General features: G+C 58.8%; 88 protein-coding genes, 1 tRNA gene and 2 pseudogenes. 35 read left to right on the top strand and 56 right to left on the bottom strand.

What is annotated here, in order from left to right; genetic code table 11:
* The 3 genes from CWO91_RS02800 to CWO91_RS02790 form a co-directional block, all read right to left on the bottom strand.
* The coding region (locus CWO91_RS02800; protein WP_130212146.1) for an acyl-CoA dehydrogenase family protein at positions 1–1,053 on the bottom strand (1,053 nt) is incomplete at its 3' end.
* Positions 1,054–1,077: 24 nt separating this feature from the next.
* A complete protein-coding gene (locus tag CWO91_RS02795) occupies positions 1,078–2,259 on the bottom strand; it encodes an acyl-CoA dehydrogenase family protein (RefSeq protein ID WP_130212145.1) in 1,182 nt (393 codons plus the stop codon).
* A gap of 14 nt (positions 2,260–2,273) precedes the next feature.
* Complete coding sequence (locus CWO91_RS02790; RefSeq protein WP_130212144.1) at positions 2,274–3,011, bottom strand: SDR family oxidoreductase; 738 nt, start codon at positions 3,009–3,011, stop codon at positions 2,274–2,276.
* Positions 3,012–3,293: 282 nt separating this feature from the next.
* Here CWO91_RS02790 and CWO91_RS02785 point away from each other — a divergent pair, with 282 nt between their 5' ends.
* Positions 3,294–4,037 (top strand): SDR family NAD(P)-dependent oxidoreductase, encoded by a 744-nt coding sequence (locus tag CWO91_RS02785; protein ID WP_433995541.1) that lies wholly within the window; start codon positions 3,294–3,296, stop codon positions 4,035–4,037.
* Positions 4,037–4,714, top strand: a complete 678-nt coding sequence (locus CWO91_RS02780; RefSeq protein ID WP_130212156.1) for a glutathione S-transferase family protein — start codon at positions 4,037–4,039, stop codon at positions 4,712–4,714. Before CWO91_RS02785 ends, CWO91_RS02780 begins: the two co-directional genes overlap by 1 nt.
* 29 nt (positions 4,715–4,743) lie before the next feature.
* Here the strand turns inward: CWO91_RS02780 and CWO91_RS02775 are convergent, their stop codons facing one another.
* Together CWO91_RS02775 and CWO91_RS02770 are read right to left on the bottom strand one after the other, a co-directional pair.
* A complete protein-coding gene (locus tag CWO91_RS02775; RefSeq protein ID WP_130212143.1) occupies positions 4,744–5,943 on the bottom strand; it encodes a CaiB/BaiF CoA transferase family protein in 1,200 nt (399 codons plus the stop codon).
* Positions 5,944–6,018: 75 nt separating this feature from the next.
* Positions 6,019–6,651 (bottom strand): 2-hydroxychromene-2-carboxylate isomerase, encoded by a 633-nt coding sequence (locus CWO91_RS02770; RefSeq protein ID WP_130212142.1) that lies wholly within the window; start codon positions 6,649–6,651, stop codon positions 6,019–6,021.
* A gap of 232 nt (positions 6,652–6,883) precedes the next feature.
* On the opposite strand from CWO91_RS02770, the gene CWO91_RS02765 reads away from it, so the two are divergent.
* Positions 6,884–7,396 carry a winged helix-turn-helix transcriptional regulator gene (locus CWO91_RS02765; RefSeq protein WP_130212141.1) on the top strand — a complete coding sequence of 171 codons (513 nt, stop codon included), beginning with the start codon at positions 6,884–6,886 and terminating at the stop codon, positions 7,394–7,396.
* 107 nt (positions 7,397–7,503) lie between these two features.
* Here the strand turns inward: CWO91_RS02765 and CWO91_RS02760 are convergent, their stop codons facing one another.
* Positions 7,504–9,456, bottom strand: a complete 1,953-nt coding sequence (locus tag CWO91_RS02760) for an AMP-binding protein (RefSeq protein ID WP_245471100.1) — start codon at positions 9,454–9,456, stop codon at positions 7,504–7,506.
* On the bottom strand, positions 9,440–10,639 hold the full coding sequence (locus tag CWO91_RS02755; RefSeq protein WP_130212140.1) for an ABC transporter substrate-binding protein: 1,200 nt from the start codon (positions 10,637–10,639) through the stop codon (positions 9,440–9,442). The genes CWO91_RS02760 and CWO91_RS02755 overlap by 17 nt, the downstream gene beginning before the upstream one ends.
* Before the next feature lie 696 nt (positions 10,640–11,335).
* Between CWO91_RS02755 and CWO91_RS02750 the strand changes: the two genes are divergently transcribed.
* Complete coding sequence (locus CWO91_RS02750) at positions 11,336–12,346, top strand: Crp/Fnr family transcriptional regulator (protein ID WP_433995540.1); 1,011 nt, start codon at positions 11,336–11,338, stop codon at positions 12,344–12,346.
* Positions 12,347–12,635: 289 nt separating this feature from the next.
* On the opposite strand, the gene CWO91_RS43980 is transcribed toward CWO91_RS02750, so the two are convergent.
* Complete coding sequence (locus tag CWO91_RS43980; protein ID WP_245471101.1) at positions 12,636–12,908, bottom strand: phasin family protein; 273 nt, start codon at positions 12,906–12,908, stop codon at positions 12,636–12,638.
* Positions 12,909–14,389: 1,481 nt separating this feature from the next.
* Between CWO91_RS43980 and CWO91_RS02735 the strand changes: the two genes are divergently transcribed.
* A complete protein-coding gene (locus CWO91_RS02735) occupies positions 14,390–14,662 on the top strand; it encodes a hypothetical protein (protein WP_130212138.1) in 273 nt (90 codons plus the stop codon).
* Positions 14,663–14,927: 265 nt separating this feature from the next.
* Here CWO91_RS02735 and CWO91_RS02730 read toward each other — a convergent pair whose 3' ends face one another.
* On the bottom strand, positions 14,928–15,674 hold the full coding sequence (locus CWO91_RS02730; protein ID WP_130212137.1) for a LuxR C-terminal-related transcriptional regulator: 747 nt from the start codon (positions 15,672–15,674) through the stop codon (positions 14,928–14,930).
* 1,075 nt (positions 15,675–16,749) lie between these two features.
* On the opposite strand from CWO91_RS02730, the gene CWO91_RS02725 reads away from it, so the two are divergent.
* Complete coding sequence (locus CWO91_RS02725; RefSeq protein ID WP_130212136.1) at positions 16,750–17,091, top strand: H-NS family nucleoid-associated regulatory protein; 342 nt, start codon at positions 16,750–16,752, stop codon at positions 17,089–17,091.
* A 270-nt stretch (positions 17,092–17,361) separates the two neighbouring features.
* On the opposite strand, the gene CWO91_RS02720 is transcribed toward CWO91_RS02725, so the two are convergent.
* The 3 genes from CWO91_RS02720 to CWO91_RS02710 form a co-directional block, all read right to left on the bottom strand.
* Positions 17,362–17,889, bottom strand: a complete 528-nt coding sequence (locus CWO91_RS02720; protein WP_245471099.1) for a transglutaminase-like cysteine peptidase — start codon at positions 17,887–17,889, stop codon at positions 17,362–17,364.
* Between the two features lie 729 nt (positions 17,890–18,618).
* Positions 18,619–19,026 carry a hypothetical protein gene (locus CWO91_RS02715; protein WP_130212134.1) on the bottom strand — a complete coding sequence of 136 codons (408 nt, stop codon included), beginning with the start codon at positions 19,024–19,026 and terminating at the stop codon, positions 18,619–18,621.
* 116 nt (positions 19,027–19,142) lie between these two features.
* On the bottom strand, positions 19,143–20,030 hold the full coding sequence (locus CWO91_RS02710) for an efflux RND transporter periplasmic adaptor subunit (protein ID WP_165405190.1): 888 nt from the start codon (positions 20,028–20,030) through the stop codon (positions 19,143–19,145).
* A 216-nt stretch (positions 20,031–20,246) separates the two neighbouring features.
* On the opposite strand from CWO91_RS02710, the gene CWO91_RS02705 reads away from it, so the two are divergent.
* The 7 genes from CWO91_RS02705 (at position 20,247) to CWO91_RS02675 (ending at position 35,639) form a co-directional block, all read left to right on the top strand.
* Entirely contained in the window at positions 20,247–22,163 is a 1,917-nt protein-coding gene (locus tag CWO91_RS02705) for an efflux RND transporter periplasmic adaptor subunit (RefSeq protein WP_130212132.1), read from the top strand.
* A gap of 10 nt (positions 22,164–22,173) precedes the next feature.
* Positions 22,174–24,327: a peptidase M50 gene (locus tag CWO91_RS02700; protein WP_130212131.1), complete on the top strand. Its 2,154-nt coding sequence runs from the start codon at positions 22,174–22,176 to the stop codon at positions 24,325–24,327.
* A gap of 10 nt (positions 24,328–24,337) precedes the next feature.
* On the top strand, positions 24,338–26,356 hold the full coding sequence (locus tag CWO91_RS02695; protein ID WP_130212130.1) for a DEAD/DEAH box helicase: 2,019 nt from the start codon (positions 24,338–24,340) through the stop codon (positions 26,354–26,356).
* A 151-nt stretch (positions 26,357–26,507) separates the two neighbouring features.
* Complete coding sequence (locus tag CWO91_RS02690; protein WP_130212129.1) at positions 26,508–32,201, top strand: LamG-like jellyroll fold domain-containing protein; 5,694 nt, start codon at positions 26,508–26,510, stop codon at positions 32,199–32,201.
* Positions 32,202–32,675: 474 nt separating this feature from the next.
* Positions 32,676–33,377, top strand: a complete 702-nt coding sequence (locus tag CWO91_RS02685; protein ID WP_130212128.1) for a hypothetical protein — start codon at positions 32,676–32,678, stop codon at positions 33,375–33,377.
* A 657-nt stretch (positions 33,378–34,034) separates the two neighbouring features.
* Entirely contained in the window at positions 34,035–34,268 is a 234-nt protein-coding gene (locus CWO91_RS02680; RefSeq protein ID WP_130212127.1) for a hypothetical protein, read from the top strand.
* A gap of 291 nt (positions 34,269–34,559) precedes the next feature.
* Positions 34,560–35,639: a nucleotidyltransferase family protein gene (locus CWO91_RS02675; protein ID WP_130212126.1), complete on the top strand. Its 1,080-nt coding sequence runs from the start codon at positions 34,560–34,562 to the stop codon at positions 35,637–35,639.
* 148 nt (positions 35,640–35,787) lie between these two features.
* Here CWO91_RS02675 and CWO91_RS02670 read toward each other — a convergent pair whose 3' ends face one another.
* The 4 genes from CWO91_RS02670 to CWO91_RS02655 all read right to left on the bottom strand — a co-directional run bounded on the left by CWO91_RS02670 (position 35,788) and on the right by CWO91_RS02655 (position 45,379).
* Positions 35,788–37,101 (bottom strand): HlyD family type I secretion periplasmic adaptor subunit, encoded by a 1,314-nt coding sequence (locus CWO91_RS02670; RefSeq protein WP_130212125.1) that lies wholly within the window; start codon positions 37,099–37,101, stop codon positions 35,788–35,790.
* Positions 37,098–39,032, bottom strand: coding sequence for a type I secretion system permease/ATPase (locus tag CWO91_RS02665; protein ID WP_130212124.1), 1,935 nt, complete (start codon positions 39,030–39,032; stop codon positions 37,098–37,100). The genes CWO91_RS02670 and CWO91_RS02665 overlap by 4 nt, the downstream gene beginning before the upstream one ends.
* A gap of 766 nt (positions 39,033–39,798) precedes the next feature.
* A complete protein-coding gene (locus CWO91_RS02660; protein ID WP_130212123.1) occupies positions 39,799–42,687 on the bottom strand; it encodes an Ig-like domain-containing protein in 2,889 nt (962 codons plus the stop codon).
* A 1,045-nt stretch (positions 42,688–43,732) separates the two neighbouring features.
* Positions 43,733–45,379, bottom strand: a complete 1,647-nt coding sequence (locus CWO91_RS02655; RefSeq protein ID WP_130212122.1) for a right-handed parallel beta-helix repeat-containing protein — start codon at positions 45,377–45,379, stop codon at positions 43,733–43,735.
* Positions 45,380–45,562: 183 nt separating this feature from the next.
* Between CWO91_RS02655 and CWO91_RS02650 the strand changes: the two genes are divergently transcribed.
* Both CWO91_RS02650 and CWO91_RS02645 read left to right on the top strand, forming a co-directional pair.
* Positions 45,563–46,507 (top strand): glycosyltransferase, encoded by a 945-nt coding sequence (locus CWO91_RS02650; RefSeq protein ID WP_130212121.1) that lies wholly within the window; start codon positions 45,563–45,565, stop codon positions 46,505–46,507.
* A 95-nt stretch (positions 46,508–46,602) separates the two neighbouring features.
* Positions 46,603–47,769 carry a glycosyltransferase family 4 protein gene (locus tag CWO91_RS02645; protein ID WP_165405189.1) on the top strand — a complete coding sequence of 389 codons (1,167 nt, stop codon included), beginning with the start codon at positions 46,603–46,605 and terminating at the stop codon, positions 47,767–47,769.
* 90 nt (positions 47,770–47,859) lie between these two features.
* On the opposite strand, the gene CWO91_RS02640 is transcribed toward CWO91_RS02645, so the two are convergent.
* From CWO91_RS02640 to CWO91_RS02630, 3 genes are all read right to left on the bottom strand, one after another.
* Positions 47,860–49,188: an O-antigen ligase family protein gene (locus tag CWO91_RS02640; RefSeq protein WP_130212119.1), complete on the bottom strand. Its 1,329-nt coding sequence runs from the start codon at positions 49,186–49,188 to the stop codon at positions 47,860–47,862.
* 76 nt (positions 49,189–49,264) lie between these two features.
* Entirely contained in the window at positions 49,265–49,756 is a 492-nt protein-coding gene (locus CWO91_RS02635; RefSeq protein ID WP_130212118.1) for a glycosyltransferase, read from the bottom strand.
* On the bottom strand, positions 49,753–50,250 hold the full coding sequence (locus CWO91_RS02630; RefSeq protein WP_245471098.1) for a UDP-N-acetylglucosamine--LPS N-acetylglucosamine transferase: 498 nt from the start codon (positions 50,248–50,250) through the stop codon (positions 49,753–49,755). The genes CWO91_RS02635 and CWO91_RS02630 overlap by 4 nt, the downstream gene beginning before the upstream one ends.
* A 256-nt stretch (positions 50,251–50,506) precedes the next feature.
* Between CWO91_RS02630 and CWO91_RS44945 the strand changes: the two genes are divergently transcribed.
* From CWO91_RS44945 to asnB, 3 genes are read left to right on the top strand one after another with little or no spacing between them, the layout of a single operon-like run.
* Positions 50,507–51,028, top strand: coding sequence for an acyltransferase (locus tag CWO91_RS44945; protein WP_283810922.1), 522 nt, complete (start codon positions 50,507–50,509; stop codon positions 51,026–51,028).
* A gap of 24 nt (positions 51,029–51,052) precedes the next feature.
* On the top strand, positions 51,053–51,706 hold the full coding sequence (locus CWO91_RS02620; protein WP_165405188.1) for an SGNH/GDSL hydrolase family protein: 654 nt from the start codon (positions 51,053–51,055) through the stop codon (positions 51,704–51,706).
* Positions 51,707–51,761: 55 nt separating this feature from the next.
* Entirely contained in the window at positions 51,762–53,666 is a 1,905-nt protein-coding gene (gene asnB / locus CWO91_RS02615; protein ID WP_130212116.1) for an asparagine synthase (glutamine-hydrolyzing), read from the top strand.
* A gap of 56 nt (positions 53,667–53,722) precedes the next feature.
* Here the strand turns inward: asnB and CWO91_RS02610 are convergent, their stop codons facing one another.
* From CWO91_RS02610 to CWO91_RS02585, 6 genes are all read right to left on the bottom strand, one after another.
* Positions 53,723–54,715 (bottom strand): glycosyltransferase family 2 protein, encoded by a 993-nt coding sequence (locus CWO91_RS02610; RefSeq protein WP_130212115.1) that lies wholly within the window; start codon positions 54,713–54,715, stop codon positions 53,723–53,725.
* A gap of 230 nt (positions 54,716–54,945) precedes the next feature.
* Positions 54,946–55,971: a glycosyltransferase family 2 protein gene (locus CWO91_RS02605; protein ID WP_283810921.1), complete on the bottom strand. Its 1,026-nt coding sequence runs from the start codon at positions 55,969–55,971 to the stop codon at positions 54,946–54,948.
* Positions 55,961–57,139, bottom strand: coding sequence for a hypothetical protein (locus CWO91_RS02600; protein ID WP_245471097.1), 1,179 nt, complete (start codon positions 57,137–57,139; stop codon positions 55,961–55,963). Before CWO91_RS02600 ends, CWO91_RS02605 begins: the two co-directional genes overlap by 11 nt.
* Positions 57,140–57,214: 75 nt before the next feature.
* Positions 57,215–58,681 (bottom strand): lipopolysaccharide biosynthesis protein, encoded by a 1,467-nt coding sequence (locus tag CWO91_RS02595; protein WP_130212113.1) that lies wholly within the window; start codon positions 58,679–58,681, stop codon positions 57,215–57,217.
* Between the two features lie 144 nt (positions 58,682–58,825).
* A complete protein-coding gene (locus tag CWO91_RS02590; RefSeq protein WP_130212112.1) occupies positions 58,826–59,482 on the bottom strand; it encodes a PIG-L deacetylase family protein in 657 nt (218 codons plus the stop codon).
* On the bottom strand, positions 59,479–60,276 hold the full coding sequence (locus tag CWO91_RS02585; RefSeq protein ID WP_130212111.1) for a sugar phosphate nucleotidyltransferase: 798 nt from the start codon (positions 60,274–60,276) through the stop codon (positions 59,479–59,481). The genes CWO91_RS02590 and CWO91_RS02585 overlap by 4 nt, the downstream gene beginning before the upstream one ends.
* A 238-nt stretch (positions 60,277–60,514) precedes the next feature.
* On the opposite strand from CWO91_RS02585, the gene rfbC (CWO91_RS02580) reads away from it, so the two are divergent.
* The gene (rfbC, locus tag CWO91_RS02580) at positions 60,515–61,093 is read left to right on the top strand and encodes a dTDP-4-dehydrorhamnose 3,5-epimerase (protein WP_130212110.1); all 579 of its coding nucleotides are present in this window, start codon (positions 60,515–60,517) and stop codon (positions 61,091–61,093) included.
* A 59-nt stretch (positions 61,094–61,152) separates the two neighbouring features.
* The gene (locus CWO91_RS02575; RefSeq protein ID WP_208752969.1) at positions 61,153–62,496 is read left to right on the top strand and encodes an NAD(P)H-dependent oxidoreductase; all 1,344 of its coding nucleotides are present in this window, start codon (positions 61,153–61,155) and stop codon (positions 62,494–62,496) included.
* A gap of 120 nt (positions 62,497–62,616) precedes the next feature.
* On the opposite strand, the gene CWO91_RS02570 is transcribed toward CWO91_RS02575, so the two are convergent.
* Positions 62,617–63,708 carry an acyltransferase family protein gene (locus CWO91_RS02570; RefSeq protein WP_283810923.1) on the bottom strand — a complete coding sequence of 364 codons (1,092 nt, stop codon included), beginning with the start codon at positions 63,706–63,708 and terminating at the stop codon, positions 62,617–62,619.
* A 65-nt stretch (positions 63,709–63,773) separates the two neighbouring features.
* On the opposite strand from CWO91_RS02570, the gene CWO91_RS02565 reads away from it, so the two are divergent.
* Positions 63,774–64,043, top strand: coding sequence for a hypothetical protein (locus tag CWO91_RS02565; protein ID WP_130212108.1), 270 nt, complete (start codon positions 63,774–63,776; stop codon positions 64,041–64,043).
* Between the two features lie 165 nt (positions 64,044–64,208).
* On the opposite strand, the gene CWO91_RS02560 is transcribed toward CWO91_RS02565, so the two are convergent.
* The 7 genes from CWO91_RS02560 to rfbC (CWO91_RS02530) form a co-directional block, all read right to left on the bottom strand.
* Entirely contained in the window at positions 64,209–65,261 is a 1,053-nt protein-coding gene (locus CWO91_RS02560) for an NAD-dependent epimerase/dehydratase family protein (RefSeq protein WP_130212107.1), read from the bottom strand.
* 187 nt (positions 65,262–65,448) lie between these two features.
* Positions 65,449–66,447, bottom strand: a complete 999-nt coding sequence (locus CWO91_RS02555; protein WP_130212106.1) for an NAD-dependent epimerase/dehydratase family protein — start codon at positions 66,445–66,447, stop codon at positions 65,449–65,451.
* Between the two features lie 19 nt (positions 66,448–66,466).
* Complete coding sequence (locus CWO91_RS02550) at positions 66,467–67,633, bottom strand: DegT/DnrJ/EryC1/StrS family aminotransferase (protein WP_130212151.1); 1,167 nt, start codon at positions 67,631–67,633, stop codon at positions 66,467–66,469.
* Positions 67,634–67,890: 257 nt separating this feature from the next.
* Positions 67,891–68,766 (bottom strand): glucose-1-phosphate thymidylyltransferase RfbA, encoded by an 876-nt coding sequence (gene rfbA / locus CWO91_RS02545; protein WP_130212105.1) that lies wholly within the window; start codon positions 68,764–68,766, stop codon positions 67,891–67,893.
* Positions 68,675–69,661 carry a dTDP-4-dehydrorhamnose reductase gene (rfbD, locus tag CWO91_RS02540; protein ID WP_130212104.1) on the bottom strand — a complete coding sequence of 329 codons (987 nt, stop codon included), beginning with the start codon at positions 69,659–69,661 and terminating at the stop codon, positions 68,675–68,677. Before rfbD ends, rfbA begins: the two co-directional genes overlap by 92 nt.
* Positions 69,662–69,669: 8 nt before the next feature.
* Positions 69,670–70,728, bottom strand: a complete 1,059-nt coding sequence (gene rfbB / locus CWO91_RS02535) for a dTDP-glucose 4,6-dehydratase (RefSeq protein WP_130212103.1) — start codon at positions 70,726–70,728, stop codon at positions 69,670–69,672.
* Between the two features lie 14 nt (positions 70,729–70,742).
* Positions 70,743–71,300 carry a dTDP-4-dehydrorhamnose 3,5-epimerase gene (rfbC, locus tag CWO91_RS02530; RefSeq protein ID WP_130212102.1) on the bottom strand — a complete coding sequence of 186 codons (558 nt, stop codon included), beginning with the start codon at positions 71,298–71,300 and terminating at the stop codon, positions 70,743–70,745.
* A gap of 406 nt (positions 71,301–71,706) precedes the next feature.
* Here rfbC (CWO91_RS02530) and CWO91_RS02525 point away from each other — a divergent pair, with 406 nt between their 5' ends.
* The 3 genes from CWO91_RS02525 (at position 71,707) to CWO91_RS02515 (ending at position 77,783) form a co-directional block, all read left to right on the top strand.
* On the top strand, positions 71,707–74,031 hold the full coding sequence (locus tag CWO91_RS02525; protein ID WP_130212101.1) for a polysaccharide biosynthesis tyrosine autokinase: 2,325 nt from the start codon (positions 71,707–71,709) through the stop codon (positions 74,029–74,031).
* Positions 74,032–74,148: 117 nt separating this feature from the next.
* Positions 74,149–76,143 carry a hypothetical protein gene (locus CWO91_RS02520; protein WP_245471095.1) on the top strand — a complete coding sequence of 665 codons (1,995 nt, stop codon included), beginning with the start codon at positions 74,149–74,151 and terminating at the stop codon, positions 76,141–76,143.
* 173 nt (positions 76,144–76,316) lie between these two features.
* Complete coding sequence (locus tag CWO91_RS02515) at positions 76,317–77,783, top strand: exopolysaccharide biosynthesis polyprenyl glycosylphosphotransferase (RefSeq protein WP_130212100.1); 1,467 nt, start codon at positions 76,317–76,319, stop codon at positions 77,781–77,783.
* Between the two features lie 74 nt (positions 77,784–77,857).
* Here the strand turns inward: CWO91_RS02515 and CWO91_RS02510 are convergent, their stop codons facing one another.
* Positions 77,858–78,229: an H-NS family nucleoid-associated regulatory protein gene (locus CWO91_RS02510; protein WP_130212099.1), complete on the bottom strand. Its 372-nt coding sequence runs from the start codon at positions 78,227–78,229 to the stop codon at positions 77,858–77,860.
* A gap of 730 nt (positions 78,230–78,959) precedes the next feature.
* Here CWO91_RS02510 and CWO91_RS02505 point away from each other — a divergent pair.
* The gene (locus tag CWO91_RS02505; protein ID WP_165405186.1) at positions 78,960–79,349 is read left to right on the top strand and encodes an H-NS family nucleoid-associated regulatory protein; all 390 of its coding nucleotides are present in this window, start codon (positions 78,960–78,962) and stop codon (positions 79,347–79,349) included.
* A 126-nt stretch (positions 79,350–79,475) separates the two neighbouring features.
* On the opposite strand, the gene CWO91_RS02500 is transcribed toward CWO91_RS02505, so the two are convergent.
* Complete coding sequence (locus CWO91_RS02500; protein WP_130212098.1) at positions 79,476–80,591, bottom strand: serine/threonine protein kinase; 1,116 nt, start codon at positions 80,589–80,591, stop codon at positions 79,476–79,478.
* 200 nt (positions 80,592–80,791) lie between these two features.
* Positions 80,792–81,034 (bottom strand): hypothetical protein, encoded by a 243-nt coding sequence (locus tag CWO91_RS02495; protein ID WP_130212097.1) that lies wholly within the window; start codon positions 81,032–81,034, stop codon positions 80,792–80,794.
* Positions 81,035–81,733: 699 nt separating this feature from the next.
* Between CWO91_RS02495 and CWO91_RS02490 the strand changes: the two genes are divergently transcribed.
* On the top strand, positions 81,734–81,955 hold the full coding sequence (locus tag CWO91_RS02490) for a hypothetical protein (RefSeq protein WP_130212096.1): 222 nt from the start codon (positions 81,734–81,736) through the stop codon (positions 81,953–81,955).
* 3,180 nt (positions 81,956–85,135) lie between these two features.
* Positions 85,136–85,294 carry a hypothetical protein gene (locus CWO91_RS43965; RefSeq protein WP_245471094.1) on the top strand — a complete coding sequence of 53 codons (159 nt, stop codon included), beginning with the start codon at positions 85,136–85,138 and terminating at the stop codon, positions 85,292–85,294.
* A gap of 820 nt (positions 85,295–86,114) precedes the next feature.
* Here the strand turns inward: CWO91_RS43965 and CWO91_RS42655 are convergent.
* From CWO91_RS42655 to CWO91_RS45370, 3 genes and pseudogenes are all read right to left on the bottom strand, one after another.
* Positions 86,115–86,285, bottom strand: a complete 171-nt coding sequence (locus CWO91_RS42655; protein ID WP_165405184.1) for a hypothetical protein — start codon at positions 86,283–86,285, stop codon at positions 86,115–86,117.
* A 199-nt stretch (positions 86,286–86,484) separates the two neighbouring features.
* Positions 86,485–86,649, bottom strand: a complete 165-nt coding sequence (locus CWO91_RS42650) for a hypothetical protein (protein WP_165405183.1) — start codon at positions 86,647–86,649, stop codon at positions 86,485–86,487.
* Positions 86,650–86,896: 247 nt separating this feature from the next.
* A pseudogene (locus tag CWO91_RS45370) lies at positions 86,897–87,118 on the bottom strand (erythromycin esterase family protein); the annotation flags it as partial.
* Between the two features lie 333 nt (positions 87,119–87,451).
* Here CWO91_RS45370 and CWO91_RS02470 point away from each other — a divergent pair.
* From CWO91_RS02470 to CWO91_RS02460, 3 genes are all read left to right on the top strand, one after another.
* Positions 87,452–88,705 carry a S1C family serine protease gene (locus CWO91_RS02470; RefSeq protein WP_165405185.1) on the top strand — a complete coding sequence of 418 codons (1,254 nt, stop codon included), beginning with the start codon at positions 87,452–87,454 and terminating at the stop codon, positions 88,703–88,705.
* A gap of 365 nt (positions 88,706–89,070) precedes the next feature.
* The gene (locus CWO91_RS02465; protein ID WP_245471092.1) at positions 89,071–89,565 is read left to right on the top strand and encodes a CBS domain-containing protein; all 495 of its coding nucleotides are present in this window, start codon (positions 89,071–89,073) and stop codon (positions 89,563–89,565) included.
* Positions 89,566–89,579: 14 nt separating this feature from the next.
* Positions 89,580–90,047, top strand: a complete 468-nt coding sequence (locus CWO91_RS02460) for a YbhB/YbcL family Raf kinase inhibitor-like protein (RefSeq protein ID WP_130212092.1) — start codon at positions 89,580–89,582, stop codon at positions 90,045–90,047.
* A 247-nt stretch (positions 90,048–90,294) separates the two neighbouring features.
* Here CWO91_RS02460 and CWO91_RS02455 read toward each other — a convergent pair whose 3' ends face one another.
* Positions 90,295–90,789, bottom strand: coding sequence for a ferritin-like domain-containing protein (locus CWO91_RS02455; protein WP_130212091.1), 495 nt, complete (start codon positions 90,787–90,789; stop codon positions 90,295–90,297).
* Between the two features lie 241 nt (positions 90,790–91,030).
* Here CWO91_RS02455 and CWO91_RS02450 point away from each other — a divergent pair.
* The 3 genes and pseudogenes from CWO91_RS02450 to CWO91_RS02440 form a co-directional block, all read left to right on the top strand.
* Positions 91,031–91,492 (top strand): annotated as a pseudogene (locus CWO91_RS02450) (NuoB/complex I 20 kDa subunit family protein); the annotation flags it as partial.
* Between the two features lie 324 nt (positions 91,493–91,816).
* Positions 91,817–92,260, top strand: a complete 444-nt coding sequence (locus tag CWO91_RS02445) for a DUF2267 domain-containing protein (protein WP_130212089.1) — start codon at positions 91,817–91,819, stop codon at positions 92,258–92,260.
* A gap of 112 nt (positions 92,261–92,372) precedes the next feature.
* Positions 92,373–92,786, top strand: coding sequence for an alpha/beta fold hydrolase (locus tag CWO91_RS02440; RefSeq protein WP_130212088.1), 414 nt, complete (start codon positions 92,373–92,375; stop codon positions 92,784–92,786).
* A 53-nt stretch (positions 92,787–92,839) separates the two neighbouring features.
* On the opposite strand, the gene CWO91_RS02435 is transcribed toward CWO91_RS02440, so the two are convergent.
* The 4 genes from CWO91_RS02435 to CWO91_RS02415 form a co-directional block, all read right to left on the bottom strand.
* Positions 92,840–94,018: an MFS transporter gene (locus CWO91_RS02435; RefSeq protein WP_130212087.1), complete on the bottom strand. Its 1,179-nt coding sequence runs from the start codon at positions 94,016–94,018 to the stop codon at positions 92,840–92,842.
* Positions 94,019–94,363: 345 nt separating this feature from the next.
* Entirely contained in the window at positions 94,364–95,002 is a 639-nt protein-coding gene (locus CWO91_RS02425) for a TetR/AcrR family transcriptional regulator (RefSeq protein WP_130212085.1), read from the bottom strand.
* Between the two features lie 15 nt (positions 95,003–95,017).
* Positions 95,018–98,128 (bottom strand): efflux RND transporter permease subunit, encoded by a 3,111-nt coding sequence (locus tag CWO91_RS02420; protein ID WP_130212084.1) that lies wholly within the window; start codon positions 98,126–98,128, stop codon positions 95,018–95,020.
* Positions 98,128–99,234, bottom strand: a complete 1,107-nt coding sequence (locus CWO91_RS02415) for an efflux RND transporter periplasmic adaptor subunit (protein ID WP_130212083.1) — start codon at positions 99,232–99,234, stop codon at positions 98,128–98,130. The genes CWO91_RS02420 and CWO91_RS02415 overlap by 1 nt, the downstream gene beginning before the upstream one ends.
* Positions 99,235–99,466: 232 nt before the next feature.
* On the opposite strand from CWO91_RS02415, the gene CWO91_RS02410 reads away from it, so the two are divergent.
* On the top strand, positions 99,467–100,045 hold the full coding sequence (locus tag CWO91_RS02410; RefSeq protein ID WP_130212082.1) for a TetR/AcrR family transcriptional regulator: 579 nt from the start codon (positions 99,467–99,469) through the stop codon (positions 100,043–100,045).
* A 31-nt stretch (positions 100,046–100,076) separates the two neighbouring features.
* Complete coding sequence (locus tag CWO91_RS02405; RefSeq protein WP_130212081.1) at positions 100,077–100,928, top strand: alpha/beta fold hydrolase; 852 nt, start codon at positions 100,077–100,079, stop codon at positions 100,926–100,928.
* 217 nt (positions 100,929–101,145) lie between these two features.
* Here CWO91_RS02405 and CWO91_RS42645 read toward each other — a convergent pair.
* The 12 genes from CWO91_RS42645 to CWO91_RS02350 form a co-directional block, all read right to left on the bottom strand.
* Positions 101,146–101,251 (bottom strand) — tRNA-Ser (locus CWO91_RS42645).
* Positions 101,252–101,380: 129 nt separating this feature from the next.
* Positions 101,381–102,415 carry a Gfo/Idh/MocA family protein gene (locus CWO91_RS02400; RefSeq protein ID WP_130212080.1) on the bottom strand — a complete coding sequence of 345 codons (1,035 nt, stop codon included), beginning with the start codon at positions 102,413–102,415 and terminating at the stop codon, positions 101,381–101,383.
* 6 nt (positions 102,416–102,421) lie between these two features.
* Positions 102,422–102,871 carry a type II 3-dehydroquinate dehydratase gene (gene aroQ / locus CWO91_RS02395; protein WP_130212079.1) on the bottom strand — a complete coding sequence of 150 codons (450 nt, stop codon included), beginning with the start codon at positions 102,869–102,871 and terminating at the stop codon, positions 102,422–102,424.
* A gap of 13 nt (positions 102,872–102,884) precedes the next feature.
* On the bottom strand, positions 102,885–103,631 hold the full coding sequence (locus tag CWO91_RS02390; RefSeq protein ID WP_130212147.1) for an amino acid ABC transporter ATP-binding protein: 747 nt from the start codon (positions 103,629–103,631) through the stop codon (positions 102,885–102,887).
* Positions 103,632–103,690: 59 nt separating this feature from the next.
* On the bottom strand, positions 103,691–104,518 hold the full coding sequence (locus CWO91_RS02385; RefSeq protein ID WP_130212078.1) for a transporter substrate-binding domain-containing protein: 828 nt from the start codon (positions 104,516–104,518) through the stop codon (positions 103,691–103,693).
* 55 nt (positions 104,519–104,573) lie between these two features.
* Positions 104,574–105,230, bottom strand: coding sequence for an amino acid ABC transporter permease (locus tag CWO91_RS02380; RefSeq protein ID WP_130212077.1), 657 nt, complete (start codon positions 105,228–105,230; stop codon positions 104,574–104,576).
* A gap of 10 nt (positions 105,231–105,240) precedes the next feature.
* Positions 105,241–105,909, bottom strand: coding sequence for an amino acid ABC transporter permease (locus CWO91_RS02375; RefSeq protein ID WP_130212076.1), 669 nt, complete (start codon positions 105,907–105,909; stop codon positions 105,241–105,243).
* Between the two features lie 51 nt (positions 105,910–105,960).
* Entirely contained in the window at positions 105,961–106,815 is an 855-nt protein-coding gene (locus tag CWO91_RS02370) for a shikimate dehydrogenase (RefSeq protein WP_130212075.1), read from the bottom strand.
* 15 nt (positions 106,816–106,830) lie between these two features.
* The gene (gene aroE / locus CWO91_RS02365; RefSeq protein WP_130212074.1) at positions 106,831–107,658 is read right to left on the bottom strand and encodes a shikimate dehydrogenase; all 828 of its coding nucleotides are present in this window, start codon (positions 107,656–107,658) and stop codon (positions 106,831–106,833) included.
* A gap of 3 nt (positions 107,659–107,661) precedes the next feature.
* Positions 107,662–108,888, bottom strand: coding sequence for a CaiB/BaiF CoA transferase family protein (locus tag CWO91_RS02360; RefSeq protein ID WP_130212073.1), 1,227 nt, complete (start codon positions 108,886–108,888; stop codon positions 107,662–107,664).
* Entirely contained in the window at positions 108,885–109,355 is a 471-nt protein-coding gene (locus tag CWO91_RS02355; protein ID WP_130212072.1) for a MaoC family dehydratase, read from the bottom strand. Before CWO91_RS02355 ends, CWO91_RS02360 begins: the two co-directional genes overlap by 4 nt.
* Before the next feature lie 13 nt (positions 109,356–109,368).
* Positions 109,369–109,755 (bottom strand): VOC family protein, encoded by a 387-nt coding sequence (locus CWO91_RS02350; protein WP_130212071.1) that lies wholly within the window; start codon positions 109,753–109,755, stop codon positions 109,369–109,371.
* Positions 109,756–109,757: the final 2 nt, after the last annotated feature.

Raw genomic sequence — 109,757 nt, 5'->3', positions numbered from 1 at the left:
ACGCTTGAAATAGTGTCCGACGTTGAGCTCGTCGGTCATTCCCATGCCGCCATGAAGCTGCACCGCCTGGTCGGCGACGAACTTGCCGGCATAACCGATCTTCGACTTGGCGCCCGAGGCGAGCCGCGGAAGTCCCGCATCGCCCGCCGCGAGGCTGAGATTGAGATGCTGCATCAGGGAGAGCGCCTCCTGATGCGCGATGAACATGTCGACCATCCGATGTTGCAGCACCTGGAAGGAGCCAATGGTGGCGCCGAACTGCTTGCGGGTCTTGGAATATTTCAGTGTGGCGGAATTCAGCTCGCCGATGGCGCCGACGGCCTCCGCGCAGAGGGCGCCGATGGCACGCTCGCGGCAGGCCTCCAGCGCGATGACGCCCTCGCCTTCCCTCCCCAACAATTGTCCGCGGACCTCACGCAGGCCGACCTCGGCGGCCCGGCGCCCGTCGATCGTCTTGAAGCTCTGAAGATCGACGCCGGCGGCGCGGCGATCGACCACGAAAAGGCTGACGCCGCCGCCGTCGCGGTCGTCGCCGGAGGTCCGTGCTGAGACGATCAGGTGATCCGCCCAGGGCGCGGCGATCACCATGGTCTTCTGACCGCTCAGAACGTAGTCGTTCCCCTCGCGCCGCGCCCTGGTTACGACGTTGGCGAAATCGAAACGGGATGCCTTCTCCGCCCAGGCCAGCGCCCAGATCTTGCTGCCGTCGATGATCCCGGGAATGAAGCCCTGCTTCTGCTCGGACGTGCCCGCCTGCTCGATCAGGCCACCGGCCAGCACGACCGTCTCGACGAAAGGCTCGACGACGAGATGCCGGCCGAACTCCTGCATGATGATCATGGTCGACAACGGACCGCCGCCGAGACCGCCGGCGTCTTCCGAGAACGGCGCTGCGAGCAGGCCGAGCTCGGCGAAGGCGTCCCACTGCGTCCGGCTGAAGCCTTCCTCGCTCGCCACGATCTTGCGCCGCGCCTCGAAATTATACTGGTCGCGCAGCAGGCGCTGGACGCTGGAGCGCAGCAATTCCTGCTCTTCCGTGAACTGAATATCCATCCGATCCTCCCAAATCCGGCGTGACTAGAGCCCGAGCACAGCCTTGGCGATGATGTTGCGCTGGATCTCGTTGGATCCGCCGTAGATGCTGAGCTTGCGCGCGTTCAAATATTTCTCCGACGCGGTGTGGCCATAATCGGGGCCGGGCATGAAACGGTTGGCGCTGGCCGGATGCTCGCGGATGGCAAGGCCGTAATTGCCGATGGCGCGATGGGTGAGCTCGGTAATGTGCTGGAAGATCTCGGTGCCGCGGATCTTGAACAGCGACGCGGCCGGGCCAGGATCTATGCCGCGCGCCATCTGGGCGACGACGCGCAGCTCCGTCGCCTCCAGCGCCAGCACGTCGAGCTCGATGCGGGCAATGTCCCGCAGAAATTCGAGATGCGCGGGATCGTCGGCCGGTATCTCGGCCCTCACGATCTGCTTCAGCTTGTTGATGTAGCGGGTCGACCGGCCGATTCCGGCCATGCTGGTGCGCTCGTTGCCGAGCAGGAATTTGGCGTAAGTCCAGCCCTTGTTCTCCTCGCCGACGAGGTTCTCGGCGGGCACGCGGACGTTCTCGAGGAAGATGTCGTTGACTTCATGGCTGCCGTCGATCGTGATGATCGGCCGCACCGTCACCCCGGGCGACTTCATGTCGATCAGCAGGAAGGAGATCCCGGATTGCGGCTTCGCGTTCGGATCGGTCCGTACCAGGCAGAAGATCCAGTCGGCATGCTGCGCCAGCGTGGTCCAGGACTTGTGCCCGTTGACGATGTAGTGGTCGCCGTCGCGCACCGCTTTGGTGCGGACCGAGGCAAGATCGGAGCCGGAGCCCGGCTCCGAATAGCCCTGGCACCACCAATCTTCGCCCGACAGGATTCGCGGCAGGAATTTCGTCTTCTGCGTCGCGTTGCCGAATGTGTAGATCACCGGTCCCACCATGGTCACGCTGAACGCGAGCGGCGGCAGCGTTCCGGCCCGAGAGGCTTCCTGCTCAAAGATGAAGCGTTGCGTGATCGACCAGCCGGGACCGCCGTACTCCTTGGGCCACAGCGGCGCGATCCAGCCCTTCTTGTAGAGAATTCGATGCCAGAGCAGCGACTGCTCCTTGGTCAAATCCGTCTCGGGATTCGGAACGCGCATTTCCTGCGGATAGTTTTCCGCAATGAAGGTGCGCACCTCATCACGAAAGGCAGCATCCTCGCTGGAAAGATTGAGCTCCATCGCAACAGTCTCCGCTACCACTTCTCACCGAAGGGGCGGATCTCGAGCTCGAAGGTCCAGGCGCTGCGCGGCTGCTGATACAGCAGCCAATAGGATTCCGCGACGGACGACGGCGGCATCAACAGATCAGGATTATCGAGGGCGTTCGGACCGAGCGCCTCGATCCGCCGTTGGCGCACCCATTCGGTGTCGACCCCGGAGTCGATGATGAGATGCGCCACGTGAATGTTCTTCGGCCCCAGCTCGCGCGCCGCGGCCTGGGCAACGGCCCGCAGACCGAACTTGGCACTGGCGAAGGCTGCATAGCCAATTCCGCCGCGCAGGCTCGCCGTTGCACCGGTGAAGAAGATGTTGCCCTTGCCGCGAGGCAGCATTAGCCGCGCGGCTTCGCGGCCAGCGAGAAAGCCAGAATAGCAGGCCATCTCCCAGACCTTGCGGAAGACGCGCTCGGTTGTTTCCAGAATCGGGAAATTGACGTTGGCGCCGATGTTGAAAATGCAGACCTCGAGAGGCGCGTGATTGTCTGCGTCTTCGAGGAAGGAGATGATCTCCTCCTCCTTGCGCGCATCGAGCGAACGCGCGTGAATCTCGCCGCCGCCCGCCTCGATCTCCTTGACGAGCGGCTCGAGCTTGGCGCCGTTCCGGCGCCCGGCAAACACCGTGAAGCCCTCCGAGGCAAACTTCTTTGCAATCTCGCCGCCGATATAGTCGCCGGCACCGATCACGGCCACGGTTGCGTTTCTCTTTTGCAAGGGTCGTCTCCCGGTTAAATTAGACCTGTTGAAGCTGTTCTGCCGGTGCCGGAGCATCCGGCCCAGTGCACTGCTCGCGCACCGTGGCCGAGGCCTATTCGAATTGGAGTTAACGTTCTTTTTTAGAACTCGTCAATTGCTAAATGGGCCATCTGGCAACTTATCGCCAGAGTGGCAGAGTAGCTGTCGCTTTGCCTAGCTTAGCAGAACGTCTGTTTACAACGCTGCGGCGAACGGCTAGCTATAAGTACTAAATAAGAACTTATAGGGAGGAAAGCGATCATGATGGAAGGTCCGGGCGTGGCAATCCTGGTGGGCGCGGGCGATGCGATCGGGGCCGCTGTCGCCCGACGTTTTGCCAAAGGCGGCTACACGGTCTGTATCTGTCGACGTGACGCAACCAAATCCCAAGGGCTCGTGGACGAGCTGACGGCTGCCGGCTGTCGTATCCACGCCTTCAGTGTCGATGCGCGGCAGGAAGCCGAAGTGCAGAAGCTCTTTTCCGACATCGAAAGCAATATCGGACCGATCGAGGTCTGCCTTTTCAATGCCGGATCGAACGTCAACAAGCCGCTCGTGGACACCACGGAGAAGCTCTTCTTCAAGGCCTGGGAGCTGGCGTGCTACGCCGGATTCCTCGTGGGCCGCGAAGCTGCGCGCGTCATGCTGCCGCGCGGGCACGGTACCATCTTCTTTACCGGGGCGACCGCCAGCCTTCGCGGCGGCCAGGGCTTTGCAGCGTTTTCATCGGCAAAATTCGGCCTTCGCGCGGTGGCCCAGGCCATGGCGCGCGAGCTTGGGCCGAAGAATATCCATGTCGTCCATCTCATCATCGATGCCGGCGTCGACAGCGAAGCCATCCACCAGCGCATGAAGGCGGCAAAGGGGATCGAGGCAAGCGCGATCCCGCCGGACAGCCTGACGAAGACCTCCTCTATCGCAGAAGCCTATTGGTTCACGCATCAGCAGAGCCGCGACGGCTGGACCCATGAACTCGATCTTCGTCCATCGGGGGAGAAGTGGTGATGAACGCGACACCCGATCTCACGCTGTGGGGCGCCGGCACAAGCCGCACCATTCGCGCACACTGGGCAATGCACGAACTTGGCCTATCCTATAAGGTCAAGCCGATCGGACCACGGACGGGCGAAACCAAAACCGCTGAATACACCAGGCTCAATCCCCGCCAGAAGATCCCACTCTTGCAGGATGGCGACTTCTGCATCGGCGAGAGCGCCGCGATCGTTGCCTATCTGTCGCGCATGTATTCCACGCCGGAACGCTCGCTGATTCCGGAGTCCAGCCGCGACTATGCCGCGTGGCTCGAATGGTGCTTCTTTGTCGTGGCCGAGCTCGATTCCACGAGCCTTTACGTCATGCGCCGCCACCGGGCCGATGCGCTGGGACACATCTATGGCGTCGCACCTGAAGTCGTCGCTCAAGCTGCGGAATACTTTCGCGGCCAGTTGCGCCACGTTGAAGTCGCCTTGGCTGACGGCCGGCCGTTTCTCATGGGCGGGCGCTTCAGCAGCGCAGATATCCTGCTTACGACGTGCCTCGACTGGGCCATCGCTTACGGCGTCGGCATTTGCGAGAATGCGATGCCCTACCTCGAACGCATCCGGCGACGGGAGGCCTATCAGCGAGCGGTCGCGGCTAATGTTCCTGTGGCCGCTGTTGCGGTCGGGCCGGCAAAGCTCTAAGCGATCGCCGGCAGCGCTAACGCTTCTGCCTACACGGCCACGCGCAAGGCGCGCTCGGCGATCATTTTGTCGATGGCGCCGTCGTCGTATCCGAGATCGCGCAGCACCTCGCGCGAATGCTCGCCGACCCGGGGGGCCGGCCCGCCGATCGCGGCCTGGTTGATCTCGAAGCGGGCTGCCGGCTTCGGCTGCCGGACACGGCCGACCTTCGGCTGATCGAATTCGGCGATGATGCCGCGCGCCACCACCTGTTCATTGTGAATGATCTCACTCCGGCGCAGGATTGGTGCGCAGGGCACGTCCGCGGCATCGAGACGCTCCAGCCACTCGGCTGTCGTATCCTGGCTGATGTATTCCGCCATCTTGTTGATCCGCGCGGTGGCATTGACCGAGCGCGCCGCCGGGGTCGCGAACCGGAGATCATTGGCAAGCTCGGGATCGCCGGAAGCGCGGCAAAAGCCCTGCCATTCGGAGTCGGAGATGGTGCCGGCGGTGATATAGCCGTCGCTGGTCTTGAACACCAGGTCCGGCCGATCATTCGGATCGACAGTGGCCGCCTCGGCGCCGACCACCGTGTACTGCATCATGCCTTCCGGCCAGAGATAGGAGATCATCGCATCCAGCATCGCCACCTGGATGTGGTCGCCCTGCCCGGTCTTCTCACGCGCATAGAGCGCCGCCGCCACCGCCTGAGCGGTGAACACCGCGGTGGTCTTGTCACATACGATGGTGCGGATCATCTGTGGCCGGTTCGTGACCGGCTGCGACTGGATATCGGCGAAGCCCGACAATCCCTGAACGATCGGATCATAGACGCGCTTCTTTACATACGGGCCGGTATCGCCGACCCCGCTGATGGAGACGTAGATCAGGCGCGGATGGCGCTGGCGCAATTCCTCGACGCCGAGACCGAGACGTTCCATGGTGCCTGGCCGAAAATTCTGCACCAGGACATCGGCCTGCGCAACCAGCCGGGTGAGCACCTCGCGCCCCGACATACTCTTGACGTCGATCGACAGCGAGCGCTTGCCGCGGTTTGAAGAGATGAATAGCGCGGAGAACTCGCCCTCCTTGTCGATGGTGGCGCGGCTGCGGCGGGTAATGTCGCCGCCGATCGGCTCGATCTTCAGCACGTCGGCGCCCTGATCCGCCAGAAACATGGTCGCGAACGGACCCGACACCACGCCGGTCAAATCGAGCACTCGAACGCCGTGAAGTGGGCCGGGCATGGGCATTCTCCCTGAATTTACGTTTGCGTTGAGTCCGAGATTGGCTTTGCCACTCAGCCCGGACAGTCGGTGCCCTCAGGCCGTCTTGGGAACAGGTTGCTTGGTCTGCTCGACGATCGATTCCTCGACGTCGCGGATCTGGTCTTTGCCGAAGAACATTTCCTTTCCGACGAAAAACGTCGGAGAGCCGAATGCTCCCCGGCTGACGGCGTCGTTGGTCAGATCAATCAGCCTTTTCTTGACGTCATCCTGCTGCGCACGCTCCAACAGCCGATCGACATCGATACCCGAGGAGACAAACGCGCGACAGAAGATTTCGAGGTCGTCCATTTTCTTCGGCTCTTCCCACATATGATGATAGGCGGCGCGGAAATAGGGCTCGAACATGCCCTCGAACTGGGCGGCGACAGCACCTCGCATCAGCATCAGCGTGTTGACGGGAAAGAAGGGATTCTGGCGAAACTTCGTGATGTTGTGACGTCGGATAAACCGCTGAGTCTCCAGCGCCTGATATTCCGGCTTGTTCTTGATGCCGCGAAGCGAATCGAACGGCGACATGTTGCCGGTCGCCTTGTAGATGCCGCCGAGTAGAACCGGGACATACGCGAATTTCACACCGGTGCGCTGCTCAATGCCAGGAATGGCCACTTCCGCCAGGTAGGCGTTCGGGCTACCGAAATCGAACTGGAATTCAACCTTCAGGGTCATCTCGGCCTTCTCCGGGAGAGCAAATGCGGTCACTGGCGATCCGATGCCAGCGCGACTTTCGGCAACCATACAGTTCTTAAATAGAACTGTCAAATGAGCCTGTAATCTGCTGATTTAGCCTACCGGGAGGGGTATTGTTTGGAATCTAGTACCTATCTAGAATGCAAGAGCCCGTGCCGGCCTCCGTGACGATTCGAGACGGCCCATTTGCGGGGACGATTGGAGTGGGTGAATGAAGTGGAAAGAACTCGAGGAAGAGCCGTGTTCGATGGCCCGAACCATCGGCGTGATCGGCGATCGCTGGACTCTTCTGATCCTGCGCGAATGCTTCCTGCGCACGCGCCGCTTCGAGGGATTTCAGTCGGCGCTCGGAATCACACGACACTTGCTCGCCGAACGGCTGAAAAAGCTGGTTCGGCAGGGCATCCTGCGCCGCATTCCCTACCAGGAATCCCCCAAGCGCCACGAATATATCCTGACCCAGAAGGGGCTCGACCTCTATCCGATCATGATGGCGATCGTGCATTGGGGCGATACCCACATGGTCGACGAGCGCGGCCGACCGTTGCTGCACCAGCACCGCAAGTGCGGAAAGGACTTCGATCCGGTCATGGTGTGCTCTGAATGCGGCGAGCCGCTGTCAGCCAAGGAGGTTCATACTCACCCTGGACCAGGTGCCCTCGGCACCCCCGCGACGGCGGCGCCGGAGGTCCGGAAGACAAAGGCGCGCTCACGCGCCGCTTGAGATGGCCGCCCAGGGAATGCTGCTCGAGCGTCCGCGCATCGGATAGCAACGCAAGGGAGCGCATGCGGGCGCCGCCAGGCCGAAACGCGATGTCGCTCGACTCGCCCTTACACTCGGACCACATCGCGGCCCGGTTCGTTGGAGTAGAGACGTTCAACCTGTTCGGAGCGAACCTTCAGCACGGCGCGTTGGTTGACGTAGGCCTTGTCCGTGATCTCTCCCGCAGCCATTGATGGAGGATCCTTCAGCAGAGAGAAGGAACAGACTCTTTCGCTGCTTCCGACGGTCTCGTTATATTCCTGAAAACGATCCCTTAGAAATTGAATCACGAAGGGATCGCAGGTCGGATCTGCGGCCAGGCTCTTCGAAACTCGCGCCGCCTCGGTCGGATTCAACCAGCAGAGCAGCGCGCACGCCTCGCGATTTTCGCCCGCAACGACGATGTCCAGCAAGACGCCGCGCGTCGCGGCCAGGATTGCCGCGCGCATGTTTCCGATCGAGACCCAGGTGCCATTCGCAAGCTTGAAGTTCTCGGAAATTCTTCCCGTAAAGCGCAGCCCAAGCTCCGGCTTCTGTGGATCCAGAAACGAGACAGTGTCGCCGATGCGGTAGAATCCTTCCTCATCGAAGGCCCTTTCTGTCAAATCCGGCCTTTCGAGATAGCCGGGCGTGACGTTAGGACCCTTGACCCTGGCCTCGTAGGTATCGGAGACCGGGATGAGCTTGAGCTGCAGCCCCGGCGCGGGAAGACCGATCTCTCCGGGCTGGTCCGTTGCCCAATGCGTCGAGCTGATTGTCGGTGCCGTCTCGGTCGTGCCATAGCCCGACATGACAGGAATTCGTCGGCCGGTGACCGCGAATGTCAATCGATAGAGTTTTTCCAGGGTCCCCTGTGAAATTGCGGCGCCAGCATAACTCAATCGGTCCATCCGCTTGAACACGCTGGCGCCAAGGTCGAGGTCGTTCTCGATCGCATCACACAAGAGGTTATAGCCGGCAGGCACGTTGAACATTGCGGTTGGTGAAATCTCCCTGAGATTGGCGACCGTCTTGTGAAAGAGCTGCGGCAGCGGCCGGCCATCATCGATATAGAGCGTCCCGCCATTTTTCAGGATGCCATGAAGGATGACATTGCTGCCCATCGTATGGTGCCAGGGCAGCCATTCAACCTGCACCGGCACGGCCGGAGGTGACACGAGCAGGCTGCCCATTTGCAGGGAGCTTGCCATCATGCGATGGGTGTTGAGCACCCCTTTGGGGAAGCCGGTCGAACCGGACGTGAAGAGAATCTTTGCAACGGCCTCGCAAGGCACCACACGCGATGCGCGCTCGAATCCTTCGTTCCCGGTTCGAGCCGTCAGAGCCTGAAAAGGCACTGTGTCCGGCGCACCATCGACGCTGATCCAGGTCGCGGCGGCCAATTCGGGAATGGCGCGGCCGGCGGAAAAGTCGCGTCCGCTTTGAACGAACACGAAGCTCGGGCGCAGCACTTCCGCGACGTCCTTGAGACGTGCGAGGCCCCCCGGCATCAGCGTGTAGTTCGGCGAGATCGGCGCCAGAATGACCCCGATCGACATCGCCGCAAACGAGATCACCGCGTTCTCGATGGAGTTTCCGGAAAGGACCGCAAGCTTGTCGGCAGGCTTAGCGCCCATATCGATCAGGCTCTGGCCGACCGCCTGAACCTGCGACCATGCCTCACTATAGGTGATCTCGTCCCACCCTCCCTTCGCATTGCGTTGCGCAAGGAAAACCCGATCCGGAACGGCATTGGCCCAGCGCGGCAGAAAATCAGTGATGCGCCAGTCGCACGGTGTCCATTCAAGTGGCGAGCTCAAGACAAGCGTGCCGTCGATTCGACGCTCGATGGAAACCTCGCGGGGTGCAAACGTCAGTGCCGTCGTCGACATCGAAATGATCTCCCGAATTGCTGAAAGGGCGACCGCATGCGATGCAGCCCCGTAATGCCCAGCGGCGGCCTGCCGGCGCAGAGCAAGCTCGGACGCAACTGATGCGGCGTCCGTCACTCTGGCTGCTGCGAAATCATTCGGACCTGGCATCCAACACCTCGCCGAAGGCTTCCCAGGTCGATCCGGTCCATCGTTGCAAACGCATCTGCGTCCAGATCATGTTCTCGGATTCGCTGGTGTTTACCTTGATCCCGGGCAGCGCGGTCGGGACGACGAAATCCCTGAGGTTCTTGGCCTGCGCCAGAATGTTCTTGCGGGACAGGTCATTGCCGCATTGCTTCAGGATCTGCTCGAGCAGGATGCCTTGCTGATAGCCGGTCAGATAGCTGCCGTTGGTGATATCGACGCCGGCCAGGTACTTGTCGAGAAACGCCCGATAGGCCTGCATGGCGGGATCGTCTTTCCATGTGGGATCCACGACGTCCTTGTTGATCGTCCCGACGATCACGCCGACCGATTTGTCGAGGCCAGCCGGCGCGAGCGTGCCTCCGACCGAACCGGACGGAAAGTTGATGATGACGGTCGCTTTCCAGCCGATCACAGAAGCTTGCCGGATCGCCTGCGCTGCGAATTTCGGCGTTCCCGCGATCATCAGGGCGTCGGCACCGGAGCTTTTCAGGGTTGTGATCTGCGAATCGACGGTCGGCTCCGTGACCTCATAGGACGCGCTGACGACCTTCCGGTCGTAATCCTTGCCGAGAAAGCCCTTGAAGGCATTGACGTAATCTTTGCCGAGATCGTCGTTCTGATGGAGGATCGCGTATTTGGCGTTCGGCAGCGTCCTGGTCAGATATTTGGCGTAGATTTTTCCTTCGGTGTCGTAGCTGACAAGGCCTGTCGTGGTCAGCGGATGACTGCCGACGTCGGTGAACTTGGACGAGCCGCTGATGATTGCGATGCTGGGCACCGCTTTCGCCCTCAGATATTTTGCCGTGGCCGAAAGACCGGGCGTGCCGAGCTGGCCGAACATGAACGCCACTTCATCGCTCTCGACCAGCTTGCGGACGTGCTCCACCGCTTTCGGAGGGCTGTAGGCGTCGTCATAGGCGATGTAGTTGATCTTGCGGCCGTTGATGCCGCCGCGGTCATTCACCGATTGAATGTAGGCGATAAGGCCCTTGCCCACGAGACCGATCGATGACGCAGGTCCGCTGAACGGAAACACCCCGCCAATCTTGATCTCGGTCGCGGTAACTCCCGGCTCATCGGCTGCGAAGGCTGGACCGCTCAAAATCAAAGCCAGAGCCGCAACGACCTTCCACTTCATCAACATTGTTCGTCCTCCCTGATGCGCACCCTTACAGGTACGTCATTGTGTTTTGCCGCCTCACCGGCTGCTCGCATCACGCCAGACGAAACGAGCGTCTTGCTGTGCAAGCCTGGACTGGCCCAGCGCGCGGCAAATCCCTGCGGCCGTTGAGACCGGCCGTCTTGCCCTAAAGGTTACAGTTCTATTTTAGAACTAGTCAAGCACTTTAGACGGCCGCCAGCTGACGACGGGACGCGCTCACTGCGCGCGGGCAAGTTACACATTCAGCTGGAAAGAATGGAGCTAGCCTTTCTAGATGCTTACTTGCTAAGCGCTGGATGCACTCACACGCTGGTATACCCGCCCGAGGAACGACCACGCGCGATGCCGCCTCCAGCCAATTCGTTAATTCTAATATTGAACTTTATGAGGTGCCGTGCTGCCCTTCGGAGGGCGTTCTTTCAATCGCCCCGCCGGGCCACGATTCAAGTCTTCGTACCGCCAAAGGTCTGGGTGCCGCCATTTTACGCGCGTATTCGGTGAAGCAGCTGTCATCCGTGATCATGAGCGCACGGCGGCAGTTCTAACCGTCGATCCCCAGAGCGCGACGACACGTGGCATACACCGGAACAAAATCGCGCGGCGATTGGTAGGCACTGCGACGTGCACGCCTTCGTGGAAGCTGAGACTGCAAATGGCGAGGCAAGATGAGCTAGGCTCTTGAAGGTTTTCACGGCGCGTTCGTTGTCCGCACGTCGCTTCACTGACGGCATCAAGAACTGGCTTCGGAAAACCGGCCCCGGTCGCCCGCACGCACGCGATCCATTCATGGAACCATATCTGAGGTGGCCGGTTGGCTTGCCGTTGAGCTGTCACTCTGCAGAGCAGCTTGGCACGACCGGCACGAGTCCCAGCGCCGGGCATCCGTCGGGGGTGAATCCCGCGATGGACCACGCGACTAGAGTTGGTAACCGATTGTTAGCAGCGTTGCCGCCGGCGGATTTTGCTTTGCTTGCACCTCATTTGCGGAAAGTCGCGCTTGAGCGCGACGCCGTACTGGTCCGATCAGGCGATCGGATCGAACACCTTCTCTTCCCCTGCGGTGGCGCGATCGCCTTTATCGTGGGCTTACCGAACGGGCAGACGGCCGCCACGGGGGTGATCGGCCATGAGGGTGCTGTCGGTCTGACGTCGGCGCTTGGCGCATCCCGCTCACCCGTGACGGCGGTCGTCCGCGTCCCAGGGACAGCGCTGCAGATTCCGGCGGCGCAATTTATGCCGGCTCTGCGTCGCAGCCCTGCGATCACATCCATGGTGCAGATTTTCACGAGATCGCTGTTGACGCAATTCCAGCACGTCGCGGCTTGCAATGCCCTGCACTCCGTCGAGGCCCGGATGGCGCGCTGGCTGCTTCACATTCACGACCGGGCAGATGGCGGCAATCTCCTCCCTTTGACGCAAGAGACCATGTCGGAGTTACTGGGAGTCCGCCGCACCACCGTCACGCACGTCGTGAGCGCGTTGCGCGCGTCAAGAGCGCTGAAATCGAACCGGCGCGGTCAGCTCGAGATCGATCGGCCGCGGCTCGAAGCCGTGGCATGCGAGTGCTACAAGGTGATGAGCCGCAGGATCGATCGGATCGTTTCGCAGGGCGCAGCCGAGGTTCTTCACGCCGCTCCGGCGCGAGCCTGCCAGCCGACCGGTAACCGACTATCCAAGGCAGGCTCGTAGACCCAGGCCTCCCTCGCGAACCACTCGTGTGTGGCCGCGCAGATCCGGCAATAGGTGCGCGAGAAGAATACTGCGCTGCACCGGAATCTTTCGCGATCGGTCTCGATCCCCGTCGAAATGGCACTCCCCGTTTCCGGGCACTTAATCATTACTATACCCATCTTGATTTCCTGCAATCTATTGCCGGCTCTGGGCACGCTCGCCCGCCATCGGCTGGACCGCGCCTCTCCTTGTCGCGGAGAGGCTGTCCAGCCGATCCGCGCGGCCGGTAGCCTCGATTCAGACGGTCTTATGCGACGGTCCTGCGCAATACCCGGCTGAAGCCCGTCTTGATGGGCTCGGTCGTATCGATTGCGACTTTCTGCGCGAGCTCCCAAAGCTCCCGGTTCTGTGCGGAGGCGGCTTCGAAAGCCTCGCGGCTTTGGGCGGTCGAAAGATGGACGATTTCCGGCAGCGATCTGGTCTCAGCGAGCCGAGAAAAGAATTCCAGGGTGGCATTGGTATTGTGCTTGGAAATCTCGATGACCCTGGCGCCATAGTCGACGGCACCCTTGACGTTCATGGAACAGGCTTCGCGGAAAACGTCGCTGATCTCCTCGGAAGTCGCCTTCATGCTCTCGATATTTTTCCTGGCCTGCGCGGCGCCCTGCTCGGCAAAACCGCGGAAAAATTCCTGGAAATTCAAAAGCGGCAACTCGAACCTTGGCTTTGCTCCGTTCGAGCTCTCATTCACGGCATGCGTTTCGACTTTCACATTGGCATCATTCACGAGCTTTCATCCTTTCAAGCGAAACTAGGTAATGGATTGAAGACCCCAAAGCGCCCGGCACGTGCTGCGCCAGGAGACCAGCGCCCCTATTCCCGGCGTGGTAGGATGCTGCTGCGAATGAACCGCTTCCCCCTCGCCGAAGCCAACTATGATCGACTAAAGTCGAGCCATCCGTTCGCTTTCGGACACTCGTTGCAATAATTCGACGGATTGCGACCAGGCGACGCAGGGATGAAATTTAAATCTGCCAAGTTGCAACGACCGCTCGCTTGCCTTCTGAGCTCGCTCGCTTTCCCAGGACAGCCCGCTTGCGGAGGTCACGCTTACGGTTCTCTGCCCGACCTACTCGGTCTCTGAGGCTCTCAAGTTCTGCGAGTTGGGAGGCGAGCGCTTCGAGACGCTGGCGAAGAACAGCAGCAGGGTCGTCCGCTCGAGCGCGGATAGGCATGGCAGGTCTCCTATTCGATAGACCAAGCTGTATGCACTAATGCTCAGATCCCGTTGCAGTCGAAACTCGAGTGGTGGGTCGCTCGCAATCGGGATTGCGTTTCCGCGCCTCGTCATCTTCATCTGCACAATCGACGCCGCCAGCTGCGATCGGGCTTCCAGAGCTCCCACCGGTCGCGAACGGCCCTTTACCACCGGATCCCCCTCCACGGGATCCGCCACCGCCGGAGGTCCCTCCGGCAGCTGATGACACACCACGGCGACCGCCAGGTCCGCCACCTCCGGGTGCCCCACCGCCACCGCCACCGCCTGATGCTCCACCACCTCCAGGTGACCCGCTACCAGAGGCTCTCGACCCTGCCCCGGACGGACGATCGTCGTCGAAGAATGACCGGCCCCCGTCGTCGTCTCGGGTCACACCGGTCTGTCCGCCCGAACGTGCGATCGCGGTCGAGGTCAGGGAGGTCGACAGCAGCAGCGTCATGACGGGGGGTGTCACGGCCGCGAATCTTCCGCAGGTTTTGAGGAATGCCCGACGATCGTCGTCTTCAGTGCGGTCACGGGACACAATGCGCTCTCCTCGAGTTAAATATTTATTTTCTCCTATTATATATTAAATCCACTTTCAACCAAGACTTTTGTTTGAAAAGGGGCAACTGTTGAGCGTATGTCGAGCCGGCAGCTCTCGCCATTTTCCGCAGCCTCTCGAACTTGCGGCTCTCGGCGGTAGCGGCCGAGTCGAATTTCGGGCTTGCAATTGAGCATTTAATGTATTTATTTCTAATTTATATTAATCGAGCGACTACCAGGACACCGCAGGATTTACCATGCCACTGCAGTTCCATCGATCCCTCAAGCACATGGAGATATGGAGCGCGAGCAGCGATGGCTTCTCGTTCGTGATCAGCTTTGGAAGCCCCACGGGTCCGGGCTTTCACGGACGTTCCGGCTATCTGGCGAGTTGGCGACCGCTCTACCAGAACAACGGCGCGATCAAGATCAGCGGTTCGCCCTTCCGAACGCTGGCCGAAGCAGAAGTGGCCTGCCGCAACATGGCCGAGCATCTGGCCGCGACAATCGACCTCCCCCACTTAACATAATGAACGACGCATCTCGGACAGGATGCGCGAAAACAATCGACGATTGTTCGCAGGTCTCTGGGAGCGCCGTCGGCTCCGGCATCAAACTCCCTCTTTAGTGCTGCTGGGGCCGGCTAGGCCGCGGGTAAAATCGTCCTGTCCTGCCTGCGTGCATCGGCCCCCGTTGAACACCCGTGACAGCAAAGCAAAGGCCTACATCGAAAGGCCTACATCGAAGGTGCAGCGAGGTTAACGGCAACCATATCCAATCAGGTGCGATTTGCGGCTAACGCGTACGCTCCGGAAGGACACCGTCGGGCTTCGCGTCCTCGTCATCTCGAACCGACGGATCCGGCTGGAGCAGCCCGGAGGGGGCGAACTCACGGGGAGCTGCATGCTGCTCGTTTTGCGAAATCGCCAATGCCGCGAGAACTGTACGATTGCTGATATCCAGCTTCTGGAAGATGTGGTGAAGGTGGACCTTGATCGTACCGTCGGCAATGTTCAGTCGACGCCCGATCTCCTTGTTCGATAACCCCTCCGATACGAGCCTCATGATTTGCCGCTCCCGGTCGGTCAGTTGTGTCAGGGACTTCTCCTCACCTGCGCGAGGCTCCTCACCGATCTCCCCACAAGGGCCCGTCAACCCCGATGCAAGTCCTTGGTTCTGCGCAACTTTCCGCAGGGTCGCGACCAGCATCTCCGGCTTCGCATCCTTCGTGAGGACGATGCACGCGCCATCCGCGGCCAGCCTTTGCAACTCGCGATCGCCGGCCTTACCGGCGAAGAAAATGACCCGGGCTCCTCTGCCAGCGGTGTTTGCGAGAGCAAGAAGATCCGGTCGGCTAACGTCGGGCATTGCGTTATCGACCAGTATAATGTCCGGCACGAGGAGGCGGATCGCCTCGATGCAGCTCGCAGCATCGCCGCAGGAGGCCACGATCGCAAAATCGTGCTGCGTCGCAAGGACGCTGCTGATGCCCTGCAAAACGATCGGGTGCCGATCCGCGATGACGACTCTGATGCGGCGCATGCTTCCCCTTGCCTATCGCCAACAACTCCGCATGCAGCCGTTTAATCCACCATTCCCTCTATAGAGACGCGCAGGAGGCATAACCAATCCGTTCTGCCAAAACGTCGCACTGCCAACTTCGCCACGGCACGTGTCGGCAACGCTTGATGGCCGCATCAACGTAACTCGCTTAGAGAATGCGTGCAGCACCGTAAGAATGCGGGTCTCCTCAAGGAAATCCGAAACCGCATATTCACCGACAAAACCGCGATTTCTACTGCAATTATGGGTTGCTGCAATATGACAACCCTCCCACAGAATGTATTGGTGCAGTAGTTTGGTTGCTTCGTCAGTGTTGGTTAACATTATCTAACTCGTCACCGGCCACTTATTACGAACGATATATAGGGACATTCACGATTCAAATCTAACATTCGACAAAGTTTCACCGGAGCGAGGCAATCCGAAAAAGCCTCGACCCAGACGGGAAGGCCCAGAAAGAGGAGGCAAAAAAAGTAATACTATTCATTAAGATAATGCGAGGACTGGTCATCGACCGCGACAGCGGCTGGAATCATTCCGATCTCAGTCGTGTGCCAGCCGGGAGGCTCAAATGAGGGGGCACGAATTTATTTCCAACCATTGATCAGGGATCTCGAACGATAACTGTACTGCTTCAGTAGTAGCACCGATGAAAACCTTGTCAGCAAAGTTGGGGGCGGCATTTCCTCAACCCGCAACTTCCGATCTGCAGTCACGGGATCATCGCTGGTCATGAGTAGGTGGTCACATGTATTCTTCGGCTATTTTGCGTCAAACGCATGAGGCGCTGATCGTTCAATTCACCGAATTGCAGAATTTACGTAGTCGCGTGTTGATGGCCGAGCAGCGCTTGCTTGGTCCAATGCGACGGGTCCGTCGGCGGAGAGCGGCCGAGAGGCGGCCGGTCGGTCGGAGGCACCGACCAGGCCGGTAGCATCAAGAAGAAGCGCGTTGCAGACCGAGCTGCGCACGAGCCGATCGTGCTTGCCGGACCCGGGTTCGACCTGATAAGTCCCCCTCCTATTTCAAATCGGAAGTAGTGGGGACGGCTTCCATGGAGAAGGACGACTGGGCATCCGCGACCACGGCCGAGCTGTGGCGGCTTTACGATGAGGTGACGACTGTTCTCAGTCGGAGAATGATCGCGGAAAAAGCCAAGCTCGAAGAACGGCTTCGCAGGATTGAGGGAACTGCCGGGGCCCCGAACGCGGAGCGTGTGCGCCGTCCCTACCCCCCAGTGCTGCCGAAGTACCGGAACCCTAAGGACCCATCCGAAACCTGGTCCGGTCGCGGTAAGCAGCCGCGATGGCTGAAAGCGCAGCTTCGAGCCGGCAAGAAGCTGAGCGATCTACTGATCAACCGCCCATCCGGACAAAGCCGCCGCCGGACCGGCTGAGCACCACGGCCGTGTCCCGACGCCGTGCGCCGAGACGATGCCCCGGGCGGCTTACACAGCGGTTTGGGCCGTCCCTGCCGCCAGCATGCCGCGGGGCCGCAGCCCATTGACCGCAATGCCAACTGCACGGGGCCGGCAACGACGGCCATGGTGGTCCGACTTGCGGATTTCGCCGCTGCCGGTCCAACGATGAGCAGTAAGCCCGATCCACGGGAGCGCGGCGCCAAGGAAAAGGAAATGGCGATCCGCATCCCGCTCGCCCGCTAACGATTACGCCCCTTTCCCGTCGATCGTCGCCCACAGCTGATGACTGCTCGGCATTTGTACGCGAAGCCAACGATAGGGGACTCGCGACCAGAGCTTGATCTCTGGGGCGAGATTGTCGAGCACGAGATCGCCGCTCCGGGTGCGGACGAGCAGCACCAAATGATGTTCTCCGGAACTGACGATCACCTCGCTCAGTAGCAAAGCCCGCGCCGGCCAGCCACGCCGAAGCAGTTCGTGACGTTTGCTTACAGCGTAGTCGTTGCAGTCCCCGCGATCGGGATTGACGCTCCACACCTCGCCGGCCAAGCCGAGGTCGCTGGGCACCGGCACAATGGCCAGGTTGACCGCGCGGTTGACCTCCAAGAGATCCGCCCAACGCTCCTCGGTCAGCCGGACCGGGCCGCCCCGGAAGCCTCGCCGCGAGCGGCATTCGGCCTCATAGCGCAGGCAGAACATCGTGTACGTCAGAGGCGGGAGCGTGGGCCGTCCGAATTCGATGCGCCCTAGTGCTGCTTGAGAAGTCAAGGGCATCGCCAGGCGTCCTGCGCCCGCCCATGGAGTACCTCCGGCCATCATGGCGACCGCTACAACCAAGACGGAGCCGGAGACTCGATACATCTGCCGATCCCCTTGCGAACACCACTGAGGTTCGGATCCAGCCGCAGCCAGGCCATGGCCAGAACTGCGCGATTAATTCGTCAATTTAAATATATTAATTTATATATAATTAGCAATCAAAATAAGAACGCGATTAAATAATCCAGTCTCGTACCAAAAGCGCTCGGCCGGCCAGTGGACAAGCAGGTTCAAATGCGCGTCGGTTGCTTCTTTCCGGAAGTGCTGCTGCTCTTACGCGGCTATGCTACCTGGCAGCGGCGGCAGCGTTCGTGTCGCGAGCGTCGCGCTGTTATCGGGCGGACGGCGCCGAAGGAGCGGCTGGCTCCAACTTCGTCCCCTCAGACGACAATCGTAGCGGTGACTTCGCTCGCCAAGCGAATGGCTGCAACGGGCAGACATATTTTTCGCAACAGGGAAGCGCCGCACTCGGTCCGCGGTTATGCGCCGAATTTTGTGCGCAGGGCGGGGACGCGAGTCGACATCGCCAGCACCATTGCTTCTCGCGCAGGACACCGCCTGACAGAAGCCTGCGATGGAGCCTTGGAATCGGGGCTCGATCCGAACGCTCGAATTGGACGTTCAGGTCCAGCTATGCCGCGTGTTGGTCGCGTTGTTCGTCAAGGCAGTCCGATTTGAACCCACTCATGACGGCTGCGCCTTTTCGATCGCCTCCGGCAGTCTACCGACGGCCTCTTGATCCGTGGGTAATGCGCTCGCGGCAGCCGCAGGGCGTGCGCGACTGATCTCCCAAGGCCATAAATCCACTGGCTCGCCCGTTCCTGAAGTAGAAATCTTTGCGCGTAGGGCGGGGGCGAGCCGCTCCAGAATCAGGTGCCGCTCCAAACGGATCTCGCGTTCAAGGGCGTCCGAATAGATCGGGAGCGCGTGGATTGTCTCACGAGGGATTCTACAGGACACGTGCCCAAATGGGGTCGCTGCCCCGACCACGATGGCCTTGCCATCCCATTCGATCTCGCCGACGAACTCGATGTTTCCGATGGAACTCAGCGTCATATTAAATTCCAAATTTAATAACTTGGCGTCATTCATTTACAATATTAAATAAAGCCATTAATACAAGTGGAATTTTCTTTCAGAGACCTAGTGAACCGCACTTCGGCGTCACAGAATCAACCGCTTCAGACTCTCGCGATGAACGACGCACTCTATTTTTGAAAGGATGATGGCGCGTCACCAGCCATCAGGGCCGGATTGTCAGCCTCCAACATGAATGCGACTTTGCAGCGAATTCCCCCAGGTAGCGCCAGACGCGGGTTCGGCAAGGCCAGACGCACCCCGAACGTTCCGCTGGCAGCGTCGAGGACGCGATCGACAATGGTGACAGAGGCCATATAGACGCCCCCGATGGGCAGCTCCGGTCGCACCTTCGCTCTGCTGTCGGCACGGATTTGACCAAAATATGCCGTCGGCACAAACACTTCGACCCTCAGCGGATCAATCTGTGCGAGGGTGAGGACTGGGCTCTGGTCATTTCGATATTCACCCGGAACGAGAAGCCGATCGACCACCACGCCGTCGATCGGGCTACGCAGCGCGCGTTGATTCAGAACCTCTTCGGCGTGCGCGACTTCCAAGCGAGCAAGCTCCTTGTTGAGTTGCGCCTCCTTGAGCTGCTGTTCGGCAACCTGTACCTCCGCTTCGGCTTCCTGGAGTGAAGCGAGTGGGCTGACGGACCTTGTATGAAGCTCTTTCAGACGCTCATGTTTTTGACGTAGGAACTGCGCGCGGGCTTCGGCTGACTTCACGGGGGCATCATTGGTCGCGCGGGCCCGCGCGAGCGCCAGCGTTGCGGCCTCGACTCCATCTTCGATCTTGCCAATGATCTGGCCCTGCCGAACGATGTCGCCGCGATCAACATCGAGGCGCGCGATCATGCCGACTGCCGGGCTCGCCAGCTTGACGGTTTGTTGCGGCTCGATCACGCAATTGAATTCTCGCTCCCCCGCCAAGATTTCTGGGGCCTCTGCCCTTGCACCGGAACCGGTAAGCAAGATCCCCACCGTCAGGTACAAGCCCGACAGGATGTAGTTCATCCGCCGAGCTCTGCCGACAATTCCCTCAATCGAACCCATCATGCGAGTTCCCATCGAATTCCGCTTCCGCCCTATTGTATATAATATTAATTGGATTTAATAAGCTTAAAATGACATAACTCGAAAAATAATATTGTCCAATGGATTGGCGCGAGATGGCGGGCCCCCTCCGACAGCACCACCAAGTCATTGGTCGGCGCCTTTTTTGGACGGCACATGTCTGAGCCCGACTTGACAGCAGGCGGGGGCCCCGCCCCACAATTGCGGAGGGTGCCCGCAGATGCGACGACGTCGCCGCATTGGCAAGGATTGCTGAACGCGGGAAACGAAGCGACATTTGTTTCGGCCTGGTTGGCGCTGCAATGCAGCCGTATTGCCGGCGTGTCAGCGGGTCTGTTGCTCATGCGGCGGGTTGATTCAACTGCGCCGTTACTATCGGTAACGTGGCCGCCCCGGGATGTGGACGCCAGCGATCTCATGCGCCTGGCCGAAACCGCCTACGCGGAACGCCGCTTGGTCGTTGCTCCCGGTCGCGTCGGTCCTGATTCCAGGCCCGCGCAACCTGTGGCCCTGATAGTCGCCCTGCCGCTCGGCACTGCGAACGAGCCGATTGCGGCTGTGGCCATCGCATTGACGACGACGGCCGCCAAGCCCCTGGTCACCCCGGCCGTCGTCGCTGAGCAATTGCGCTGGGGCGCGGGCTGGCTCGAGGCATTGCCTTGGGCCAGGCACACTAAGGATCTCTCGTCTGACGTAACGCGAGCCGCATCGTGCCTGGACCTCCTCGTCACAGTGAACGCGCAGCCGCGGCTGAGCGGTATGGCCATCGCGGTGGTCAATGAGCTGGCAACCCGCCTACGGTGCGAGCGCGCGTCGCTGGGTATTGTCGGTCGGAATGGCACAATATGCCTGCGCGCGGTTTCGTTCTCGGCCAGCTTCAAACGCGAGAGCCGCCTCGTCAATGCGATCGAGAACGCAATGGAAGAGGCGATCGAGCAGCGAGGGTGCGTCGCTTATCCGCCATTGCCGAGGATGGGACGTGTCGTGACCATCGCCCATCGGGCGCTGGCGGAGGAAGCAAAGGCGTCCGGCTCGTCGACGATGTCAGCTATATTGGTCGGCCCCCATGGAGAACCGATCGGCGCTCTCACCTTCGAACGTCACCGCGCCGAGCCCTTTACGGACGACACGCTGAAGCTGGTAGAGGGGGTCGCGGCACTGCTGGGACCTCAGATCGGGTTGCAGCTGCGGGCGAACCGGCTCTTGGGCGGACGTGTGGTTGACGGTATCGGCGACGGATGCGCGGCACTGTTCGGCGCACGGCGGCCGACCCTCAAGCTCTGCGTCGGCTGTGTCATGGTGCTTGCGCTGACCTTGGTCTTTGCGAAAGGCGAGCACCGCGTCACCGCCAAATCAGTGCTTGAGGCCGAAGTGCAGCGCGCAGCCGTGGCTCCGTTCGACGGATTTGTTCGAGCGGCCCCGGCACGGGCTGGCGACACGGTGCGGCGGGGCGACCTTCTCGCCCAGCTTGACGACCGGGATCTCGTTCTCGATCGGTTGAAGTGGCGAGCCGAACTCGACAAGCTGCTTCAGCGCGATCGCGAGGCGCTCGCCAAGCACAATCGCAACGGTCTCGTGGTACTGGAACCGCAGATCCGGCAGGCGGAGGCCCAGTTGGCACTCGCCGAAGAGAAGCTCGCACGCACCCGGATCCTCGCTCCATTCGACGGTGTCGTCGTCTCCGGCGACCTGAGCCAGATGCTCGGTTCTCCCGTCGAGAAGGGAAAGACGCTGTTCGAGGTGGCGCCACTCAATTCCTATCGCTTGATCGTTCAGGTCGACGAACGTGACGTTCGCTTCGTGGCGGTCGGGCAAAGCGGCACCGTGGCGCTCGCAGGCAGACCCGGCGAACCGGTGCCGATGACCTTGAGCAAGATCACGCCGGTTACGCTCGCCGAGGAAGGACGCAATGCATTTCGGATCGAGGCCCGCCTCTCGGAAGCGGGCCTTGCATTGCGCCCCGGGATGGAAGGCGTTGCAAAGATCAATTCCGGACAACGTTCGATTGCGTGGATCTGGATGCATCCTGTCATCGATTGGTTGCGCCTTGCCGCGTGGAAGTATCTGCCGTGAGAGGGGCGATATGACCGCAGCCCCGTTTCTAAGCTCGTCCTGGTATCGCATCGCGCAACGCCGGCCGAAGCTTCGCGACCACACCTCGGTCTACCGACATCGGTATCGGGGCTGCATTTGGTACGTCGTGCAGGATCACGCGACCGGCCGCATGCACCGCTTGTCGCCCGCCGGCTACATGATCGTGGCCGCGATGGACGGCGTGCGAACGGTTGACCAGATCTGGCATGAGGTCGGATCCGCTCTTGCAGAGGAGGCGCCGAGCCAGAGCGACGCCATCCAATTGTTGGCCGAACTCAGCGCTTTCGACCTGTTACAAACCGAAGTGACCCCGGATGCAAGCGCGCTGGCCGCACGTGCGGCGAAAGCCAAACGATCCAGGTGGCTCGGCAACGTGCTCTACCCGCTGGCCCTGCGGATTCCGCTCTGGCATCCGGTCAGGTTTTTCGAGCGTACCCGGCCGCTTGCAGAATGGTTATTCGGGTTGCCGGGTGCCGTGCTGTGGCTACTGGTGGTGTTGCCGGCGCCTCTATTCGCGGCACAACACTGGCAGGAACTAACGGCCGACGCCTCCGACCGAATCCTGGCCACCGACAACCTGCTGTCGCTCGCGCTGGTGTATCTCCTGCTCAAGACGTTGCATGAATTTGGACACGGATTTGCGGTCACGGCGTTCGGGGGAGCAGTACCCGAATTCGGAGTCATGATCCTGGTGTTCGCCCCGTTGCCCTATGTCGACGCCTCTGCCGCTTCGGCATTCCGCAGCAAGTGGAGGCGCGCCCTTGTCGGCGCGGCCGGAATGATCGTCGAAGTGTTCTTCGCTGCGCTCGCGCTTTACGTATGGCTTACCGTGGAGGCTGGACTTGTCCGCGCGCTCGCGTTCGACGCACTGGCCGTCGCCGGTGTCTCGACCCTGGTATACAACGGCAATCCACTCCTGCGGTATGACGGCTACTACATTCTCGCGGATCTGCTGGAAATCCCGAACCTGGCGCAGCGTGCTACCCGGTACTGGAGCTACCTTGTCAATCGCTACGCGTTTCGCGCTGATGGATCGAAGGATTTCGTGGCCACGACTGGCGAACGAATCTGGTTCGTTCTTTACGCACCGACTGCTTTCCTTTACCGCCAGGTCGTGATGCTCGCGATCGCCGTGTTCGTCGCCTCGCAGTATCTCGCCCTCGGCGTCTCGATCGCGGCCTGGAGCCTGCTGACAGGTGTTGCGCTGCCGATCGGCAAGGCACTGTGGTTCGTGCTCGCGAGCCCGAGCCTTCACCGCAATCGCGCCCGCGTCGTGACGGCGACCTTCGGCATGATCCTGGCCACCGGGTTGATACTTTTCCTAATTCCGGTCCCTTCTTACACCACGACGGAAGGCGTCGTCTGGTTGCCGGAGAATGCAATCGTGCGCGCGAGAACCGACGGCTTCGCGCGCGCGCTTCTGGTCCATCCGGGCATGAACGTCACAGCCGGAGAAGCGCTGGTCGAAAGCGAGGAATCAACACTCCAGGCCGAACTCTCAATTCTCCACGCACGCGTCGCCGAACTCGAGACAAGGCTTGCCACCGAGCGCTTTACCGACCGCGCGAGCGCGGAGATTACCACGACGGAATTGGGGCAGGCGCGCGCCGAGCTCGCGACCGCGACCGATCGCGCCGCGCGCCTCATCGTGCACAGCCGCAGCGATGGCACCTTTGCCGTTATGAAACCACAGGATTTGCCTGGACGCTTCCTGCGCGAAGGGCAACAAATCGGCTACGTACTTACTCCCGGTTCACGCACCGTGCGCGCAACAATCCGTCAGGACGACATCGACCTCGTTCGCCATCGGCTGCAGAGCGCCGAAGTTAAACTCGCAGAGCGCCCTGATGAGACATTGCCCGTTGAGTCCCTTCGCGAAATACCGTCAGGCCGTGACGTCCTCCCCAGCAGGGCTTTGGGGGGCGCCGGCGGCGGCGCCTTCACCGTCGATCCTGGCGATCCCGAAGGCGTAAAGACGCTGCAACGCGTCTTCCAAATTGATCTTGTGCTGCCCGAAAATGCACCGGCAGCCACCGCGTTCGGCGGTCGCGCCTACATCCGCTTCAACTTCAATTGGGAGCCGCCGGGCCAGCAGATCTGGCGCCGTCTACGACAATTACTGCTGTCTCAGCTGCAGGTCTGAGGGAATCCGTATGCTCAGGCGCAAACGAAACTTCGCCAATTTGGCCTCGGTGGCGGTGGACGCACCCTACGCGGAGCAAGCCGCTCGCGGAGAGATTGCACTCGATGCTGCCCTGCTCGACGCTTGGGGCCGGGTCTTGCCCTTCCTGCAGCCGGCCCTCGCGCGTGACCGCCTCGGCCGCTTTGTCCGGTTGGTCGGTGATCTGGAACCGCAGTTCGCTGCCCTGACGAACCGGCGTTTGCGCGAAACCGCGGAGGAGCTGCGCGCATCATTGCTGTCAACTCCCCCCTACTCGCATCAAATGGCGCGTTCGTTTGCGCTTGCGCGCGAGGCGGCGCGTCGTCACGTCGGGATGCGTCTCTTTCCGGTACAATTGCTCGGCGGCGCCGCCATGATGGGAGGCGCGGTCGCCGAAATGGAAACCGGTGAAGGCAAGACTTTGACGGCGCTGCTGCCGGCGATCACTGCCGCACTCATGGGACGTCCGGTTCATATCATCACGGTCAACGATTATCTCGCGCGCCGCGACGCCGAACAGCTCGCGCCTATCTACAATGCGCTCGATCTCACGGTCGGGCTCGTCGAGCACGGACAGCCGCGGCACGAGCGGCAAAGAGCCTACGCAAGTGACGTCACCTATTGTACCAACAAGGAGCTCGTGTTCGACTATCTCCGCGATCGGCTCGCGCTCGGCTCCCGCCGTGCCCGTTCTCGGCTTTCTCTCGACACAATATTCAACAGCAGACTTGCTAGCCACCATCAATCACCGCTCTTGCGCGGTCTGCATTTCGCGATCGTGGATGAGGCCGACAGCGTCCTGATCGATGAGGCCCGCGTGCCATTGATCCTCTCCGGAACGCAAGAAGGGCCCGAGAACGCCGGGGGTCTGCACGAGACCGCACTAGATCTCGCTCGACGCCTGGTGCCCGGCGACGACTTTCATGTGCGCGCAAACGAGAAGTCGGTGCGGCTAACTACCCGCGGCGAGGGCCGGATCGCTCAGCTCGCTGCAGGACTACCAGGGCTATGGGCGATCCGACGCGCGCGCGAAGAACTCGCGCAGCATGCGCTTGCCGCCCTTCACCTCTACCGACGCGACGTTCAGTATATCGTTGCCGATGGCAAGGTGCAGATCGTCGACGAATATACCGGACGCGTGATGCCGGACCGTTCATGGGAAGGCGGCATTCACCAGCTCATCGAAGCCAAGGAACATTGCACGATCACGGAGCGGCGCACGACGCTTGCGCAAATAACCTATCAGCGCTTCTTCCGCCGCTACATGCATCTTTGCGGCATGTCCGGGACGGCGGTTGAGCCGGCAGGAGAACTGTACGGCACCTATGGCCTCCGCGTTGTACGCATCCCAACAAACCGGCCATTGCGACGAACGAATGCCGGCACACGCTTGTTTCCGACGGCCAACCTCAAATGGGACGCCGTGGTCGATTCAGTTCACGACATCGTTCGCAAAGGTCGCGCCGTGCTTGTCGGGACCCGCTCGGTTGAAGCCTCTGAGCAAATTTCGCAGTTGCTTGGCAGATCGGGACTCGAAGCCGTGGTTCTTAACGCGCGACAGGACCACGCAGAGGCCGAGATCATTGCGGGCGCGGGTCAACCGGGCCGCATTACCGTCGCTACCAACATGGCCGGCCGCGGCACCGATATACAATTACATCCTGCGGTCCGGAGCCGAGGCGGCTTGCATGTCATCCTGACCGAATATCACGAGTCCCGCCGCATCGACCGCCAACTCTTTGGGCGCGCCGGCCGCCAGGGTGATCCCGGTAGCTACGAAACGATCGTCGCGCTCGATGATGAGCTTTTCAGACGCTTTATGAACCCGAAGCTTCTTCGGTTGCTAGGCAAACGATCGAAACGGACACAGCCAATTCAGGGAGCATTAGGACGCGCATTACGCAGCTATGGCCAACACGGGGCCGAGCGCCTTCACGTGCGAGCCAGACGGGCCGCTCTCGCTGAAGATCTTCGTGTCAACAGAATTCTCAGCTTCGCCGGGACTGAATGACCGCCTTCCCCTCACTCAAATATCATTATATTTACCCAAAAAGGTTTTATAAATATATAGCGAGGCCGCCGCATTATGGTACTATTTAACTGGAATTAAATATCAATTAATTATCCAGCGCGATTTCGGGTTGTGGCATTCGGAGACAACGATGTCGGGTTCCTGGGGCTTTTTCGGCCATCTGGCGCGACGGATTGTTCACGGCAGCGCGAGGAGCGATCGCAAGACGATCGTCGATGGCAAACGCGATGCTAGCCATTCGCCGCTAATCTTCGAGACGCTCGAACCGCGCCTGCTGCTGGCCGCAGACCCGCTCGGCATCACGGCCGGCTACGCCTTCAACGAGGCCTCGGGCACAACGACGGCGGATGCATCGGGTCACGGCATCGTCGGCACGCTCACGAACGGTCCGACCTTCACAACCGGACGATATGGCAATGCGGTTGCACTCGATGGCGTGAATGACTTCGTCAATCTCGGCAATCCAACTGCGCTGCAATTCACGGGCAGCATGAGCGTCGGTGCATGGGTTTACGTTAGTGCGTTCCCCACCGATGATGCTGCGGTCGTGTCCAAGCGCACCTCGGGCGAGTCCGGATATCAGCTCGATATCACCGCCGATACCGGTCCCCGCACCATCGGATTCAAGCTCACCAACAGTGCCGGCCAGCCGATGTTCCGCTATGGCGCGACGCCGCTGCAACTCAACACGTGGTACCACATCGCCGGCGTCTACAACGCTGCGAATCAGACCATGGACGTGTACCTCAATGGCACGCTCGACAATGGTCAGCTGGTCGGCACCGTCACGAATTCCCAGCAGAATTCGACAGCCAATGTGGACATCGGCCGGCGGGCCGGCAGCACCGGCTACGAATTCCCCGGCCGCATCGATGACGTGCGCATCGCCGACCATGCGCTCACTCAGGCGCAGATCCAGACCGACATGGCAACGCCTCTTGCCGGAACGGCGGACACGACGCCTCCGACCGTGTCCCTCACGCCTCCGGCCCCGATCGTATCCGGAACGGTGAGTCTTGCAGCGAGCGCGTCGGACAATGTTGGCGTTATCGGCGTCAAGTTCCTGCTGGACGGCAACACTCTGATCGGTACGGAGGATACCACCTCGCCGTACGGTGTCTCGTGGACCACGACCACGGCATCGAACGGCTCCCATGCGCTGACCGCGCAGGCACGCGATGCTGCCAATAACATAACCACTTCGACGCCGGTCAACATCACGGTCGACAATCAAGCGCCGACCGGTACGGTGACGATCAACGGCGGTGCCGCGGCGACCAATAGCACCTCGGTCACGCTTACGCTCACTGCGACCGATGCAGTCACTTCCGTCAAGCAGATGCGCTTCTCCAATAGCGGGAGTTCGTATTCGACGGCGGAAGCCTTCGCCCCGACCAAGGCCTGGACGTTGTCGAATGCAACGGGCACCAAGACGGTCTATGTCCAGTTCATGGACGCCGCGGGCAACTGGTCTGCGGCGGTGACAGATACCATCGTGCTCGACACAACCGCACCGACGATCTCCGGGCAGACAGCAACGAACATTACCGGCAGCACCGCACGAGTCACGTGGACGACCAATGAGGCGGCGACTTCGCGGGTCGAGTATGGGCTGACGACCAGTTACGGATCGTCGACGACGCTTGATGCGACCCTGGTGACGGCACACAGCGTTGCGCTAACCGGCCTTGCTCCCAGCACTACTTACAATTACCGCGTCCGTTCGATCGACGCCGCGGGGAACGAAAGGATCGGCTCAAACGCCACCTTCACGACGACTGCCACCCAGGACACCACACCGCCATCGACTCCTACGGGCCTGGTGGCGACCGCCGCTTCGACAACGCAGATCAATCTTTCGTGGAACGCCTCGACCGACAACGTTGCGGTCACCGGCTATCAGGTCTTCCGCAATGGTGCGCAAGTCGGCACCCCGACGACGACCACGTTCAGCGATACCGGCCTGTCGCCGGGCACATCCTACACTTATACCGTGCAGGCGAGGGACGCGGCGGCGAACCTCTCTGGACAATCCGCGCCGGCCAGCGCCACGACGCTGACGCCTGACACGACATTACCCACGGCCACAATCACAGGGCCGACAGGATCAACGACCGTTTCAGGTACGATCACGATCAGTGCCAATGCGTCCGACAATGCCGGGGTCGCGGGCGTGACCTTCCTGGTGGACAATATCGCGGTCGGCGGGGGCGAAGACCTTACATCACCCTACAGCGTCAGCTGGGACACGACGACGGTCGCGAATGGCGTCCACACGATCACGGCGCGCGCACGGGATACCTCCGGAAACACCGGCGATTCGCTGCCCGTCAGCATCACGGTGTCAAACACTCAAACACCGGGTCTGGTTGCTGCCTATTCCTTCGATGAAGGATCCGGAACGACTGCGGGCGATTCCTCAGGGCAGTCAAACCTAGCGACACTCAACAACGGCGTTGCCTGGGTGGCCGGCAAGCATGGCCAGGCCGCGAGCTTTGACGGAGTGAATGACTACATTTCTATTCCAAACTCTGCCTCGACCAACATCTCCGGTAGCGCCCTTACACTGTCGATGTGGATTAATCCCCAGCCGCTCGCGAGCGGCGATTCCGTCGTTATCGGAAAGTTCTGGAATACGACTATGTCGTCGCCCTACTACCAGTATGGACTGGAACTGCGCGGCGGCAATCAGACCGATTTCTATATTGGGACATCCAGTGGCGCGCGCGTCGCTGCTTCAGGAGCCACTTTGCCATTCAACCAGTGGTCCCATCTCGCCATCACCTTCGATGGTGCGCAAGTCAAGACCTATGTCAACGGAACCCTCGTCAACACGCAGGCGCTGTCAGCAACTATCACGGCGCGCGGCAATCCCATGCGTATCGGAGCGGATGCGTCGACCGCGCAATTCTACAAGGGAGCGCTCGACGATCTGCGCATCTACAACCGCGTGCTGACCTCTGCGCAAGTGCAATCGGACATGACGACGCCCGTCGGCAACCCGACGGCCGGATCACCGCAGGTCTTGATAGATTCCCCGATCAATGGGGCGCAAGTTAGCGGCATCGTCAATGTGACTGCAGATGCAACGGACGATACCGGCATCGCCAATGTGCAGTTCTATATCGACAACGTGGCAACCGGCTCCCCCGATACGACGGATCCTTACGCTCTTGCGTGGGACACCCGTACGGCAAGTAACGGCGCGCACACCATCACGGCGATGGCGACCGACATCGACGGCCATACGACACTGTCAGCACCGATAACCGTAAACGTCGCGAACAGCAGCTTCTTCCAGAACGAAATCCTGGCGACGGGATTCAATCTGCCGACCGCGATCAAATTCCTTCCCGACGGCCGCATGCTGGTGGTGGAACTTGCGGGCACAATCAAGATATTGCCGCCACCCTATACCACGCCCGATCCAACGCCTTTCCTGCAACTCACCAACATCGGCTCGGCGGGCGTACAGCAAGGCATCTACGACATTGCACTCGATCCCAACTTCAGCACCAATCACTACTATTACATCTTCTATACCCTGGGGACGCCGAACGTGGATCGCTTCTCGCGCTTCACGGCGAACGCGACGCTGACGGGTACCGTGCCTGGTAGCGAGTTCGTCATCTATCAGGATACGGAAATTGCCAATGCCGAACACCACGGCGGGGCAATTAACTTCAGCAACGACGGCAAGATCCTGCTCACGACCGGGGAGCATTTCCAGGCTGGCGAAGCGCAGGACCTCACGAAGCCGCGCGGCAAGATCCTGCGATACAACATGGACGGCACCGTTCCCACCGATAACCCGTTCTACGACGGCAACGGACCGAACTACGATGCAGTATGGGCGCTTGGTCTGCGCAATCCCTTCCGCGCCTACTACGACGCACCCACCGGGCGGCTGATCATCGGCGATGTCGGCGGGAACGTTTACTCAACCGCAATCGAAGAAATCGACATCGGAGCGAAGGGTGCTAATTACGGCTGGCCAGACGTGGAAGCGCCTAACGGCAATCCCGCCTACACGGCACCCGCCTACTATTATCCGCATAATGGCCGCGACGCGGCAGTCGTCGCCGGGTTTGTCTATCACGGCACGCAATTCCCAAGCAGCTATCAGGGCAGCTTCTTTTTCGCGGATTACACTCAGAACTGGATCAAGCGCTTGACGTTTGACGCCAACGGAAACGTCACCGGCGTCTTCAACTTCGAGCCAGCCGACGGTTCGGTAGATGGCCCCTACGGCGACATTGTCTACTTGACCGAAGGCCCCGATGGCGCCCTTTACTACGTCGATCTCGGCTATTCCGATATTAGCGGTACATTCGGCGTAAGCAAAATCCGCCGCATCGAATTCATTCAATCGGATCTGCCACCGGTAGCGACGGCTTCCGCATCGCCAACGAAAGGACCCAGCCCACTCACCGTCAACTTCTCCAGCAACGGTTCATCTGATCCGGAAGGAAAGCCTCTCACCTATTCGTGGAACTTCGGTGACGGCGTGACTTCGACCGCGGCCAACCCGTCGCACACATATACGGTCGCCGGCCCGTATCAGGCTCGGCTGACGGTCTCGGACGGGGTCAATTCCACGCTGTCGACCCCGATCGCAATCAGCGTCGGCAATAGTCCCGTTGTCAGCCTCCTTGCGCCAACCGATGGCGCGACCTTCAGGGCGGGCGACGTGATCACATTCAGCGGCACCGCGACCGATGCCGAAGATGGTACACTCCCTGCAAGTGCTTATACCTGGAATATCGACTTCCTCCATGAAGGCCATGTTCATCCGGGGACTCCCATCACCGGCGTGACCAGCGGCACGTTCACGATTCCGACCAGCGGTCACGACTTCAGCGGATTCACGCGGTATCGAATAACGCTGACCGTAACCGATTCCAGCGGGCTGCAATCGAGCCAATCCGTCACCATCTTCCCCGACAAGGTCAATCTGAACTTCGCCACGGCGCCGAGCGGACTCACGCTGTATCTGGACGGCATCGCGCACGCGACACCTTTCACTTACGATACGCTCATCGGCTTCAATCACGAAATCGAAGCCCGCAACACGACGGTCGGAACGACCACCTACAACTTCGCCTCGTGGTCGGATGGCGGCACTCAGGACCACATTATCGTCGTTCCCGTTGGCGGTGCCACCTACACTGCCACGTACAATGCAGTCACGGCGCCGGCACCTTTGGCATTCGTCCAGGCGAATTCCGCCACCCCGCAAACCAACCAGACCCAGGTATCGGTCTCCTACACGAACGCGCAGACGACAGGGAATACGAACATCCTCGTGATCGGGTGGAATAACACGACGTCGAACATCACGTCCGTCACGGACTCGGCCGGCAATGTCTATCAGCTCGCCGTTCCGACAGCGCGAGGCAGCGGCATCAGCCAGGCCATCTACTACGCCGCGAACATCAAGCAAAGCGCCGCCGGCGCCAACACTGTGACAGTGACCTTCGACACTGCGACTCAATACGTGGACATTCGCGCTCTGGAGTACAGCGGCCTCGCTCTCGTCAATCCCTTTGATGTCGGCACCTCGACGTCGGGCACCACCAGTTCAGCCAGCACCGGGACCGTTACAACTTCCACCGCGCATGAGCTCGTTTTTGGTGCCGGAACGACGACGGGTGGGTTTACTGCGGCAGGCAGCGGCTTTACCACGCGTGTCATTACGACGCCCGACCTTGATATTGCCGAGGACCGGTTCGTAACCGCGACGGGCAGCTACAATGCGACCGCATCTCTCCAGGGCTCTGCGGCATGGGTGATGCAGGTCGCGACCTTCAAGGCGCTGGCCTAAAATGAACGCAGACCTAAACAACGGAGCCGAGGTTGGTATATGCGGCATCGCCATCGCGCTGAGCCATCCGAGGCGCGATGAGCTAATCGGCGCCAAGACGTATCAACGTGACGTCGAATTCATGTACTCGGCGACGCATAAACATTCCGGGCCAACGACGGGTGACTGGCATCCAGCTCTTGCTACCGCACTCACCCGGCCCGGCGACAGAACCGACGAGCCGGCTGCCCAAGCGGAGATATCTTGGCAATTTCTCGACTATGCTCCTGCTGAAGTTCGAACTTTTCCCGGCTAAGTTGAATTGGCACGAGGCACTATATTGTGACCGCTCTGGATGGACCGATTGTTCGTAGCTCCGCGTCGCCATTATCGAAGGAGCTAACGCGCGGGGAGTTCTTTGCGGGACTATTCGCGCTGGCTTGTGCCAGTGGCCTCGCATCCCGAGTCATTCAATCGATCCACAGGCTTGGATTGATGGATGCGCTTCTCGGCACCTTTGAGATCAGTGTAATAGTCTGGATATCGTGCGCCGCCGGCGTCTATCTCGTTCTTCAAGATCGAACGATTGGGATTCGACCTGTAGAACTCGCCCTGGGAGCGGCCGTTGTGCTGCTCGCCATTCTACCAATAGCCCCCGTCAGCTGGCTGGCAGTAACTGCGCTCAGCCTGTACATCATCAAAACTGCCGATGTCTCATCGTCGCGGCGTGGCTCTTTCATATTGCTGGCTACCGCCGTACCCATGTTTTGGAGCCGCTTGCTCTTTCAGTTTTTTGCCGAGCCGATATTGCGGATCGATGCATCGCTCGTTGGCTGGCTATTGCGGACGCATCGAACCGGGGACATCGTCGAATTTGCCGACGGTTCCGGCGTTCTGGTCATTCTGCCAGCGTGTTCTTCGCTCGCAAACGTGTCGCTTGCAATTCTGTGCTGGGTAACCCTGAGCCAGTTAGTCAGCCACAAGAAATCTGCTTACGATCTATTCTGGTCTCTGATGGCCTGTTTTTCCGTCGTCGCGGTGAATGTCACCCGCATAAGCTTTATGGGATTGAGTCAATGGCACTACTCTATGTTTCACAGTCCCTGGGGCGACGCGGTCGCGAACACCACCATCCTGAGCCTGATGATCGGCTTCTGCGCTCTGGGGGTAAGGCGTGAGCTCTTCCCGCGCATTTAGGTCGTGCATCGCGACCACGCTTTTCTTGGCCATTGGATGGAAGATTGCGATACCATTCGAGAATCCAAACTATTTAAAGGAGGATCTTGTCAGATTTCTCGAACGAAATCGCTTCAACGTCGTGGTGACCGACGAAATAGCGACTGACACACCGATCATCCGAGCTACGCGAGCGTCATGCCAACTGCAGGTGGCAAAGCTTACTCCCGATGGATCAAACCGAAATCTCATTCGACATTTTGCAACAGGCATGGATCGCTCCTTCGTCGTGCTTCGCGGCGAAGTGTACGCGGCACAACCAATAGCTTGGACAGTGCTGCACTATCTATGGTCCAGACTTCTTCGCGAGCTTGGATTGATCAGGCAGATCACCCCCGTTCTTGACGTGGCGGAAAGCTCGTCGTGCAATGCAGAGCTGCTTCCATGGGCTGAATTCCAAGATCGTCCGCCTGATAAGGCACGTCCAAATTTCCGATAATCGCGGCAATCGCGGGCTCAGACGTCTGGTTCCAGAAGAGCGCGGCGTCGTCTGGTCGCAGGCAATTCTCATCTTTATACCTAAGATTGATATTGACAGACTATTTAATTTAGGGTTATTAAATTGAATGACGCCAATTAATCTAGCCGGATTACAACAGCAGTCGAAAGGAATAAAATATGACGTTACCTGGATGGGCCCTTGCGATTTTTCTTGCGATGGCCGCAGCGGTGCCGGCCGGCGTCTATTTCACGGCTACTCTGTTCTTTCCTCCCGACCAATCGTACACTTACGTCGGTCAAGGGACGGCTCAGGGTGCACCGGGGCCCCTCGCCGGCGCGGGGCTATCCTTCGCCGCAGTTGCCTATGGCGCCTACTGGATGCTCAAGCGTCGTCGGCGCAAACCGGACTAGGCGCTGCGTGATCGTCTCCGCACTGCGCCCGCCCACCATCAAACAATTCAGCTCGCGGTCCATAGCACGCGAGCTGTGCCGCAAATGAACAAAGCCATTCTAATTCGCTAGTCTCGTCCTCTGGGATGTGTCCCACTGCCGTATTTCCGTTGGGACGCGACACTGAGGCCAATGGCAAAGTATCGAGCAAGGTTTTTTCTGTGCTGAAGAGAACGATCTCCGCCGCCAAGTCCTTCGCCCGGACTTATTCAGGCGCGCTAGAGGACCGGCGCGAGCTGGTGGATCTCCGCCATGGCCAGTCATAGCACTGCGCTGCTCAACCTCTGTGAATGCCTCCGTGGCGCGATACCGCAGCGTCCAGACTGGCTGTCTCTCATCGGATTAGCTAACGAAACGCTGACGACTCCCGCGCTGATCGATTTCGTCGATCGATTCGATCAAAGTTTGCCGGAAGACGTTCGTTCCTATGTGCGCAATATTTATCAGCGCAATCAGATCCGCAACGATTGCCTGACTGCTCAAGTCGCGGAGGCCGTTGTCGCACTCAATGAATGTGGCGTGACGCCCACGTTGCTGAAAGGAGCGGCAACGCTCGCGACGGCCCCGCGTAAACGGCGCGGGACCAAGATTATGGCCGACCTTGACCTTATGGTTGAGCCGGATCAGGTCCAGACGGCTATCGAGGCGCTGTCCGACATCGGCTATGCCATCGAATCTCAAACTCCCGCCGACAGTGAGGAATGGAGAACGGACCTCAAACGGTCGCGGGATGTTGGAATGATCGACCTCCACCGAAGCTTGCCTGGCCCAGCGTATTTCTACAGCTCCTCGGGTCACGTGTTAGACCACTGTCAACTGACCTCAATTGGTCCAGGCTCGGCCTATGTGCCGACACCAACTTACCAAGCGCTTTTGTTGACTATCCATGATCAATTTCAGGACTACGACTATTGGGTCGGCGGAATTGACTTGAGGCATCTCGTTGATTTGCGAAGCTTGACAGAGTCTCCGGAGGGCATTCATTGGGACCTGTTGGCTTCTTTGGCGCCGAGCAAGCTGGCGAGAAATGCGCTCGAAAGTCAGCTCGTCGCGTTGGCCGAGTTGCTCGGCGTGTACGTTCCTTTGTCCATGTGCAGCCGGTTCATTCCCCGCTTGCAGTTCAAGCGACGGCTGGTGCAAGCTCGCTTCCCGATCGCCCGTTGGCCTCTCCTGGCAGCGACGGTTCTCGACTATCGGAATTACCGCCGGGGTGTAGGTGCGGAATACCGTAGAGCGAGTCGATCTGGCAACGCGACTTGGACCATGCCCCGCCCCGAAACCCTTTGGCATATCCTGGAAATGACCGCCAATCATCGCATCGGGAAAATCTAGCAGGACCGGCGTGAGGACTCGCGGGCGCGTAACAGCGTTGTGCACTCGTTGGTGAGGCGGTTCGCGCACGAGAAATGCTATCGAACCATCTCACCATCGACGAGGAAGCGTTGTCGCCGATGAGTTTCCTCCCGACGATGCTGAGGAGTTACCGCTCTTTGAATGCACGCTCCGCCTGATCGTGCAGCGGCTTGAGCAGGTAGGATAGCGCGGTCCGACCGGCCGTCTTGATGAAGACCTCCACCGGCATGCCGGGCAAAAGCTTGGCCGATCCGAGTTTCGCCAGCTCTTCGGGCTTCAGCAGGACGCGCCCCGTGTAGTAACTCGTGCCGGCACGCTGATCCTGCGTAATGTCTGCCGAGACCACGCTGACCTCCCCATCGATTTCGGGCGTGGTCTTCTGGTTGAACGCTGCGAAGCGCATTGTCGCGGTCTGCCCCACATAGACTTGGTCGATATCGCGCGGTGCGATCTTGACCTCGATTGCAAGCGAATCCGCGTCAGGTACGATCAGCATGATTTGCTCGCCGGGAGAGATCACTCCCCCAACCGTGTGGACGCTGAGTTCATGGACGCGGCCGGATTGCGGTGCCCTGATATCGACCCGGTTCAATTGATCGACCGCCGCAGTCTTGCGCTCGCCCAGTTCGGAAAGTTTCGAGCGCGTTTCGATCAGGTCCTTACCGACCTCCGTCCGCAGGTCCTGATCGACCTGAATGATCTGGAGTCCGATTTCGGAGATCTTGCCCTTCGACTGAGCGATCATGCCAGCCAACTGACTGCGCTCGCCTTCGAGGCGGGCAGCATCGCGCTCCAGGGAATTGAGCCGCGTGATCGGCACCAGATTTTTTTGCCAAAGGCTGCGCACGCCTTCCAGCTCCTGGCGAATAAAATCGACCTCCTTCTGCTTGGCCTCGGTCTGCCCCGTATAGCCCTTGATCTCGTTCTCCAGCTGCGCGCTCTTCTCCTGCAGCTGTGCTTTTTGGCCGCTCCTCGCCTGGCGACGCAGGTCAAACAGCTTCCGCTCAGCGGTGACTACTCGGCTCGCCTCGGAGTTGTTCTCCTTGGCCCGGTCGAGCAGCAGCTTGGGAAACTTAAGCTCCTCGGCGCCATCGCGCTCGGCCTCGAGACGAGCCTGCCGCGCGAGCAACTCATCGATGCTGTTGGTAACGATGGTCGCATTCGCGAGCGTCTGAGTCTCGTCGAGGCGGATCAAAACGTCGCCTGCATTGACCCGATCGCCTTGCCGCACGCGCAACTCTCCCACGATCCCGCCAGTGGCGTGCTGAACCTTCTTGACACTCGAATCCACTACGACCACGCCTTGGGCGATCACCGCGCCCGACAATTGAGTCGTTGTCGCCCAGCCGCCGACCCCAAAGGTCACCAGAGCGAACATGATCATTCCGACGATCATGTAACGCTGGATGGATTGCAGTGCCGGCGCTACCTGACCGCTCATCGGCCGCCTCCTTGAGCTTCCGCGACGACCTTAAGAGGCACCGGATTTCGCAACACCTTCTTGAGAACCTCCTCCCTCTTACCGAAGGACTGAACCCTGCCTTCCCCGAGGCACAAGACATGGTCCACACCTTCAAGCGCCTTTGGACGATGCGCGACGACGACGACAATCCCACCGCGGCGGCGCACGTTCAGGATCGCCTCGGTCAGCGCCTCCTCGCCCTCCGCGTCGAGATTGGAAGAGGGCTCATCTAGCACGACCAGGAAGGGTTTGCCGTAGAAGGCACGTGCGAGACCGATGCGCTGCCGCTGCCCGGCGGACAGCGCCAGTCCCCCCTCGCCGATTTTCGTGCCGTAGCCGTCCGGAAGCGAAAGGATGAGATCGTGCGCGCCCGCGGCATGCGCGGCCTCCAGAACAACGGCGGCCGTCGCCTTCGGATCGAACCGTGCGATGTTCATTGCAATGCTACCGTCGAACAATTCGACATCCTGGGGCAAATAGCCGATGTGCTTGCCCAGGGCGTCCGAAGACCAGTGATCGAGCGCGGCATTGTCGAGCCGGATCCTGCCTCGCATGCTCGGCCATACCCCCACCAGCGCACGTGCCAGCGTTGATTTGCCGGATCCGCTCGGCCCAATGATTCCAACGGCCTGTCCGCTCCGCAGTTGGAACGACACTTCGCTGATGGTGGGCCTCTCCGAGTTTGGCGCGCCGATATAGAGATGCTCGACGGTGAGAGTCTCAGCAGGAGGAGGCAATGCCAGCCGCTCCTCCTCGCAGGGCAGAAGCTTCAGCAGACGATCGAGCCGTTGCCCCGATTGCCGCGCGGCGACGAATCCTTTCCAATTCGCAATGGCCATTTCGACGGGCGCCAGCGCCCGCGCGGTGAGGATCGACCCTGCAATGATGATGCCGGCCGTCGATTCCTGGTTGATGACGAGGACTGCGCCAACGGCAAGAACCAGCGATTGCAGGATCGCTCGAAAAAGCTTGGACGCACCACCGAGTCCGTTTGCGACATCGCTGGCTCGCTCATGGGCCGCGAGATACTTCGCGTTCACATCCTGCCAACGCAAGGCCGCCTGTTGCCGCATGCCCATGGCCTGCAGAACTTCGGCGTTTCGCCGCCCCTCGAGCGCCAGCGCGGTTCGCGAAACGGCGAGGCGCGAGGTCGCCTTTGCCGGACCTCGCGTGCGTGTTTCCGTGAGCATCGTAATCCCGACCAGCACCAGCGCGCCGGCCAGCGCAGTGACGCCAATCCAGAAGTGAAAGAGGAAGCAGACGCCGAGATAGATCGGCATCCAGGGCAGATCGAACAGCGCCGTCGGCCCTCCGCTCGACAGGAAGCTGCGGACCTGATCAAGGTCCCGCACGGGCTGCAAGCCGTCGCCATCGGCTCTGGTCTTCAAGGGCAGGCGAACAAGCGCGTCGAATATGCGAACGCCGAGCCTTTCATCGAAATACCGGCCGACCCGGGCACTGATCCTGCTCCTGACGAGGTCGAGCCCGCCCTGAAACAGGTAAAGCACCGTGGCCAGAACCATCAAGGCGATCAGCGTCGGTATGCTGCGCCCGGGCAGCACCCGATCGTAGACCTGCAGCATGAAAAACGAGCCGGTGAGCATGAGGAGATTGCTCATCCCGCTGAAGGCCGCGAGAGCCCAGAATATCCGGCGGCAGGACCGCAGGAAAGCCGACAGCTCCGACTGCGACTCATCATAGTCGCTACCCGGCCGCGGAAGTCTGGAGAACAGTCGTCGCCGCAAGATTTCGACGAGGTGCTTTGCCCAGGCGATCGGCCCTTGCGTCCGCAGTTCGGCATCTTCCGCCCACTGTCGTGCGACGGCCCCAAGTCTCGTCAAATGCGAAAGTTGGATCCGATAACGGCTGGCTGGCAGGGGGATTACCCCCCACCGTTCAAAGTTTGTCATGACTCCCGCCCTTGAAAACGTGCCTTATGTGACGATCCCCAAGAAGATCACAAAGGCAGTCCTGAGTTTGATTTCCCTGTCGTCGAGCTACTGTTACGCGAAGTAGAAGTCAGATCGATTTTGCGCACCGAGCCTGGCCAACTTGAGTGTGTCGCCTGCCGGTACCAGCGTGACATGATGGCCATCCCGCCATTTAATCTGCTCTCCCAACTTCTTCGACACATACTCCACCACGAAGTCGTTCGTAGAGCGCGACGTCGTGGCGATCTGTATCCACCACCTCATGGTTAATCAGCTTGGCCTCAGGTGCCGGTCGCCATGGGCTTTTTTGGGACAAGATGGGGGCCGGGCTGAGGTTTTTTTAACCAGCACATCAACTCACGCCACTGAAATAATTGCGCGATTTTCCTCCATTAAAACCGCCGCGAATTTCTCTGATGTCATGCCAGACGGCGAGTCTCAATACGCTTGTATTGCGGCACGGCCTCAGCCCACAGAAATCGTTTGCTTAAACGCCCGGCGAGCCCATCCGAGTACGAGGCCGACTCTTACGCCAGATTTAATTCTATTTATTTCCACGTGCTCGCGGTCTTAATGCGATGGGGACCGAGCCAGACAGTCGGCGCTGCATCCCGCGAACGTCGCGAAGCCGCTCACGCGCAGATCAATAGAGGCAGCCAGAATAAAAAGAAGGCGGGGGACCATCCCCCGCCTTCCATGATCTGCACCGCAGATTGGTGGCTACACCCTGTCGCTGAACACGTGACTACGCGAAATGGAAGTCATGGCTGTTCAGCTTGTCGAGCTGCGTGTTCTTCAGCGTGAGCGTGTCGTTCCCCGTCGCGATGACGACGTCGTGGCCTGACTGGGCCGCGTGGGAGAGAACGCTCGCAAAGCTGTCGAACACGCCCTTGCTGAACTCGATCGTGTCGTGAGCAGGTCCACGGGCTGCGAAGTCCTTGATGACGTCGTGGCCGAAGTTGGACGCAAACTCGAAGGTATCCGCCCCCCGTTTGCCGACCATGATGTCATTGCCCGTGGTGCCGGTCAGCGTATTGCTGCGGCCCGAGCCGATGATCGCCTCGCCCGAGCTGGTCCCGACCACGTGGCCGGTCGTATCGACCTGCTCCGCGGTAAAGGCGTGGGTCTTGCCCGACAGATCGGAGGTGTGGAAGCTCCACTTGCCGTTGTCACCCGCCGTGACCGAACCGACCGAAGTCGTGCCGTCAAACAGCTTGATCTGGCTGCTGGGATCGGCAGTGCCCTTGATCGTCGCGGTGTGATCCCAGTGCGAGCGCACGTTGGTGAAGTCCACCGTCGAGGTGCTCTCCTTGGGGCCGTGCGAGCCAATTGGCGGATCGATCGGCTGCGACAAGGCGCTGGTGTTACCGGCTGCGTCGGTGGCCGAGGCGACGAACGTGTGAGATCCGGTTTTGAGGCCGGAGGTCGTCACGCTGAAATGTCCATCGGCGCCTGTCGCCGCCGTGCCAAGCAGGGTCGTCCCCTCGTAGACCTTGATGGTGCTGCCCGCCTCGGCCGTTCCGGTCACCGTCGCACGATGATGACTGGTCACATCGCTGAGCAGAACCGGAGCATCGGGCGCAGCGGCATCCACCGTGACATCCAGCACAGTCGATGCCTTGCTGGTGACGCCAGAGACCGTGTCCGTCGCAGTGAGGCTATGCTTGCCATCGGGCAATGCGACAGTCGTGTAGTGCCAGGCTCCATTGGCGTCCGCTGTAGCGGTGCCGAGCTGGGTCGTGCCGTCGAACACTTTGACCGTACTGTTGGCAGCCGCAGTCCCCGCCACGGTCAGCGTCTTGTCGTTGGTGATGTGATCACCGGCGACACCGCTGTCCGTCGAGAAAGAGGCTATTTTCGGCGCGGCCGGCGCTGTGGTGCCCGAGCCGGAGGTGCCAGTACCCGAGGTACCTGAACCGGATGTGCCTGTACCCGAGGTGCCCGAACCGGACGTGCCCGTACCCGAGGTACCCGAACCGGACGTGCCCGAGCCGGTGGAGCCCGACGATCCAGAACCAATGACCGGATCCACAACCGTCGACGCAGCACTGACGTTGCCCGCAACGTCAGTGGCCTTCGCCGTCAGCGCATGTGAACCGGCCGACAACGCAGACGTCGTGACGCTCCACGCGCCGCTCGAGTTGGTTGTCGCCGTCCCGACCTGCGTCGTTCCGTCATACACCTTGATCGCGCTGTTCGCTTCGGCAGTCCCCGTCACCACCACCTGATTGGCAGAGTTGACGGTGTCGCTCGCGATCGTCGGTGCAGCTGGTGCCTTGGTGTCGACGGTGACAGCCACCGCAGCCGACGCAACACTGGTCTGGCCCGACGAGTTGGTCGCGGTCGCGGTGAGCGTATGCTTGGCGTCGGTCAGGACCTTTGTAATGTAATCCCAACCGCCAGTCGAAGTCGCAGTCGTCGAACCGATCTGGGTCGAACCGTCGTAGATTTTCACCGTGCTGCCGGCGGCGGCGGATCCCTTCAGCTCGACGGTGTTGTCGTTCGTCACGCCATCACCGGCGACGCCGCTGTCGGTGGAGTATGAGGCAATAGTGGGCGCAGCCGGGGCAGTGGGCGCAGCCGGGGCGCTCGTTGTCGGTGTCGATGTGCCCGTTGGAGGTGTCCCACTCTGGTCGAAGTAGGTTCCGGCCGTCATATTGACGTTGTTCGACTGCGTGACCGTCCCATTGTATGGACCGCCGCTGGAGCCGTTATAGTTGCCGACATACTCCCAACCGCCGCCGCCGCCATTGGCGCTGCCGATATTGGTCGTATCGAAGTAGTTGTTTTGAATGCTGGCAGTTCCAATCAGCCGCGACGTATCCAGAATGATGCCGTAGTTGACGTAGGCATCGTTCTTGGCAATGAACGTGTTGTTGTTGAACGATTCATGCTGCACGCCGCCGGCGTCAGAACCGCTATTCGCCGAAAAGGCGCTTATGCCCTGCGTGCGGCCGTCCGAGATAGGGGCCGTCTGCACGAACGTGTTGAAATTCACTTCGAAGTCGGCGGTATTCTTGCCAGGGAGATTATAGGTCTGGATCCAGTCTCCATGCGCTCCCTGCTCATAGCCCAACCCGGCGTCCTTGATCACGTTGTACTGGACGATCCAAGTCTCGCCGCCGACATCGGAGCTCATGACGAGGTTCTGGCCCCACGCATTTTGGATCATGTTGTATTGGATCGTGGTGGTGCCCGCACCGTCCGCAGCAATCAACATCTGCGAGCTCGAGCCCGCGCCATCAATCAGGTTATTCTGGATGGTTACATTGCTGGCGTTCTGGCTGACGTAGATTGGCGTGTTGCCATTGCTACCGACGACAAACTTGCTGTTCTCGATCGTGATGTTCGATCCGCCATTGACGGATACACCCCAGCCGCCGTCGAGCGAGAAGTCATAGCCATTGAGCGTGACGTTGCTTCCACTGACATTGATGATGTGATTGGCCTGGTCGACCGACACACCAGCCATGGAAATGGTCGACGGGTTGCTGAGGGTCGTCCCACTTGAATATCCGACAGCGTAGTCGACGCCCGCCACACTCCAGGTCGGTCGGGCTGCGTAGCCATCCAATAGCGTTGGCAGTTGCGGTGTATTAGTCGGCGCAGTGGCCAGACCGTCGTTCAGAGCCATCAGGCTTTTCTCCAGTTTAGCTGTTTTGAGACAGTTTGTTCTTCACGCACGCGCTCAACGTCATATGCAGGATCCACCCCAAACGCGAAATCACGTGCCGCACGAAGGCTTGCTTCGATGGTCGATCACCGGGGACTTTTTTAGGACAACATCGGGGCTCCGCTAAGGTAATTTAAGCTGCGCATCGCCAAAGTTGCCACTGCGATTGCCACAAATGCTGATCGTGTCCACAGGATTAAATAACCAAAGCGATAATCGAAGAGACGCGCCATCTTCTTTTTTCAAATGCGCGCTCAACGATTATTATTCCTTGCTAGATAATACTGCGAGCCCACGTTATGCCCTTAATCGCACGAGTCCGAACCAATTACCGGAGCCGATTATTATCGAATTGCACCAACGGCTGTGGCCGCCGCGTTTGGAGAACGAACATCAACGTGCCACGTCCGAAAATCGGCCGCGATGCATCAACATCGAACCCGCCATTATCGGATTGGTCAGCATCGCCATTTGCGCGCGGTTCGTGCTAGTCGCGGCATCGTCTCAATCCGGCGGCAATCGTCTTGCCGATTCGGCGCGGCGGGACGGATCATCATTCCGTGGACCAAGCGCGGTGCGCTGCCGATCACTTGATTGGCGACCGCGATTCCGGAATGCATGCATTCGTTCGCATGGTGGCCGACGGAGCGGTCCGGTGCAGCCGGCCGAACCGTGGACGATCGAGGTCGTGCAGCCCAGAGTTCACCCTTGATCCACGATTGGGGCTGCGTTGATCTAGCTGGCCATGACGCTCGCGCGCTCCCCTTTTCACATTCAACGGATGTGTGCGCGCGCGCCCTTCTGCGCGCTCCACATACGCATCAGGAACACTGGTTCTCGTTCTACTCGAACGTGAAGGCGATTGGATCGCGCGCCCGCCGGCCTTCGTTGTGTCGGAAAAATGCAACGCCGTTCGGGTAGATCCGATAGCCTATGCAACGCTCGCGCGCTCCTGCCTCTCGCAGGAAAGCTGCACACAGCTTGCGCCTGGCTCAGCGCGATGGATTTAGGGCCGGATTTGATCGGTGCCCGACGAAGTAATCTGTGGGCCAGTCTGAGGAATCCCAGCGAGCGCCAAGTCGACCACCTGGCCGACGCTATTCTTCACGGTTGCGCCATTGAGGTTGATCGCCGTCGCCAACAATGGCGCGTTCTGGCCGGAGGCAACCGTGTAGCTAAAGATCAGACCGCTGGCGCCGGATCCGCCTGTATAGGTCGCGACGCCGCCATCGCTGAGGGTGAGAGTCGGAGCTTTATCTGAGACCGTCACCTTGACTGGCGCACTGAACTCGAGCGTCAGATTAACTGTGCTACCGGTTCCGGCGCTCCTGCCCGGTCGGGAGGCAACCACCTCTCTGATCGAGGTACCGCGCTGGTTGAAATATGATCCCGTCGTCATATTGACGTTGTTCGACTGAGTAACCACCCCACGGTATGGACCGCCGTTGGCACCGTTGTAGTTGCCGACATATTGCCAACCGCCGCCGCCGCCATTGGCGCTGCCGATATTTGTCGTATCGAAGCTATTGTTTCGAATGGTGGCAGATCCAATCAGTCGCGTGGTGTCCAGGATGATACCGTAGTTGACGTAGGCACCATTCCTGGCAATGAACGTGTTGTTATTGAACGACTCGGTCTGCACGCCACCCGCGTCAGAACCGTTGTTCGCCGAGAAGGCGCTTATGCCCTGTGTACGACCGGCAGAGATGGGCGCCGTCTGCACGAACGTGTTGAAATTCACTTCAAGGTCGGCGGTATTCTTGCCCGGGAGATTATAGGTCTGGATCCAGTCTCCATGCGCTCCCTGGCTGAAGCCCAATCCGGCGTCCTTGATCACGTTATACTGGACGATCCAAGTCTCGCCGCCGACATCTGAGCTCATGACGAGGTTCTGGCCCCACGCATTTTGGATCATGTTGTATTGGATGGTCGTGGTGCCCGTACCATTCACGCCAACCAGGATCTGCGCCGAAGAGCCCGCGCCATCAATCAAGTTATTCCGGATGGTTACATTGCTGGCGTCCTGGCTGACGTAAATTGGCGTGTGGCCATTGCGACCGACCACAAACTTGCTGTTCTGGATCGTGATGTTCGATCCGCCATTGACAGATGCTCCCCAGCCGCCATCAAGCGAGAAGTCATAGCCACTGAGCGTGACGTTGCTTCCGGTGACATTAATGATGTGATTGACCTGGTCGACCGATACACCGGCCATGGACATGGTCGACGGATTGCTGAGGGTCGTCTCACTTGAATATCCGACAGCGTAGTCGACGCCCGCCACACTCCAGGCCGGTCGGGCCGCGTAGCCGTCCAATAACGTTGGAAGTTGCGGCGTGTTGGCAGGTGCGTTGGCGGCCCCATCACTAGGACTCACGACCGCACCGCGGAGCGGTTTCGCGAGACGCGGCGCTTTCGCAACTTCTGCAAGACTCAACGAGACGAGTGACACCCACATCACGGCAATCGCAATGAAGCGACGGCTATATTCCGGCATGGTGATTACCCCCCTACGCAGGGGCGGCTGATGGACGCTGGCGCTGGGCACCCGCAGCCCCCGACAGGCCACCCGCACTGCAGTTTCGACATCGGACGCCTGAGCATCGCAATCTGGGACGGGTGCCGGCATGGCGGAAGAAACATGCTCGAACATGCCGTCCGGCACGCTCCCATTGCGTATTTCATATATATCAATATAATCCCATTTAATGCAAAGGCGCGAAATTATATAATTAATATCCACTAATTGGTCCGGCGAAGCCGGGTCTAAGATCTCCGCGAATTCCGGCTTTAATCACCCGATCTCAGTTCAACTATTAGCAGACATTCGCCACAAATGACCCCAACACAGCCGCCCAAACCTTCGATTTCAGTCATTGTGCCGCACCTGGATCAACCGGAGGGCCTTGCCGCATGCCTTGCCTCCCTGCAGGCGCAGACGTTGGATCGCTCGCTCTTCGAGGTCATCGTCGTTGACAACGGCTCAACCTGTAGGCCTGAAGCAATCGTTGCCCGGTATCGGGATGTTCGCCTGTTGTACGAATTGGAGCCCGGACCTGGTCCGGCTCGAAACCTCGGTGTAAGACACGCCGCCGGCAAGATTTATTGCTTTATCGACGCCGATTGCCGAGCTCACCCAGAGTGGCTTTCTGCAGCCCTAAACGCCCTCAATGCCCTCCCGCCGAACAGTATTCTAGGCGGAGACGTGCAGATTTGGCGTAAAGATCCGCAAAGATGGGGGGCGGTAGAAGCATTCGAAAGCATCTTCGGATATCGTCAAAAATTGCACGTGGAGTATTACGGCTTTTCCGGCAGCGGCAATCTCGCTGTACGCGCCGAGGATTTCCACAAAGTAGGCCCGTTTGCGGGCATTGCCTTAGCCGAAGACAAGGATTGGGGAGCCCGGGCCCGCGCTTGCGGCTTCGCATTTAAATACATTCCGCAAATGATCGTGTTTCATCCGGCGCGCCCGTCGCTTGGTCAGTTGTGCATTCAATGGGACCGCCTGATTCAACACACGCTTTCTGCAGCTCGCGGGAGGAGGCACTGGAAACTTCTTTGGGTCGCCCGTGCGGCTGCGGTTTTCGGCTCGCCCATCGTTGACATAGCTCAGGTTCTAAGATCCGACCGAATTGATGGGCTTTCAGCTCGGCTTGGGGCTTCGGGAACACTTGTTGTTATTCGCTCCTATCGAGCATGGAGGATGCTCACTCTTCTGCGATCGACCGACCGGGGAATTGTCTGGAATCGCAGCACCCCGGTAGGCGCCGGCAAAGAATAGAGCTCTGGGATGCTCATGATCTCTGTCCACCTTCCCTTGGGCGTGTCTCCAGGACATTTCCATCGGCACTTTCTGGCTTAGATGTGGAGAACTCTATGCGCGTGACGTTCGTGCTGCCCCATGCGGGCCTTTCCGGCGGCATTCGGGTGCTTTCGATCTACGCTGAACGGCTGAACCGGCGCGGACATGAGGTAACGGTCCTCTCACAACCGCGAACAAAGAGATCCCTCTTAGGGAAGATGAAGTCGCTGGCGCGCGGCACGGGATGGCCGACGGAACCGGGGCGCGAATCTTCCTTTTTCGACGATTGTGCGGTGCCACACCGCGTGCTCGAGTCAGCGAGGCCGGTAGTGGATGATGATGTGCCGGATGCTGACGTGGTATTGGCCACGTACTGGAAAACCGCGCCATGGGTGGCGGCACTGTCGCCCCGGAAAGGGGCAAAAGCAATTCTGCTGCAGGGATACGAAACTTCGCCGGGCCATTGGGAGCGGTCGATCGATGCGGCTTGGCGACTACCCTTGCATAAGATCGCGGTATCGAAATGGTTGGTGGATCTCGCGCGGGATCGGTTTGACGATTTGAACGTGCACCTGATTCCCAATAGCGTTGATACTGGACAATTCCATGCATCGCCACGGGGTAAGCGCGACAGGCCGACGGTGGGGATGCTTTATTCGACTCTACATCTGCGAGGAGTCGATGTGAGCTTGGCTGCGCTCGAGAAAGTCAAAAAGCAGATGGGCGATCTGCGCGTGGTGGCGTTCGGAGCGGAACCGGTTTCGGCGCGACTCCCTTTGCCGGCCTGGGCGGAGTTTCATTATCTTCCGGCCCAGAGTGAGCTTCGGCTACTCTATGGTCAGTGCGATGTGTGGCTGTGCGGCAGCCGGCGCGAAGGATTTCACCTTCCGATGCTCGAGGCCATGGCATGCAGATGTCCTGTCGTATCAACACGCATGGGTGGAGCGCCGGACATTGTGGAGGACGGCATTAACGGTTTTCTAGCCGAGGTCGAAAACCCTTCGGAGCTTTCTGAGCGGTTAGGAGAGGTATTGAGGCTAACTGAGGCGAAATGGCGAGGTATGTCGGACGCCGCACTCAGGACGGCCAACCGCTACACTTGGGACGACGCAACTGATCTGTTGGAGGCCGCCTTCTTTGATATGATTGGCGATACCGCGCGTCCCTGCGAAACAACCGGTTGGCGAGCGGGAAGATGGCCAAGTGGCCGAGGGCGCTGGAAACGAGAACACGCGATTTAACCAGATTCTGGCCGACGCTTTGAACGAGGCGCGCTTCACGTCGCTGGCAGCCGCGCGTCGCGAGCTCCTTTCAAGGCGCTGAACAAGCGCTCAGGTCAGGTGCAGCTGTCGGCCCATTGGAAAATTGAAGCCCTGAGCGTGATCTGCGAGTTCTGCTCGCCAAATGTCTCTCGACTGGTACTCAGCCAAGGAGGCCCTGATTCCGACGCACAGATTCAAGAATAGCCATGTTGCATCCCAAAAATGGACCGTCAGCCCAATGAGGGCGGTTGCTACGATAGCTAAGGTGAGCCCCGTTTGCGGATGGCCCGTGCCGATGGCGGGTGCCCCTTTCAGCAGTGGCGAGAACATCGTCATCAGCAACAGGATCACTGCCGGCAGACCGTACCGGAGTGCCTCAAGCAGCCAAAGGGAATCCACGCTCCTGAGGTAGATCAGCGCATCTCCTGGCTCGCCGAGGGACACGACACCGTGCCCGACAAAGGGAGATTGATCAATCAAGGGCAGCGCAAAGTTCCAGGTGCCTAGCCGAAAGAATCCTGTTTGGGAATCCAGCGTAAAGTGCGTCAATATCCATGCGATGGGATGATTGGAAATCAGGAATATGCCTCCCAAGAAGAGGGCAATCACGGTGATCAGAACCTTCCATCTCCAAACGTACCCCTTCATGATGCGGTCGTAGCAAGACACGGCCGTGACTATCGCCAAGCCAAACATAGGTCCTGATGACAGCGACAAGGCACATCCGAAATAACAGAGACTGACATACACGAAACGACTGATGCCCCGTTCCGCATAGAGAAAAATCGCGGCGGCAGCGACACAGAATGTTCCATAGTGTTCTGCTCCCTCAAACACCGAGGATGCGCGCACCCATCCGAAACGCCCGGCCACAAAGTTTGGCACGCCGAAGCTATCCAGTGTGACATAGCGACCGACCAGGACGTCAACTACCGCAAGCACAATGATCGTGACCGTGATCGGTCTGAGCGCCCGGACGAACGTTTGAAAATTCGACGGGCCGAAAACGAGGGCGCGACCGACCATATAGGCACCGATGAATTCGAGCGCTTCCGCGCCGACATAAGGCCTGAATCCGTTGTTAAAGGCTGTCGATGCAACCATCCAAATCGCGGCAGCAATTGCAAAATAATCCGATGCAATTCTGTGTCGGCCACGCGAGAACAACACTACAAGCGCAGGAATCAAGAGCAGGATTACGGCGACACGGCCCGGCGTAACATTGATGTCTCCAAGCGAAATCAGGATTGGCGGAAAAAGGATCCCAATCAGGGCGAACCATATGGTGAACGCACGCTGTCGTTCAGCGTCATCGAGAGTATCCCTCGATATGCTCCGACCGTAGATGCGACTGAGGTTTGCCGGGCGCCTGATTGGGGCGGCCACGCCTATTGCCATGAACTATGCCCCTGGCGTGAAGATGGACCATCAACGATTTCGTAGTTGCACTTCGCGGATTCTGCCTACCTCGTCCTCAAGGGTGAGGCTGTTCCGTTCCGATAAATGTCCGGATCGTGTCGATGAGGTGCGGTGATGCCTGTGCGCCCAGCCGCTCAGCCGCGCCAACGATTCCGAGACGATCCAAACTATCAACCAACTCTCTTTCGTTGAGAGCGACCATGATCCGACCTTGTTCAGCGAAGCGCTTTGCGGTTGCGACCTGATGGTCATTCCGGTGCTCACCCAAATCCGCGCGGCGAGGCATGACCAGAATCTTCTTTCCCAATTCGAGAGCCGTGATGATCGAGCCCATCCCGGCATGCCCCACCACAAGGCTTGCCGCCTCTACGCGTCGCCTGAACTCAGTAGGATCAATAAACGGTTCGGCATGAATATGTTCGGCGTGATAGCTTGATGGACCGGTCTGGGCGAAGACATCCGCCCTTCCACGCAAACCAGCCCATTGATCGACCGTCCGGACCAAACGGTCAAATTGTCCTTGGGTCCCTACCGTCACAAAGATCATAGCACCGAGCCTTCGTAATGTGGACCTTCCGGTCGCGCCAAATGGGGCCACTGAGTCAACCAGAGGTCGGCGGAGTGGCCGATTCTAAATCCGGACATTGAAAGGTGTTCGACATTGGCGATGCTATCGAGCCAGACGGTTCGCGCGCCCATCATTCGTCCGAGCCGAAGCGCCAAGTATCCCGGCGCAGCCCCCGTAGACACAACGATATCGGGCCTCTCATGCAAAATGATGCTGGTGAGGCTTTTCGCAGTCTTTAGAAGCTTGAACTTCGTCCAGCGGTTCGCATCGTTGACCACGTAGAATTTGTGACCGGGCACTTGCGCACGATAGGACTCGTGAACGGTGACGAAAATAACCTCGCAACCTTCGAAGGCATCTCTGATGCGCAACAGCTGCACCCAGTGTCCTCCGCCCGAGGCGACCGCCAACAACTTCGGTCGATAGCCACGCCCCGGGGCGTGCATTCGGCGGTGTTGCAACATCAAGCTCATGGACAGGCTCCCTCGATCCACGAATTCGGAATTTCTGGGCACACCTAAAAATCTACTGCGGCCTTAATTCAAATAATATATATTAAATCACGCCACCGGTCAAATTAAATATTTAATTATTTAACCGTGGCGGAATGCGCGAAAGGCAGAGATAGTGTCATCGGTGAATTTGCTGGGGCTCTTGCAGCCCGAGCGCAGCCCCCACAACTCGGCCGTGGTGGACGTTATGCGCCCGTTTGTCCGCTTAGGAGGAACTATGCATCTGACAATTGAAGCCCCTCGAAAGAAGCGCGCCTTGGTGCTCGCTGGCGCATTGGGCATGCGGGAAAAACTGGTTGGCTTGCGCCTATGGTTCCTGCGCAAGATCGTCAAGATGGATATCCACCCGACCGTCAAGATATCCCTGCGGGCCAACTTGGACCTGACGAATCCGAGTGGTGTACACATCGATGCTGGGACCTATGTCGCTTTCCATGCCGTCGTCCTCACACACGACATGTCCCGCTTGGTCATGACTGACACCTATATCGGCAAGAACTGCTTTATTGGCGCTTACTCGATCATTCTGCCGGGCGTTCGAATCGGAGACGAGTGTGTCGTCGGTAGCGGCTCGGTGGTGACCACCGATGTCCCTTCGCACTCCGTTGTCGCGGGAAATCCAGCAAGAATAATTCATTCTGGAATTCGTACGGGCAAATGGGGCATTCGCGAAGACATTTACACAAAGGCCAAGGCTGCGGAGACGGCGGCTCAGACTGAACTGGCGCCGGTCCGCTAACCAATGAGGTCCTCGCAGCTCGTTATGACATTTCTTGCATGCTGCCTCGCTACCGATTGCGGCGGCTTGGCTGAGGCCAGCGCCGAACAGAAGCCCATGAAGGTGGCGGCACTCGGAACCAGTCTCACTCATAGTGGCGGCTGGCTCACCTCGCTTGAGAGGCAGTTGGCCAAATGCCTCGAGCGGTCGGTCAACGTTCTCGACTTTGGTCGCGACGGCGCAACGTCTGGATGGGGAGTTGCGATTCTGGATGAACTCATTCTTGCGCAGCCGGACATCGTCTTAATTGAGTTCGCTGTAAACGATGCAGCGCTGTTCAACGGAATGTCACTCAAACAAAGCCGAGAGAACGTCAGACAAATTGTGCGGACCATCAGAACCGCCCAGCCTCACGTCAAGATTTTTCTCATGACAATGAACCCCTCTTCTGGCCTGCGCGGCGGCATTCGACCCCGGCTAAACGCCTACTACGATGACTACAAGCTCCTCGCCGATGAATTGGGCACAGGATACATAGACAATTTTGGTGCATGGAACACTCTCACGAAGCAAGAGCTCAGAGAGCGCATTCCAGACGGTTTGCATCCGATACCAGAATCGGCTTGTCGCATTTTGGTGCCCGCGATTGCTGGTGCGATTGGCGGTACTGAATGTGTCGCGACGATGATGAATGAGTAGCGGCGGATCGGAAAATCTTAACTTCGTGCCTAGACTCGCAGAATAGGGTGCACTGATGTGTGGAATTTTCGGATGGGTGTTGGCCGGATCTCGACGACAGGATTACAACACGCTCGTATCGATAACGGATTTGATGGCACATCGCGGCCCTGATGGCTCCGGATATTGGCTTGGCGACAGCGCCAACATGCGGCATCAGGTAGGACTTGGTCACCGGCGCCTCTCGATCATTGACATACAGGGCGGCACTCAGCCGATGTGGAGCGCTGATCAGAAGATCGTAATCGTCTTCAATGGTGAGATCTACAACTTCATCGAGCTCCGCAAGGAGCTTGCTGATCTTGGACATCAATTCCGGACGTCCTCTGATACGGAAGTGATGATTGAGGCGTATAGGGCGTGGGGTCCGGGGGCGGTTGCTCGTTTCCGCGGTATGTTCGCGTTCCTGCTTTGGGACATGAATGAGCAACGCTTGCTTGTCGGCCGGGACCAGTTCGGAAAAAAACCCCTCTTCATTTCTGAGATGCTTGGCGCTTGGATCTTCAGCTCCGAGATCGAGCCGATTATGCAATTTCCCGGAATCGATCGAAGTTTGGATCACGATGCTTTCCAGGACTACCTCCTGAATCGCTATGTTCCCGGTCCCTCCACTTTGTTTCAAGGCGTGAAGAAGCTGTCGGCCGGTTGTTACGCGTTGTGGCAGGATGGACGATTCTCGGTGACACGCTATTACGTCCCGCCATTTGCAACAACGACTCCCGACGTCACGGATTTCGACGATGCGGTCGAAATGTTCAGAGAGACGCTAAATGAATCCGTGCGAATTCGAATGCGCAGCGATGCACCCTTCGGCGCGTTCCTGTCAGGCGGCTTGGACTCATCGGCCATCGTCAGCATCATGGCTCGCCAGGCCTCCGACAAGGTACGTACTTTTTCCGTTGGCTTCCGTGAGTCAAAATACTCCGAGCTCGGCTTCGCACAGATGATCGCTCAGCGCTTCGATACTGATCACCATGAAGTCGTGGTTGAACCAGATATGTTCATGGAGCAATGGCCTACGGCCGTGGTGCGGAGAGGCGCACCTGTCTCTGAACCTGCAGACATCCCCATCCTTATCTTGTCGAAGCTGGCCTCTCGTACAGTGAAGATGGTGCTGACAGGTGAGGGCTCCGACGAGCTAATGGGCGGCTACCCAAAACATCGCGCTGAGCGTTGGATCGAGTTGTATCACCGCATCATGCCGTCAACCCTGCATGATAGTGTGATAGGACCCGCCGTGCGAGCCCTGCCCTACACGATGCGAAGAGCGAAGATCGTTGGGATGGCTGCCGGCGAGCGAGATCTGGCCAATCGAATGAGAGTGTGGTTTGGCGGCGTCACGACCGAAGATCGGAATGCCCTGCTTGGCCAGCTAATATCGCCGGAGCCGCGCGAACCGTATCCATTCTCAATAAGGACCGGGTCCCCTGTCCGCCGTACGCTCTTTTTTGATCAGACGTCCTGGCTACCGGACAATCTGCTGGAACGCGGAGATCGGATGATGATGGCGGGATCCATCGAAGGCCGAATGCCGTATATGGACACCAAGCTGGCGGCGCTGGTCTCACGCTTTCCCGACAGCTTCCTGGTTGGCAACATCAAAGGCAAGCTCATCTTGCGAGCCGCCATGGATAAGACGATACCCAAAGACATCCTTCTTCGTAAGAAGGTTGGTTTCCGCATACCAGTCGATGAGTGGTTCCGCGGCCCCTATCGGGACTTCCTCCGCGACATGCTGACAAGCAATGCCTCGCAAATCAGTCGCATCTGTAACAGCGCGGTCATAAGTGAGCTCATGAATACTCACCTTGAGGGGCGCGCAAACAACGAGAAAGTCCTTTGGTCTTTGGTGAACCTGGAGCTGTTCCTGCGAACCTTCAAGCCAACAGGCATAAGAGATATTCGGACCAAAGCCGCTTGATCGCGCCTCTGGTCAGCGAGCCGATTGCGAGCATCCGGGATTTGCCACCAACCCGTTCAGCCCACGTGCCTTCCGGTCTCGGAATTTGCCGCGCAGGCAGCGGTTACCGCTCCCTCCGTCCAGCCACTCGCCCAGCGCCAGCGGTTTCCCCACACCTTGTACCACTCACTCGCATTCTGACGATAGTTCGCCTTTCTCAAGATGGCTGCGGCCCCAGCATATGCCAGCCATCGTGTTAGGGGCATCAGCAGATACAACTTTCTCCCGATCATTCGGGAAAGCAAGGACCAATGTCGGTCCATCAGCGTCACGCGACCGGCCAGCATTTGAATTCGAAACTCACTCTTCTGAGGGTATGAAGCGCCCCCGTAATGCACGATTGTCGCTGTCGGTGTTATCCTTGGGCGCGCCCCAAGTTTCCGTGCTCTCAGGCACAAATCCGCCTCCTCCGCGTACATGAAGAATACCGGATCGAATCCGTCAAGCGTTTGCCAAAGAGCTCGATCAATCAGGAAGAAGCAGCCTGAGACTATGTCGACCGGCCGCACTGAATCCCGTTTCCAACGCGGATAGGATTCCGGATTGAAGAACATGCTACTCTTAATTGTGTTCAATCCCATGGCCCAGCAGAAGACGCTCCATACAGACGCATCCTTCCAGCATGATGCCGGATTTAAGGATCCGTCGGCAAAGACAGTGCGCCCTCCCCAAATGCGAGCTTCCGGAGCGTTGACGGCAAATTCGTTCAGACGATCGATGGCGTGATCCAGCACTACTGTATCGGGATTGATGAGCAATAGCCGGCGTCCCATTGCACTCTTCGCAGCGATATTGTTGGCTTTCCCAAAACCGACATTCTGTAGGGAAGTGATGACCCTGACAGTCGGAAATTGCGCTCGGATCGCTTCGGAGGAGCCGTCAGTGGACGCGCTGTCGAACACGATCAATTCATATTGCACGTGAGTCGTCTGCTCCAATATGGACCTAATGCATTCAATGGTCATCTCGCGCGTGTTGTGCGTTACGACAATAATGCTCAGGTCGTCCATATGTGAGCTCCGGCAGAGATGTAGTCTTTCTCAAGCTAAGGGACCAAGTGAACACAGCGTTCATACAGCCGTCGCTGGTCAACCATAGGCCCCTGGCAAATTTAACAACAACGAACGTCGTGCCCCTCAAGAGCCGTGCCGGAGATACCTCTGAAGCGATCCCGGCGGCCATACGATACGACCACCCCTTGACCCGTCATCGAGTAGCTTAGGTACGGGAAACTCTAGTTTCAACCGAGCCGCCTTCCGATCATGGCGTTCTTCACGCGCGCTACAGATGCCGTAACCTGGCGCGGTAGAGCGATAATGGCGAGCGGTCTAGCCAGGCGCAAGATATCTCCGAAGCCAAGACAATAAAGGTGTACATGCCATTGCCAGATCTCGTGCATGGCGGTCGCCAAGGGGGCGCCCCGCCGCCGAATTTCTGCAATTGCGAATATGACGTTGCGGGCTGCCCAGCGCCTGCCTTCCAAGACAAGCAGTTTTCGTTCCTCCGGATTGAACTTCGAGCACTCGACCGTCCTAGCGATCAGATCGACGACCTTTTGGTCGTCGGCAAGCCGTATGTCGAGGTCCAAACCTGAAGTCGCGCTTGTGTCGTGCACGCTATGGAATCCGCATGTTTCATTGACAAAACCGGCTCTGTCCGACAGCAGAAGGGGAAGCGAAGCAGCCATGTCCGTTGCGCAAGCAAACTCGCTGGAAAATCCGCCCCGCGCCCGAAATTCTCGAGTGGCAAGCAAGATTGTGCATATGTTGGTGTGTATCCGCCGCTTAAAGAACTCGACGAGGATATGCTTCCCGGGCCAGATTCCCGTTCGCAGTTTCGAGTTTGGAATCGCCGCAACATTGCGGTGCAACTGAGACATGAAGATGTCGCTCAACGCGACGACGATCGGGAGATCTGCCTCCAGATTGATGAGGGCAACACATCGCTGTAGAAAATGTGGTGCAATTTGATCATCGTCCGAAACAAATACGACATAGTCGCCGCGGGCCTCGGCCAGGCACGAATTCCAGTTCGGAATTAGACCAACGTTCTTTTCCTGAGTTACGACGCGAAGCTTTTTGTCCTGAATACCTCTAAGCACTTTAGACGTGTCATCTGTCGACGCGTTGTCCAGAACTAGCACCTCAAAATGCGGATAAGTCTGCGCCAGGGCGGATCGCAAACACTCCTTGAGCAGCATCGCTCGATTGTAGGTTGGGATCGCAATCGTTATGAACGGCCTACTCAGGCCAGTGCTATCGAACATAGGATTCGCCCTCGCGCACTGTCCGCGTCTCCGCGTCAGCAATGTGCTCAAGCGTGGCGACGCCCACGCCGGCAACCGTTTTATGGAGGTCACTGTTGCTGTTCGGAATACGCTCGAGCCAAATCTCACGACACCAAGCATAAATGCTTCTCGGACAAAACATTCGACAGTTGCTGTAACGTGATTGGCACCAGACGTTCTCTAAGATCAAGGCAGGTGTCTTCAGAGACTTCATAAGTCCAGTTTTCTCGTCTATGAACGTCGTCACGCGAGCCTTTACACGGTAAGTTCCTCCGCAAAACGGTACGAGCTCGGCATCGAATGATAGTCCGCGATTGGTATTTGAATGACTCACCAACGTCGCGCGTATTTCTTCATACGATTTCATTCTAACTATCTCGCCGGGCTGCAGGTTAAGGTCGCAGAGCGGACCGATTTGGCCGGCAGGGAGAGTCCCTTGCCGCCGGGGGAAGGGGACACCACCCCAAAGACCCTGGAACCAGTCGTAAAGCAGTCGGGCTGGCCGGCCCAATATCCCTCTCTTGGCCATGTTAGATGTCCCCGTGCCTCGCTTGGCTAATAGAATGTGCCAGACGAAGAGATAGATGAATCCGCGCGTGATGCGCCCTAATGAAGTGTTGCCGGACGTGTAGTCCTCGACATACTGGCGGGCGTCCCACCATGCGAGCGGCCGCGTGAAGAGGGGCAATTGCGTCGCCTGGCAAGTGTATCTTGGCTCCCCTTCCATATCTGCGGCGCGCGTTCCGTTCCATACATCTCGCACGGAACAACCGGCTCCCCCAGTATGTGTTTGCAATGTAGGAGGTTCGATGTGGTCCGAAGTGGTCACTGGGCTCGCCGATTCGTCGACCGGCTTCAACCACGCCTCCTTCCAAAACAAGAGGCACGCCGCCTGGCAGCCCCCATAGGCCTTACCGTCACATCGAGTATCGAGATGAACCGAGTTCGGAAGTCGCCGCCCAGCGATTGGGTTGACTGTGTCGCACGTTTTGTGCGCGCGCTTATAGACTTTGAAGCGCCGACCACAATACTCAAACATTTGCGGCATAAACGGCATCTCATCAAGCCGGCCATTTTTGTCCAAAGTCCGCAGTATTTCTTCCTTGCTGCGAACTTCTACCCAATCGCCCGCGCTCAAACTCGTCATTCGACTAATCCCCCGATATGAAGACCAGGATTCACTGCTACTCGGTAGGTCTCTTCGCCTAAATGAGGACAGCTCCTACGACCTACCTTCGATTGAGGCCGGTTTTCTCAAGGCGGCGAATAAATCAAAGTATAGTGCTCTCTGCCCCATGATGATCAGGAGCACTGAGTAATAAGTACCGGCCATAATACAACCGCCCAATAGGAGCCTCAGGAAGGGAAGTTCCTCCCCCGCAAGGTACAATTGACAAACCCACGCGGCCGCCCCTGCCGCAGCGCCCGAGAGAAGCGGACGTCCGACCGACATGAAAAGATCCCACGGAGATATCATCGTGCCATGAAGGCACCACACGATGTGCGGAATAAGCCACAGCGTCATCGCGGCCGAATAAGCGAACGCCACTCCGCCGGGACCGTACGGCAATCCAATGAAGTACGCAGAAATGACGATCGGAGCGAGAACGAGTGCGATCGCCAAGCTTCGCCGCTGCAGTCCAATTGAGAACAGAAGCCACCCAAGCGGATTTATCATCCCAAATATGAGGACAGTTGGGCTTAGCAGTCGAAATATGACGGCTGCTTCACCCCACTTCGGTCCGAGAAACACTCGAACAATGTCTTCGCTGAATAGCGCACAAAAGATGGTGATGGGAATCGTCAAGGAGGCGTACAAAGAATAGGCCTTGAGAAAGTATTTCTTCAGACGCGCGGGATCCTGTTGAAGGCGCGATAGCGCTGAGAACACGACAGCACCGACCGCCGCATTGAGATTGTCGGTGGGGATGGTAACGAGGGTGTATGCCCTCCCATACAGCCCGAGAGCATCGGTGCCCCAGAAACGCCCGAGAAGAACTTTCTCGAAATTGTAGGCAATATATACGACCAGACCGTTCAAAGTTATGGTCCCGCCGAAACGCAGCATATTGCCCGTACCAGCGCTGATGCCCGGCCGTTCCGGGATCCATGCGGTCGTCAACCACAGACACGATGTATTCATCACAGGCGAAACGAGTGCCATAGCGACGAGCGACCAATAACCGAAGCCGGCAATCGCCATGGCGATTCCAACGGCGATCGCCGACACTTGTGAGAGCGTTTCAATAACTGTTAGCGTGACGTATCGTAGCTGGCGCTGAAGAAGCGCATAGTGCTGCACGCCGGCCGCGTTGAATAGAAATCCCGCTCCTGTCACGATCGTCACCCAAAAAAGGCGAGGCTCGTGATAAAATGCAACGAGCATGGGTGCTGTTGCCAAGCACAAAAGGAACAATGTCGCTCCGACGGCTATGTTGATCCAGAACAATGTCGAGATTTGAGCGTCGGTGATGGTGTCTTGCTGAACCGTGGCTGACGAAAGGCCCGCGGTGGTAAAAAATCCGTACACGCCCGTGACAGCTGTAACCATGGCGAGCAGACCAAAATCATTGGGGCTGAGCAGGCGCGCCAAAATTGCTATCGAAGCAAGGCGCAGAGGGAAGCTTGCAGCCTGACCACAGAGCCGCGCCAAGCCGCCACGAACCGCCCGCTCTTTCAAGTCGTTCACAGCAAAAACCCAACGGTAACGAAATCAAACGGGATTAGGCCCGCAATGCTCATTCTCATGTCTCAGTCTGGTCCGCAAAGTACCGACCCCTTCACTTTCGCTAAAGACACACGCAGGATCTGACATGCGATGCTTTCCGACGCACTACAGTTCGAGGGCCACCTTGCGGGCGACGAATGCCTCCGCGTAGCGTTCCGGAGCGCGGCACTCCATGCCCCGGAGACGCGCCAAACCGCGGAACGTCTCCTCGTCGAACCATTGCTTGGATCGTTGGCTTGCGAAATGCGCCTTCAGTAGATCGATCTTGCGCTGCAGCGTCCTCGCCGAGACCGGCACATAGACATTGGGATTGCCCAGATCTCCATCCCATTTCGGGATCTCGTATTCGAGGATGCTGTGATCGCGAAACGTATTCCATGTCAGTCGACACACTTCACGATGATCTTGGTGAAGGTCGTCCCTCCGATGCGTCAGGATCAGATCGGGATTAGCCCGACTCTTCAGTTCCTCGAACCAGGACTTGATCCGCTCGCCCTGCTCCGGAAAGAATCCGTCGCGAAACGGCATCGTTTCAATCACCGCACTGGCTGCTTGAACCAGGAAGCTCTTCGCAGATTCGCGCGCCTCCCGCTCCCTTCCACCGGGCGCACTCAGCACGCACCAGTGCACATCGACATGCGCTCCGCGGTTCAACAAGCCGAGGATCGTCGCACCCGCACCTATTTCGATGTCATCCGAGTGCGCACCGAGACAGAGGATCGAGAGACGCCCTCCGGGCGCGGCAAGTTGAAATGCCTTCATGAAGCTGCCTGCGCCCGCACTTCCGAGATGATCTTCCAGGGCATTTCGCCCCGCTCAATCATCTCCTCAAGAACCTGCCGGTCCCGCAGCGTATCCATCGCGCGCCAGAAACCTTCGTACTTGTAGGCCATGAGCTTTCCGGCCTCGATCAGGCGATTGAATGGTTCGAGCACAAGCTCCTCGCCCTCACGGATGTAGTCGAAGATCTCCTTCCGGAAGATGAAGTAGCCCCCGTTGATCCAGATCTCGGACTGCTGACTGGAGCGGAAACGCTTGACGGTGTCTCCACCATTGAATTCAGCAAGGTGAAAATTGAACGGAGGATGCACGGCAACGAAACATCCGACCATTCCACTCTTCTTGAACCGCTCTACTATTTCGGGCAACGGCGCGTCGGTCAGGCCATCACTGTAGTTTGCGAGAAAGATGTCCTCGTTCTCAACGAGGGAGCGCACCGCCATCAAGCGCTGACCGATGTTTCGCCAAATGCCGGTGTCAACTAGCGAAACCTGCCAATCCGGCGGCTGCTCGCCGATGACCTCAACCTTCCTGCCGAAGTTGGAAACAACGCAATCGCTGTGAGCCCAGCGATCCGAGTTGAGGAAGTACTCCTTGATCACATTGGCCTTGTAGCCCAGGCACAGTATAAAATCGCGATGACCATACTGACTATAGTATTGCATAACATGCCACAGCATCGGGTGTTGGCCGACGGGCACCATGGGCTTCGGAATGCTTTCAGAATATTCTCGGATGCGGGTCCCGAGCCCCCCACAGAACAGCACAACTTTCATGGCCAGCGCTTCCCATGTTTCTGCCAACCGCTTCGGTCGCTACAGATCGCCAAAAGCGGCTCATACAAGTCTCGATTTAAATACATAAATCTCGCAAATTGAATAGTCGCATTTTATATGGCGACACCAATTAATCAATATTTTTTGAAAACTATTTTGAAATTTTGCTCTTAAGCATTATCATCGTTGACATTTCGATGCATTTTAATGCCGGCCGGGCAATTAAGGAGGAAGTGGAGTGATTATAACCGAAACCAAGCTTAAAGGAGCCTACATTATCGATATTGAACGCCGCGAGGATTCGCGCGGCTTTTTTGCGAGAGCCTTTTGCCAGAGAGAGTTTAGGACCCTCGGGCTCAATCCGGTCATCGCGCAGGCGAATATCGCGTCAAATGTCCGGCGGGGAACCCTGCGCGGCATGCACTTTCAGTTTCCGCCGGCATCGGAGACGAAACTGGTTCGTTGTACGCGTGGCGCCATCCTGGACATCATAGTCGACCTGCGTCCCGGAAGCCCGACCTACCTGCAGCATGTCGCCGTCGAACTGAACGAAACCAACCAGCGAGCGCTCTATGTGCCGGAACGTTTTGCTCACGGATATCAGACTCTCGTCGACAACACCGATACCAGCTACCAGGTGGGAGAATTCTATACGCCCGAGGCGGAGAGCGGGCTGATGTACAATGATCCTAAGCTTGGACTGACCTGGCCGCTTCCGGTTTCCGTGATCTCGGAGAAGGATCAGAAATTTCGCTTACTCAACGAGGTCGAATCCGAACTGAAAGGGCGGATGGAACTCGCCGGCGTCGAAGGTTGACGCCGAAAGCACGTCGCACGCAGGCCCTTACCGATCCCTTCTAGTTGAAAGAATCTACGATGATACTCATCGACCACGCCCTAAACGCCCGTCATGCGGCCGGAAAGCCAATTCGCGTCGGCCTGCTTGGCGCAGGTTTCATGGTTCAGGGGATTACCAATCAGATAAACAACAGTGTTCCTGGAATGCGCGTGGTTGCCATATACAGCCGAAAGCCACAGCGTGGCCGTGACGTATTCAACTATTCCGGCCTAACCGACGTGGTTTACGCGGACAACCAAGGACAGCTAGACAGAGCCATTGCCGCTGGCGTTCCGGCGGTCACCGAGGACGCGTTCCTCCTCGCCAGATCGGACCTGGTCGACGTGATCGTCGACGTAACCGGATCGGTTGAATTCGGCGCCCACGTCGCGCTGGAAGCCTTCAAGCATCAAAAAACCGTGGTGCTCATGAACGCGGAGATTGACGCGACTATCGGGCCGATCTTGCAGGTCTATGCAAAGAAGTACGGCGGCTCCCTATCCGCATGCGATGGCGACGAACCGGGAGTGCAAATGAACCTGGTTCGATGGGTAAAGGGACTCGGCTTGATCCCACGCGTTGTCGGCAACATCAAGGGACTTCAGGACCCGTATCGTACCCCCACCACGCAGAAGGGATTTGCCGAGCAATGGGGACAGAACCCAGCCATGGTCACCAGCTTTGCTGACGGATCCAAGATCAGTTTCGAGCAAACGATCGTCGCCAATGCTACCGGCTTCAAGGTAAGATCGCGCGGCATGTCGCGCGGGCTGGAATACCGCGGCGACGTCACGAAGATAGGCACACTCTACGACATAGACGAGGTCCGCGCCCTGGGCGGAATCATCGACTATCTCGTCGGCACACCGCTGACCAAGGTCTACGTGCTAGCCGAGCACACCGATCCAAAACAAAAGAAGTATTTGAGCTTGTACAAAATGGGTGAAGGCCCCTTGTACTCGTTCTTCACCCCATATCACCTCGTTCATTTCGAAGTGCCGAACTCGATTGCTCGTGCGTTTCTTTTCAAAGATTTGGTCGCCCCTCCCATCGCCGGTCCGGTCGTCGAGGTCTGTGCCGTCGCCAAGCGTGATTTGGCGGCGGGCGAGGTCCTCGATGACTATGGGATGTACATGACCTATGGCGAAGCCGTGAACTCCGAGGAAATGAGCCAAATGCAATACCTTCCCGAAGGTCTCGTAGAGGGCTGCAAGTTGCGGCACGCAGTCAAAAAGGATGCAGTCCTGACATATGCGGATGTTGATCTGCCGCCGGGTCGTCTGGCCGACAAGCTGCGTGCAGAACAGTACAAGCACTTCAATGGAAACACTTGGCTTGAGCAACGGATCATCCGAGATGATTCATTCGCTCTCACGGCTTGAAGGGCTGAATGATGACCACGTTTGCCGAGCCATGTGACGCAGGCTTGCGTACGCGTCGCGAGGAGTCCGTTCGCCCGCCTTACTCGTTGATCCTGAGCGAGCGGATCTTCGCATGAATATTCATTGGGAAGCCACACCCGACGCGATCGGCGGCTGCATCCAGGCCGCGGCGCGTCTTCCCATCTTGATCCCCGGCAGTTCAATGTATCGATACGTGAGTTCTGAAACGATTATCGTGGCGGGTATGCTCAGGCACGAAAGTAGCAGCATCCCAGGAACAGTCCCAGAGTAGTTGAAGAGGAGCCAAACGATCGCGGAGATGACAGGATAGTGACACAGAAAGATCGAGTAGGAGCGCGAACCAAAATATTGCGCCACGGCACTCGTGAGCGCGCAGGAGTATATATTGCCAGCAAGTCCCGGCCGCTCCTGGCACTTCCGCGGAAGACCAAAAAATACAATAAACCAGATCAGGAACGGTCGCAGTTCACTGCGCAACGGAAAAAGGACCATCGCCAAAGCCACGGCCGGGACAAGCCAATTGTGGCCTTCCACATACGGGTAGGTGAATCGGCTCACAATTCCCACCACGAAGTAACTAACTCCAAGCGGCAAGGCTCCGGGCTGAGCAGTGCCGACGACACTTCTGAACCAAAATTCACAAATCGCAACTGCGACGGCCAGCAACGGGATGAACAATTCATTTCGGATGATGCAGATTATCAGCGGCGCAACAAGATAGAATTGCCATTCCAGCGAAATGCTCCAGGCTGGCATGTTGAATGCGTACTCCGAATACGGCAGCGCTGCATTGGAAATGGCACCGTGCAGCATCGTGAGATGCGCGAGAAGGTGTGACCAGAAGTACTTATGATTGCTTGCGGCGACACCATTAACAACCCTTGCGAATTCGGAATCATTAAAACCAGGAACAGCTAGCGAAATGGCAAGCAGATCGTTGGTGAAGAAACCAAAAAAGCAGGTGGTGGCAAACAACGGAAACAGTCGTGCAAAACGCTGAACGAGATAGACCGGATATGGCTCCGCTTTTTCGATAACAACGTGTGTGATCACGAAGCCGCTGACGACGAGGAAAACGAGAACAGCTGGCGGGCCCAACGACCTGACATGCAATCCCAGTGCTCCCATATTGGAGCCCGAACAGTATGCGAGGTGCGCCAAGACTACGGTCCACGCCAGCCAGCCTCGCAGTCCCTCGATCGCTCGAAACTTCTTCAGCGCGGCGCCCTTTCCCTATTTCGGTGGAATCGAAAAGGATGGCACTTGTCGCTAACATTGGTTCGGAGAATGTTATTTCCATTTGTCGGGATTTTGGCGTCGGGTCATTAACAAATCTAAATTTCTCGGCTTTGGCTCACAATAAGGTGACGACTATCGCCGCACCAACGCCAGAGCGCTTCTCGGCTTATAGTCCTAATGAAGCTCGGCTGGCCGCTACTCGAGAGATTCCGACATTTGGTGATTTTCAAGAGGACGCGACCTTGCAATGCCTTACCCGCGACATTGTGGGCAAATTGGGCGAATGACTCGTCCTCTGCATGACGATCGGCAACCCGTCGTGCTGGCCGAGACACCGCCCGAAATCCAGCCAGTCAGCGCGGGCCCGCCCTAGCGAAACCGCGGGGCGCGACGGCGGTATACCCGCGCTGGCTTCCCGCCCACCGGCTTTTCGTCTACGGTGAGCTCACCATTCATGACACCGCTGCAAGCTGCAGTCTCGTGCGGCGCAAGTCACTACTGAGAATTCTCTCCGCCAGCAGCTTCCGAATATGGCCGATGCGTTGATATTGCGGCCCCTCGAACTCCTCCAAAGTCAACTTTGACGAACGATAGACTGTGTAGAGCTGTTCGGCGCCCATTCGAGCGTCCCAGCGTGGCTGGAACCCTGGCAACTTGCAGCGGATCTTTTCAAAGCTCACTCGGTAGGACCGCTCATCTGGACTCGCATCCTCGGCAAACTCCACCGTGGAATTCGGCACCACGCTCGCGACGATCTCGGCTAGATCCCGAATTCGATAATTGTGAGCAGTTTGACCGACATTGAATGCCTCATTGAAGACGGATTCGGCAGGCGCCTCCAATGCGGCTATGAAAGCTCGGGAAATATCCTCGATGTGGACGATCGGCCGCCAGGGCGAGCCATCCGATTTCAGGTGAATTCTTCCTGTCGTAAACGCCCATGCAACAAGGTTATTCAGGACAATATCGAAGCGCAGCCGCGGTGAGACTCCGTACGCTGTCGCGGGCCTCAGATACACCGGGCAAAACCCGTCGCCGGCCAACGACGAAATATCACGTTCGGAGGCAACCTTGGATTCTCCGTAGGCTGTCACCGGATTGAGCGCGGCGGTCTCATCGATCATTTCCTCGCCGGCTTTTCCATAGTTGCTGCAGGATGAGGCGAACACGAAACGGCGTACGCCGGCATGTTTCGCAATCTCGGCCATGCGAACGCTTGCGCGATGATTGATCTGGTCAGTCAGTTCAGGCCTCAGATTGCCAAGCGGATCGTTGGAGAGCGCGGCTAGATGCAGCACAGCGTCGAAGCCAACGAGATCCGAAACTTCCGCGTCTCTGACGTCCTTCCAAATCGTCGGGACCTCGAGAATGCTACCGCCGGCAGCGTATGTACACCGGGAGTAGATGTCGCTGTCCATTCCAGCCACCTCGTGACCGGCGCCGACCAGCATTGGCGTCAAGACCGTGCCGATGTAGCCAAGATGACCTGTTACAAGAACTCGCATTGCCATTCTCCATCGCACTCAATTTTCATCAACGAAACCTTGCCCGGCTTCAGTGTTTCGGCCTGCGTCCCGTCAAATGCCGCCCTCATATCGGGGAGACCGCCTCGAGCCCGCAAAGTCCAGTGCCAGGATGGCTGCACGCACGGCTTCGGCTTCTTCACGGGATGTTGTGGCACAGCAAGGGGACTCATGAAGCCAGAGCCTGCCGTTGCCGCGCGGTCGCAAGTCCTCGTTCGGAGCGCCACCACTTCACAAACTCCGTCAGTCCAAGTTCGAGCGGCACCGTGGCTTGGAAGCCTAGCAGACGTTCCATTTTCCCTGTCGACGCCACGCGGCGCGGTACAGGATTGATCGAGTGCTCGGGCGCGATTTGCGGGAGCACGCCGTCATGGCCCATAACGGAAGCCAAGGCCGAAGCGAGCTGTACCAGGCTTGTTTCGATACCGCTCCCCACGTTGAACACCTCGTCGCTGACCTTTGCCTTCGCAGCAAGGATGGTTGCGCGTGCTGCGTCACGGACATGCACTAAGTCCAAGGTCTGCTGATCGTGCCCAACTATCACCGGCGGCGTTCCAGCCTCCACTTCCTCCATCCAGCGGATCAACATCTCGGCGTATCGACCATGCACGTCCATTCGGCTGCCATACACGTCAAAATATCTCAAAGCGATATAGTCGAGACCATGCATATCGTTGTAGGCGCGGAGCAGGCCTTCATTGCAGACCTTCGCTGTTCCACAGACCGTACGGTTTCCATACGGGCTCTGATGCTCCGTCGTCGGAAATTCCTCCGCCGCGCCGTACACCGAAGCGGAGGACGCGGCGATGAACTTCTCGACGTCATACCTGACGCAAAATTCAAGCAGGTCGAAGGTACCGTTCACCATGACTTCCATGGCAAGACGCGGTTCGACCATGCAATGGGCGCTGCATGGTGCAGCGTGGTGAAAGATGATGTTGGCTCCCTTTACAAGAGCTTCTACCAACTTGGCGTCACGCAAATCGCCGCGGACCAATCGCACGGGTCCTCGATTAAGCGACTTCTTAAGATTCTCCGGTCGGCCGGACGTCATATTGTCGAGCGCGACGATCTCGACGCAGCCTTCGTCGCACAACAAATCTACGATATGCGAACCGATGAATCCGGCACCTCCGGTAACGAGAACGCGTTTGCCCTTGAGATCCATCCTGACCGCTCTCCTGGTTCTAGGCTAATCGGCCATATTGAGGCATTTTGTCCTGAAATGCCCAGTTGCTTCGGAATATTCGCGCCTCTCGTGTCGCGACCTTTCTCACTTCGGAGGCAACAATGCCGGGTCGCTCCGGCAACAGCTCGGGATAAATGGGAAGCCACAGAAACTCACGCGCAAGCCTCTCACTTACAGGCAGATCGCCGACGCGATATCCAAGTTCTACGTAGCTCTGTCGTAAATGGACCGGAACGGGGTAATGAATGCCAACGCCGATCCCCGCGCGGCCCAGCATGGCAAGAGCCTGATCGCGATGCCGAAGCCTAAGGGCGTAGATATGATAGACATGCCGGCTGTGGCTGGGTGGCCGCGGACGCGCGAGTGCCAGATTAGACAATTCCTGATCATACTCCGCGGCGATCGATCGACGTGCCTCGGTCCAGGCTTCGATGTGGTCCATCTTTACGTTCAGTACTGCCGCCTGCACTTCGTCCATTCGGCCATCGTACCTTGCGACAACATGATTGCACTCGTCCTCCTCCGTCCGATCGAGAAGCAAGGACACGCGTCGCGCAAGTTCCGGCTGATCGGTAACAACTGCTCCGGCCTCGCCATGGGCTCCGAGGTTCTTGTCGGGATAGAAGCTGAAGCAGCCGAAATCTCCGATCGAGCCGGCTCGCCTGCTCTTGTACACAGCACCATGCGCCTGCGCAGCGTCCTCGATTACAGAGAGACCATGGCGGCGGGCAATCGACATGATTGGATCCATGTCCGCCATGAGCCCATGCAGATGGGCCGGCAGGATCGCCCTCGTTTTGTTCGTAATCGCCGCCTCGATTAGAGCAGGGTTCATCGTCCAGGTGACTGGATCAACGTCCACAAAGACAGGTGTTGCACCGCAGCTGACAATGGCAGCCGTCGCCGCGACGAGATTCATCGAGACCGTGATCACCTCATTGCCCGGCCCCACTCCAGCGGCCAGCAATGCGAGACGGATTGCCGATGTGCCACTGTTAACGGCGCAGCAGCAAGCGACATTGCAGTAATCCGCGAAGCGCTTCTCGAAAGCGCCCGCTTCACGTCTCCATGTAGACCGTTCGTCTCGAATGGTATGCGCGATCGCAACGTCGATTTGCGATCCGACCGTCCGAGCTTGTGCTTTCAAGTCCAAGAAGGGTATCAAATCGGTTACCATACTCATCGTCGAGGCGAAATCAGTTTAATCGCACTATTCAATTTAAATCAAATCATAAATCGCAAAAAATAAAATAGAAAATAACGAAAACGCCGGCTGCTATTTCCGAGCTGAGCTGTATACCGCGAGCCGGATTAAATAGCCCGAAAGCTTGCCATTGGAAATTGGCCCGTAGGGGCCGCCGTTTGGACAGCGCAAAGTTTGCGACCCCAATCTGCGGCCGGCTCCGAGACGGTCGACTGGTCCTATCGAAGGAAATGCGAGACTTCGTTCAGGTACTTGCCGTAGCCACTTTTCTCCAAAGGCCTAGCCAGCGTGGCGACTTGATCGCGATCGATGAAGCCCTGCCTCAGGGCGATTTCCTCCAGACAGGCAACCTTCATCCCCTGTCGCTTTTCGAGCGTCTGCACGAACATCGCCGCATCGATCAGCGATTCCACCGTGCCTGTATCGAGCCAGGCGAAACCGCGCCCCATTCGCTCAACATGGAGCGCTTTAGCCGAAAGATAGCGCATCTGCAGATCCGTGATCTCGAGTTCGCCGCGTGACGACGGCTCGACGCGTCGTGCGTAGCGCACGACGTTGTTGTCGAAGAAATAGAGACCCGTGATCGCCCAGTTCGAGCTCGGCTGCTTGGGCTTTTCCTCGATTCGCAGCGGACGGTCGGCCTCATCAAATGTAACGACGCCATACCTCTCCGGATCCCGCACGTGGTAGGCGAAAACGGTTGCACCTTCCTCGCGCTCGGCAGCCCTTGCGAGCAAGTCGCTCAGGCCGTCGCCGAAGAAGATATTATCTCCAAGCACCATCGCAACGCGATCGCTCCCGATGAAGTCGGCGCCAACAATGAATGCATCCGCAAGACCGGCGGGTCGGGGCTGTTCCGCGTAACTGAGTCTAATTCCCCATTGACTGCCGTCCCCCAGCAAGCGTTCGAACTGACACCGATCTGAAGGCGTGGTTATGATGAGAATCTCGCGCACGCCTGCCAGCATCAGCGTCGACAATGGATAGTAGATCATCGGCTTGTCATAGATCGGCAGTAGCTGCTTGCTGACCGCTCTCGTGATTGGATACAGTCGAGTTCCGCTGCCGCCAGCCAGCACGATTCCTTTCAGCATCGATTCCACCTTCCGCGAGTTGGTCGAGACAGGTTTCGAGAGAACAAGGCCATAACGGCAATCGAATGCCTAAGACGCGTTCGGCCTTGGATGAATCGAGGCGCGAATTCCGTGGCCGTCGCGCGGCGGTCCGGTACTCCTCGCTCGTGATCGCCTCAAGCTGCGGCACTCGGATTCCGCGATGAGCGAGCAAGGCGAAAATCGCTTGGGCAAACCCATGCCAAGTCGTCTCACCTTGTCCGGCAAGATGAAAGATGCCGGCCATGGCTCTACGATCGTGGGTTAGCAGCCGTCCCGAGAGCTGAAGGATCGCCGACGCAAGATCGAACGCGGATGTTGGATTTCCGCATTGATCCTGAACGACCCTGACGCTCTGTTGCGCTTCACAGAGCCGCAGCATCGTCCGAACAAAGTTGTTGCCATGGGAACTATATAGCCATGAAGTGCGAATTACCGTTGCCAGGGGGTGAGCAGCTAGAACCACCGCTTCGCCAGCCAGTTTCGACGCGCCGTACACATTCAGTGGCGCAGGAACATCGCTTTCCTCGTAAGCATCCAGCTTTGTGCCGTCAAAGACATAGTCGGTTGAGATGTGGATGAACGGTATATTCATTTGCCATGCGACATCGGCCAACGCGGCCGCTGCGTCGCGATTAATGCTGAATGCTCTGGCTACTTCCGATTCTGCTAGGTCCACCGCCGTGTAAGCGGCAGCGTTGATGATCATGGACGGTGCGAGCGGATCGATCGCTCGGCGGAGTTCTCCATGGGCCTCCAGATTGAGTTCACTGCGTCCAAGGGCGACGACGGGCATGCTGTGCAGCGCCGCGAGGTCACGAAGACACCTTGCCAACTGACCGTTGCGACCAACAATCAAAATGGGCTTTTCCGTCATCTGCAGCCTCAATGTTGTGTGGCGAAGAGACCCAAACGCGAGCCGTCATAGACCCCGCTGCGGGCATACTCCCACCAGGCACGGCTCTTGAGATACCATGCGACGGTTTCGGCCAGGCCCTGCTCGAACGTCCTTGTGGGCCGCCAGCCGAGCTCTCGGTGAGCTTTCGACGCGTCAATCGCGTAGCGGACATCGTGTCCGGGACGATCTGGCACAAAAGTAATCATCGATCGTCTCGTTGCCGGACCGGGATGCAGTCTGTCGACGACGTCGCAGATTTGGGTGACCACCTCGAGGTTGGAACGTTCGCTATCGCCGCCGAAATTGTACTTCTCGCCGGGCTTGCCTTCCAACAGAAGCGTGATCAAACCTGCCGCATGATCTTCAACATGCAGCCAGTCGCGGACGTTTCGGCCGTTGCCATACACCGGCAGCGGCTTGCGCTCGATCGCATTGAGAATCGTCAAAGGGATGAGTTTTTCTGGAAATTGAAACGGCCCGTAGTTGTTCGAGCAATTCGACACAATGACCGGTAGGCCATAGGTCTTGAACCAGGCAAGCGCGAGATGATCCGAGGCTGCCTTGCTCGCCGAATAGGGCGAACTCGGCCGGTAAGGCGTTTCTTCCCGGAAGTAGTCAGCGGGTCCGAGTGACCCGTAAACCTCATCTGTCGAGACGTGAACGAAACGAAACCGCTTTCGTCGTGGTACCGAGAGGCCCTCATAATATTTTCTGGCTGCTTCCAATAACGTGTAGGTGCCCACAATGTTCGTGGCAATGAAAGCCGCCGAGCCGGTGATCGAGCGGTCGACGTGACTCTCGGCCGCGAGGTGAATGATCGCGTCAGGCTGGTAGCTGCTGAACACGAAATCCATGGCCTCGCGGTCGCAGATGTCCTGCTGCTCGAACAAATACGACTGTAGCCCCTGGATGGGCGCTAATGAGGCTAAGTTGGCCGCATAAGTCAGCTTGTCGACATTGATCACTGCGGCGCCCCTCTGCAGCAGCAAGCTGCGGCACACCGCAGAGCCGATAAATCCCGCTCCCCCTGTCACCAGAACGCGCATCTGACCGCTCTCCGTCACTCGAAAACGGCCGTAAGCTGGTCCAGCTTGGGCAGGGACCTGTCCTTTGGCGACACTTGGGCGTCGGCTGTTGTCACCGGCCACTCGATCGCCAGTGCCGGATCGGCCCAATAGAGCCCTCCGTCATGGCTTGGAGCGTAGACCTGGTCGACCTTGTAGAACACGACGGTCTCAGGTTGCAGCGTGCAGAAACCGTGCGCAAAGCCTTTCGGGACAAGCAGTTGTTCCCCCGTTTGGCTATCCAGCTTGACAGCTATATGCTTTCCGAAGGTCGCCGACGAACGCCGAAGATCGACGACGACATCGAGAATGGCGCCGCTTAGCACCCGGATGAGCTTCGCCTGGGCGAACGGCGGTCGCTGGAAGTGCAAGCCCCGGACTGTCCCGACCTTATCTGACCTGGATTGATTGTCCTGAACGAAATCGACGAGAATCCCTCTCTCTGCGAACGCCGATCGCCGGAACGTCTCACAGAAGTACCCCCGGGCGTCGGATACTCGATCCGTGTGAATCATCTTAATATCCGGGATCCCTAAAGACCGTACTTCCAGCATAGAAACGTCCTCCGGTACGTGGTGCTCAGTCCTGCCAGAAGGCATCGAGCCGGACTCGCAGCGCCTCGCCATGCCAGCAGAAACGCGGCCCATTCAAGCGTTCGACCGTCGTGGAATAATAGGGGAGACCCGACAAGCTTTTCACCATCACCATGGTCCCGCCGAGCTATCCTTTAACCACCAGAATTCATATCTCATTTAATTTCAATCACGGACTACCGCCCGAACAACCGCGGCGTGCAAATCGTGAAGAAATGCTCTCCCGTAACAATCGCCCAATTAATACTCGAATAACATTTAATTTGGCAATCATATTTTTTGCGGTATATTCAATTAATAAATCATATACTCGACGCTCGCATGCGGGCGACCAATCCGACATGCTCCCGACCCAGACAGGTACCCGATGCTCCAGAGCAATCTTCTACAGACCGACAGAACGCGCTTGCCTCTGGGTGAGCAGGCCCAGTCGAGCCAAATCAGCGGCGGGGGAATCGGCGATCTCGTCAAGTTCGCGGTCGGCTTTGTAAGACGTCGATATCTTATGATCGTGGTCACCGCGGCTCTCGCACTCGCTGCCGCGATGTTCTACCTGCGGTTCGCTCCTCCCACCTACACGGCGCAAGTACAAATCCTACTGTCCAATCCTCGAGCTCAATTCGTTCAGCAACAGTCGCTTGTTCCGGAGCCCGTCGTCGACGCGGCCCAGATCGAAACGCAACTACAGATGATAAGGTCGCGGGGAATTGCAGCGGCGGTCATAACACAGCTGGAACTCGCCAACGATCCAGACCTTACCGGTTCACGGTGGTCCTTTAGCTCGCTACTGCATCGCATTCGAAACCCCGGCCAGCAGCCGGCGCACGCTTCGAAGGCTGATACGCCCAACGAGGGCGCGATCGACGCGCTGTTGGACAGGCTCTCAGCGTACAGGATCGGATTTAGCAAGATCATCGAGGTCAGCTACAGTTCGAGCAACGCGGAACGCGCGGCGGAGATCGCTAACGCCGTGGCTAATGCGTACATCAACGACCAGATGAATGCGAAATTCGAGGCCACGCGAACGGCAGCCAGTTGGTTGCAGGAACGCCTCCATAACCTCAATGAGCAAGCACTGACGGCCGAACGCGCCGTGAGCGCATATAAGTCCCAGAACAACATCGTCTCGACCGGCGGAAAATCGATTGACGAACAGCCCGTCAACGATCTCAACGCCCGATTGGTCGCCGCCCGAACCCAGACCTCCGATGCACAGGTCAAGTTCAACCGCTACGAAGCGGCCCTGCGCGCCAATGCAGCTGGCTCATCCTCCATCAGCACTCCTGACGCGGCGAGCGCCGATATCCTCCAGAGTGCGATTATCAATACGCTTCGCCAGCAATATCTCGAGTTGTCACGTCGCGAAGCCGATTGGTCAGCCCGGTTCGGCCGCGACCATTTGGCGGTTGTCAACCTGCGGACCCGGATACGTGACATTCGCACATCGATCCTCGAGGAGGTCAAGAGGCTCGCCGAAACCAGCAGAAACGAATTGGAAGCCGCTCAGCAGCGCCAGCAGGAACTCGAGAAGCAACTTGCTCGAGCCGTCTCGCAATCGCGCCTGACGAACTCCGCAGAACTAACCATACGCGAGCTGGAGAGCCGAGCGAAAAGTCTGCGCGCCATGCATGAGGCGTTTCTGCAGCACTCCATGGGGGCGACTCAGCAGGAAACATTTCCGATTTCGGAAACACGGGTGATCTTTCCCGCCTCCCCGCCAGAGCGCAAGAGCAAGCCGAAGGCAAAGTTGGTGTTGGGCTTCGGCCTAGCCGCTGGACTCGCACTCGGGATCGGCTTGGCGCTTCTGAGAGATGTCGTGGACAGAGTTTTTCGTACCTCTTCACAGATAGAGGCCGCACTGGAGCTACCGTGCTTGTCGCTGGTCCCCTTGCTGTCGTCTCCGAAGGCGCAGAAGTCGACCGTCCGATCCCAGCAACTGGATGAAGATCTGCGATCACGCACGATGTCAAACGTGCCGACGCTTCACCGGGCCGTTATCGGGATGCCGCTCTCGCGCTTCACGGAAGCCATCCGTTCGATCAAGCTTGCTATAGACCACACCCCCGCGAAGGCCTCCAACCAGGTGATCGGAATCACGTCGGCTCTGCCAAATGAGGGCAAGACGACGATTGCAGCCTCTCTGGCTCACCTCATCGCACATAGCGGCAAGCGGGCCATTGTAGTCGATTGCGACCTCAGAAACCCCTCACTTTCTGCTGCTATGGCTCCAAACGCCTCTTTCGGCTTACTCGAGGTCGTAAACGGCAAGCGTTCCCTCGAAGAAGCGCTCTGGCACGATCCCAGAACCAATCTCGCATTCTTGCCCGCCGTCCGCCGTGGGCCCCTGCTTCACACGAGCGAGATCCTTTCTGCCGAAAACATAAGCAAGCTATTCGATCGTTTGCGGCAGACCTATGACTACGTCATTGTGGACTTCCCTCCACTCTCGCCTCTGGTGGATGTGCGCGTCACCGCGCCGTTGATCGACTGCTACGTTCTCGTTGTCGAATGGGGGCGGACGAAAATCGATGTGGTTCAGCATGCCCTGCATACTGCGCCGACCATCTGCGATTCCTTGATCGGCGTGGTCCTTAACAAGACTGATATAAGGGCAATGGCACGGTACGACGCTCACCGAAGTGATTACTACGATGACAGCCACTACATTAGATATGGCTTGTCTGACTCTTAGGACGATTTTCTCTGACATACGTCGGACCTAACGATGGAGCCAGCGCCTTCTGCAATATGCTCTCCGATTTAAGCGGGTCAGAGTCAGAGATGGTGTAAAATGGTTGTCCAGTCTACAATGCTCGCTGTGCCTGCGGCCATTTCTGCAGCTTTTGCTGTGGCCGAGAACCTAAGGGCTTCAGGTGTGCTATCGGGCATTCTTGCGGCCGCTATACTGACCGTCGGCCTCTTCTCCACCTCGTCGACCCTCGCCTGCTTCGCGAAGCTTCTGCGGCCCCTGTTCATTCTGGCTCTCGCCGCACCCGTGCTTTGGATCGTCTTGCAGTTGATTCCGATCCCGCTCCACGGCCTCGGAAATCAGATCTGGGCGACAGCGTCGGCAGCCCTGGACCAACCTCTCGCAGAGAGGTTCTCGGTTGATGTACGCGAGACGATACTGGCGCTTTCACATTACAACCTTGTCATCGCTGCGGCCCTCGTCACCGCACTCGTTACTCTGGACAAACATCGGGCGGCGCAGGTCCTCTATATCCTTGTATCGATCACCGCCGTCAGCTCCATATTTTCGGTATGGAGAAACAACAACCTGAGTGGCTCCTGGCCCGCCGAACAAGTTTGGACCGGCTCGACCGTGGCGGCACTTGGTGTCCTTCTCTCCACTGCAATGGCTATCCGTGCGGTCGACCGGCTGCGGCGACCTAGACGGTCCCCTCGCTCGCCGACAGGACCGCTCGCCATTCTTAGCTGCGCAATTCTATCATTGATCGTCTCCGTTGCAGCGATCGCGCTTTGTAGCGGTTCGACCGCGCTGATTGCCGCTCTGCTCGGAGCGACAACCATCCTCACGGTGGTCGCTATTCGCAAATGGTTCTTTGGCCTGTGGGGCAGAGCTGGTGTTCTCGCGACTGCCGCCATGTTGTTCGTCGCCGGCTTCACCTTCGTTCCGGTTAATCGGAATGCTGACCTGACGATTGCCTTGTCGACGCAAACTCGGGCAGCGACTGAGCGGATGCTACAGGACACTCACCCGATTGGAACCGGTGCGGGTACGTTTGTTGCGCTTCTGCCGATTTATGGGGACGTTGGCATGCTCGCAATGCGCGAACGGCCGACCGCTGCCGCCGCGGTCGCGGTCGAGATGGGACGTACGTTCCTCTGCGGCCTGTTGATAGCCGCCGTCATCAGCGCCTGCATCTTGTTCGGGCGCGCCCTGTCTCGCAATCATGCTTACTTATACCCGGCGGTCGGCGCAGGCGCTTCCGTATCGTTGACAATACTGGCCTTTGCCGAAAATAGCCTTTTCGATTTATGGGCATCACTATTGGTGGCGGCAGTCTACGGCCTGGCTTTTGCTCAGAGCCTGTCCGATACAGCCCGCGACGTGGAGTCCATCGAGTTGCGGCAGCTTACGCAGGAAGCCAGCGACCGAACCACGGCAGCGCGACGAATTCCTTCAATCACCTTCGCTTCCCCATGGCCTGTGACGCGCATTGCTCTGACAGTGATCGGATTGCTGTTAGGTGCGCAAGCGGCTTGGATGGTCTCGCAAAGCTGGCCTTTTGGAGATCGCCTCTCAGCTGCAGCGGTTGCCGGTTCGAACGAAGCCTGGGCCGCAGCGCTCCAATCCACGCGCGAGAATGCCGCGGCGACCTCAGGCTTCACTGCAACTGTGCGCCTTAAGTCTGACAAGGCTACGGACCCGCAGAACACCGGGCGGTCCGCGGACTTGAATGCTTTTTCTTCAGTGCTGGAATACTCACCCCTTCGAGGCGACGTTTGGCTCATGCTTGCGGCGCTTTCAAAGCAGCACGCGGCGACTTATGATACGACAAGCTTACTTAAGATGTCCTACTATACTGCACCAAACGCGCTGGATCTTATTCCACTACGGCTATCCGTCGCTCTCGGCACTGATGCTGCGATCAAGGAGCCCGAGCTTCGGGATCTTATCCGACGCGACCTTAAAGTTGCCATTACCGGCCGGACCGCACTCCGGCCAGCCATCGCCACCGCATACCAGTCGGCATCAGCGGACGGCAGGGCGTTTGCCGAGAGCTCGATTTCGGAGCTCGACCCAGGTTACGTTCAGAAGTTGCGCTCGCGAGGCCCATAACCGTTTTTCAGCAGTATGCCCGATCGCACCCAGATCAGTCCCTGATTGATATCGCGACGCGTTTGACGGGCTCCAATTAAATTTATCGAATCTGCGACGAATTCAGGTTGATTAATATATTTAAATTTATAGTATATTAATTATTAACCGCCTGCGTTCCTTGTTGATTAGCCATGAATTTTATCAACCGGCATATCGGCGACCATGAGAGCGATCTAACTCTCGTCAGCTCACAATCGTCCATTGCTGATGAAGGCAAATGGCCCGTCCGGTACGACTCTGTCGAATTTGTAGCGATCTGCGCCGATATCGCGACCATTTTATTCGCCGGCTTCCTTTCCGTGCTTCTTTCGCCCGGCAGCCCGGCACCAGCCGGCCTAGCCCAGGCATGCGCCTACGCGGCAGCAGCATCAGTATCTTTTGTCTACATTCTGAAAGGCAGGGGACTGTATCGGCCAACCGAGCTCCTCGTACTCCGAAGCCAAGTTCGCGCCATTTGCCTCACGTGGATCTTGTTGCACGTCCTGGCCGCCGCTGTGGAGATGCTCGATGACAATCCCCAGTTCTTCCGAGGTGCCGGCCTCCTGTTTGCGGCACTTGGACTGGCATCTTTGATTGCGCAACGGTGCGTTGCCAGGATACTGCTGATAAAATGCTTCAGTGGCAGGAGGTTCGCTCGGACGAATCTCGTCCTGATCACCGATCAGCCGCCCTCGGCTCATGCCGGCCTGTCGGAGACGCTCGCGCTCCTCGGCTATCGCGTTAAGGGCCGCTTTGGTTTGCCCGCGATGGGCTCGGACCCTGGTTCCAGAAAACGGCTCAGCTCCCGCGTGATCGAACATATTCGTAATTCCGAGGTCGATAAAATCGTGCTGGAGGCCAATCCCGAACGATGGGCCGACCTTCGTGCTTTTATCTCCGACCTGAGGGTGCTGCCTTTCCCTATCGTGTTCGTCCCGGTTGGTGCTGCATCCGAACTGCTTCGACATCCGACGAGGAGCTTGGGAAGTGCCGCTTGCGTAGAGATCCAGCCCGGCCCCCTCACCGCAATCGAGCGCGCAAGCAAGCGAATAGTTGATATTATCGGTGCGGGACTCGCGTTGACAGTCTTTGCACCATTGCTCGCGATAGCTGCGGTCGCGATCAGACTAGATTCTCCCGGTCCGATCCTCTTCAAGCAACAAAGATGCGGCTTCAATGGCCGAATATTTTCTATCCGAAAGTTTCGGACGATGCATGTGCTTGAGAATGGACCCGTCGTCGTTCAGGCAACGCCTCTTGACCCGCGCATCACCAGGGTCGGCAGATGGCTGCGGCGAACGAGCTTCGACGAGCTGCCGCAGCTGTTGAATGTTCTCGACGGCAGCATGTCACTGGTAGGCCCACGCCCCCATGCCGTGGCCCACGACGGACAGTTCGACAAGCTCGTCCGGAAGTATGCCTTCCGGCGCCGAGTGAGACCCGGATTGACCGGATGGGCTCAAATCCATGGCTGCCGTGGACCAACGCCTACAGCGACCATGGTTGAGAGACGTGTGGAGTACGATCTTTGGTACGTCGACAATTGGAGTCTTCGGCTTGATCTTGAGATCCTGCTTCGGACTCCTCTTGAGGTATTGCGGGGCCGCAATGCCTGTTGAGTTGCATCACTTATGGCGGCCCGCCGGCAATCACTTTTCAGCCGCGCGAGACTGGATGCTGCGATCGGATCAAATCACGCCCGCTGTCGGACCCTCGAATTTGTTTCGCCCAAGCGGAACTCCTCGATTTTGCGGCCCGACTTAATAGCTGCAACCAGCCATCGTGGCCGCTTCCCCCGACCCGACCAGGTTTCGGACGTCTGAGGATTGCGGTATTTCGGGAGCACTCGCGGATATTTGCGTCTGGGCTTTCCGGTCGACGAAATTTCGGGTCCCGCCGAGGAATTGGCAAAAGTGCCCATACCGCCCCCGAGCACCGCCAGCCGCTTCTCTAGTTCCTGCTTTTCAGCCTTAATCCGGGCTGATAAAATCCCGCTAATTTCCTCATGAAGCGACCAAAGATCGTCGAGGGACATTGCTTCTAGTTCAAGCTTCTTAGTCGTCATGCGAGCATCCTGTAGTTGCGCCCATTTGATACCGCCCCGGTTGATTAATCAAGTCCGAGTGTCAGTTTTCCAAAAAAAATGTATGGAACCGAACCGAAATGCGTGCCCCACTTAACTAAGTAACCGGCGCTAATCAAGACGGAAAAATAAACTATCCGCACAATTTAATCGCGGGGAAGGGACATAGCGTCGCCATACGTGGAGCCGCGTCCGCAGGCAAGGGACGATTCTAAGAATGAAGGAATGAATTAGACGGGCCGCAAGGGTAATCTGCCACGCCGCAATCTCAGCGAATGTGCGCGGCGGGCGAGGCGGCTTTTCCCCCTTCTGGGAAAACTTCTTATGATGCGCCCTTCCGTCAGCTGCAGCTGGAAGCGAATGGCCTCGATGTCGCTAAGCGCGCGCCGTCGAAGTTCAATTTGCTCCTTCAAAGCCCGGACGTCCGTCAATGCAGCCGAGGGAGCGATAAACCGGCTGATCGAACTCTCGAGGCGTCTGAGAGGGTAATCGACAATATTCATTTTGCTCTTGTGCCCTACCGCCACTTTTTGCTCACTCGTCGAGCCAATTAATAAAATAATCCTCGCAATAATTATTAAATAATATACTATTTATTTATTGCTGCGTCAATTGAAGCGCTGACCTTGGTCCATCGTTTCATTCGCCGCTCGAATAACGATACTCGCAAGGTGAGGATGATGGATCAGGGGTCAGGTAAACGGTGACGAGAATGCTGCATCGGCAAGATCTCGAAGCCATGGACTTTGAAGAACTTTGGCTCCTCCACGAGGAGCTAACAAAGATACTTGCCGAAAAGATCACGGCCGAGAAGCGGGAACTCGAAAAACGCCTTGCGCAGCTCAACCAGCCTGAGCAGTTCGCCGCAGCTGAAAGCGGCGCCGCCGAGACGGGAACGGGCCAGCCGCCGCGCCGCAAATACCCGAAGGTGGTGCCGAAATACTTCAATCCACTCCAGCCGACGGAGACTTGGTCGGGACGCGGTAAACAGCCTCGCTGGCTGGTTGCGGCGCTCCAATCAGGGCACACGCTCGAAGAGTTCAGAATTCGCGAGAACGGCGAATCGTCCGATCGGAATGCTGGTGGTCGAGGACACTCCTAGCTCTGCGCAGCTGCAGAGATGTCTTCGGTTGTCTGAGATGTTTGGCCCTGCGGATATGGAAAGCGATCTGCCGACCTGGACGGGGGTCCGGACCGCGAAGCAATTGCCAACGCTCGTCAGCGCCGCTTATGCCTTGCCATTGCACAGGTCCATCAGCAGCCCCCGAGCCTCAGCCGACTCGGAATAGGTAAGTTGGAACGATCGCGCGCCCGCAACAATACGCTTCAAAGCGAAAAAGCCGGCCTGCGAAAGTCTCCCGTCCGCGGCAAATGCCCCCTCAATGAGCCGCTTCATCGAACCAAGCTGATCCAGCGGGGTCAGCTCGACGGGACCGCTTGCAACCCGGTTCAGAAAGACGATCCAGCTGGCGGAAAGGCATCCGTTGTGCGCGTCCGGAATTGGCAAATACCGCACCTGAGCGCCATCGGGCCGGCAATGCGTCACGTCGTTCCAATCGCCATATAGTCGCGACAGGACCTCCCACGACCCCTCCTTGAGGGTGAGGGCAAATGGGATTCCGCAGATCGTTCCGTCAGCCCCGATCAGCGCAACATCATCACCGGCATACTGAAATCCAGCGTTCACCAGCCGCACTGTGAGAGTCGATTTTCCGGCTCCCGGTTGGCCGCATAGCAGCAGGCCCGTACCGCACTTCGCAAGAGAAGCGGCGTGGAGCGCGAAAACCCAACGATCGCTTCGGATAAGTCGCTCGGTGATGTGAGCTTTGATTGCCGGTGCCACGGCACCGGCTTCACACCTGTGGACCCTAGCATCATTCCCACGGAAGAACACCTGATCGTCCAGCACCATTGCCTCGATCACGATATCGTCTTCGCCGGAGCTGTCGTCCAGAGCGCAAAATAGCGAAATCAACTGTTGCAGGAGGTCCCAATTTGCGGCCCGGACACTGATCCTGCGCCGCCCCAGATCCGCTGAGAAGGCACAATTGGCCGGCATTCGCCAGTCGATGTCGAGCAACCCTCGATCGATCCAGATGTTCATGACCTGCCGCGTGAACTGGCGCGCTGCGTGCTCATCAAAGCCTAGCTGGCCGAGTTCCCGATGGACGTCTTCCAAAGAAGCGCCTTGTGCCAACTTGCACCAAATGAATGCCCCCACCTGGTCCAGCTCATAGATCTTTTGACTTGTCTCGCTGAAAAGCACTGATCGACCGTCCAGCAGCGCGAAGACTGCACCCGCGGCCGGTCTCAACGCCATCTCTACCGATGATTTTTCCAGCACGGCTCCAGCCAATATGAACAATATCTGTCTCGCCGCGGTCTCGACGCGGCGGCGGCAACTTCCTGAGATGCATTATTCATCGCGATCAAACGAACTGCTGTTGCCCAGAAAATTCAGACCACTACGCGCTGCAAGTCCTCATCCGGCGCGGGTGCACCTCCCCGGCTGCGCTTCGCTTCAAAATGACAATGTGACCCCAGTCACGCCGCCAGCTGACTGCCCTCGCCCGCCGCAGGTGGAGAAATATTCAACACTTGTTGCTCGAGAAAGCTCGTCCGCGCGATCAACCGGTGAGCTTCCAGCAAATACCGGTAAACTTCTCGATCGGCACTCCGCTCTCTTAGAACGCGCTCCTTTTCGCCGATACTCGCTAATTCCTCGCGCATTTGGGCCAATTGCTGCGCAGCCGAGGCGGAGTTGTGCTTATGAATTGATTCCCACATCGTCTCCTCCGACCGAAGAATTTGAAGAATTAGCTTACGCCATCGGCAGCAATTAACAACGCAATTATATCTTTACCATATAATAAAAATTTGTTTCGCATTCGAACCGGACGCGACCATTCAAAGACAAAGAAGCACATTGCATCGTAGCGATAGAGGGAACGGAAGCCGTCGAACAAGGGCGCGGCGGCGCTGTTGAGCCTGACGCCTTCAATTGCCTTGCTTCCCGTACGAACGACGACACAAATAAATCCGGACAAGAGTCGCAAACCAGACCGACAGCGCCGAATTTAGTTTGCACATTAAAATCCGATAGCGAATATTTGCCTCGTAGACGAGCGTGGGAGCGAAGCCAGTGATCGAGTTAGGCGATTGGTCCATCACGGGCGACGTGGTCGTTTTCGTCGCGAGACACAATTCCGCATCCGTTCAGCCGGGCCAGTTTTCAATGGCGCCCAACGGGTTCTCGGGTGCGACCGCATAATCGATACTCACGCGCTGCCGAGCCAAAGCCCGGCGAATCGCTCAAGCAGCGATCCGGCCGGTTGGAGAAGCGCCGTCACGAGCACGCCGCCCTTTGCTCGAACAAACGACCCTCGGTGCGCGATGCCCCCCAAGTAACCCGCACTGATGACGACGCACTCCAGCCGGCCGGTCCTCTTCGCTTCAACAACAAATAAATTTCCAAGGGAGGCTCACATGGGTATGGTCATGGTCAAATGCCCGCAAACTGGTCGTGTGATTCCAACTGGTATCAAGTCCGACCGTGAGACTTTCCTGCGGAGCGTTGTGTTTTATGGCAATACCCATTGCCCGGACTGTCGTGCCAATCACAACTGGTTCGCTCGCGAGGCATGGGTCGAGGAGCCGGTCGTTCGGCCCGTGGAAATGTTCGTTGCCGCCCGTTGTGCCGATGCGTAGCGTGTTTCGACACGGACGCGGATCCAAACTAAGTGGCATCACGCCAATTCGGGCGGACGGTCTCATCTCGCACCATGCTTGCTGAATTCAGTTGGAGCGGCGTTGCCGCCGGCATGCACTGGCTTATCTGGGAGCCGGACCTCAGGAGATTCTAGACCATCGAGCGCTCCGTCCTCACACGCGTCATGTCGCATGCATTCATCAAGTTCTTATATTGATGAGTTTTTTTGAAGAGACGTTCAAAAAATTTTTCGGCGTATTGTCGTAAAGCGAACTGACGATCCCGCGATCCCTCGGCTAGACGTCATGCTGGCACGTCACAAGCTCAAGGTTTCCGTCGCTGATCCAGCAAGGACGTGTTTGGGGGGTACTGTAGTGAGTAGTGGGGTTTGCCGCCGCTTGGCTGTTCTGCGTCACACGTCCATCGCACTCGTTGGCCTACTTGCTCAATTGGTCAGGCTTCGAGAGAAAGTACGAAGGGCGGAAGCGCCAAGCTCCGGAGAAAGACGGAGATCGGGCTCGGCGTCGCGGATGCGACGACCCCGGTCTGGGACAAGTTACCGCACGCGGGTCCAATCCTAGCGAGGGCTTCCAAGTGGCTTTTCGAGCCACGCGACCGCCGGCGACGCGCTGCCGCCGATCATGCGCTCCACCTGAGTTGCACTTGTCCCTTCTGATATCTGCCTATCTCGTTTTATTAAGGCGTCGCTTCAACTGTGTCCGGCCGTTGCGCGCTCGAGAGGCGATTTGAAAGCAAAGCGCAAGTTGCGGGCCTCCGAATTACCGCCTTGGAAGTTAAACTTGATTATTTGGCATAATCATAATGGCTACTAAGCAAAACAGAAAATAAGGTGGGGAAAACTAATGGGAGGAGTGGATGGAGACCGTACGCCGCTTGCGCGCGATGGCGTTGTTGTGCCGACAGACTTCTGCGCATTATCCTGATCGAAGCTGGAAGCTTCTCGCCGAGGCTGAGTTCTGGGAGCACTTGGCTAATGACACCCTTCGTCAGCATGTCGATCAATGCACGGCCAGCTCCTCGCCCCCGCCAATCGGAGATAATCCGAATACCGCAGGATCGAGCGCGCCCATCACTGCGTAGCGCTTCGTTGATCTCTACGCGCCGCTCGCCCTTTGTCAGGTGGCAGCACGACAAGGCGTCCTATGGAGAATCAGGCGTCGCCGGCGTATTCCCGCTTTGCTCTCCTCGGCCCTCGACACCCGGCTCCGCAGGTTGTTGAGCGCTGCAAGCTCGAAGGCGAGAGCCGAAACGCGCTGATGCAGGACAACCGAACGGTCGTACACCCAACCATCGCTGCTCATCACAGGCCCCCTCAGCATCAGCTGCTTAGAATGGCAGGCCGAGTTCTGGACAGGAACGGCTATTGTATTGGTCAAGCGACAGTAGCAGACGTTCAAGTACAAGGGAGGTCTTGCGGCCGGCGCCGGCGCTCCGGCGGGCATTGACCAGGCGTTCCGGCCATTGCTAGGCCCCATCGACCAGACAGCGCTAATTTCCAATGAGCGGCTCGGCGAGGTGCCGCTCCTAGCGTCCACAGCTCGGTCGCTCGGGCAGCGATCACGACCCGCTCGCGCAGCAAATGACCGGCGAACGGGGTTACGGGACGTTTTTGCAGGAACGACTGCACGGTCCGGCTCTTCGAGCCGCAGACTTCCCGGCCGCCAGTTCGTCATCGGCTGCTGACGATTCCAGCTCTTCGAGCTCGAGCCTCATCTGCTCCAAAAGTCGCTTGAGCCCGAAGAGAGAACCCGACCTTCGTTGCGTTCTCGCGGCCGCCCGGTGGTTGGGAGAGATGCGCGAACCGGCGTGCGTGACCTGCTCGCCTCCTGTCAGGGCTACACCGATGAAAGCGGGCAAGGTGAATCTGGGACCGGCCCTCGTCGACTGATGGCCTGACGAGCCGCAGCCACCGGGTTATCTGCAAGGCTTACGGCTACGCGGCGTGATTGTGCGCGGCGGCAGCGAGCCAAGCCTGCTGGCTGGTCGCCCATCGAGGCTTTTGGCGGGGCACCTGCCTTTGATCGTCCTATAAAATGTGAACGAAGGTAAGCCAGGCTGCGACTGCGAGACAAACCGCAAAGCCGGTATAAGGCAGAGCTAGTCTCATCGGAGTCCTCCTCGAAAAGAGGTCAGTGAGATCAGTGAGAATTGGCGCTCGTTGCGACGCTTGTATCCATAACGAGCCTGAGGTTGTTCCTTTTTGTGGGCCGGCTGTTCTGCTGCCTGCTTCTCACTTCGGCCTCTGCAAGGTTGATAAGTCTGCGTAGCCGCTGGATCTCCTGCATTATATCTTTCAGCTTTCGGCCTTCCGAAGAAACACGCTGGAGACGCGCACTATGAACATCCATCGGCCCCTCACAATATATAACAACAACATGAGTTTACCAGTTAATTCAGCCATATTAGCCTCATTTTGTGGTTGTGGAAATAACCTATTTCACACTGCGCGGTCAGCAGATCCTTGTTAAAAAATATCCCCGAACGTGCCCCGGGGGCGGCCGTGGGACAAACAAGGCTTGGTGTTTTTGGATTGAAGGCTCGCTGGTGCTCCCATCGTCAGCCTCCAGATACGAGGCCGTCGCAGATAACGGGTTGGTGAACGAAATCATTTACTGCCTCCCCGAAGCAGTCCGGAAACCGTGCGGGTCTAGCTTCCCCTCTGTTGGCGAGGGAGTTTCAAAATGATCACGCTCAAAGCAATTGCAGTTGTGCTTGGCGCCGAGTTGCTCTTGTCGATGTATTCGGGTGACCTCGCCGCCGATGTAGTTCTCGCGATCGTCGCTTGTCTTCCTTAAGGCGAGGCTCTCCAACATGAAGCGGCGAACCTCTGGTTTCCGCCGCGTCGGCCGGCGGCATGTGCCGCCAACAGTTGTTTGCAATCGATCTTTCGTTGTTTTTGTGGGTCAAATCCGAAAAGCAGTCGTCTGGGCCATCTCAGGGGCCCTCGCGGGCATGAGGTATCCTCATACTGGTCATTGACCCTATCGTCCAACTTACCCGCTTGGCGGACGGTTGTTGCGCACGTCCCAATCGTGAGCGCTTTTGGCGCAGTGTCTGGATTGGGAAAAACGGCCGATGGGTCAGATCGCCTGCATTTTCCGAATCGCGCCTCTGTGCTCGTTCTTGCTGTTAGTTTCAGATCTTGCGGGGACACACGCGTGAGCCATTTCCTCTCCATGCTTCTGCTCGCCCTCGCCCTGACCCTGACCTTGTGCTTCGGGGTAGCAGCTTGGCGCCTGTCGGCCGGCAAAGATGTCGATATTGCCACAACGATCCAGCATCAGGAGTACGGCTGGAGAACTAGGCCCAACAACTGAAGGTCGTTGCGTTCGCCCTGAGCTTGCGATCGGATCAGGGTTTAAGGTTATCGATTTAAATGAGCCTCAGATTTATTATGACGAAAGTTCAAACGAACTTGCATCCGATCGTTACCACCATAAATCGAGCTTGAAAAGTATTACCCAACTCTAGCTGGAGCTTGCCGCCGGGACTTCAATAATCCCGATCGGTGCACGCATCACACGTTACGCTGAGCAAGCTTGAAACTAGGATTGTTCCCATGCTCGCACGTTTATGGGCGCTACGGAACTCGCGGCCTGAGACGATCGCCGCGAATATGAAAGCCAGCACGCATGCGGCGGCCAACGACCAAAGGGCAATTGCGATCTGCTTCTGCATGGCCAGCGGCAATCGAGGAGATAGCCTCGCCTCTTCAACTCATTTCCGGTTAGGTTCAAGGTCTGGGCGATAAAGCCCGGTGACGCTCAGTGTCCACCAGCTTCTAAAGAATTTTGTCTTCGCATCTTGTCCAGCGCCCGGGGGAACGCTCAATCCGATTCTTCTCACCCGAGTACTCGGAGAAACGGCTCCTGCATCCTGGGGCTAAAGCGGAATGCTGGAGTCGTCTCTTCCGAGATCCTTGTGCGTTCGTCCGGCACAATTGGCTCATCGTAACCCAAATTAAATTATTATTCCATATTATTTTTGGCTTTTATTACACATTTAATTATTTAATTTTGCCTATCCGGTCGGATTCGGCGATTATCATGTCAGCCATGCCACTGTGTGAAATCTTGCGACGAGCGCGCCGCCGTTGTCCAAGCGCCGATCTAATCCGATATTGCAGCCTTCGGCAGATCAATGCTCTGACTGACGGCCGATCGGGGATTTCGTGTGGAGCAATCCCAAACGCTTTTCAAGTTCGTCCTTCTTGGCAATGAGCCTCGCCGCAAGAATAGCTTCGACGACGCTGTGGAGGTCCCACAGCTCATCAATGGACCTGTCCTTGAACTGCTCCAGATTCATCATTTTCTCGAATCACGTTCCACATAGGCTGGGCCTACGCCGTGCGGGGTGGCAACTAACCGCGAGTTGGCGCGGAGTGGATATCTGTGAATTCCGCCGCTTACGGTGCCAACTCAGGCTTTCGCTGCTGGGACGGGAATGACGAGGGCTGACATGGAAAAGTCGCGCGGCAGATGCGTCAGAAGTCGACGCCGAGTCGGAGTTATTCACGCTGGTACACCACCATCGGATGGGCGCCGCGGTTGAAGACGTAGATCTGGTCCTTGCTGTCGGCCGCGACGGAGGCGACGTCGGAAGCTGCCGGCCGTCCGGCAGCTTCCCCCAATTGACACGATAAGATGCGCCCCCAACTGAGAATGGCTGACACCCGATCTCCCATCATTGCTCGCGAGCGGCGCCTGACACGCGACTCGCCTTTCGACAATCCAATGGTTCGAGCGGCGAAGGAAACACGCCGCGCCGTTTGGAGATGCGATCACGCAAATTTCAGGACTCCGTCGAGCCACGGTACATGATGCGATAAATAACGCTCCGCCGCGCGTACGATGCGTGCGTTCTGCGTCGCATTGAAGAAATGCCTCCCCTTCCGCTACACCATCGGCAAGCCGCTTCTCCAGGAACTCGCGCAACTGCTCGGCAACCGCATTCTCGCAATCGGCGCGACCGGCGAGAAAGGCGGCCGGGTCGGACTGCCAGGGAGTCAGACAGCCGTAGCGTTGCCGCGCCGCACGGGCGCGTACAGGATCAACCTTCTCAAGATAATCGATCACGGCGGCGATGGACCGGCCGAGACTGTAAAAGTCAAGCAAGCGGAACCGGCGAGCCGCTCGGTCCATCGGAAACTCGGGCCGCGATGGACTGTTCCCAACGGCCCATGGAAACCTTTACGCCGACTTCTTGTTGGGAATACCACGGTTCGCGTGGTCATGACGGAGGGGCTGGCTTTTGCTTGAAGACGCTCAAGCTGCGGCGCAGATCATGACCAAGCACCACATGCAACGTCCTGCCGCCCTCGATCGCGACAAGCCACCGGCCGGGCCGTGGCTGTCGACACACAAGTCGACACACAAGAAGAATTGCCGTTTGGACGTTCGGCCCGGACCAACATCTTGGTGGCAAGCTTCGAAGCGCGGCCGGCGAGACAGGTGCCACACACAATGGGAACACGAATGAAAGTCGAAATAGCGTTTCGAGCGCTGAACTTGCGTTACCATCGAGCAACGGCCAATTGCGGCGCGGCCGTGGCGGCACTAGCGACAATCAGCGCGGCCGTTGCCCAGCCGATCTCCACGCACCACGGCTCCAATCCCGCAGTCAGCCCTGAGGGCGCGATTCACTTAATTCGAGATGTCGCGCCGCCCAATGGGCCAAATAGCCTTGCCGACGTCGCTGAGAGAGTTCAACCCGCTGTTATCGGCGTCATCTCTCGATCTGCCGGATCCAGGCAACTGATGCCAGCCCCACCGTTCGACGATGTACCCGACGAGGACGCTCCCGAAGACCATCCCGGCAAGGGATCTCCTGGACCGAATGGCCTGGACCCGAGAAATGGCTCGAATGCGCGCCAATCGATCGCGATGGGATCAGGATTTTTCATCTCTCCGGACGGCTACGCCGTGACCAACAGCCACGTCGTGAGGGACAACGACACGGCTGCGATTCTCACGAGCGACAAGAAGACCTACTCAGCAAAGGTGGTAGGACGGGATTCACTCAGCGACCTTGCCTTGATCAAGGTTGAAGGACGAACGGACTTTGGCTACGTGAAAATAGCGGAACAATCGCCACGCGTCGGCGACTGGGTGCTCACCGTTGGCAATCCATTCGGGCTTGGAGGTACGGTCACGGCGGGGATTATCTCGGCTCGCGAACGCGAAATCGAGAATGGTCCGAGCGAGGGTTTCCTTCAGATCGATGCACCGATCAACAGCGGAGATTCCGGCGGACCAAGCCTTAACACCAACGGCGATGTCATCGGTGTGAACAGCATGATCTTCTCGCTGTCCGGTGGATGGTCCGGGGTTGCCTTCGCGATCCCTGCCGACACCGTCCGATCAGTGATCCCCCAATTGAAGGAAAAAGGTACCGTAACGCGGGGGTCGATGGGTGCCGAAGTCCAATCAGTGACTCCCGAGATTGCCGATAGTCTCGGTGCCGACAATCTTCATGGTGCGATCGTCGCCAACGTTCAACAGAATGGTCCCGCGGCGAAGGCCGGTTTGCGAAGCGGCGACGTAGTTACGTCCGTGGACGGAGAGTCGATCAAGAGCGCCACCGAATTGACGAAGAAGGTTCACGCGATGGCGCCCGGCTCTACAGTTCAGCTCGCGATGGTTCGCGCCGGGAACCAAAGCTCATTGAACGTGACGCTGGATCAACTCCCGCATGAGCCTCAGCAGTCCCAGTCGGGCAAGGCGAAGTAGTCCAACATCGTGTCTTCGGGGCGGAACCGCGTCTCGGCGGCGTGGCTTCTGGGTCCACCAATAGGCCGATCCAACACAGCGCCTCGCTTCATTGCCCCTGGCTGGTTTGCGTCGCCGCAGACGATCAGGTTGACAAGCCGGGGCCTGCAATCGAGGCGGCGCGCGGGGCTCTCGAGAGGTGAACTCCGCATTTATCCGGGCATCGATCATTTCGATATTTACGATGGGCCGCCTCACGAGGCGGTGGTCGCTGACGAGGTCGAATTTCTTCAACGCCATCTTCTGGGCCGGAACCTGAGCGGGAAGACCTACGCCGGTGCGGGGTTTTCGCGGATCGGTCTACCGGAACGGCAGAAACCTTTGCCTTGACCTGTCGTTGGGCAGAAGACGGCAATCCTTTGTTCAGGAGAACGCCTATGCAAGTCCAGCAGATCATGCAGCGAAACGTAGCGATCGCAGATCCCAACATGACGGTTCGAGACATCGCACGCCGGATGCGCGCCGACAACATTGGTTCATTGCCGGTCGGCGAGCATGGTCGTCTGATCGGGATGGTGACGGACCGTGACATCGTCATGCGCGGCGTCGCAACCGATCGCGCGCCCGGGAACATCGCAGTGCGCGAGGTGATGTCGAAGGGAATCAGCTACTGCTTCGAGGATGATGACGCCCAAGCTGCCGCGCAAATCATGGCAAAGCACCAGGTGCGGCGGCTTCCTGTCCTCAATCGCGACAAGCGGCTGGTCGGAGTGGTCGCACTGGCCGATCTCGGCCGCTGCGAAGTTGGCGCCGCACAGGATGCTCTGCAAGGTAACTCGGAGGCGACCGACCAGGAACGTCGCCAGATGCACAGCAACTAGCAAAGGAGGCCGCAATGGCATTCAGCTTGACGAGCCCTGCGTTCCGCGACGGCGAGCGCATACCGGCCAAATATACTGCGGATGGCGAGAACTTCTCCCCGCCCCTGCAATGGTCAGATCCACCGCCGGGCACCAAGAGCTTCGCACTCGTCGTCGAAGATCCGGATGCACCCTCGGGTACTTTCCGCCATTGGGGACTCTATAACATCATGGGCGAGCGTACCGTCCTGCCGGAAGGTGTTGGCGGCCGTAAGGCGAAAGCGGAGGACATCGGCAAAGGTGTCAACGATTTCGGCGAGCCAAACTACCACGGACCTGCACCGCCCAGAGGTCACGGGACGCATCACTATCATTTCAAGCTTGCGGCGCTCGACGTTGAAGCGCTCTCGCAGGCCCCCAAACTCGCGGTCGGCGATATCTGGAAGGCGGCCCAGACGCACCTGCTCGGACAGGCCGAGCTCGTCGGCACCTACAGCCGCTGAGCCTTGGCCAGTCCACGCCAATGCAGGAACCTGGAACATTAAAAATAGCCGCCGTCCGGAACGTCCACGGAAGTCATCGGTTGGTAATTCAGTGAGCGATCGATGGAATGGCGAGGCCAGAGCGCAAGCTACGGATAGACCAAACCCAAGATTCGTTCACAGCCCCGTCAGGTTACCTCGGTAACCGGCGGGGTCTTTTTTGATCGGCGGCTCCCGGGCGAAATGCAGCGACCGAAGCGACTTCCGATCAGGCCGCAAGAGCGTCGGAGTTGACTTCGCTCTTCGCAAGCGTCGTCAGCAGGGCGTCGGTCGCCTTCTCCTCCTCCAGGCTCTCGTGCAGGATGTTCTGGTCTTCCCTGAACTCGAGCTGCCCGGCAAGAGCGGCTGCGCTGCCATAGGCGGCAATCTCGTAATGTTTCAGCTTCTGGACGGAGGCGATCATAGCGGCGTCGCGCAAGTCATCCTGCGTCACCATTTTCATCATCTTCGCAGTCTCTTTGATCAAGGACTCGACCGCCTGATCGGTGTGCACACGTGCGTTTGCTCCATGTCTCCGCAGGATGATCTGAAGCCGCTGGCCTTGTTGCACGGTGTCTTGCTGATGGTCAGCCAGGGCAATTTTCAGGGAGGGATGCACCGCCATCTCGGCCAATCGTTTGAGCGCATCACCAAGCTGGTCCTCCATGCTGACGAGTTCCTGCAGCTCGGCGATGTACATATCTTTGAAGTTTTCGATTCTCATGATGTCCGCCTATGGCTTGGGTTTAGGATGACCGAGTTCCAGATTTGGCCGTCAACCACCTATCCGCCAGACTGTTCCTCCGGCCGAGCTGCCAAAAAACTTTGAGCTTGAAGTCGATGAAGACGGAGGAGAATTAGGAACACCGAGACGGAGCAGCGCTTGCAGCATCGGGCAGGGTTTGCGAGGCGATATCGCCATGAATCATCCCGAAAACGTTCCCTTCGACAATGTCCAGGACCATCTCGGTGACCGTGGCTACTTCGTGGCTCCGCTCGACGACCTCATCACATGGGCGCGATCGGGTTCTCTGATGTGGATGACATTTGGGCTCGCATGCTGTGCGATCGAGCAGATGCAGGTGTCGATGCCGCGGTACGACATTGAACGATTTGGTGCCGCTCCGCGCGCATCGCCAAGGCAGTCTGACGTCATGATCGTCTCGGGCACACTCTGCAACAAAATGGCGCCAGCCCTGCGCAAAGTCTATGACCAGATGCCGGAGCCGCGCTACGTCATCTCGATGGGATCGTGCGCCAACGGGGGCGGCTACTATCACTATTCGTACTCGGTCGTGCGCGGCTGCGACCGTATCGTGCCCGTTGACATCTATGTGCCCGGCTGCCCTCCGACGGCTGAAGCCCTGCTCTACGGACTCGTGCTCCTTCAGAAGAAGATTCGGCGAACCGGAACGATCGAGCGGTGACTCGACGAGTCGTCGGACCGAACCGGATGAGTCCGGCACGGCACTTCAGCAGGTGCGTCCGCACATGCAGAAAATATTCCTTGGAGCCTCCCAGACCCAATGCCGCAAGGATAATCATGCTCGTGAGATGCATTCGAGGCACAGCACAACCAAATGTGAATCCCTGAATGTCTGTTCCCTTGCGAACCATCCCGGAGTGGTGGTTGTTGGCGGAGAAGATCCCGAAAGGCGGAGCCAAATCACAGCTTCGACTCTGGCTGAACCTTTTTGGAACGTATCCGCGGACGCTCTATTGCCTTCGCAAACCAGCGATGGAGTGATCCCATGAGCGCCACAGGTCTCGATGTATTCGACAGAACGATCCACCTGACGAACGTCTGGCTGGATGAGATCATGACGACACTGCCGCGCGACAGACAATTGGCGTGGCACGTCTTGGGGGCGGTACTACGGACCGTCCGTGATCGCGTTCCGCTCAACCTCGCCGTTCACCTTGGGGCGCAACTACCGCTCTTGGTGCGCGGCACCTATTTCGAACAGTGGCGTCCGAGCGACACGCCACAGACCTGGAGGTCGGTGGATGAATTTATTGCGCTCGTATCGGCACAGATGAAGTCGGGGAAACCGGTCGATACCGTTGATGCGGCGCGCGCAGTGTTCCGCGTGCTAAGTCACCATGTCGATCCCAATCAGATAGAGAAGGTGCAACACTCGCTGCCCGAGGAGATCCGATCATTGTGGCCGGCGCAAAGGTCGTCAGCAGCCTGAACGAGGAAACTCCGCCACCTCCCGAAACTCGCCGTCGTCGACCACATTGAGCGCGGTGACAGCAGAGAGGTTATCGCCCTTCTCGTCCCAGACGACCGGACTTGGTCGAATCGTGAATTCGTCCGATCTCGGACGTGACGGACAACACCAGGACGCCCTCTCCACGAGCACACGCATCGCCGGCCGGTACCAAGAAATTCGCGCGATCCCAGCATCCGTCGCCAGCGGCAAACAGCTGATCAAGTCCCGCCGTCTTCCTGCGCGAGTCCACGATGCGAAGCGGCGCGATTGCGGGGTGGAGCGTCGTCTGGCGGAGCCGCCCGCGATCGGCGTGCCGACCATCATGCTTCAGGGGGCCGAGGACCGGGACAATCTTCCGATCACCTCTGAGAACAGAGAGCAATATTTGACCAGCCGTTATGAGCGTCACTTACTTCCTGGTGTCGGTCACTTCGTCCCTCGCGAAGCACCGAAGGCGTTCGTAGATGCGATCCAGAACATCGTCTACGGAAACAGCACCGCCTAGGAGACACCATCCTCGATAACTGGACACGGAGCACGAGCCCTTTCGGAGAAGCATCAGCCTGGGCGCCCCTGCCGTTCCGCCACTATAAACACCGGTACGGAGGCGAGCTGCATCACGATCGAGAACGTGATCAATTCGGCTCGCGAGTTCTCGTACAGCAGGCCGGTCGCGATACTTCCGACGAGCCACCCAACGCCGTAGCCCGCATAGTACCGCCCGAACGCGAAGTTTCGCTTTCCTTCGGGAAGCACCTCCGCAACGATCGCCTTGAGCAGCGTGTCCTGAATAGCGTAGCCGGCGCCCCAGAGCAGCATGCCGAACAGCACCAGCCAGAAGCCACCCAAGAACACGAATGGCGAGAACGCGGCCGCGATGCACACCGCGACGATCACGATGGGAAGCCCGATGCGATCATAGATCTTTCCGAAGGCCAGGTTCGCAAGAACGCCGAATGCCGTCGAGATCGCAAGCATCACGGGGATCCACTGCTCGGAGGCAATCTTCGCCTTGGATAGATGGTAGGAGATCAGTTCGAAGCTCATCAGCCCGGACGCAAACAGCGCGCCGGCCAGCATGTACAGCCAATAGGCTTTGGAGAAGTTCCTAGCCGGTGCCGTGCGGCCGTGTTCCAGGCGCGATGGCGTCGGGAAGTTCACCCGGGCGACCACCAGCGCGATGAGCGCCGCCGCGGCCGAGATCGTCAGGAAGGCGTAGCCCGTCCTGAAATCGCCCTTCAGCAGGAGCACCAGCGCAACGATAAGCGGCCCCAAGGTCGCGCCGATCTCGTCGAGCGCGGTGTTCAGCGCGTAGACCCACCCTTTGCCGAGCTCACCCGTCGTGTAGGAGAGCATGGCTTCGATCGTGGGCTTCCGCAGCGCCCGCCCTATCCGCTCGGCGAGAACGAGAGCGGCGGCCAACTGCCAGCTCCCGGCGAGGGCCATTGCCGGCACCGCGAAGAGATTGATCACGTAGCCGATGATTGTGATCAGCCAATAGCGGCCGGTGCGGTCCGCTGCGTAGCCGGCGGGCAGACGCAAGGCATAGCCGAGAAACTCACCCAGCCCCGCCGTGACGCTGACGACGGCCGCGCTCGCACCCAGCGTCGCCATGAAGGGCCCGTTGATGCTGGCGCCGCCTTCGTAGGTGATATCCCCGAACAGGTTGACAATACCCGTCGTCATCACGAAGAGAAACGCGGGCGAGCCGCCACCAGCCTTTCGGGACTGCGCCATCCGCTACTCTCCGCCGATCTCGGCACCTAGCGGGCCAAAACGAAGAAGAATACCGCCAGCACCAGGGCACCGATAAGCCCGGCCAAGAAGATCGCTCTTCTCGCCGGCGTGCGAAGAATGATCTCTCCGCCCCTTGCCTTCTCTGCCGGATAGGGCTCCTTGGGCGGAGGGGGCGGCTCTGCTGGGCCTTCACGAACCATACCAAAACAACGCCCAGGCGGGACTTTGTTCCAGAACGGCATCCTCAATCTACGATCGCTGACGGGTCAGGATGAACTCTTGGATCAGAAACGTTTATTCCGGGGGGAAGAGCGTCCCACCTCTCGCGGCCGGCGCGTGAATGCATCATGCCCGAATACGGCAGACTGCTTGGTCAGACTTGCCGAGCGCCTTCAGGATAAAGCGAATCTGGCCGCGCATGTCTGTCTCCATGTCGCCGCGCTGTTGAACACAGTGCTTGATCAGAATCGGATGGAAGAATGGCATGAACGCCAACCTGACCGCTCGTGCGGCTTCCGCGGCATCTTCAACCTGGAATTCGCCGGATTCGATGCCCTCGCGTATGATCGCCTCCACGATCGCTACCATCCTCTCAATATGCGCTTTGGCGATCGCCCAGTTCTCCCGCGTGGCAGTGGCAATCAAGTCATGCATGTACCTTTCCTTGACCAGCGTCATCTTAGTATGGCTGTGAATGGCGGTCAGGAGTTGGTCGAGTTTCTCCGTGGCCGGCCCGTTCGTGCGGGCGATCGCAAAGGCAATTTCCGCGATCTCGTTCACAAGCCGGCCGCAGATGGATTCGTTGATCGCATTCCTGGAGGGAAAGAAACGGTAGACATTCGCCGGGCTCATGCCGAGTTTGGCGGCGATGTCGGCCACCGACGTCCTGTGGTAACCGACGCTACGAAAGCGCTCCTCGGCCACCTCCAGAATGCGCGCGCGCACCTCGTCTGAATCATTTCCCGCTCGGATCGGACGATTCATGGATCTGACGGAGCCCTACTCGGCAGCCAATGCTGGTCGCAATTCGGGCTTCTCGCGCGAAACCTCGTGGATGTCATCTGCGGTCGGCTTGATCCGAAACCAGGCGGCATAAAGCGCAGGAAGGAACAGCAGAATCAGGACCGTTCCGATCGCCGTGCCGCCGATCAGCGTATAGGCCATCGATCCCCAGAAGACTGAGTGAGTTAGAGGAATGAAGGCCAGCACCGCAGCAAGCGCGGTCAGGATCACCGGCCTCGTACGTTGCACCGTGGCCTCGATGACGGCGTGATAGTCATCAAGGCCGGCGGCGCGGTTCTCCTTGATTTGTTCGGTCAGGATCAGAGTATTGCGCATCAGGATGCCGGCCAGGCCTATCAGGCCCAGAATCGCGTTGAATCCGAACGGTTGATTGAAGGTGAGCAACATCGGCACGACGCCGACCAAGCCCAGCGGAGCCGTTAGCATGACCATCGCCATCGTCGAGAACGATCGCACCTGCAGCATGACGACGATCAACATGGCGGCTATCATGGCGGGAAAGATCGTCGTCAGCGCGTCATTGGCCTTGGTTGCCTCCTCGATCGATCCGCCCAACTCGATACGATAGCCGGCCGGAAGGGATGCGATAAGCGGCTGAAGGGCCGTCTTGATCTCCTTGGAAACCTCCGGAGGTTGGGTCGCCTCATTAATGTCCGAGCGGATCGTGACGACCGGTGTGCGATCACGGCGCTTCAGAATCGGCTCTTCAAGTCGGACTTCCGAGTGACCGACCTGGTCGAGCGGGATCGAGCGGCCATCCCGGCTCGTCAACGAGAAATCCGCCAGACGCGCCGGATCCAGCCGCTCGCCGCCGGCGCTGCGCGCCACGATGGGGACATTGCGGATATCTTCGCGGACCTGCGTAACCGTGATGCCTGTAAGCAGGAACTGGAGCTGCCGGCCCACCTCGGCTGGCGAAAGTCCGATGAGGTTCAGTCGATCCTGATCCGGGATGAAGCGGAGCACGGGCGTGCGGTTACCCCAGTCGCGATTCGCCTGCCGTACGTCGGGAACGCCACGCATGACACCGAGGGCCTTTTGAGAAATATCGTACAATTGCGCCGGATCGGGGCCCATCACCCGAAACTCCACGGGGAAAGGCGTATAGGGTCCGAAAACGAGCTGAGTGACGCGCACATTGGCCTCAGCCGCAAGGCCCTGTGATACCGCTTCTCGGAGCCGGTGCTTCAAAGCCTCGCGGGCCTCTGCGTCCGGTGTCAGTACGACGATCTTGGCGAAGGCGGGATCGGGCAGCTCCGGCGCCATCGCGAAGAAGAAGCGCGGCGCCCCCTGACCGACATAGCTCGTGATGATTTTGGCCTCGGACTGGTGATCAAGCCAGTGTTCGAGCTTCTCGACTGTAGCGGTCGTCGTCTCGATGCTGGTGCCTTCCGGCAGACGGACCTCCACCAGCACTTCCGGGCGGTCGGAGGTCGGGAAGAACTGCTGTTTGACGGCGCCCATGCCGGCCCCGGCAAGCACGAAGGCGACCGCGACGATGGCGCTGGTCACGAATTTGTGGCGGACTGCGAAGGTGATCAGCCCTCGCAGGCGCCGATAGTTCGGTGTGTCGTAGATCGCGTGGTGACCGCCTGCGACGGGCTTGATCGCGGGCAGCATCTTGACGCCAAGATAGGGCGTGAAGACCACCGCGACGATCCAGGAGACGATGAGGGCAAAGCCCACCACCCAGAAGATGTTGCCGGCGTATTCGCCGGCCGTCGAGCGGGCGAAGCCCACCGGCAGGAAACCGGCGACCGTTACGAGTGTTCCGGACAGCATCGGCGCCGCCGTGTGACTCCACGCATAAGCCGCCGCCGACAGGCGATCCATGCCCTCTTCCATTTTCACCACCATCACCTCGATGGCGATGATGGCATCGTCGACGAGAAGACCAAGCGCCAGGATGAGAGCGCCGAGCGTGATCCGGTCGAAGAACCGTCCGGTCTCCAACATGATGAGGAACACGACGGCAAGCGTCAAAGGGACGGCAGCCGCGACAACGATGCCAACGCGCCAGCCGAGGCTGAGCAGGCTCACCAGCAGCACCACGCCGAGCGCCATCGCAAACTTCATCATGAATTCGTCAACCGCCGAGGTGATGTTGACGGCCTGGTCGCTGACCTTGGCCAGCGTCATCCCGAGTGGGAGCGTGCGAGAGATAGCTGCGGACCTCGCTTCCAGCGCCTTGCCGAGCGCGAGGCCATCCCAGCCCTCTTGCATAACCGCAGCGAGCATCACAGCGGGCTCGCCCTGATGTCGGATGAGGTAGGTGGGAGGATCCTCGTAACCGCGGCGGACTTCCGCGATGTCGGAGAGTTTCAGCGTCCGCCCCGCAGCGACGATCGGGGTGTCGGCGATCGCCTGAACGCTATCATAAGCGCCATCGACCCGGATGAAGACCTGCGGCCCCCTGGTGTCGATCGATCCTGCTGGAGTGACCGTGTTCTGCCGCTGCAAGGCGGCAACGATATCTTGTGCCGATACGCCGAGGGTCGTCAGTTTGGCATAGGAAAACTCGATGAAGATCTGTTCAGGACGCTCACCGAGAATGTTGATCTTCTTGACGCCGGGCACATGCAGGAGATCCTGACGAACGGTCTCGGCTTGCCTGGCGAGCTCGCGCATCGGCATGCCCTTGGCTTTGAGGGCATAAAGGGCGAAGCTCACGTCTGAATATTCGTCGTTGACGAAGGGGCCGAGCACGCCAGAGGGCAGCTTGCGGGCTTCATCCCCCAGCTTCTTGCGGGCCTGATAAAACTCCTCCTGCACGCTCGATGGCGGCGTGCTGTCCTTCAGCGTCACCGTCATGTACGCATAACCGGGCCGCGTGGTCGTCTCCACCCGGTCGTACCAGGTCAGCTCCTGAATCCGCTTCTCCAGGGGTTCGGCGACCTGGTCCTGCATCTCGCGCGCCGTCGCGCCCGGCCATACCGTGGTCACCGTCAGTGTCTTGATGGTGAAGGACGGGTCCTCGGCCCGCCCGAGCATGACGAAGGCGTAGGCACCCGCGGCCGCCAGCAGGAGGATGAAGAAGAAGGTTACGGCCCGCTCGCGAACGGCCAGCGCGGAAAGATTGAAGCTCATCAGTTGCTCCTGCTTTCAGAGGCAGTCCTGACGCGCGCGCCCTCGTGTAGGAGGTGAGCACCGAGGGAAACAATTTGGTCACCGGAATTCGATCCAGAAATAACGGCCGTTTCGCTGGTCACTCGCAGGAGCTTGATGGACTGAAAGCGTACGGTCGAGGTGGCGCTGTCGAACACCCAAACGCCTGTCATTCTGCCGTTATCAAGCACGGCTCCCAGCGGGACCTGGACTTCCGGCTTGGCCTCCTGGCTTGCAAGCCGAATAGTGACCGTCGCCCCAAGCGGTGCTACCGCAGCCTCACCGTCGAGCACATAGCGAGCTTCGTAGGTGCGGGTTTGGGCGTCGGCGGAATCCGACAACTGCCGGAGATGCGCCGTATAGCGGTGTCCATCATTCCCATACAGGCTTGCCTCGGCGAGCGAGCCGATCGCCGGCCGGATCGTTTCGGGAAGCGTCACCACGGCTTCGCGAGGACCGGCCTGTGCAAGCCGAACCACGGTCTGGCCGGCGGAGACCACTTGTCCGGGCTCGCCAAGCGTTTGGGTGACCGTTCCGTCCGCATCCGCCACCAGCACGGAGTAAGTTGCTTGGTTCTCGGCGACCCCTGCTTCGGCTTCGGCCGCGGCGAGCTGCGCTTTGGCTGTATCCGACGCGGCCTTCGCCTGCTCGTAGCGTTGCCGGGACGTCCACCCGTCGTTGACCAGGTTGGCGTATCGCCGCTCATCCGCATCCGTCTGAACGACCGTTGCGCGCGCTGCGGCGACTGCGTTGCGCTTCGCCGTAAGCGCAAGGCGCAGGTCGGTTTCATCAATCCGCATCAGCGGCTGCCCGGACTTGACCTGCTCACCGATATTCACGAGCCGTTCGACAATCTTACCGGCGACGCGAAAGCCCAGATTGCCTTCCACCCTCGCGCCGATGGTGCCCGTGAAACCGCGCTCGGATCCGCTCACCCGCGCGGCCGTAATCAGCCTGACCATCGGCGGCTCTTGCCTCGGGTCACTCACGGTAGAGGCTTCTTTAGCTGGAATGGCGAGAGCAACGAATGTGGCCACCCCTGCCGGGATCAAAATACCGGCCAAAACCGCAAAACCCCGCATCTTCATGTCCGCCTCCCGAATTAGATTACATTCGAACTCTATATTAAGTTTAGATGTCGTACGCAATCTAAACTGGAGGAAGCAACGAAAATGTGATTCGGGCCGCAAGCGAGATTGGACGGTGGGTGACTTCCCGCAGCTCCTGCCCAACGGCTCCTCTTTTACCCCTTGATAGATTGCGTTCAGCTTCTATCTGATATATTAGAGTTCGGATGTAATCTAAAATGGAGGATTGCCGATGCGAGTAAGTCGCATTCAGGCCGCGGAGAACCGCCAAACCGTGATCAATGTGGCGAGCCGCCTCTTCAGGGAGCGCGGCTTTGATGGCATCGGGCTCAAAGATCTGATGGAGGCGGCCGGGCTAACCCAGGGCGCCTTCTACAAGCAATTCGCGTCAAAAGAGGATTTGGCGATAGAGGCGTCCAGGCGCGCGTTGGAAAGCGCATCCCACCGATGGTCGGACGCGGCCGAGCAGAATCCGGACGATCCGCTTGGCGCGGTGATCGCGTTCTATCTCAGCGGCGACCATCGCGAAGAAAAGATGGACGGCTGCCCGATCGTGGCGCTCGGCTCAGATGCTGCCCGACAGGGCCCCGACGTGAAAGCGGCCTTCGAAGCGGGAATCAAGGCGCATCTCGACGTGCTCGGCCGCTTCATTGCCGAGACCGGCCGCGAGGCGTCCCGCGGCAAGGCCATGGCCATTCTCTCAACCATGGTCGGCGCGGTGACGCTATCGCGCGTCGTCAACGACCCTGATCTGGCTCAGGCGCTTTTGGATGCAGCGGTCGAACAGGTTCGCGACGCCGCTGCCGTTTGAAAGATCACCCCTTAAAGCACAGAGAGATCGAATGCTTAGCCCGAGTGACATCAAACCAAGTCTGCTCAAGATATCCGACACGCTGAGTGTACGTTTTCAAAAGACCGGCAACGGGCCTCCGCTGCTCCTCATACATACGATCCGGACTCAGCTCGAATATTTCCGCAGTCTTGCCCCCCTTCTCGCCGGATCGCACACGGTATACGCCATTGACCTTCCAGGCCACGGACACTCACCAATAGATTCAACTGCGAGCTTTGACGAACCCTATTTCAGGCGGGCTGTCATTGGCTTCATCGACGAGTTCGATCTCTCGGACGTCACGATCGTGGGCGAGTCGATCGGCGGGGCACTGGCCCTCACGGTGGCGGCGTCGCTTCCACAGCGCGTGAAGCGGGTCTATGCGATCAACCCTTACGACTACGAGACCCGCTACGGGGACGGGATTCGACGCGGCAACTGGCTCGCGAACTTCATCATCGGAAGTTTGCAGATCCCGGTGCTCGGCGCGATGAATGCGTCGCTCGAAAACAAGATGATCCTCGGCAAGATCATGGGCGGGGGATATCACGATCCCCACAGGCTGCCGGCCGATCTGCTCGCCGAGTTCGACGAAGTCGCCCACCGCCCGGGATACAAGCGGATCGCACGCAAGGTGCTGGCTGGTTGGCGATCCTGGAGCAAGGCCCGCGACTATTATCGGCAGATCTCGGCTCCGGTAACGCTCATCTATGGCGACAGCGACTGGTCTCGGCCAAATGAGCGCGAGCGCACACAGTCGCTGATCCCTGGCGTGCAGATGGTGACGCTCAAGAATACCGGCCACTTCTCGGCTGTTGAGAATCCGTCGGAACTGGCTCGCGTCATTCTAGGGACGGAATGATCGCAATAATCAAACACAGGCGCGCGATGCTCAAGCGCTCCTGGCAAGCTTGAGTACAGTAGGATGTCACGTAACCATCGGATTTGCATCGTCTATCGATAGGCGAACAACCAAAGGAGCACTCCGGCGTGCGACGTCCGGCTAAACAACGTCGCACGAAACCCGTTTTGTTCTCGGCAAGTGTTCCGGCAAATCTATCGAACAACAGGTTTGCAAATGGTGGGCGCACCAGGGCTCGAACCTGGGACCCGCTGATTAAGAGTCAGCGATGGGTTAAGAACAATCAATGACTTACTGGTCGACCCACTGGGCTTATCCGGCCCTAAATGGGTATTCGTCGCACGATCGTAATGCTTAGTTGCTCTATTAGCGGCGCTTTGAGGGTTCGCCAAATGTCGACTTTCTTGAGCTACAGCCTCAATACGCCGGCATTGACACCCGTGCTCCCGGTATCAAACCGACACCAAATCTCCGGTTTCCGCTGCGCGTTTGATCGCCTCGATCACTCTGAGGGTCTTCAACCCCTCGCGCCCACTCACGACAGGCGCGGCTGTACCGCGGATCACCCCGCAGAAATTTGTGATCTGCAGGCCGAGCGGGTCTTCTTTCTCGTAACTCAGCCGCTCGCGCTCAATCGGCGCCCACCAGCTGGCCTCGCTTGGGTGATGCCATAGATCGAGTTGCGGAAGAGCCAGCGATGCCCTCGTGCCGCCGATCTGGTAACACGTCTCCTGCGTATGACTGTAGGCCGGGTTCTCACCAGCGGTGAATTCCCAGCTCCAAGGCGACTGGATGGTGTCGGAGACATTGACCGTTCCCAGCGCGCCGGAAGCGAAGTGCAGGATGATCACCGCTGTCTCTTCAACCGCGTTTCCACGCAGTCGATTGGATTGGGCAGCCTGTACCGCCACGATATCCCCACACAGGTACCGCAGCAGGTCGACATCGTGGATGAGATTCAAGAAAACAGGCCCCGCCCCTTTTTCGCGACGCCAGGCCACATCGAAATAATCGCCCGGCTTGATCAGCCAAAACATGCCATGCACCGACACGATCGGGCCGAGCCGGCCGCTGTCGATCTCCGCCTTGGCGCGCTGGACCATCGGGTTGTGGCGGCGATGATGGCCGGTGAGCAGCGGGACGCCCGCCCGCTCGGAGGCTTCGACCAGGGCCTGTGCAGCGGCGACATCATCCGCTAACGGCTTCTCGATGAGCGCTGGAATGCCAGCAGCGATGCAATCCATGCCGTTGGCCACATGCACCTGGTTAGGGGTGGCGACAACCACCCCGTCCGGCCGATTTTCGGATAGCATGTCTTGAAAGGACGGAAACCAGCCCACGTTCAGCGAAACCGCCAACTCTCGGGCCGCCGGCATCGGATCGACGATCGACGACAGTATCGCCTCCGGCCGCGCGAGAATGTGTTCGATGTGTCGCTTGCCGATGAGACCCGCTCCCATCACCGACAGGCGGACAGGTGCACTCATACGATGCTATCCATTCTTCTCGTCAAGCAGCTTGGCCACGCGACGCAGGCCGAGCAGATAACCCTGCGTGCCGAAGCCCGCGATGACCCCATCAGCTCGTTTGGAGACAAACGAGTGGTGGCGGAATTCCTCGCGCTTGTGCACGTTGGAAATATGCACCTCGATCACTGTCCCATCGAACGTGTTCAAGGCATCCAGGATGGCGACCGACGTGTGGGTGAAAGCCGCGGGATTCATCACGATACCGGCAGCCGTCTCGCGCGCCTCGTGGATCCAGTCGATCAGCTCGTATTCCCTGTTCGACTGGTGAAAGCGCATCTCCATTGCGAGCTCCCCGGCCAGCGCCCGGCAATCCCGCTCCACGTCCGCAAGCGTCTCGTGACCGTAGATGTGGGGCTGGCGCTTGCCGAGCAAATTGAGATTTGGCCCGTTGAGGACGTAGACAAGACGATTCATGAAACAACTCCGTTCAGTGATGGGCAAGGATCTCGCCAAGGAACTGCTTGGTGCGGGCGTGCTGTGGATTGCGGAAGAAAGCGTCGGGCGCGCCTTCTTCGATGATCTTCCCCTCAGCCATGAAGATGACACGATCGGCAACCTGGCGGGCAAAGCCCATCTCGTGGGTGACGCAAATCATGGTCATGCCGTCGTTGGCGAGGCCGATCATCGTATCGAGCACTTCCTTGACCATTTCCGGATCGAGAGCCGAGGTCGGTTCATCAAACAGCATGACCTTGGGCTGCATGCAGAGCGCGCGCGCGATCGCGACGCGCTGTTGCTGACCGCCCGAAAGCTGGGCCGGATACTTCTCGGCCTGGTCACCGATGCGCACGCGCTCGAGGTATTTTCGCGCCGTCGCTTCCGCCTCGGTCTTGCTGATGCTGCGCGCGCGAATGGGCGCGAGCGTACAGTTCTGCAGGACCGTCATATGCGGAAAAAGGTTGAAGCTCTGAAAGACCATTCCGACGTCCTGACGCACGACATCGATAGCCTTGATGCTGTCGTCCAACCGATGACCGTTCACCACGATACTGCCTTGCTGGATCGCCTCGAGGCGGTTGATGCAGCGGATCAGCGTCGATTTGCCCGAACCGGACGGACCGCAGAGCACGATCTTTTCGCCCTTGCGTACGGTGAGATCGACGTTGCGGAGAGCTTGGTACCCGCCGTACCACTTCTGCACACCCGTCATTTCGATCAGGATCTGGTCCTGCATGCTGGTCTCCGCTATCGGGCGGCGGCCAACGCGGATCGCGCGTCGGCCGCTCGCAGTGGCTACTGGACGGTGAAGGGAACGCCGGGGACGGAGTCGGGGAAGGTCGGCACGGGCACCTTCATCCACTTGGCGTAGAAGGCGGCCAACTTGCCGTTCGACTTGATCTGGTCGATGAACTTGTTGGCCGTCTCGTTCCACTCCTTGTCTCCCAGGCGCGTGCAGGCTCCGTTGTACAGAGCGGTGAAGTGAAGCTTGGGTTCGAACCCGAGTTCCGGCTTCGCGGCATTCAGACGCTGCGGGTAGAAGCTGTTTGCGCCGACGGCCTGCACCTGACCGGAGAGCAGCGCCTGGATCGTGGCCGCGTCATCATCAAACCTGCGGATTTCGGTGCCCGCTGGAGCACTATTGGTGACCTGGGTGTCCTGCGTGGAGGACCTCGGAACGCCAATAACGTACTTGCCCATATCGGCATTGCTGTTGATCGGGGTCGCCTGGGCAGCGACAAGGGTAATCTCGTTGGCAACATACGGCTTGGAATACTGCACCGCCTTTGCGCGCTCGGGCAGCATAGCCATGGTTGCGAACAGAATGTCGACGCGGCCTGTGGTCAGCGCCGGAATACGATTGGCCACCGCCAGCGGAACGAACTCGGCCTTCACACCGAGATATTCAGCGAAGGCACGCCCCAGGTCGGCATCGATGCCATCCTGCTTTCCTGAGCTATCGACATAACCCCAAGGAGGATTGTCGCCCTGAATGCCGATCACGACGGCGCCCTTCTTCTTCACGTCTTCCAGAGTGCCCGCCTGCGATTCGCCTGCGACAGCGATGGCCCCCAGCGTCAGCAGCGCAATGCCGAGCTGGCGACGATTGAGTGAAAATGACATCTGATGTTTCCTCCTGCTGGTGATGGCTGTGTTTGATTGGGTAGGTGCGCCGTTCCTACCTTTGATTGGCCAGGGCGAGCCTGGCCTCCATCCGGCTGCCCCACCACGACAGTGGCCAGCAGAGGATGAAGTACATCGCGCCGACCACGCCGAAGACGAGCAACGGCTGAAAGGTCTGGTTCGATACGATTTGACCGGCGCGGGCGAGTTCGATGAAGCCGACGATGGCAGCGAGCGAAGTGCCCTTGATGAGCTGTACGAGATAGCCGATGGTCGCCGGCAGCGAGATGCGGATCGCCTGCGGCAGCACGATGTCGCGCATGCGGGACGAATAGTGCAGTCCAAGCGCCATCGCCGCCTCGGTCTGGCCGCGCGGCACCGCCTGTATCGCTCCGCGCCAAATTTCACCAAGGAAGGCGGATGCATTCACGGTGAAACCGATCGCCACCGCGACGAAGGCGTCGAGCTTCAGCCCGGTTAGCGCCAATCCGTAGTACACGACGAAAAGCTGCAGCAGCAACGGAGTGCCTTGGAATATCCCGATGTAAATGCGGGTGATCCGTTCCACGCCCTTGTGACCACAGGTGCGCAGCAATGCGACAGCCAGCCCCGCCGTGCAGCCGCCCGCAAACGCGACCAGCGTAAGCAGCATCGTCCATTGCAACCCACGCAACAGGAAACCGAACTCAGGGAGGCCAAAATGCGGTGCCATGATCTCCCCCTCAGCGTGTCGGATATGAGAATAAGCGGTGAGAGATGACCGCGAAGCCCAGCATCAAGAGCCAGGAGATCGCGAGGTAGAGGAAAGTGACGAAGAAGTAGACCTCGAAGCTGCGGAATGTGTCGCTTTCGATGCGCTGCGCAACCGACGTCAATTCGTAGGCCGATACGGCCGAGCAGATCGACGAGGTCAGCGTCAGCATGATGAACTGACCCGTGAGCGAGGGATAGATCGCGCGAAGCGCTGGCTTGAGCACGATGAACCGGAATACCTGCCCTTTGTGCAGTCCGAGCGCGTAGCCGGCTTCTACCTGTCCGTTATGAATAGACTGCACGCCACCGCGGATGATCTCGATGGCGTAAGCGCCGCCATTGACACCGAGCGCGATAATGGCGGTGGCTGTCGGATTGAGCTTCAATCCGACGAGCGGCAGGGCGAAGAACAGAAAAAAGATCTGCACCAGGAAAGGTGTATTACGCACAGTCTCGACGAAGCCGATCACGAGAGCACGCAACCACGCCGCCCTCGAATCGCGTGCCGCGACGCCCGCGACACCGATCATCATTGCGAGCGTCATTCCGGCAAGCGCCAAGCCCAAGGTACCAACGCACCCCCACAGCAGCGCGGGCATTGCATGCCAAACCACCGAGAAATCGAGCGTGTAGCCCATCTTGCGTTTCCTCTCGGGCGTTGTGCGTGCCGCTCGCCCATCGGCCGGGTGTCACCCTCCCAGGGATGCAAATGTCGCGAAGAAGACGTCTGGATCAGGTGAGGTGCCCGTGAACAGGCGAAATGCCTCAGTGCCCTGGAAGATCGCCATGCCACCGCCATCGACGGTGCGGCAGCCGAGGGCACGCGCCGCGCGCAGCAGCGCGGTTTCCATCGGGAAGTAGACGATCTCGGCGACCCACAGATCGGGACGCAGCAGGGCCGTCGGCAGCGGCGTGCCTGGATACTTGTCCATGCCGATCGGCGTCGCGTTGACAATTCCGTCTGCGGCAGCCACGGCCGCTGCGACATCCTGGCCGGCTCTCAAGCGCCCTTCTACAAATCGGGGGGACAAACCGTCCACCAAACTCTGAGCCTTTACCAAGTTGACGTCTATGATGGTCAGTTCCTGCACGCCGAGCTTCATGAGCGCGAAAGCGACCGCCGCGCCTGCGCCGCCCGCGCCGAATTGGACGACGCGACCGAGTGATGCACCTTGCATGTTGCGGCGAAAGTTCTCGGCGAAACCGAACCAGTCGGTGTTGTGGCCGGTCATTCGACCATTCCTGACGACCACGGTGTTCACGGCACCAAGCGCCTGCGCGTCAGGCGAAAGTTCGTCCAACAGCGGAAGGATCGCCTGCTTGCAGGGATGGGTCACATTCAGCCCGTCAAAGCCCATCCGCTTTGCTGCCGTGAGCAATTCCGGCAGCGCTTCGGCACCAAGTTTCAACTCGGCCAGATCGATCTTCTTGTAGAGATAGCGGATGCCGGCTGCATCAGCGGCGGCTTCGTGCATCGGCGGCGTGCGCGACGCCGCGATGCCGCTGCCGATCAGGCCGACGAGAAAACTGGATTTCGGATGCATGGTCGGCATCGCCCGTCAGCTCAATGGGACAGTCAGTTCGGCGATGACCTGAGCCGTGCTCGGGCGAACGCCGCGCCACCAGGAAAAAGCTTCCGCCGCCTGCTCGACCAGCATGCCGACGCCGTCGGCCAGCTTGGCCACGCCTTCGGCGCGGGCCGCTTGCAGAAAGGGCGTCAGCCCTTTGCCGTAGGCGAGTTCGTACGCCAGCTCCGCACCGCGGAAGACATTGCCTGGAAGCGGCGGCATTTCACCGCGCAGGCTGGCCGACGTCGCGTTGACCACGACGTCATAGCCCTCGGCAAGATCGGCCAGTTCAGCATAGCCGCTGACAATCAGGGGACCACAACCGGCAAACTCTTCGGCCAATGCCACCGCTTTCGACAGCGTTCGGTTGACCAGAACCAACTCGGACGGCTCCTGACGCAGGAACGGCAGCAGCGCGCCACGCGCTGCTCCTCCAGCCCCGAGCATCAGGACGCGCCGGCCGGCCACTTTGACGCCGAGATTGACCGTGATGTCACGCGCCAGGCCAATCCCGTCGAAATTCTCGGCAATGATACGATCGCCGTCGAACTTCAGGCAGTTTGCGGCGCCTGCTCGCTTGGCGCTTTCTGAGAGTTCGTTTGCATAGGCGAAGGCATCGAGCTTGAACGGGGCGGTGATATTGAGCCCCTTGGCGCCCTCTGTCCGGAATTGATCAACCCGTTCGCTGAAGCCGTTGAGGGGGCCCTCGATCGCCTCATAGACAAGGTCCTGTCCCGTCATCTTGGCGAAAGTGCCATGGATGAGGGGTGATTTGCTGAAGCCGATCGGATTGCCAATCACCGCATAACGATCGCTCATGGCTCACTCCTGCACTGCAGCTTCGTTGTAGAGGACACCGTCACGCACCATCGCCTCGACAAGCTCGGCCGACAGTCCCAGCGACTCTGCAATGCGGCGATTGTCCTGGCCGAGCAGTGGCGCCGGAGTACGCACCGTGGTGTCGCAGTCGGAGAAGCGGAAGGGCAGGTTCGGCAACGTCACCTTGCCGAGGACGGGATGCTCCTGCTCGACCAGCATGCCACGCGCTTGGATCTGCGGATCCTTCACGACCTCTTCGATGGTCTGCACGGGAGCGGACGGCACACCTGCTTCCTCGAGTGCTGCAAGACAAGCATCCCGAGACGGCTGCGACAGCGTCCAGTTGCGCACAATATCCATCGCTTCAGCATAATGGGCGTTCCGCGCGGCAGGCGTGGTGAAGCGTTCGTCGGATGCCAACCTGCTTCCTCCGATCAGCGCCGCCAATCGTCGCCACGCATCATCGACTTGCGCAGCGATGACAAGATTGCCGTCCTTAGCCGGAAAGACTCCGTAAATGGTCGAGTCCGGCTGTCCGCTGCCGGTCTGTTTCGGCAGGTCAGTACCGCCGGAGAGGAAGTAGCGCTGAACCGCATAGTCGTGCATCGAGACCATGCAGTCGTACAGCGCCAGATCGATATGCTGGCCGCGCCCGGACGACGCGCGGCCGACCAGCGCTGCATTGATGGCAGCCACACCGTGAATGCCGGTATACATGTCGGCCAGTGGCATCCGCAGCAGCGGCGGCGCGTCGCCGGGAGTGCCCAGTTGCGCCAGGGCACCCGACATCGCCTCCGCGATCAGGCCGAAGCCCGGACGGTCGGCATAGGGACCGGTGTGGCCATAGGCGGAGACCGAGCAGTAGATCAATCTGGGATTCCGCGCCGACAGCGCCTTGTAGCCGAGCCCGAGGCGTTCGAGTGCGCCGGGGCGGTAGTTCTCAATGAAGACGTCGGCCATGTCGACCAGCTTCATCATCATGTCGAGACCGCGCTTGTCGCGCAGGTCGATGCAGAGCCCCTGCTTCCCCATGTTCTGCTGCAGGAAGTAGCCGGATTGTCCGTCCTTGAAATATCCATGGGCCCGGCCCGCATCGCCTTCCTTCGGACGCTCCACCTTGATGACTTCCGCGCCCATCGCGGCGAGGCAACGGCCCATGAACGGGCCTGCCAGGAAATGGCTGTAGTCGATGACGCGAATGCCTTTGAGCGGCAGGTCTTGCGCGGTCATGCCTGCTCTCCTGCGGAATTGGTCTTCGGGCGCATCGGAATCATCAGCCGATGCTCACCGAGCTGCACCACTTCGCTGCGTTGATTGATGAGCTCTGAGGGCAACACAACGATGCCCCACCCATCACGCTTCGTGGTGCGCATTGAACCGACGCGAAACTTCACGTGCACGATGTCACCGAGCTTGATCGGTAGCTTGAAGTCCCACGTCCAGCCCAGCGACATTCCCGGAAGGAAGCGATAGTCGGCACGGGTCTTCAAACCGTCGGCCAGCGACAGACCAAACAGCCCGTGCGCGACGCGCGTACCGAATGGTGTGGTCTTGGCGTATTCTTCGTCGACGTGGACCGGCGTAAAATCACCCGTCAGTTCGGCATAGGCATTCACCATCGCTTCGGTGACCGTCACTGAGGGGGTGACGCATTCGTCACCGACCTTGGCATCGTCCCAGTAGCGCTCATCGGTCATGTCGCGTCTTCCTCTAGGCACGGGGATTGATCGCCAGGGCGGCTTCCACGGCGCCTGTGCTGGCTTGCAAGATTTCGACGTTGAGCCCGCCGGGCAGCTCGAGCCAGTTCGGCCCGGCGGGCAACGCCTTGGCGCCCCACGCGGCGGCACGGGCGAGCACACCTTCGTAATCGTCGACCATGATGCCGAGATGGGCGAGACGCCCCTCTGGTCCGACAAAATTCGGATCTTCGATGAGTTGCACGCTTCCGAGCACCCACACCTGACGCGGGCGCGCACCATCGGCGGGTTGCTCGTCGCGAATGGCAAGACCAAGCACCTCACGAAAGAAGTCGACGTGACGATCAACGTCCGGCACGCGGATCGCAACGTGCTCGACATAGGCGCGGGGCAACGACATCG

The organism is Bradyrhizobium genosp. SA-3 (assembly GCF_004212635.1).
Classification (GTDB): domain Bacteria; phylum Pseudomonadota; class Alphaproteobacteria; order Rhizobiales; family Xanthobacteraceae; genus Bradyrhizobium.
This window is presented reverse-complemented; position numbering and strand designations above follow the sequence as displayed.

Bases quoted from the DNA above. Each gene is read 5' to 3' on its own strand.
- CWO91_RS02685 (WP_130212128.1), top strand. From the start codon at position 32,676: ATGGATGCGCTTCTCGGCACCTTTGAGATCAGTGTAATAGTCTGGATA.
- CWO91_RS02700 (WP_130212131.1), top strand. From the start codon at position 22,174: ATGACCGCAGCCCCGTTTCTAAGCTCGTCCTGGTATCGCATCGCGCAA.
- rfbC (WP_130212102.1), bottom strand. From the start codon at position 71,300: ATGCTGGAAGTACGGTCTTTAGGGATCCCGGATATTAAGATGATTCAC.
- CWO91_RS02495 (WP_130212097.1), bottom strand. From the start codon at position 81,034: ATGTGGGAATCAATTCATAAGCACAACTCCGCCTCGGCTGCGCAGCAA.
- CWO91_RS02775 (WP_130212143.1), bottom strand. From the start codon at position 5,943: ATGCCCGGCCCACTTCACGGCGTTCGAGTGCTCGATTTGACCGGCGTG.
- CWO91_RS02680 (WP_130212127.1), top strand. From the start codon at position 34,035: ATGACGTTACCTGGATGGGCCCTTGCGATTTTTCTTGCGATGGCCGCA.
- CWO91_RS02370 (WP_130212075.1), bottom strand. From the start codon at position 106,815: ATGCATCCGAAATCCAGTTTTCTCGTCGGCCTGATCGGCAGCGGCATC.
- CWO91_RS02490 (WP_130212096.1), top strand. From the start codon at position 81,734: ATGGGTATGGTCATGGTCAAATGCCCGCAAACTGGTCGTGTGATTCCA.
- CWO91_RS02730 (WP_130212137.1), bottom strand. From the start codon at position 15,674: ATGCGCCGCATCAGAGTCGTCATCGCGGATCGGCACCCGATCGTTTTG.
- CWO91_RS42655 (WP_165405184.1), bottom strand. From the start codon at position 86,285: ATGATGAATCTGGAGCAGTTCAAGGACAGGTCCATTGATGAGCTGTGG.
- CWO91_RS02780 (WP_130212156.1), top strand. From the start codon at position 4,037: ATGAACGCGACACCCGATCTCACGCTGTGGGGCGCCGGCACAAGCCGC.
- CWO91_RS02350 (WP_130212071.1), bottom strand. From the start codon at position 109,755: ATGTCGTTGCCCCGCGCCTATGTCGAGCACGTTGCGATCCGCGTGCCG.
- CWO91_RS02620 (WP_165405188.1), top strand. From the start codon at position 51,053: ATGACATTTCTTGCATGCTGCCTCGCTACCGATTGCGGCGGCTTGGCT.
- CWO91_RS02770 (WP_130212142.1), bottom strand. From the start codon at position 6,651: ATGACCCTGAAGGTTGAATTCCAGTTCGATTTCGGTAGCCCGAACGCC.
- CWO91_RS02795 (WP_130212145.1), bottom strand. From the start codon at position 2,259: ATGGAGCTCAATCTTTCCAGCGAGGATGCTGCCTTTCGTGATGAGGTG.
- CWO91_RS02575 (WP_208752969.1), top strand. From the start codon at position 61,153: ATGATACTCATCGACCACGCCCTAAACGCCCGTCATGCGGCCGGAAAG.
- rfbB (WP_130212103.1), bottom strand. From the start codon at position 70,728: ATGCGCGTTCTGGTGACAGGGGGAGCGGGATTTATCGGCTCTGCGGTG.
- CWO91_RS02375 (WP_130212076.1), bottom strand. From the start codon at position 105,909: ATGGGCTACACGCTCGATTTCTCGGTGGTTTGGCATGCAATGCCCGCG.
- CWO91_RS02390 (WP_130212147.1), bottom strand. From the start codon at position 103,631: ATGCAGGACCAGATCCTGATCGAAATGACGGGTGTGCAGAAGTGGTAC.
- aroE (WP_130212074.1), bottom strand. From the start codon at position 107,658: ATGAGCGATCGTTATGCGGTGATTGGCAATCCGATCGGCTTCAGCAAA.
- CWO91_RS02445 (WP_130212089.1), top strand. From the start codon at position 91,817: ATGAGCGCCACAGGTCTCGATGTATTCGACAGAACGATCCACCTGACG.
- CWO91_RS02735 (WP_130212138.1), top strand. From the start codon at position 14,390: ATGCCACTGCAGTTCCATCGATCCCTCAAGCACATGGAGATATGGAGC.
- CWO91_RS02755 (WP_130212140.1), bottom strand. From the start codon at position 10,639: ATGTTGATGAAGTGGAAGGTCGTTGCGGCTCTGGCTTTGATTTTGAGC.
- CWO91_RS02585 (WP_130212111.1), bottom strand. From the start codon at position 60,276: ATGAAAGTTGTGCTGTTCTGTGGGGGGCTCGGGACCCGCATCCGAGAA.
- CWO91_RS02590 (WP_130212112.1), bottom strand. From the start codon at position 59,482: ATGAAGGCATTTCAACTTGCCGCGCCCGGAGGGCGTCTCTCGATCCTC.
- CWO91_RS02355 (WP_130212072.1), bottom strand. From the start codon at position 109,355: ATGACCGATGAGCGCTACTGGGACGATGCCAAGGTCGGTGACGAATGC.
- CWO91_RS02425 (WP_130212085.1), bottom strand. From the start codon at position 95,002: ATGAATCGTCCGATCCGAGCGGGAAATGATTCAGACGAGGTGCGCGCG.
- CWO91_RS02655 (WP_130212122.1), bottom strand. From the start codon at position 45,379: ATGTTCGAGCATGTTTCTTCCGCCATGCCGGCACCCGTCCCAGATTGC.
- CWO91_RS02725 (WP_130212136.1), top strand. From the start codon at position 16,750: ATGGAGAAGGACGACTGGGCATCCGCGACCACGGCCGAGCTGTGGCGG.
- asnB (WP_130212116.1), top strand. From the start codon at position 51,762: ATGTGTGGAATTTTCGGATGGGTGTTGGCCGGATCTCGACGACAGGAT.
- CWO91_RS02555 (WP_130212106.1), bottom strand. From the start codon at position 66,447: ATGGATCTCAAGGGCAAACGCGTTCTCGTTACCGGAGGTGCCGGATTC.
- CWO91_RS02645 (WP_165405189.1), top strand. From the start codon at position 46,603: ATGCGCGTGACGTTCGTGCTGCCCCATGCGGGCCTTTCCGGCGGCATT.
- CWO91_RS02705 (WP_130212132.1), top strand. From the start codon at position 20,247: ATGTCTGAGCCCGACTTGACAGCAGGCGGGGGCCCCGCCCCACAATTG.
- CWO91_RS02505 (WP_165405186.1), top strand. From the start codon at position 78,960: ATGCTGCATCGGCAAGATCTCGAAGCCATGGACTTTGAAGAACTTTGG.
- CWO91_RS02785 (WP_433995541.1), top strand. From the start codon at position 3,294: ATGATGGAAGGTCCGGGCGTGGCAATCCTGGTGGGCGCGGGCGATGCG.
- CWO91_RS02520 (WP_245471095.1), top strand. From the start codon at position 74,149: ATGCTCGCTGTGCCTGCGGCCATTTCTGCAGCTTTTGCTGTGGCCGAG.
- CWO91_RS02610 (WP_130212115.1), bottom strand. From the start codon at position 54,715: ATGGACGACCTGAGCATTATTGTCGTAACGCACAACACGCGCGAGATG.
- CWO91_RS02675 (WP_130212126.1), top strand. From the start codon at position 34,560: ATGGCCAGTCATAGCACTGCGCTGCTCAACCTCTGTGAATGCCTCCGT.
- CWO91_RS02385 (WP_130212078.1), bottom strand. From the start codon at position 104,518: ATGTCATTTTCACTCAATCGTCGCCAGCTCGGCATTGCGCTGCTGACG.
- CWO91_RS02360 (WP_130212073.1), bottom strand. From the start codon at position 108,888: ATGACCGCGCAAGACCTGCCGCTCAAAGGCATTCGCGTCATCGACTAC.
- CWO91_RS02765 (WP_130212141.1), top strand. From the start codon at position 6,884: ATGAAGTGGAAAGAACTCGAGGAAGAGCCGTGTTCGATGGCCCGAACC.
- CWO91_RS02690 (WP_130212129.1), top strand. From the start codon at position 26,508: ATGTCGGGTTCCTGGGGCTTTTTCGGCCATCTGGCGCGACGGATTGTT.
- CWO91_RS02665 (WP_130212124.1), bottom strand. From the start codon at position 39,032: ATGACAAACTTTGAACGGTGGGGGGTAATCCCCCTGCCAGCCAGCCGT.
- aroQ (WP_130212079.1), bottom strand. From the start codon at position 102,871: ATGAATCGTCTTGTCTACGTCCTCAACGGGCCAAATCTCAATTTGCTC.
- CWO91_RS02515 (WP_130212100.1), top strand. From the start codon at position 76,317: ATGAATTTTATCAACCGGCATATCGGCGACCATGAGAGCGATCTAACT.
- CWO91_RS02455 (WP_130212091.1), bottom strand. From the start codon at position 90,789: ATGAGAATCGAAAACTTCAAAGATATGTACATCGCCGAGCTGCAGGAA.
- CWO91_RS02405 (WP_130212081.1), top strand. From the start codon at position 100,077: ATGCTTAGCCCGAGTGACATCAAACCAAGTCTGCTCAAGATATCCGAC.
- CWO91_RS02760 (WP_245471100.1), bottom strand. From the start codon at position 9,456: ATGCCAGGTCCGAATGATTTCGCAGCAGCCAGAGTGACGGACGCCGCA.
- CWO91_RS02695 (WP_130212130.1), top strand. From the start codon at position 24,338: ATGCTCAGGCGCAAACGAAACTTCGCCAATTTGGCCTCGGTGGCGGTG.
- CWO91_RS02560 (WP_130212107.1), bottom strand. From the start codon at position 65,261: ATGCGAGTTCTTGTAACAGGTCATCTTGGCTACATCGGCACGGTCTTG.
- CWO91_RS02525 (WP_130212101.1), top strand. From the start codon at position 71,707: ATGCTCCAGAGCAATCTTCTACAGACCGACAGAACGCGCTTGCCTCTG.
- CWO91_RS02435 (WP_130212087.1), bottom strand. From the start codon at position 94,018: ATGGCGCAGTCCCGAAAGGCTGGTGGCGGCTCGCCCGCGTTTCTCTTC.
- CWO91_RS02470 (WP_165405185.1), top strand. From the start codon at position 87,452: ATGAAAGTCGAAATAGCGTTTCGAGCGCTGAACTTGCGTTACCATCGA.
- CWO91_RS44945 (WP_283810922.1), top strand. From the start codon at position 50,507: ATGCATCTGACAATTGAAGCCCCTCGAAAGAAGCGCGCCTTGGTGCTC.
- CWO91_RS02630 (WP_245471098.1), bottom strand. From the start codon at position 50,250: ATGAGCTTGATGTTGCAACACCGCCGAATGCACGCCCCGGGGCGTGGC.
- CWO91_RS02400 (WP_130212080.1), bottom strand. From the start codon at position 102,415: ATGAGTGCACCTGTCCGCCTGTCGGTGATGGGAGCGGGTCTCATCGGC.
- CWO91_RS02420 (WP_130212084.1), bottom strand. From the start codon at position 98,128: ATGAGCTTCAATCTTTCCGCGCTGGCCGTTCGCGAGCGGGCCGTAACC.
- rfbA (WP_130212105.1), bottom strand. From the start codon at position 68,766: ATGCTGAAAGGAATCGTGCTGGCTGGCGGCAGCGGAACTCGACTGTAT.
- CWO91_RS02635 (WP_130212118.1), bottom strand. From the start codon at position 49,756: ATGATCTTTGTGACGGTAGGGACCCAAGGACAATTTGACCGTTTGGTC.
- CWO91_RS02415 (WP_130212083.1), bottom strand. From the start codon at position 99,234: ATGAAGATGCGGGGTTTTGCGGTTTTGGCCGGTATTTTGATCCCGGCA.
- CWO91_RS43980 (WP_245471101.1), bottom strand. From the start codon at position 12,908: ATGAACGTCAAGGGTGCCGTCGACTATGGCGCCAGGGTCATCGAGATT.
- CWO91_RS02605 (WP_283810921.1), bottom strand. From the start codon at position 55,971: ATGTTCGATAGCACTGGCCTGAGTAGGCCGTTCATAACGATTGCGATC.
- CWO91_RS02660 (WP_130212123.1), bottom strand. From the start codon at position 42,687: ATGGCTCTGAACGACGGTCTGGCCACTGCGCCGACTAATACACCGCAA.
- CWO91_RS02565 (WP_130212108.1), top strand. From the start codon at position 63,774: ATGGCACTTGTCGCTAACATTGGTTCGGAGAATGTTATTTCCATTTGT.
- CWO91_RS02715 (WP_130212134.1), bottom strand. From the start codon at position 19,026: ATGAATGACGCCAAGTTATTAAATTTGGAATTTAATATGACGCTGAGT.
- CWO91_RS02670 (WP_130212125.1), bottom strand. From the start codon at position 37,101: ATGAGCGGTCAGGTAGCGCCGGCACTGCAATCCATCCAGCGTTACATG.
- CWO91_RS02380 (WP_130212077.1), bottom strand. From the start codon at position 105,230: ATGGCACCGCATTTTGGCCTCCCTGAGTTCGGTTTCCTGTTGCGTGGG.
- rfbD (WP_130212104.1), bottom strand. From the start codon at position 69,661: ATGACGGAAAAGCCCATTTTGATTGTTGGTCGCAACGGTCAGTTGGCA.
- CWO91_RS02410 (WP_130212082.1), top strand. From the start codon at position 99,467: ATGCGAGTAAGTCGCATTCAGGCCGCGGAGAACCGCCAAACCGTGATC.
- CWO91_RS02600 (WP_245471097.1), bottom strand. From the start codon at position 57,139: ATGACGAGTTTGAGCGCGGGCGATTGGGTAGAAGTTCGCAGCAAGGAA.
- CWO91_RS02720 (WP_245471099.1), bottom strand. From the start codon at position 17,889: ATGCCCTTGACTTCTCAAGCAGCACTAGGGCGCATCGAATTCGGACGG.
- CWO91_RS02710 (WP_165405190.1), bottom strand. From the start codon at position 20,030: ATGAACTACATCCTGTCGGGCTTGTACCTGACGGTGGGGATCTTGCTT.
- CWO91_RS02460 (WP_130212092.1), top strand. From the start codon at position 89,580: ATGGCATTCAGCTTGACGAGCCCTGCGTTCCGCGACGGCGAGCGCATA.
- CWO91_RS02650 (WP_130212121.1), top strand. From the start codon at position 45,563: ATGACCCCAACACAGCCGCCCAAACCTTCGATTTCAGTCATTGTGCCG.
- CWO91_RS02510 (WP_130212099.1), bottom strand. From the start codon at position 78,229: ATGACGACTAAGAAGCTTGAACTAGAAGCAATGTCCCTCGACGATCTT.
- CWO91_RS02640 (WP_130212119.1), bottom strand. From the start codon at position 49,188: ATGGCAATAGGCGTGGCCGCCCCAATCAGGCGCCCGGCAAACCTCAGT.